Here is a 115,343-nt window from a genome sequence, read left to right as displayed (position 1 = left end):
TCACCCAGAATTTCAATCAGTCTGTTTACGTCATGGATGTCCGGAATATTTTTGATTCTTACCTCCTCATCTGTTAACAGGACAGCGCATAAAATTTGTAAAGCTTCATTTTTAGCCCCTTGTGGAGTGATTTCCCCATGCAGCCTTTTTCCTCCTCTTATCTGAAATGTTCCACTCATTACTTTCTGTTTTTATGGTTGTTGTTATGCCTTCTCTTATTAGTCTGGTCTTTGTTGTTACTCGTGTTGCTGTTGTTTCGTGCGTTATTGTTTCTGCCGTTGTTGCTGTTGTTATTTCGGCTATTGTTGTTGCTGGTGTAGTAGATCTTGCTCTTTTCAAGAGATTCTATTCCGGTAAGGTCCAGCCTGTTTTCAGACAGCTCTTTCAGGTGACGGAAAATCACGTCGTCCGTTACATGTTCCTTATTATAAACATTGTACGACTTCTTCATATTGTTCGCGATCACTTCGATCAGGGCTTCTTTTTCGTCGCCTGGTTCCAGTTCGATAGCTTTATCGATCAGTTGAAGGATACTTTTTCCGTAAAATTTAAAATCACCCTGAAGTTTAGGGTATTCCATTCTTTTAGGCTTTTCTGCCAGCTGTTCTCTGGTAGGGAAAGGATATGGGGAGTCTACGTCAAGATCATATTCTGCTAAAATGAAAAGATGATCCCAAAGTTTATGTTTATAATTTTCTTCGTCACGGAGTTGAGGGTTTCTCTGACCCATAAAATCGATAATGGCCATAGCCATTTCACTCCTTTCCTCTTTGGTAGGGAGCTCTTTGCAGCGTTCAACCAGCTGCTGTATGATTCTGCCATATTCCGGCATATGAAGCTGAGTTCTTTGGGTGTTATATTCCATAATATGCAAATATATGGATTAAAAGAAAAATTGTTTTGAAAATATTAAAAGTTTATGATTTTTTAATGAAAATTTTATGCAGTCTTTTGCAGAGATCTTTCGGTGAAAATGAAAATATTTCACGTTTTATAGAATTTGTTTTAAGAAAATTGTAATTTAGTTAATAGGTTAATAATTAAAATACTAGAATGAAAAAAACACATTTTCTCGTTTCGATGCTGGTTTTAACAATTTTTAATGCTTGCCAGAACAATGATGAAAACGACAATGACAACCCTAGAAAATCAGAGTCTCATACGAAGACCGTAAACGTTACTACGCATGACGGCCGTCCCTTCAGTACCGGAAGCGGATCTGTAGCCGGAAAATTTGTATCCGGTCCCGGAGGTGGAGTGCTGATGCAGGGCTTTTACTGGGATGTTCCCGAAGGTGGTACCTGGTGGAATGTCGTAAAAGACAAGCTGACGGCCTGGTCAGATTCAGGAATTGGAGCAGTATGGCTTCCTCCCGCATCAAAAGCTCAGAATGGCGCCTATTCAATGGGATATGATCCTACCGATTATTATGATTTCGGGAATTTCAATCAGAATGGAAGCACAGAAACACGGTTTGGATCCCGGACAGAGCTGGAAGCTCTAATTACAAAAGCTCATGCCGAAAATATGCAGGTTTATGCAGATATTGTCATCAATCACAACAGTGGTGGGCAGTCTCAGGCGAATCCTTTCACCGGAACCAATACATGGACTGATTTTTCAGCAATCGCTTCAGGGAAATTTCCGAGAAGTTATAATGACTTTTACAAAAATTCTTACGGAAATAATGATGAAGGAGCATTCGGAGGTTTTCCGGACCTTTGTCATGCGAATCCCTACGTGCAGGACTGGCTTTGGGGAAGAGATGATTCTGTGGGAAAATACTATAAAAATGTCATGAAATTTGACGGTTGGAGATTTGATTACGTGAAAGGTTTCGGACCTTGGGTAGTCAATTCCTGGAATAGCAATGTAGGCGGGTTTTCTGTGGGAGAATTGTGGGATTCCAATGTGAATACCCTGGAATGGTGGGCCAATAATGCCAACAGTTCCGTTTTCGATTTTGCAGCTTACTATAAAATGGATGAAGCTTTTGACAACGGAAATTTAAATGTCCTGAATGATGACATGATGTGGAAAAGAAATCCTTACAAAGCCGTGACTTTCGTAGCCAACCATGATACCGATATCATTAAAAATAAAATGCCGGCCTATGCCTACATTCTTACTCATGAAGGGTATCCTACCATTTTTTACCGCGATTATGAAGAATGGCTGAACAAAGAAAGACTGAACAACCTGATCTGGATCCACAACAACAAAGCCACCGGAACCACGTCAATCCTCTACACGGATAATGACGAATACATCGCAAGACGTAACGGTTACAACGGAAACCCCGGACTTGTAGTCTATATCAATAATTCGACAAGCTGGCAGGAAAGATGGGTAGAAACCAACTGGAGCAGTCAGCAAATGAAAGACTTCACAGGTCATTCAAGCTGGTATCCAACGACGCAGGGCGACAAGTGGGTGAAAATCCAGTGTCCACCGAACAGTTATTCAATATGGTCACTAAACCAATAAAATTTTGACGATGTAAACAAAAAGCAAGGGTAATTTATCCTTGCTTTTTTATCTATGATGGAAATATTCAATAGGAACGGGCTTTAGCCCGTTTGTCGTTTTAAGAAAAATCAATTGGCTTTAGCCAAAATCATAATACAATCTATCCGCAATCATCTGTGAAAATCCGTGAAATCCGTGGTTAAAGTTAAAAACCTCAAACCTCAATAAACTTCTTCTTTTGCTCCCGATCAGGTAGAAAACACTTCTGATTCGCGAGCTTCATCCTGTTCCTCGAAACAAGATCATACACCTGATCACTTAAAAACGCAGGGAGGAGTTTTCCAACAGCCGACAGCTTATAAACCCCACCCAAAACATTCGCGATCTGTAACACCGCGCGTGATTTCGTATAGTAATACTGTCCGGGTTTCCAGAGATACAGCGTGTTGAATACTTTTGATTCCAGGCCTCTTTCAGTCAGAAATTTCTGCCCGAAATCAGACTGTAGGGATGCAAACATAAACCGGTCATGCTTGTCCCGTTCGAGAACCCATTGTACCCAAAAATTACAGACGCCACATTCGCCGTCAAAAAAAACAATATGTTGACCTTCCCAGTTCTCCTGCATAATGTTGATATTTAGAATGCCATTTTTATTTCGGTATCTTCTTTTACTTTTTTGAAATATTTCACAAGTTCTTTACGCTGTTCAGGGGTCAGTTTAGCATCCTGATGTCCTACATAGTAAGATTCCAGTGGCATTTCCTCTTTCCCTACCATCTCTATACATTCTTCCAGCTTATGAGCCTGTTGTTTGGGTTCATACACTGCAAAGGTAGAGAAATTAAGATGCTTTCTGCCTTCATTTATATGATTTTTAACGAACCATGAGGCCGGTGAAATACTTGCATACCACGGATATTGGGTTTCGTTGGAATGGCAGTCGTAACAGGACGTACTGATGATCTTTGCAATAGGTTCGGGCGTATTTTTAATCTTCAGGAAATCCATTCCCGGAGTAGGCGGTGGATTGGTTTTATCAATGGGGAAAAACTGAATGATGATAAATGCCACGAGAAGGATAACCACTATTTTTTTCATATCAAATTCTTGTTTATATTATAAAAATAATGAAATTTTAGCTAAGATTCCATCTTTATATTCTTCTATCCGATGAGTTTTGCAGTTTCTATAAACAATGCGGTATTGCGATAACTTACGAATAATAGTAATTAATGTACATATCATAATTAGTTAAATCCCAGGTTCCTTCTAACATTTTTATAAGGGCATTTATTATTTTGTTGAGATCTTCTGTGGGAAAAGGTTTGTTGTAGAACATCTTAAAATCTCCATCTTTAGTAGGAATAGATTGCAGCTCTTCCATTGTAATGTAGCTTCCCCTATTTTGAATACTATTTTTTACATTATGAAGAATTTGAATCATGGTCTGTTCTTCCGAAGCGTCTGCTATATAGGAATCCCAAAGGAAAGCAAACCAACCTCCCATCTCACCATTGATTACCATCCTATGATATTCCTGAAGCTGTTCTTTCTTTGTAAAGATATAGTCAGCTTTTTTTAATTCTTCATTAATATAATGGAATGCCAGCTGCATAAATGTATCAGATGTTAAGAATCCTTTATCCTTATAATCCATGTTTTCTGTTGCCATAATGTAGTTGTTGAAATCAATTAATGGGATCAATTGGTGCGTGATCATTGAGCAGCTATTACATTCTCAAATTCTTCTGAAAAATTCACTGTTTTGTACAGTTTTAGATCATATATTTCTACTTTCGAAAATGTTTAACGATCAAATTTAGTGATTGTTAATGATAATAGATATGCACTGGGATGAGTTTTATTTGAATCATTCTAAATAGGGCTGTTTGGTCTTGCTTTTTATACAGATGTTCTTGAATTTTGATTAACTTAATTGCATTATTATGTCTTTTGTTATCATGTGGTCAGAGAATTTGTAAAATTGAATTTGTTATAGTTTTTAACTATTGATTAAATTAAAATTAATAGATTGTATTTATAAAGTAAGCTTTGTAGATTTGTCAGGTCTTTAAGAATAAACTGTATTAATCAACATAAAAAATATTAAACGACAATGGAAAATGATTTAAATGACATCAGTAAATGCCCGTTTCACAACGGAACAATGAAAAAAGAAGCCGTAGCCGGTGGAGGAACCAAAAATCTTGACTGGTGGCCCGAACAGCTGAGAGTAGATATTCTGCGCCAGCACTCATCACTTTCAGATCCTATGGACAAAGACTTTGATTATGCTGAGGCATTTAAAAGCCTTGATCTTGAAGCCGTAAAAAGAGATCTTCATGCTTTAATGACAGATTCTCAGGACTGGTGGCCTGCCGATTTTGGACATTATGGTCCTCTGTTTATCCGTATGGCCTGGCACAGTGCCGGAACTTATCGTGTAGGAGATGGTAGAGGAGGAGCTGGTGCGGGACAGCAGCGTTTTGCCCCTTTGAACAGCTGGCCGGATAATGTAAGTTTAGACAAAGCCAGAAGACTATTATGGCCTATTAAACAAAAATATGGAAAGAAAATTTCATGGGCAGACCTTTTGATCCTTACCGGAAATATCGCTCTTGAATCAATGGGCTTTAAAACATTCGGTTTTGCAGGTGGACGTGAAGATGTTTGGGAACCGGATATGGATATTTACTGGGGTTCAGAGAAAACCTGGCTGGGTGGTGATTTACGTTATGCACACGGATCAGAAGGAGTCGCTGAGCAACATGGCGTGCTTCCTACCGATGATGATGCGGACGGAGATATTCACTCCAGAAACCTTGAAAAACCGCTTGCTGCCGTACAGATGGGACTTATTTATGTAAATCCTGAAGGACCGGACGGAAATCCGGATCCAATCGCAGCAGCTAAAGATATCAGAGATACTTTCGGACGTATGGCGATGAATGATGAAGAAACGGTGGCCTTGATTGCTGGTGGACATACATTCGGAAAAACACATGGTGCCGGGCCTGCGGATAATGTAGGAAAAGAACCGGAAGCTGCAGGAATTGAACTTCAGGGACTGGGATGGAGTAGTAATTATAAGTCAGGAAAAGGAACAGATGCTATTTCCAGTGGTCTGGAAGTAACCTGGACTGAAACCCCAACCGAGTGGAGCAATTATTTCTTTAAAAACTTATTTGAGAACGAGTGGGAACTTACAAAAAGCCCTGCCGGAGCTCATCAATGGGTTGCTAAAAATGGTGCAGAGATTATTCCTGACGCATTTGACCCCAATAAAAAACACAGACCTACCATGCTTACCACGGATCTCTCGCTAAGACTGGATCCTGAGTATGAAAAAATATCAAGACATTTCTACGAAAACCCGGATGCATTTGCCGATGCTTTCTCAAGAGCCTGGTTTAAACTTACCCACAGAGATATGGGCCCTAAAGCAAGATATTTAGGTCCGGACGTTCCACAGGAAGAACTGATCTGGCAGGATCCTATTCCTGAAGTGAATCATGAACTGGTAAATGATGCGGATATTGATGCACTAAAGAATAAAATACTAAATTCAGGACTGACTGTTTCTGAATTGGTATCCACAGCTTGGGCTTCTGCCTCTACATTCAGGGGAAGTGACAAACGTGGGGGTGCCAATGGGGCAAGAATAAGACTGGCTCCGCAAAAAGACTGGGCGGTCAACAATCCGTCTCAGCTTCAAAAAGTATTGAATGAATTAGAAGGAATTCAGAAAGAATTTAATGATTCTCAAGGTGGAGGAAAGAAAATTTCAATCGCCGATATAATTGTTTTGGGAGGAACTGCAGCCGTGGAAAAAGCAGCGAAAGATGCCGGACATGATATTAAAGTAGTTTTCACTCCGGGAAGAATGGACGCTTCACAGGAACAGACCGATGTAGAATCTATGAATTATATGGAACCGGCAGCTGATGGATTCCGTAATTACCAGAAGAGAAAATTCAGCGTGGCTACAGAATCTCTGTTGATTGATAAGGCACAGCTTTTAACCCTTACGTCTCCGGAACTTACTGTACTGATCGGTGGGATGCGTGCTTTAGATGCAAATTTTGACGGATCCAAAAATGGGGTATTCACCAGCCGTCCCGGGTTGCTTACCAATGATTTCTTTGTGAATCTTCTGGATATGGGTACGCAATGGAAATCAATTTCGGATGATAATGAATTGTACATGGGAACTGATCGCTCAACAGGACAACCGAAATGGACGGCTACCCGTGCAGATCTTGTTTTCGGTTCCAATTCTGAATTGAGAGCGATTGCAGAAGTGTACGGAAGCAGCGATGCCAAGGAAAAATTTGTAAAAGATTTTGCAGGTGCGTGGACTAAAATAATGAACTTAGACCGGTTTGATCTGAAGTAAAAAAATTAAGACATAATCAACATAGCAGTTCCCCCGGCCAGAATGGCCGGGGGAACTGTATTTTAGGTTGAGTTGTGTAATTGATTGTCTGTAAGTTTGTTGAGGTCTTTATTTCCATGTTTTCAGAATATAACATTTTGATTTTTTTTGAAACCTATTCCCAAATGATGGAGCTCGGAACCATTGATTAAATCTGGAGCCTGATAATGAATTTTTATACATGAAAATGCGATGCGTTTTTTGTAATAATTTGATTATCAATATTTTTTATTTTTTTGATTTTTTGTTAAAGAAAAATGTGAGGATGTACATAGAAATCAGATTATTTCGGCTTTATTTTTGAAATAAACATTGTAATTTTAATACACAATCTATAAATATGTTAATTAAGAAATATTTATTGTTGGATATTTTTACTGTATAACTAAGGATAATGTTGAAAAAATGAATGGATGAAAAATAAAATTATTAAAGTTTTAATAGCTTTGGTCTTTTCTGTGATTATTGTTTCGTGTGGCTCATCTGAAAAAGAGGAAGCTAACACTTATTTTCATAATATTAATGAAGAGGTTTCTAAATTGGTTAACCAGCCGGAAAAAATTAAAGCCCTGCAAACCAAAGAACAAAAAAAATATGAAAGTACAGGTGATCGTAAATATCAGATTAGCAGCCGATACATTGAGTTGTTTTTCAATTATGATAATGCTGAAACTAAGAATGATGAAAATGCCATCAAGCAGATTCCTGTTGTATATGAGCTACTGATTTTAAACAATAATGAATATGACTATATCACGATTGCATGTGATTTTAACCTGGCTCATCAGTTTGAGCACCAATCTCCTAAGCTTGCTATGCAATTCCTTAATGATGCCATTAAAATTGATGAAAAATCGGGTAAAAAATATTACCTACCTCATTTGTATCATTTGAAAGGGCGTTTTTTGTTTAATAGTAAAAATTATTCTCAGGCTCTGATTTACTTCAAAAAATCTCTTCTAAGCCTTGACAAAATAAGACACAATTTGATTTTTATTTCCTCTATGCATAATAATTTTGCATTGACTTATGAAAAAATGGGAAATATTGATCTTGCTATACAAGAAGCTAAAGAAGCTGTAAGAATTTTAGAAACCGAAAGAAATCTGAAACCTGAGGAAACTGCTTTTTTAGTAAGTGTAAAAGGAAATATGGGATTCTATTATTACAAGAAAAAAGATTTTTACGAAGCAGAAAAACTTCTTCTTCAGGAATTTGAATTTTATAAAAAAGATAAGAAAAGTAATCATCAATCTATTACTAATCTTACAGAATTGTTTGATCTGTACAATGAAACTGATCAGAATAATAAAATGAAGGAAATTGCAGATTACAGTGAATCTATTGAGTCTGAAACGGCGAGTATATCGGATAAAATTCTGATTAATGAAATGATTCAGTCTTATTATTTAAAGATGAATGACACAGAAATGGTAAAAACTTTATGCCGGAAATTAATTACGTTGCATAATAAGCATGAAGAAGAATCTAATAAGAAGCTTACCTATATTTCTGATGTGCTTAACAACTTTACGATCAAAAGTATCAACCAAAAACACCAATACACAATAGAAACACAAAAATTTAAAAATAAACTGATGCTTACAGCGATATGTCTTGTGTTTATTATTTTTGGAGTTACCATATATATTATCCGAAATATTAATAAAAGAGAAAAGGAGCTTGCATCGAAAGAGAAAATTATTCTGATGAAAAACAAAACGATTCTTGAACAGGATCTTAAACGTCAGGAAGAAAAGATTACCAACCTGCATCTGAATCTCAATCTGAAAATAGAAACTGAAAAAACGTTCCTTGAGAATATAAAAAAGATGAAAAAGTTAAAGAATGTTGATGCTGAACAGGTAATCACCGATCTTTTCCTTAAAATTAATAATCTGATCCAGATTGATAAAAAAAACCATGATCTCATCAATGAAAGTTCTCTTGAAAATAAACAGTTTATTCAGAATCTTTCCGAAAGATTTCCTTCATTGACGAATAACGAACTGAAATTCTGTGTGTATTATAAACTGGATTTCTCGTCTAAAGAAATTTCACTACTCGAAAATATTACCGAAGGAAGCGCAAGGGTTTATAAAACTAAAATAAAAACTAAAATGAATATTGGGAAAGAATCCATATTAAATACCTACTTAAAAAGTATATAAATTGTTTGTTTTGAGCGTATATAGAATGCTTTAGGGATGAAAAATAAAATTATTAAAGTTTTAATTGTTTTGGCGTTTTCCATGATTATGGTTTCATGTGGCTCATCTCAAAAAGATGAAGCCAATATTTATTTTGGCAATCTTAATACGTTAATTAGCAAAATTGGTAGCCAACCAGAGAAAATTAAAGCCTTGCAAGCCAGAGAACAGAAAAAGTATGAAAGTACTGGAGATCGTAAATATCAGATTAGCAGCAAATATATTGAATTCCTTTACATTACTAATGATTCCAGGCTCAAGAAAGATGAAAATATTGTAAATGATATTCCCGTAATGTATGAACTGCTGATGTTAAACAACAACGAGTATGATTATATTACGATTGTTTGTGATTTTAGTCTGGCTCATAAGTTTGAACACCAATCTCCTAAGCTTGCTATGCAATTTCTTGATGATGCGATTAAGCTTGAAGAGTCTGGTGAAAAATATTTTCTGCCTCATTTGTATCATGTTAAAGGGAGGTTTTTGTTTAATGATAAAAATTACACCCAAGCTCTGATTTACTTCAATAAATCTCTAAAAAGTTTTAGTAAATCCAGGGATAACCTAATTTATATTGCTTCTATGCACAATAATTTTGCATTGACTTATGAAAAAATGGGACGTATTGATCTGGCTATACAAGAAGCTAAAGAAGCTGTGAGAATTTTAGAAAGTGAAAATAATCTGAACCCGGATGAATTAGCATTTTTAATAAGTGTAAAAGGAAATATGGGATTCTATTATTACAAGAAAAAAAACTTTTCCGAAGCAGAAAAACTTCTTCTTCAGGAATTTGAGTTTCACAGAAAAGGTAATCAAAGCAACCATGCATCTATAGTCAATCTTATAAAATTATCTGACCTATATAATGAAACCAATCAGAATGATAAAATGAAGGAGATTGTAGATTACGGTAAATCTATTGAGTCTGAAACGGCGAATATATCGGATAAAATTTTAATTAATGAAATGATTCAGTCTTATTATTTAAAGATGAATGACACAGAAATGGTAAAAACTTTATGCAGAAAATTAATTACGTTGCATAATAAGCATGAAGAAGAATCTAATAAGAAACTTACCTATATTTCAGATGTCCTTAACAACTTTATGATCAAGAGTATCAATCAAAAACATCAATACACGATAGAAGCACAAAAATTTAAAAATACACTGATGCTTACGGGGATATGTATTGTTTTTATTATTTTCGGCGTTACCATATACATTATCCGAAATATCAGTAAAAAAGAAAAAGAGCTTGCATCGAAAGAGAAAATTATTCTGATGAAGAACAAAAAGATTCTTGAACAGGATCTTAAACGTCAGGAGGAAAAGATTACCAACCTGCACCTGAATCTCAATCTGAAAATAGAAACTGAAAAAACGTTCCTGGAGAATATAAAAAAGATGAAAAAGTTAAAGAATGTTGATGCTGAACAGGTAATCACCGATCTTTTTCTTAAAATTAATAATCTGATTCAGATTGATAAAAAAAACCATGATTTGATCAATGAAAGTTCTCTTGAAAATAAACAGTTTATTCAGAAGCTTTCCGAAAGGTTTCCTTCATTGACGAATAACGAACTGAAATTCTGTGTGTATTACAAATTAGACTTTTCTTCTAAAGAAATTTCATTACTTGAAAATATTACCGAAGGAAGCGCAAGGGTTTATAAAACTAAAATAAAAACTAAAATGAATATCGGGAAAGAATCCATATTAAATACCTACTTAAAAAGTATATAAATTGTTTTGTTTTGAGCGTAGTTCGGATACTTCTGCGATTTTTTTTACTTTTTGAACGTTTTATTGTGTGTTTTAATCTTTTTTTTAAATATCATTATTTTGACTTTAATGAACTGATATTCATTTTTTTGCATTAAAATAGTTAACAATTTTTTAATATATTATTTAATTGTAGTTAACAAAAAGTAACGCGTAAAATAGTTGATTTTAAAATGATGTCATCTATTTTTGTTTCATCATTCAATGCGGTCTCAAAAATAAAAAGAGGATAGTGATGAAGAATTATACGACGGAGAATTAAAAAAAATAGCAAAACTTATCGGTTTCTTAAAAGCTGAAAGATTTGTACTAAACTTTTATTTAATGCTTTTAGTATTATTTATTTATCTGGCACTGAATGGTATTAAAAACGCAATAGAATTTTTTATGAAAGGTTGGGAAGCTTAAAAAAATTCTGGAGAGTTAAAAAACGTGATTGATGAGAAAAAAAAGAAATAACCGCTTGATTAAAAGCGGTTATTTTGTTGTTTAATGGTTTGGGATGGGTATGATGCTGCCCTAATAATTTAATGAAAGACCAACACCAAAGCCCATATCACTGTCATAGTGAGTACGGAAATCAATGTTTTTATTGATCACATAGCGCAGCTCCGCCATATATTCCATATCGGTATTCACCATAAATCCTCCCCTTATTCTTTTGGAAATGGGAATGTCCTTACGCATTAACTGCAGGCGGACAATTCCATCGTGATACACCTCGGCCTGGAAAGTCACAAGCATAGGTAAGGTATACATAAAACCTAAGCTAACCGCTTTTCGGAAGTCTTTCTCATTGGTCTGTCCAAATAAATTGGTTTCACGGGGATCTATTCCCATTTTACGGTACCGCCAGTCGAAGCCAATAAAAGGCATGAACCACTGCATTTTTCCGATATATCTTCCTAAATGGGTTTCCATTTCGTAACCATGCATATTGTTGTACCCTAAACGCCATTCTGCTCCTAAAGACCATCTTGAGTTTTGTAACATCACCTGACCATCATTTCCGTTAGTCGCGAAATCATTCTGGGCCATAAAGTGAGGCATATTGCTTTCCATCTGCAAAGCTTTGTATGCTTTTTCTTTATCGGGAAGTCCGGGATTTTTATAATCACCAACCGCAAATACCCTGTTCATACCGGCCATCATATGGTAGAGGATGTGACAGTGGAAAAACCAGTCGCCTTCTTCATTGGCTAGAAACTCAATAGTGTCTGTTTCCATTGGCATTACATCCAGTACATTTTTGAGTGGTGATCTTTCGCCCTTACCATTAATGACCCTGAAATCGAAACCATGCAAATGCATCGGGTGTCTCATCATAGAGTTATTATGGATGGTGATCCTTAATATTTCCCCTTTCTTTACCGGGATTTTGTCAGTTTCAGTAAGTACTTTGTTGTCCATGCTCCAGACGTAACGGTTCATATTTCCTGTCAGAGTAAATTTCAGTTCTCTCACCGGAGCATCTTTAGGAAGCGTTGTGTTGTGAGGAGATTTAAGCATGGCATAGTTCAGGGTAACAATGTCTCCCAGCGCGTTAGCATTGTAACGGTTGGCATCGTTATCCATATTCATATCCATACCCGTACTCATGTTATGCTTGCTGTGATCTTCTTTTTCTTTTTTCTTTTCCTTTTTCTTTGGATTAGCCTCACCTGTAATTTCAGGATACATCACCACATTCATGTCCATTTGATTCAGGCTCATCTTCATTCCCATATCATTCAGATCACCATTCATTTTCATCATGTCATTCATCATTTTCATGCCTTCGAAATATTTCAGACGCGGAAGAGGTGAAATGAGCTGTTTGATGCCGTTACCCACATAATAACTGGCAGATTGGGTTCTGTCCTCTGTGGTAGCCAGAAACTCGTAAGCGCGGCCGTCTTCCGGAATAGTGACCACGACATCATAAGTTTCTGAAACGGAAATAATCAATCGGTCTACTTCTACAGGTTCTACGTCGTTCCCATCATTGGCTACCACTGTTATTTTACCGCCTGCATACCGAAGCCAGAAGTAAGATGAAGCACCTCCGTTTGAAATTCGTAGCCTGACTTTATCCCCTGCTTTAAGTGGTTTTCCGTCAATACTTTTCAGATCTGTAGCATTACTTCCGTTGATTAATATTTTATCATAATACACGTCACTTACGTCCATTGCTGTCATTCGCTTCCATTCATTCGCTATCTTGGTTTTGAAATATCCTTCTCTGATAGCTTCTGCATAAGACTGCGTTGCATTTTTCTTAATTCCTGCCCAGTCGTTGGCATTATGCAGCATTCTGTTGATGTTATCAGGATTAAGATTGGTCCATTCGCTTAAGATAATGGGAACGGTTGGCAGATCATCAATACCTTTTCGGAAGGTTTTGTCGTCGTTACGTTTCTTCATGACAAAGTTCCCGTACATCCCGATCTGTTCCTGAAGTCCGGAATGGGAGTGGTACCAGTGGGTTCCATGTTGAATGATGGGAAAACGATAAGTATAGGTTGCGCCCGGCTTTATCGGTTCCTGAGTTAAGAAAGGAACACCATCTTCTTTATTGGGTAAAAATACGCCATGCCAGTGCAATGATGTGCTTTCCTTTAGCTGGTTGTGGACTACAATTTCGGCAGTATCACCCTCGGTGAAAGTAAGCGTGGGCATAGGAATCTGTCCGTTCACTGCAATCGCTCTTTTTTCTTTACCGGCGTAGGTGACAACAGTGTCCTTTACATAGAGCTCGTACCGGACCAGCTTTTGTGCAAAAACTATTTCCGAACAGAGCAGTATAAACATCACTGTCAGTAATTTTATCGGGATATTATTGGGTATATTCATTTTTATATTTCTTGTTAAATGAAACTTATTCCTGCGTTTCTAACCATTGGGTTAAAAGTTTTATCTGTGCATCATTCAGTTTTGCATTGTGGTGCATGAGCGTGTAGGAAGACATAGGCATTTTTTTAGTTTCAATCTGTTTTTTTATTGAGGTTATTAATCTTTTTTGTTTCCGCTGAGAATAAGAATCCCATTCACTAAAGTTGAGGTCTTCCTGTGCATCTTTAATGTGCTTTTCCACTAACAAACTTCTGGTCGGCTGGATATAATCATACCATTCATAATTGGTATTATTGCTGTGACAATCGTAGCAGGATGCCCGTATGATCGTCTTCATTTCAGCAGGCATATCAGCATAAGTCTGCATAAAATCGGTTGTAGCAGGCTGCCCCTTATCTACATTTGGGGCAGGCTGATAAAGCTGTGCAGCAAGAAAGACGAGAAGCAGAACAGCTCCTGTAATTTTCAGTGCTTTTTTCATCTTAATATTCCTTTTTTACGGAACCACAAGTCAACATTTTGCTGCCGTAATAAGGATTTTTAATCGATTTTGATTCACTGATCCAGACAGCACCTTTTCCGTCATTAAACATTGGGCAGTAATCACGGTAAAGTTTTTGAGTTGTCCCGAACAACGCAATAAGATCAGCCATATCCTGGCTTAGTGGGGCCATGTGCTCTCTCTGGTGATCAATTTTTCCAACGTTGTCGCCAATGTGTTCTGCATTTTCTTTGGCATCATCTGCGATATCCATATATTCCTTGTGTTTATTGGCAGGAATAGATTTCATATCTGTATTTTTTATGGTAGCCAATAACTTTTTCCCGGCACTGGCAGCAGCTTTATCGTTATCTGTTGTAAGTGCATTTTTCAGCTCAAGATAATCCTTGATGATCGGAGAGATGGAAAAACTTTTTATCTCTTCTTTCACCGGAGTTTTTGTCTCTTTTTCATTGATAGGTTCCGCAGGTAAGTTAGCAGAGGATTGCTCTGATGGCTGTGGCGCCTGTGTTTCTGAAGCAGCAGCAGTATGTTCAGTATGCTGATCTGTATTTTTATTGGAAGCTTCTTTACATGAAAATAAGGTAAGTCCTGTTAGTGCTATTATAGTAAATGATGAAAATATATTTTTCATTGTGTGAATATTTATAGTTGTTAAAGTTTTGAATGTCATGACGGTATGTCATGAGTTTTTAATTTATTTGTTGTCAATGGTTTCTACCGTACTCCCGCAGGTGATCATTTTTGAACCGAAAAACGGATTCTTGATCTCGTTTTCCAGACTTAGCCAATTGGCTCCTTTTCCATTATTGAACATCGGGCAGTGCTGATAATAGATAGGAGTATTGTATGGAGATACTTTAGCCAGATCATAGATGTTTTTAGACAGTAGGGCAAATGTTTCTCTCTGCTTGGAAATGTCTTTGGCTGAGGCTATTTTTTCAGTGTTAGCCGTCAGATCCTTCATTACTTTCATCCAAACCATATGTTCTTCAGTAGAAAGTTTCGTCATTTCAATAGCTTTGATTACGGTTAGTAACTTCGTGGCTGTTGCAGATGCAGCTCCTGCGTCTGTTTTCACTAAAGCATTTTTTATAGCAAAATAGGTATCGAAAACAGGCTTCAATTGAGAGGTATTCTGATTCTGAACTGGAGGTGTTTCTGCCTGAACCATTTTACTGTGATCATGACCGTTGTGGTCGGTGGCCATATTCATTCCCGCATCTTTGTTTTTAGCTACCGGTTTCAATTCTCTGGTATAATGACAACATTCCGGCAATGCGGTGTAAATGTCATCAGGAGCCAGGAATTTTTCACTGTCGAAGCCTGCCAGTGCAATTCGTTTTAAGATCTCGTCCTGGTTGGTCATTTGCGAGTCATAAGTTAAGGTAGCCATTTGGGTATCTTTATTCCAGCTTACTGCAGCTGTTTTCTTAAGGTTACCGGATTTTTCTATCATACCTTTACAGATATCACAGCTTCCATAAATCTTTATGGTTTCTGTCTTTGTATTTTTAAATTGGGCATTCATTGTCCATGTGATCAACACAGTAAATGCAACCAATATTTTTGATATTAATTTCATTGGATGAATTGTTTTTAAAAGCAAAAGAACGGTACGGTCTGTTGCTTTGTTTATAAACTGAAAATGTTGAAAACTAAGTGCGTTTTAGAAAAAAAAACGCATAGTTTAGGCTGTAATGATTTGAAATTAGCCTATTTTAGGAATTAGCCATATGGACAGAAACCCCTTCGAAATTGCGGTTTCGTACGGTGAAAAAGAGATGAAATTAAAGTTTTTTAGTTTTAAAAAATTAAAATCATACTTGTTGAATAGCGTAGGATTGAGATTTGAAACGGGACATTTACATAAAGGACTGTTACATTTCCCATTACATGTTTTTGAACCACAAAACTCACAATGATGTTTCTTACCCGCTTTTACGGTTTTGGTTTCACAGCTGGAGGATTTCGCAGGAGAAAACTTTAGATCACAGGCATAAGTCTGTTTGGGCATTAATAAAAATCCCAGCAGAATAAAAATGAATATATACCTGTGTTGAAACATTTCAATGCAAAAATAACAATTTATTTTCGTTCAATAAGAAATATATACACTTTTAGTATGTTTTTTAATGTAAATGAAAAATAATCGGTGATGAATTGCTTTTGTACTATTGGGACTTATTAGACTCTGCCGTATGTACTTCGTAAGAATGACGGCTTTAATTAGAGAAATGTCAGAAAAGAATAAATAAAAAAAGCAATCGACTGTATATCAGAAGATTGCTTTACTAAGTAGACCCACAGGGATTCGAACCCCAACTGATGGTACCAAAAACCAGAGTGCTACCGTTACACCATGGGTCTGCTTTATTTTGGTGGCGCGAAATTATAAAAAATATTTGATTGAAAAAAATATTTTTTGACGGATTAACAACTGAAAACACTGTGTCTGTCTGTAATTGTATGATTTTTAATAAAATAGACAGATGAATAATTTTGTTTTGTAAACAATTTATAGAGACCAATTTTCAACGGCTAAATAATAAAATCTTATCTTTGCAAAAAATTGGGCTCCAAAAGTTGGAGATACCCATTAATAATTTCATTTATTAAACATTTTTATGTCAAATATTGTCGCAATCGTTGGGCGTCCCAACGTAGGAAAATCCACACTTTTTAACCGTTTACTAGAAAGAAGAGAAGCCATCGTAGATTCTACGGCTGGTGTTACCAGAGACCGTCATTACGGGAAATCTGACTGGAACGGAGTAGATTTTACAGTTATAGATACAGGCGGATATGATGTAGGAACGGATGATATTTTTGAAGAAGAGATCCGTAAACAGGTTCAGCTGGCAATAGATGAGGCTACGTCTATCATTTTTATGATGAATGTAGAAGAAGGCCTTACTGATACCGATTACGAAATTTACGAACTTCTGAGAAGAGCCAATAAACCCGTTTATATCGTTATCAATAAAGTAGATTCTGCCAAAGAGGAAATAAACGCTACTGAATTCTATCAGTTAGGAATTGAGAAATATTACACTTTGTCTTCAGCTACAGGTTCTGGAACAGGAGAAGTCTTGGATGATATCGTTAAAGATTTCCCTACAACAGATTATAAAGATCCTTTCGAGGGCTTGCCGAAAATTACGATCGCAGGTCGTCCCAATGTTGGTAAATCCACTTTAACGAATGCTTTGCTTGATGTAGAAAGAAATATCGTAACTGATGTTGCAGGTACTACAAGAGACAGTATTCAGACGCTTTATAATAAATTCGGACACGAATTTGTTTTAGTTGATACTGCCGGAATGAGAAGGAAATCTAAAGTAAATGAGGATTTGGAATTTTATTCGGTAATGAGATCTATTCGTTCTATTGAATTTTCAGATGTTGTGATCATTATGGTGGATGCAACGCTTGGCTGGGAGTCTCAGGATATGAATATTTTCGGTTTGGCACAAAAGAACAGAAAAGGAATTGTGATCGTTGTGAATAAGTGGGATCTTATTGAAGATAAGAAAACCAATACCGTTAGGGATTTTGAAAATTCAATTAAAGAGAAGATCGGTCAGTTCAGTGATATTCCAATTCTTTTTGTTTCAGCATTAACGAAGCAGAGAATCTTGAAAGCCGTGGAAATGGCAATGGTTGTATACGAAGACCGTAAGAAAAAGATCAAAACTTCAAAATTAAACGAAGTGATGCTTCCTATTTTTGAGCAGACTCCGCCACCGGCTAACAAAGGAAAGTATATTAAAATTAAATATTGTGTACAGCTTCCAACGCCGTCACCACAGTTTGTATTTTTCTGCAACCTTCCGCAGTATGTAAAAGAACCTTACAAAAGATTTACTGAAAACCAACTGAGAAAGCAATTCGGGTTTACCGGAGTTCCTATTGAAGTGTATTTCAGACAGAAATAAGATAATTTGCAGATAAGTTAATTTGATGATGTGCTAATGTCAATTAAGATATGGAAAAGAAGAATGAAATTTTAGATTTGACTATCAGGTTTTCATTGGACATCATTAAATATACTGAATTACTTGAGAGCAGTAGGAAATTTGTCATTGCCAACCAGCTCATGAAATCAGGAACATCAATTGGGGCTAATGTTTTTGAAGCGCAAAGTTCTGAAAGCAGAGCAGACTTTATTCATAAGCTGAAAATCGCAGATAAAGAAGCGAAAGAAACAGAGTATTGGTTATTGCTTTGTGAAAACTCTGAAAATTATCACTTTGACCCGGCTTTAAAAATACAGTTATTGAGTATTCAGAAATTATTATCTAAAATAATCTCAACTGCCCAAAAACAGTAATCGATTCAATAATTATCAAATCAACATATTACCAAATCATCACATCATTACATTATCAAATTGACTATGGTAACAGAACTTTCAAAACAGTTTTCTTTAATAAACTCCTGGATCAATGAGCTTAGGAATGTAGACATCCAGCATGACAGAATGAGATTCCGTAGAAATATGGAACGTATAGGGGAAATTGCAGCATTTGAGATCAGTAAAGGATTAGAATACAAAGAAGTAGAGATTCAAACTCCATTGGACAAGATCAAAGTTCAGGAAATAGCTGTTCAGCCCGTGATTACCACTATTTTGAGAGCAGGAGTTCCTTTGTTTGAGGGGATTTTGAGCTACCTGGACAGAGCAGACTGCGGTTTCGTTGCAGCCTACAGAAAGCACGATGCCAACGATTATTTCTCCATCAAACAGGATTATCTTACTTGTCCCAACATTGAAGGAAGACCATTAATTGTAGCTGATCCCATGTTAGCAACAGGAGCTTCATTAATTGAAGCCATCAAAGATCTTTTGACAAACGGTACACCAACCCAGCTGCATATTGTAGCCGCAATTGCTTCAAGACAGGGAGTTGAAACTATTGAAAAAGCTTATCCTGATGCTAAAATTTGGGTAGGAACCATCGATGAAGGATTGACTTCAAAAGGATATATCACACCAGGACTTGGTGATGCCGGAGATTTAAGCTACGGTGAAAAACTACAACGATAAATTTTAAGAGAGATTCCAGAAATCTTTCATCAGATCAGATAATAAATTAGGCCGTACTTTTTCCATAGGATGCTTTGTATCCGGGAGTATGGCCAATTTTGCATTCGGAATACTTCGGTAAGCACGGATACTTTCCTCAATACTCACCATATTATCCTTATCTCCGGTCATAATCTGTACAGGAATATTGATAGCCCACAGACTGCTTTCATTCAGAGGTGGATTTTTACCAAGTGAAACCATCATCTGAGCAATGGCCGGCAGTAGCTGTTTCCATTTTGCACCATGCTGATTCTCCAGCTGTTCGGCATATTTCGGAACTTTTAAAAGAATAGCTTCCGGATCAAGCATTTTACTTTCCTTTAAAGCCTGCTCCTCAGTCCAGTTGAATTTTGTACCCAAAGTCATGATCGAATTAATTCTTTCAGGATATTTGAGAGAACAGTTGAGTGCAGCATAACCTCCCATACTGTGTCCGAAAATACAAACGTCTTCTAAGTTTTCTTTTACCAAATAATCCCTTATCTCCTCAGTATATTTTTCAATGCTAATACCGTTTTCAGATAACTCAGTACTTCCGTGTCCTGAAAATAAAAGCGTATGGATATTGAAATGCTTTGACAGCTCCTTTTCATAAGGTTTAAAAATATCAGAGTGTCCCAGTGCGCCGTGCAGTAAAAGCAGATTTTTCATAATCAAAAGTTTACCGGAAAATTAGGAAAAAGAATTGAGTTTTGGGCTATGGGAAGGAGGGTTTGAGAGTCACAGCGTCCTTGAGTGGGAGTGTCATAGACTTTTAGAGTTGCTGGTTGATAGTTGCTAGTTATTGGCTGCCAGTTGCTGGTGCAAACCCCGGAACTCTCAAACTCTCCGACACTAATACTCTCAAACACTTTTACGCATCAACTGCCATCACCAAAACACTTACTCGGTTGTCCCCTGAATTCAAAATCTCCCAGGCAATGGATGAAACTGTATTTCCGGTAGTGAAAACATCGTCAATTAAAAGAATATGCTTTCCGGAAATTGATTTTGAACGAGAAAAGGGATTCTTTGTTTCCAGGCGGTGTTTTTTGTCTTTCAAGGCCTGTGCTTTGGAATAATGATTTCTTTGAATGAGTTCATGATCGAATGGGATGCTATGAAATTTCGACAAAGTTTCTGTGAACAGATGAAGTTGATTATAACCTCTTTCCTTTAATTTTTTAGGATGAAGCGGAACCGAAAGCAGCAGATCCGGTTTTTCTTCTTTGAAATCCAAACGCTCTGTAGTCCATTCGGCAAGAGTTTTCCCTGCGTTTTCTCTGCTTTTATATTTCAGTTCGTGGATGATTTTTTGACTCAGGCCATCTTGTTCAAATTTCATCAGCGCATATGTATTTTCGACAGGAAACAGGAGTCTGCATTTTTCTTTGATGATGGTATCGCCGAAATAATCATAGTGTGTAAAATGAATCTGTTCAAAACATAAACTACAGACTAAAAGCTTCGCGTCTATGATCCGGCCGCAGTGAATACAGCGGTTTGGGAAAAATAAATCTAATATCATTGGTGTTTTTTTTAAATGAGAAGTTAGATGTTAGAGATTAGAAGTTAGAAGGGGGAATTTGTAATTGTGTGACTACAATTCAAAATTCAAAATTTATAACTCATAACTCATAATTCATCACTCATCAATTGTTTTCTGATTTTCTCAATTGCATTTTTCATACTAAGGTTAAAATGTTCCTTTTCCAGTCGGACTGGCGGGGCCTGTCGTACTTCACAATCCGGAATGCTGCAGGATTCGCAGGTGACGCCTACATTGACCGTTTTTAACGTCGGGGATTTTACAAAACCAATTTTTTTAATGGTCTGGGAATTCAGTAAAATACCAAGACAGTAGCTTCTGTTGCTGCCGTCTGAAAACGGGTTTTTCTGTGAAGTTGAAATCACCAGATAGCTTACGCCCTGATCCTTGTAGTGAGAGATTTGCGCATCAGTGAGGGTTTCGTTCTCCTTTAAATGATGTAAATTTTTTACAGCAATCCATCGTCGGCAGTAATGTTCATTCATAGCGTTCGCGTGCGGCGCCTGCTGATGATTCAGATGAAGTTCCTTTAAAATCTGGATCTTATCCGAATTTTTTTTCTTGACCAGACACAGATAGAATAAATCTTTGATGCCCAATTCTGATGAAAGCAAATTGGTCAGTCGGTAATAAAATGTTTCAGGAGAATCTGTAAAACTTTCAATCAGGGCCTCAAAACTTTTCGGTTCCCACGTATTTTGGAGTAAAAATTCTGAAGTTTTTTCAAGTGTTTTTTCCTTTGAAATTAATAAAGCTCCGGCAAAGTAAGAAGCGTAAAAATTATTCAGAATTTCTTCAAAACTTCCAAAGTCCAGCCATGAATACGTATTGGGGCGAGTTTTTAGTTCCAACACATTGAATCCAATTTCTTTAGCTAAAATAAATGTTCGCTGATCTTTTTTAAGTTTTCTGTTCAAAAGCAGCAATTTCTGTTCAGGAATGAAAAGAGAACGCAGATTATCCAAAGTTCCGAACTGCTCAAAGTCCTCAGACCGTATGCTGTAATGAAACTTTTCAGTGAGAATAGTCTCCAAAACAGAAGCTCTTAAATCTTTGCTGATATCCAATCCGTTTTCTCTGATAAATTCCACTGTTTTATCTTCAATTTCAGGAAAATGATTGTCATAAAGCTCCTGGAAAGACCTGAGTACGGCGAAATAAAAACGTTCCTTTCCTAAATTATAATTCTGAGATATTTCGATCAACGCATTGATAAAAGCAGTTACTTTTTTGGGAGCATCACTGATGATACTGATCAGATTATTTTTGCTGATTCCAAAAAGATCTAACGGGACTTCTTTGAAAAAATCCGATTGCAGAATTTCATTGAATGGGGCTAGACTTTTATCCAGTTTGGTGGAAACCAGTTCATCAAAAGTGCAACTCAGAGATTCCGAAAGCTGGATAATTTTATCATGCTTTGGATACTTTTTTCCGTTTTCAATTTCATTAAGATAAGATTTAGACAAACCAGTCTTTACCGCAAGATCTTGCAGAGACCAGTTTTTCTTTTGTCTAAGCTGTTTAAGCTTTAGTCCGAAAACTGTTTTGATAAAATCGCTTTCTGAATTCATAGTCAAATATAAATAATTGGATGCGATTATCCGCATAATAAATTTTAAAAATAATTAGCGAACGTTCGCTGGTTGTGAAAATTTTTATTTATGTTTGTAACATCAAATCACAAAATCAATAGGTTATGGAAACCAAGACACAATTAAAAATAAAAGCTCAGACGCAGTTTGAAGAGGTTTTTACTCCGCAATTGACCGATTTTCTGGTGGCACTTCATCAGAATTTTAATCAGAAAAGGTTGAAGCTTTTAGAAGAAAGAAAAAATATACAACAGCTTTTTGATTTGGGAAATCTTCCGGGATTTTTGCCGGAAACTGAAGAAGTGAGAAACGGTGACTGGACCTGCGCGTCACTTCCCGATGATCTGTTGGATAGGAGGGTGGAAATCACAGGCCCCGTAGACCGGAAAATGATTATCAATGCGCTTAATTCCGGTGCATCCACTTTTATGGCTGATTTTGAAGACAGCAGCTCGCCAACCTGGGAAAACTGTATTCGAGGCCAGATTAATTTAAAGGATGCCATAAGACGAAATATAGATTTCACCGCTGAAAATGGAAAATCTTACCAGCTCGATGAACAAACTGCCACCCTGCAGGTCCGCCCAAGAGGATTGCATCTTCCGGAAAAACATATAGAGATGAATGGTGAAGAAGCATCCGGCTCGTTAACAGATTTTGGAATTTACTTTTTTAATAATGCAGAGCAACTCATAGAAAATGGAAGTGGACCCTACTTTTACCTTCCGAAATTAGAACATTACAAAGAAGCCCGCTGGTGGAATGAGGTTTTTGTTTTTGCTCAAAATTACCTTGGAATTCCTACAGGAACTATCAAAGCAACTGTTTTGATTGAAACGATTACGGCCTCTTTTCAGATCGATGAAATTTTATTTGAATTAAAAGAACACAGTGCAGGCCTGAACTGCGGAAGATGGGATTATATTTTCTCATTCATCAAAAAATTCAGAAACCTTCCTGAATTTATGGTTCCGGACAGAGATCAGGTGACGATGGCTTCTCCTTTTATGAGCGCCTATTCAAAAAGAGTAATTGAAATTTGCCACAAAAGAAACGTTCATGCCATCGGTGGAATGGCTGCACAAATTCCTGTAAAAAATGATGATGAAGCCAATTCCGCTGCTTTTGAAAAAGTAAGAAAAGACAAAGAGCGTGAAGTGAAAAATGGTCACGACGGAACCTGGGTGGCACATCCTGCATTAGTATCGATCGCAAAAGAAATTTTTGATCAGCATATGCCCGCGAAAAACCAGATTGATAAAAAATTTGAATACCATATCACAGAAGCAGATTTGCTGGAAGTTCCACAGGGTGAGATCACAGAAAAAGGGGTAAGAAAAAATATCAACGTAGGTATTTTATATCTGGAAAGCTGGCTGATGGGAGTGGGCGCAGCAGCCATTTACAATTTGATGGAAGATGCCGCCACTGCAGAAATCTCAAGAACACAGCTCTGGCAGTGGCTTAAAAATGATACTAAGCTGGATAATGGTCTTATCCTGACCAGAGAAATGATTCTTCAATGGGAGGCTGAAGAAATAGAATACATTGAAAAATATGTAGGCGAAGAACGTTTTAAAAACGGAAAATTCAATTTAGCGAAAGAACTTTTCAATGAGCTGGTATTCTCGGAAAAATTCGAAGAATTCCTGACCTTGAAAGCGTACCCGTTTATTGGGTAAGAGAGTTTGAGAGTGGGAGAGTTTTTGGATGCGGGATTCGAACCGGCAACTATGAATCAACAACTCTAAAACTCTCAGACACTCAAACTCTCAAACCCTATCTCCTCAATACAAAACAATAAATCCAAAATATTATGAAAACAAGACAAGAACAGATCCATGCTATAGAACAGGATTGGCTGAACAATCCGCGCTGGACCGGAGTGAAAAGAACGTATACTGCTGAGGAAGTATTAAAACTTCGTGGCACGTACACAATTGATTATACCATTGCAACCGAAATGTCCAAAAAATTCTGGGACAAACTGAATAACCAGGATTATGTAGCCGGACTTGGTGCGCTTACAGGAAACCAGGCGGTTCAGGAAGTTGATGCAGGGCTGGAAGCTATTTATCTTTCAGGCTGGCAGGTGGCTGCAGATGCCAATCTTTCAGGGGAAATGTATCCCGATCAGTCATTGTATCCGGCGAATTCAGTGCCTTCTGTGGTGAAAAAGATCAATAATGCTTTATTAAGAGCAGACCAGATCCAGTCGGTAAGTGGAAACGGAGATAAAGAATATTTAGTTCCGATTATTGCCGATGCGGAGGCCGGATTCGGAGGCAACCTGAATGCTTTTGAACTGATGAAACAGATGATTGAGGCGGGAGCAGCAGGCGTTCATTTTGAAGACCAGCTTTCTTCTGCGAAAAAATGCGGGCACTTGGGTGGAAAAGTATTGGTTCCTACTCAGGAAGCTATTAATAAACTGGTTGCGGCGCGTCTGGCTTCAGATGTATTGGGTGTTCCAAGTATTATTATTGCGAGAACGGATGCTGATGCGGCAGATCTTCTGACTTCTGATATTGATGAAAGAGACAAGAGATTTGTGACCGGAGAAAGAACTTCCGAAGGTTTTTATGTAGTTAATAATGGAGTAGAGCAGGGAATAGACCGCGGACTTTCATATGCGCCTTATGCAGACCTCATCTGGATGGAGACCTCTAATCCCGATCTGGAGCAGGCGAGAAAATTTGCAGAAGGAATTCATGCTCAGTTTCCGGGGAAAATGTTGGCTTACAACTGTTCGCCATCGTTCAACTGGGCGGCGAGATTAAGTGTGGAAGAAATGGCTAATTTCCGTGAAGAGCTTGCAAAAATGGGCTATAAATTCCAGTTTATCACGCTGGCAGGTTTCCACGCACTGAATACTGCGATGTTTGAACTTGCTTTAGCTTATAAAGAAAGAGGAATGGCAGGATATTCCGAACTTCAGGAACGTGAGTTTGCACTTCAGCAAAAAGGTTTCAGAGCTGTAAAACATCAGTCATTTGTAGGGACGGGATATTTTGACGAGGTTCAGAATGTAGTGACTAACGGTTCTTCCGCAACAGTAGCGATGAAAGATTCCACGGAAACAGCACAGTTTCACTAATTATTTTACATTGATTTTTATATATACAAACCTTCTCAGTATTGAGGAGGTTTTTTTTGGTGCAAAAGAAATTAATAAATGGATGAAATTGTGAAATAAATGGGGGAATATAAAACAACACATTTTAGTTGTATAGATTCTTGATAGATATTTTTTTACAATACGTCTTATTTGTGTTGATTTTTTACATGTTTTATAATTGTGTTGTCTCATTTTTCTGTTAATAAAACATTATCTATTGAGAAAAATTGTGTTAATATAAGGCTTGTTGTTTATTGGTAATCAGATTGTTAAAAATATTCGTTGTTAACTGCTCCTAAAACTGCTTTATTTTTTTCATCATTTATACTAGTTTTGAACAGAGCGAAACACGAATGAATTTTAAGATACTATTCTGTTCCTGGAAAAAAGATCTCATAATAATTCGATGAAAAAAAAATAAATTTAAAAATAACAAATTCCGATCTTATTGGTTGGCTATAGAAAAAATTGGCGTCCCACCAATGCCCAGAATTTTAGATCATCACAAAGTAATGTAAACAGTATGGAGTATCTTGAACATAAAAGTAAAGATGAAAAAATGGATTTTCCACTGTATAAGGTTGACTATTAAAATATCAAAAAGATGATCATTGCAATAGGGAAAAAGTAGATTCTAAAAACACAAATGATGATGATGAAGTATGCGCCGCTGGGCAGGCCTGCTTCATCTTTTTTATGGAGTGATTTCTAAAAAAACACTGAAAATTTAACTGCTTTTTAAGTCAGTTATCAATGTAATCGGAGTCAAAAGTTCATATATTTGATCATTCATGAAGCCGAAACATAAATGGATTTAATTTATCAAAAACAAATTCAGGTAACTGAAGAACACATAGACCAGAATAACCACGTTAATAATGTGCAGTATGTACATTGGGTTGAGGAAATAGCAGCTGAGCATTGGGATTCTTTAAAGTATAAGACAGAGTTTGCTGAATTCGCTTGGATACTTGTTGATCATCATATTCAGTACAAAAAACAGGTGTATCTTGGGGATGTAATTACGATTAAAACTTACCCTAAAGCTCCTGAAGGCATAAAGCAGCCCAGAAAAGTTGAGTTTTACTGTAATGATAAACTTGTCGTAGATTCAAGGACTCTATGGGTTTTGGTTGATTTAAAAACGCAAAAGGTAAAGAGGTTGGAAAGTGACTGGATGGATGATCTTACAGAACCGGATTTATAGCTCTGAATTTAATTTTATAATAAAAACACTTTATATTCAGGTGTTTTTACAATAGATAATGTTGTTATGTAAACAAAGGAAGTTGTAGAGTTTAAATAAAATGTTAGTTAAATACCTGTGACTTAATATAGTCTACATCCACATTCTTAATATAATTAACCAGATTGGTATACTGTGGATGGGTATTGAATACCCAAAACTACAACAGGTACGGATATGTGATGAATAATCCGCTGATGTACATTGACCCGAGTGGAGAGGTTGCATGGGTAGTTGTAGGAGCTGTCGTAGGAGCTGTGGCAGGGGCTTACTTCACGGGAGTAAAAGCTAACGGTTCATGGAATCCAGCCAAATGGAACTGGGGAGCAACCTGGGGCAAAATTGCCATGGGAGGAGCAATAGGAGCTTTCACTGGCGCTGTTGGAGCTGCAGTAGGAGTTTCTGCTGCCGCCTATGCTGCAACGTCATGGGGGATATCTGGCGGTCTGTTAGGAGGTGCTATATCAGGCGCTACTGGAGGAGCTGTATCGGGTGCTCTCAGTGGATTTGCAACCTCGGTGATGTTTGGCGAAAATGTAATAGAAGGAACCTTGGTGGGTGGTTTGTCCGGAGCTGCTATAGGAGGCGTTGCTGGAGGATTAATTGGAGCTGGAAGCCAGATTGCAAAGAATATACAGGCTGCTAAAACAGGAGCTTCGCAAGGAACGATTTTGAAAGGAGCACCGATAGCACAAGGAAGAAGTGCTTGGACTTTAAATAATACACCGAAAACAACTACAGTAGGGATAACAGCTCCAAAAACTAATACTTTAATAGTTGGAGATATTAATGGAGGATATGCTGATGAAATTGTTGGCTATCAGATTATTGACGAGCAGGCTACATCTATACCTATATATAAGGAAACTCCTAAATTTAGCAATCAGGGTGAATTTTCGAAGACAACTGAAATGGTCAAAGTACGTCACCATACATCATTGACTGCACTTAAATCAATTAAAAGCAGTGGTTTAATAAACGCTTCTAGAGGAAAACCATACGGAGTAGATGTAGAAGTTTCTCCTTTTGCAAAGGCCACTAAGGTTGACTTAGGACAATATGGTAGCGGTTCATATATTGAATTTTCTGTTCCAAAAATTCAAGTTGGCCCCCCAGCTTCTCCTGGCATTGGAGGAACAGGAAATGCGGGACGTATTGTAACGGGTGGAGCACCATTAAAAATATCAGATTCTGCACCAAAATTTGTACGATGGAATTGGCTAGGTTTTTAAATTTTTATTATGAAAAAAATTCAAATAAATTATTCACAATTGATGTTCTTGTATGCTTATCTCCGATTAATCAATCTTTCTCTCGACAGGAATAAGTGGACTACATGGGATGAGTTACAAGACTATTTTAAAAATATCATAGTACCTTCCAAAGTAACTCAATACCTTATTAATAGCTTTCATTTACCTAAAACAGATTTTGAAAATTTCAATTTTATTCCTGAAGAAAAGTCATTACTTAATAAATTGAGGCCTATCGTATTTAAAACATTTCCTCTAAAACAGGATGAAATATTATATTGCTGCAAGCTCTTATTTGAATTTGACCAAGCACTTCATTCAGATCTCAAAAAATATCATGTGGGAATTGAAAAAATAAGAGTTGATATTGCAAAATATAATATGAATATTTTGGGGAAGATGATCTTATGGAAAGATTTAGATAGACTTATGAAGATTGAACATTTTTGGCAAAGTGAAAAAAATGATATTTCTAAATTAGAAGAGTTTGTACCTAATGATTTTTGGAATAAATGAAAAAAATAAAAAATCTAGAAAAAATAACAAGTATTTACAGAGATTGGAAACCTTCAGATATAGCATTCATAAAGTCTCTTGAATGGTCAACTCAAAATTTAGTAATTAATTTTTACTGCCAATTAAGGGAGAATGTAAACGGATGGCCAGATGTTTCAGGGGATTTTTTTGAGGTATCAATACTATTCAAAACTGTATCAAGTTTGAATATTAAATTTAGTGGAATGGGGTTGCACCAAATTTCAGGCTTTGATATTTTAGATCTTTCAGCTAATGGTCTGGAGAATATAAATTTTCAGATTGAAGATTATGAGGATGATAGTATCAATTTTTTTTGTAAAGAAATTGAAATAAATAATGTATCTGCTTCAAAAAAAAAATAGACATTTTTTGAGTTATTTCTAAAACAAAGTACTACAATAAGCTGTAGGATCAATTTTGCCAAAAACAGCACCAGTAACTATTGGGAATTTTGATCTCGGCGCTGGTGAGTTTGTAGGCGCTGGGTTTGCCATTGAACAGAGTATCTAGTATCAATATAAACTCAGATTACTATTCTTGTTCTGATAAATCTTCTATAATTATAGAAGATTTATCACCTGCACAAATAGAGGGGGTTACATATAAAGTAGCTATTGCGGAAGACTCGATGACCTTCTATTGTAAAAGTATCATCTTGAAAGATTAGTAGGGGTAAGTTTACAAAAAGTGAAAAAATAGGCAATTATAACAATTAAGTGGCAACTCAAACAATCAGACTAAGTTTTAAGATGAACATTTGAAACATTAAAATATGCTAGTAATGCATTTTAAAAAATACATTAAACTTTATTATTTAAAGTAATTAACACCATCTGATATTATGAAAAACACATCTTTAAAGATAATTTTAGTTCTATTCTTATTTTCATTGACAGTCTGTTGCTCAAAGGAAAAAGATCAAGATAAACCTAAGGGTATCTCAATAGAAAAATATAAAAAAGAGATTCTGATGAATGGCAATATTGATGCCTACAAACAATTAACTCTATATTATCTTAACTCACCATTTCATAATGAAACTTTGCCCTACTCAATTTTAATGGCAGATAAATATAATAACGGAGATGCTTGTCATGAGATCTTTGTACAAATAATTGGACTGAAACAGGCTCCAGGGACTCAACATTATGATCTATCAATTTTTAATAAGTTGAATAAGGGCGAAAAGGAATATGTCTTATTTTATTTGAAAAAAGGAGCTAAACTCAAAGATATAGGATGTATAGTAGCTCTTAGAGAACTTGGTATTTCTGACAATGATTAATACATTCAGAACGAACATCTTTATTCTATTTACAAACAAAAACCGTTGCTAAAAAGCAACGAATTTAAAGGGAAGATTTGGCGACTTTTTTGATAACTATGGATTCACTGTACAGCCGCTGCTCACAATTTGTTTTTCCAGACCGAATAGACCACTTATAATTATGTTTTGTCATATCTTTGCACTATGATACGTATTACAAAAATTTTCACATTCGAGACGGCCCATGTGCTGTACAACTACGATGGGAAATGTAAAAATATGCACGGACACTCCTATAAACTGTTTGTAACGGTGAAAGGAAAAGTGATTAATGATTTGGAGAATTCCAAAAATGGAATGGTAGTGGATTTTGGGGATATTAAAAGTATCGTAAAATCTGAAATCGTGGATCTTTGGGACCATGCAGTTCTTGTGAATGCATTGTCGCCCCATAAAGAACTGGGCGAGGATCTTGAAAATAAAGGACATAAAGTGATCTACTGCAGCTTTCAGCCTACCTGTGAGAACATGCTGTACGCTATTGCTGCAAAAATAAAATCAAAACTTCCGGCTGAGGTTTCTCTGGCCTACCTTAAACTTCACGAAACGGAAAACTCTTATGGAGAATGGTTCGCAGAAGATAATAAGTAACAGTAATTTATCCATAAAAATTCAGACCGGTGTTAAAAACGATCATTAATTTAGAACCTGGAAAAAAAGTATATTTTGCTTCAGATCAACATTTTGGAGCTCCTACACCTAAGGAGAGCAAAGTGCGTGAAGAGAAATTTATACGCTGGATGGACGAGATCAAAGAAGATGCTCAGGTCTTGTTTTTAATGGGTGATCTTTTTGACTTCTGGCATGAATGGAAACATGTGATCCCAAAAGGATATGTACGTGTTCTCGGAAAAATAGCCGAACTGAAAGACAGAGGAATACATATTTATTTCTTTGTGGGAAACCATGACCTGTGGATGAAAGACTATCTGGAAGAAGAGATCGGATGTACTGTTTTTTACCAGAAGCAGTATTTTGAGATGGGCGGAAAGCAGTTTCTGCTGGCTCATGGAGATGGTCTCGGTCCTGGTGATAAAGGCTACAAAAGAATGAAAAAACTGTTTACGAATCCTGTAGCGCAGTGGTTTTTCAAATGGCTGCATCCGGATATTGCCATGAAGGTGGCTTTGTATCTTTCGCAGAAAAACAAAATGATTTCCGGAGAAGAGGATAAGGCGTTTTTAGGAGAAGATAAAGAATTCCTGATCATCTATTCAAAAGAAAAACTGAAGAGCCAGAAGATCGATTACTTTATCTATGGACACCGTCACCTTCCGATGGTGCTGGACCTTGAGCAGAAAGCAAAATACATCAATCTGGGCGACTGGATTTCTTATTTTACGTACGGTGTGTTTGAAAGTGATTTTGAACTGAAAACCTATAAAGACGGCACAAAAAAAAATTACCCCTGAGAGAGGTAATTTTCGAATGAACCGAAGCTCACTCTTGTTTTTAATCCATATTCCGAGTAAGTACTTGCAAGAAGTTTACCAAAGTGTAATGCTTCCATTAAAAAAATATTAAAAAAATAGAGCTCATTATGTAATTCATTCATTATGAATTGATAATGGGTTTAAAAACAGTCTTAGAAAATTGGAAAATATATTCAGCATACAGACAGAGCAGGATTTCCTGAAAGCCTCGTTGGCCGCTTTTCGTTATCAGTACGAAAATGTTGAGATATATAGAAAGTTCGTGGATTATCTGAAAATAAACCCGGACGAAATCAACAGTCTGGAGAAGATTCCTTTTCTGCCGATAGAGATGTTCAAAAACCACCAGATTCTGGACAAGAATAAGTCAACAGACCTGTTTTTTCAGAGTTCAGGAACCACACAGATGAATCTTTCGAAACATTTTATAGCAGCTCCTGATCTTTATGAAGAAAGCATCTATAAAAGTTTTGAACAGTTTATAGGAAAGCCGGAAGATTTTATTTTTCTGGGCCTGCTTCCGAGCTATCTGGAAAAACAGAATTCTTCGCTGATTTATATGGTAGACTATCTGATGAAGAAGTCTGCAAAACCTGAAAACGGCTATTTTTTGTATAATCATTCTGAACTGTTTGAACTTCTAAACCGTTTGAAAGATAAAAAAGTCATTCTTTTCGGGGTGTCTTTTGCTCTTTTAGATTTCCTGGATTCTGTGGAGTCTCTTGGTTTTTCAATTGAAGAATCTAAGAACCTGACTGTTATTGAAACCGGAGGAATGAAAGGCAGAAAAGAAGAAATGACAAAAGATGAGCTTCTGAAAATTCTGCAGAATGGTTTTAAAACAGACAGAATCTACTCAGAATATTCCATGACGGAACTGCTTTCGCAAGCCTATTCATTGGGAAATAACGAATATAAGTGTCCCAATTGGATGAAAATACTGGTTCGTAATGCAGAAGATCCATTCTCTTATGAACAGGAAGGCAGAACGGGGGCGGTCAATATTATAGATCTGGCTAATATCCATTCGTGCTGCTTTATTGCAACGCAGGATCTAGGGAAAACGCTGCCGGGAGATACATTTCAGGTCCTGGGAAGAATAGACCATTCAGATATTCGGGGATGCAGTTTATTGGTTTCTTAATCATCAAATAAAAACTTCTTATCATGAATCTCATAAAAAATGGATGTATATTTTTACTGCTGATCGGATTATCCGGCTTAGTGTCTGCTCAAAAGAAAGCAGAAAAGGATATCTGGTCCGGAACTTATATGGTCAATGAGAAGAATAATGATGGAGGTTTAACAACGACTGATACGCTGGTGATTGCCAGAATTCAGGATGCTGATGTTAAGGAAGTTGCAGATAAAGAAAAATCCGATCTGGTTCGCTGGTCTATGACCTCAAAAAGAGATGGCGGCAAAGACAAAATCACGGTTAAACGGTTTTTATTTGACCTGGCTAATGACGAGGATGCTTATAAAGAGTTTGGCTTGACAGATATGCATAAAGAAGGAAAAATCAATTGTATTGATGGGGGACATTTTTTTATCTGCCAGACACCGCCAGATACCACCGTTGCATTCGGAAAAGAGGAAACTTATTTTACCAAAACAGGTTTTTTTGGAATATGGCTGCATTATGGCGTCGTTGAACTGCAAAAAAAATAATACATCGTGCTGAAAATAGAAGAATTGGTTCATGCCTATATCCATTCCCACTGCGATTTCGAAAAAGAAATTGTACTGACGAATTATTTCCAGGCAGACTGGGAAGCGGATATGCTGTTCATAGATGCGGATGGTTTCAGTCATGAAATAGAGATCAAGCTTTCTAAAAGTGACTTTAAAAACGATTTCAAAAAATCATACCTCAATAAAGAAACAGGAGAGAAGTTTCTGAAACACGATAAGATTTCCTGTGGCGATTATATCTGCAATGCTTTCAGTTTCCTGCTCCCGATGGGCATGATAGAGCATAGTATGATCCCCGAACACTGTGGCATTATCGAATTCTACCATAACGTTGATACCTGGGAAACGGAATTCTACCTGATACGAAGCCCGAAAAGAGTACACGAAGATCCTTACTGGAAACTGAATGATAAAGATCTTTTTATCCGGAAAATGGCCCTGAACTTACTGCAGCGTAAAATGGAGATTAAAGGAAAACAGGAAGAACTTATTTTTAAATATCCTTTTGAGATTAAGAAGGTGAAGTAGATTTCAGACATCAGACTGTTTTTAATAAGTCAATGGTGAATTTTGCTTCGCAAGTGAATAGTGAATTTTAGTTTCGGGTTTCGTGGTTCGAACTAGCAACTGACAACCAGCAACCAACAACGCTCCATTCATACACTCTCAAATCCTCAAACGCTCCAACCCTCAAACTCGTACCCACAAAAAAAATAGGCCGCCAAAAAATTGACAGCCCATGTTTTTTTATAACGATTGGTATTAATTAATCAGCAACCACTTCCGTTGAATCTCTCTGAAGTAAGAACTTGTAGATCAATCCTCCTACAATTCCTCCCGCAATAGGAGCAACCCAGAACAGCCAAAGCTGTGACATCGCAAGCCCACCGGTGAATACCGCCTGTGAAAGCGATCTTGCCGGGTTTACCGAAGTATTGGTAATCGGGATAGAGATAAGGTGAATCAGCGTTAAAGCAAGACCTATAGCGATACCTGCGAACTTTCCGTTAGCCCATTTGTCTGTAGCTCCCATGATTACAATCAGGAAGAAGGCTGTCAGTAAAAATTCTGCAAGGAATGCGGCTCCCATACTGAAAGCTTTTCCGTTGTAGACAGCTTCGCCGTAAAAATTGGTGGCAAAAGCTCCTGGTTTAGAAAAATCTACAGCTCCGGAACCGTTAAGGATAACGTAAAGACAACCTGCAGCTACCAATGCTCCAAGACACTGCGCTACCACATAAGGGATAAGATCTTTGGCAGAAAATCTGCCTCCTGCTAAAAGTCCGAAAGATACTGCCGGATTGAAATGTCCGCCAGAAATATGCCCGACAGCATACGCCATCGTAAGAACGGTAAGACCAAACGCTAAAGCTACGCCCAGCAGGCCAATTCCGATATCGGGAACTCCGGCAGCAAAAACTGCACTTCCGCAGCCACCGAAAACAAGCCAAAATGTGCCGAAAAATTCAGCAAAAAGTTTTTTTATCATGTTGTTTATTATTTAAATGTATCTCAAATGTAAAATTTAAATTTTAAAATAAAAAGTTAAAGTGGAAAAATATTTTAACTTTTTTTAACTGAAAATTCAAGATTTAATAATTTGGTTTAATGTTTGTTGGGAATTTTTTCGGGATGGCATAATGTAGGGGTTGAATGATATGGCATAAATGTTTATCTTTCGTTTAGTAATTTAAAAGCATGGTTAATGAGAAAGTATTTTTGTGTGGCTTTTTTGCCTTTTATGTATAGCTTTTATTATTCGCAGGGAACAAAAAAAGCAGCTCCCTGTTATGATCTTTCAACCGTACTGAAAGTGGAACCAACGGCACTGTACAAGTCGCATCTGGATGCTTCAAAAAGTTTCGGGGTAAAACTGCTGACAGATTCCAAAACGGTACAGAAGTACATTAACAGCGGGAAATTTCATAAAATAAAAAAAAGCGGAAAAGGCTACCGCGTTCAAAAGCTTGATTACAGCCGTGCTTATATGGTTTCCAAAGCCAAAGCCACGCTCGAAAAGATGGCTTCCAGATTCAGCAAAGAAACCAAAGGACATACTTTCACGGTTTCGTCTATTACCAGAACGCTTGAAGACCAGTGCAGACTGAGACGGGTGAATTCCAACGCTTCAATGGGAATCAGCTCCCACAACTACGGAAACTCTTTTGATATTTCTTACATACGGTTCAATGATGTACTGAAATACAATCCGAAAATGGAAGCAGCCCTGGAGAAAGTTTTGAAGTATTATGTAGCGGCCGGTAGAATTTATTACATTAAAGAGAGACAACAGAGCTGTTATCATATTACCGTCAGAAATTATTGATTTTCTTTTATTGGACTCCTGTAGGCTTTATTTTTTTTGTAATATCTGAATATTCAACGAACAGTTTTCATAACGGTGTTGCCGGATCTTTTATAGCTGTATCGGCTTGTGTGTACAGTATCCCGAATCATATATCACAAACTGCATGATGTTGTTTTGTGAATTTTTAGCGCTTAAAATTAAATTTATTTTATGAATAATAAATTTATGATACGATTATTTGTGCAGGAGGTTTAGTTTATATAATTTTATGCGACTAAATAAACCATGAACTTATGAACGAGAACGATTACAAACTGGCGATGGCCGAATGGGACAGGCACCGGTCCGATTATTTTCTGATTACCCAACTGATCCAAACCAATTACGTTTTTGACCTGTCTAAAGAGCAGCTCGATAAAATCAGAGAAAAAAATAAATACGTAGATGCATGCGCACAAGTAGGTGTATTTAATGGCGAAATGGTCCTGATCTTCGTTCCTCTGGATGAAAAAGGATACATCGACAGAAGCGTTGTGGAATACCAGTACACAACTCTTAAACCGCTTAAAGGTGACCTGAGATTGCAGGAAACCAAAGAATTTACAGTGGTGAAAAACGCTATTCTTTCCAGTGACCTTGCCAAAGTAGATGACAATACCAATACATTTTTTCCGGTATCAGACCAGCCAATCCTTGACCAGGATGTAGCCGTGCAGGCCATTGAACGTTGGAGAGATGAAGGTATGGAATGGTTCTTCCGTGAGTGTACGGAATTTGGAGGCCAAAGAATCTTCAAAAGATTTTATATCCCTATGGACGACCTGTTCCACCCGGAGCCGGAAGTGGCGGGTGTTACTTGCTCATTTGGACTTAGACATAATGATATCTACCAGAGAATGCTGGTAACACTGATCTTTATTTCTTTCCACGAGAAAATGCTACAGGGAAGCAGCTCAAAAGTTGTTTCAAATACTTATGATTGGGCGAAACCATGTCCGCCTGTTTGCCGTATTCCTGAACTTGGATCTTAAATACGTAGTATAGATAGGAATGACAGATTTTTTTAAAGCAATTCTATTCCTAAACTATGGTCTGCTTCTGTCCATCATACTTTTGGGAGCAGCAAAATACCGTATACTGAATACTAAAGAGAAGCAATATTTTCACTGTATTGCTTTTCTTTTTTTTATTGAATTGCTGAACCTCGTTTTGCCTTATGTGTTTAATCTTAACGATACCTCGTTTTTGTATCCTCTGTACATAGCCGGAGAGTTTTTCCTGGTGACAGCCTTGTTTATCAGAAAACTGGATCTACCAAAATATTTCCTCGGCATTACAGCACTGCTGGCCACAGGATTTATGGTGTCGAAATATATATTCAATTATCCTTTCAACAGTGATATTGTCAAGGTGATTTCCAATATTATGATCATCTGCCTTTCCGGATTTGCTCTGATCCGTGAGATCAAAGATGCGTCTACACAGAACCGTTTTCTTCTCGTAGATGCGTGTATTTTTTTCTACTATTCCGTTTCGGTCTTTATTTTTATTATTCAGCACCAGCTCGCGAATCTGTCAGAAAATGATTATTATATTATTCTGAGTGTGAATAATATTTTGTCAAGCATTTTATATTGTTCATTTTTATATACCTTCATCAAATTAAAGAAGTAACCTTAAATATTAGCCTGCTGATCCTTATAATTGTTACCATAACAGTTATCGTATCTTTTATTCTCATAGCGTACCGTTCTTTTATCAGCCGGATCATTAAAGAAAAAAATGTTCAGCATGAAGCTGAAGTTCTTCACCAGAAAAAACTTGTTCTGGAAAACATCAAAGCACAGGAAGAAGAGAGAAAAAGAATAGCCGTCATGATTCATGATGATATCGGAAACCGTCTTAATATCCTTTCCCTGTGGATGAATAACCTGGATACCAAAGGCGATGAGGTGATCAAGAAAAATATTTACAACCAGATGTCATCCCTCATTGATGCAGCGCGCAGTATTTCCCATTCATTATATCCTGTCAATCTTGAATCGGTGGGGTTTGTTCTGTATGTGGAAGAACTGATTGCCAATCTTTCGCACAAGATCAATATCTCTATGCAGGTAATGCCCGGATATGAGAAAAAAGATATCTTTGTGGAAGTACAGCTGTACAGGATTATCCAGGAATTTACCACCAATGTAATCAAACATTCCACAGCGACGGATCTCTGGATTTATATCAAAGATTATCCCCAAAACATGGCGGTAATCATTTCAGACAACGGACAGGGATTTGATTATGATCTCGTGAAAAAAGGAATGGGAATCAAAAACATTGAATCCAGGATAAAATCTATGAATGCCGTCCATAAATGGAAAAGTACTTTAAATAAAGGCAGCCGTTTAATCATTATAATTCCAAAAAACAATGAACTCCCAAATCAAAATAGCCTTAATTGATGACGAACAGCTGATCCTGGAAGGGGTGAAAATGCTGCTCTCGAATGAAAAGAATATTTCCGTCTGCCTTACGTCAAACAATGGCCCTGACTTCATTGAGAAACTGGGAAGCCTTTCCGAAGACGATTTTCCGCATATCGCATTGGTAGACGTACAAATGCAGCCTATGAACGGCTTTGAGCTGGTAGAAGTTCTTAAAGAAAAATATCCAGAGCTCAGAATTATTATCCTTTCTTCCCACTACAAAACCTCTATTCTTGGGTATATGGTTAAGTTGGGCGTTTCAGCTTTTCTTCCTAAAAACTCAGACAGAAAAACATTTATCGATGCCATTACGATGGTGTATAAAAACGGGGTTTTCTTTACGGCCGAAGATCATCAGATGCTGTTTACATACATGAACAGCTCTGCCAAGAAGAAATCGCTTTTTGAAATGGAAGACGAATTATCCGAACGGGAAAAAGATGTGGTTAAACTGATTTGTCAGGAATACACCAATAACGAGATCGGGGAGAAACTTTTCATCAGCCCGCGGACCGTGGAAAGTCACCGCCAGCGGATCCTGGAAAAGATTGGAGCCAAGAACACCGTAGGGATTGTCATCTACGCCGTTGTGAACAATATATATTCTCTAGATAAAATGTGATTCCGTAGAAATACGGAATTTTTTATTTGGTATTTTTCACGCTAGTATTGCTTTTCCTTCTTCCGTTAATTTGAAAAATAAGTTTTTACGGAATTCAGAGCAGAATCAGATCATGAAGATGTCCGGGAAAACTTTTAACAAGTAAAGCAAAACACAGCGATGGAAAAAGATACAATATTAGCTGTCGGAATTTTTTTTGACGGAACAGGAAACAACGGAATCAACACGGAAGCCATCATAGTACCTTCAGCCAATAATGAAAGTTATAAAGAGGCACCCACCAATGTTTATAAATTATTCAACTTATTCAACGGAAGCCATAAAATATATGTCGAAGGAATAGGAACAATTACAGGAGGTGAAGACAGTAACTTCGCCATGGCCACATGCGCCAATCCACCGGATGCACAGGGTTATTCTTCCGATGACAAACTGCAGAAAGCAGATGCTTTTGTACAGAATCTGGTGATTGATAAAAATATAGACTACCAGTTTTATGTCTATGGATTCAGCAGAGGAAGCATGCTGGCAAGAGAATTCTGCAACCAGCTTGTCGCGAAATATCCCTCAGTAAATGTCACCATAAAATTTCTGGGCGTTTTTGATACGGTTGAATCAAAACCTTTCAACACCTACGATATGGGCTTGCCACAGGAAGTGGAAAATGCCCTCCATATTTGCGCGATCAATGAATGCAGATTCTTTTTCCCGCTTACCGGATTTTTTGAGAATTCTAAAACTATGCAGGATACCAAAACTGAAACAGCCGGTTCTGTCTGGAAAGAAGTTTTTGTTCCGGGGGCCCATGCTGATGTAGGAGGAGGCTACTTGCCGGCAGCACATTCTGTATATATTTCTACGGATTTCATTAATGTGAATGATCTCAAGGACTATGTTTCAGACGTAAGAAACGCAAAAACCGATGCCGAAGGAAATAAAATCTGGGATGCATTGCTTTCAGGTTTTCAAATTGAGAAAGGAGTGGTCCTTTCGCAGGCTTATATTTCAAGAGAGCTTGTGCTGAACACGCTTCCGTTTGTATATGGACGCATCATGCTGGAGGAAACCAATAGTGCCGTGTCCGGAATATTTAATACGGATCTTAGTCAATCAGGTCTTGAAATAACAGATGATACCTTCCTTTCGGATTTTTATAAAGCCCTTTCAGCCTATGTTGAAAGCTTCACACCGGATCTGAAACCGAAGTATGATTATTCAGTTTTGGCAGCCTATACTCATATTTCAGCGAATTACGGGACGTACAGAGATCCGTCCGACAATAAAACCGTGGAGGAAATTGAAGCAGAGCTCATCAATAACGGTTTGAATGTACCGAGCAGTACATCCGTAGACCGTGGAATCCATACCAGACTTCTTACCGAGCTGCATCTTCCCGAAGACAGTTTTGTAGCAGATTTCCTGTATGGAACCAATGTTCCCAATAATGATATCTGGAGCCGTACGATCGAAATGAGATCCGTAACGGCAGATCAGAATTAGATAAATACGTTAGTACTTTTCAGTTTTAAATTTAGGTTACGAAGGGATGTCTGGCAGGACATCCCTTTTATGGTTCCAAATAACGGCGCTCCGGGGCAGTCTGTTTTTATTTCTGGGCTATTCATTTCTTTTTCCGTACTTTTGCACCCGAAAATTCATTATTCATCACTAATTTTTATTTTACACAATGCTTTCGGTTCAAGGTTTAGGATTACATCATTCAGGAAACTATCTGTTTCAAAATACAAATTTCACCATTAAAAAGGATGATAAAGTAGGTCTCGTAGGAAAAAATGGAGCAGGGAAATCCACTTTGTTGAAAATGCTTTCCGGGGAAATTAATTTCTATGAAGGAAATGTAGTCCGTGAAGGAGGTGCTACCATCGGTTTTCTGAAGCAGGATCTGGATTTCGTGAAAGGAAGAACGGTCTGGGCAGAAACCATGCAGGCTTTTGAGCAGATCAATGCGTGGAAAAACGAACTGGAAGATGTGAATCATCAAATGGCTGTGAGAACAGACTACGAAAGTGATGCCTATACAGATCTGATCAATAAAATGACAGAACTGAACGACCTTTTGATGAACCATGACGCTTACAATCTTGAAGGCGATATGGAGAAAGTATTGTTCGGTTTAGGTTTTAAAGCTGATGATTTCCAAAAAATCACCGATGAATTTTCAGGAGGCTGGAGAATGAGAATTGAACTGGCAAAACTGCTTCTTCAGAAAAATGACATCATGCTTCTCGATGAGCCTACCAACCACCTGGATATGGAATCCATTATCTGGCTGGAAAACTTCCTGAAAGACTATCCCGGTGCCATTGTTCTGGTAAGTCACGACAAGCAGTTTATGACGGCTGTTTGTAACAGGACTTTTGACATTAACAATAAAAAAGTTGACGATTACAAAGCCAACTATTCCAAATATCTCGTCATGCGTGAAGAGCGCCGTGAGAAACTGATCGGTGCGAAAAAGAACCAGGATGCAGAGATCAAGCAGATGGAGGACAACATCAATAAGTTCCGTGCCAGTGCTACCAAAGCATCTTTCGCACAGTCATTGATCAAAAAACTGGACAAAATCGAGCGTATTGAAGTGGATAATGAAGACGTTTCAAAATTCAACATCCGTTTCGTACAGTCTATGGTTCCCGGAAAAGTTATTTTTGAAGCGGAAAATCTAGGAAAAGCCTACGGAAAAAAACAAATCTTCGATAAAGTAGACTTTATTGTTCAGAGAGGAGACAGAATTGCTCTGTTAGGACAGAACGGACAGGGTAAAACCACTTTAGCGAAAATCCTTGCCGGAGATATTAAAGATCATACAGGAACCTGGAATTTAGGGCACAACGTAAACATAGGATACTTCGCCCAAAATCAGGAAGAAGTACTGACACCCAATAAAACCGTTTTAGAAGAAGCTGAAGATGCAGCAACCGAGGAAACAAGACCAAGAGTAAGAGACTTATTAGGATCTTTCCTTTTCCAGGGTGAAGCTGTTTCCAAAAAGACAAAAGTACTTTCCGGAGGAGAAAGAAACCGTCTGGCACTTTGTAAACTGTTGCTTCGTCCATTCAACACACTGATCATGGATGAGCCTACCAATCACCTTGACATTCAGTCTAAGGAAATTATCAAACTGGCTCTACAGAATTTTGAAGGAACATTGATCGTGATTTCTCACGACAGAGAATTCCTGGACGGACTTTGTGATAAAATCTACGAATTCCGTGACGGAAGAATGAAGGAATTCCTTGGAAGCGTTGGAGAATATCTTGAATACAGACAAAAAGAAACCCTGAGAGAAATCTCCGCGGAAAAAGCAAAACTTCACAGCGAAGACAAAATTGAGCCAAAACCGGCTCCAAAAGAAGTGAAAGTTGAAGAAAAATCATCAACTTTCGTAAGCAAGGAGCAGAAAAATATTCAGAATAAATTAAAGAAAGTAGAAGAAAGAATTTCCGAGCTTGAAGTGGAAATTGAAAAATATGAAGCTTCATTCACCAAAGAAAATCCTTCTGAAGAAACTTTGGAAAAATACAATAAAACGAAGGAAGAACTGGAAGTTGCGCTTCAGGAATGGGAGCATTTGGGTTCTCAGTTGAGCTAGGAGTTTTTGGAGTTGGAGGGTTTGAGAGTTGGAGGGTTTTAGGGTCGAGAGTATATGAGTATAGAGATTTTGGTTGCTGGTTGACAGTTGCTGGTTCGAATACGAAACCCATATCCCGAAACTAAAATTCACCATTCACTTGCGAAGCAAATTTGACCATTGACTTATAGAATAGTCTGAAATCTGAAGTCTGAAGTCTGGCATCTTGACTCTTGATTCTCTCCCTGTAACAAACTATCACATTCACCGACATATCGAATAGTTTTTACACAGTGTTTAATAAAACTTAAATTATTTTCATACTTTTGAAGCATGATTTTTAAGGAAAGCAGAAATCTGAAGAATTTTATTTCCAAACTTTTGTTTGGGATCTACTTCATTGCGCTGTTTTCCCAAAGTTTTCACCATCACGATGCTGTCGATTATTTTAAAAGTTTCCACTTTAAAAAGACAGAAAATACAATTGCTAAATCTTCAGCTAAAGAAAAGCCGGGCGACTGTCTGGCGTGTCATTTCTTAGCGACAGGTAATACATTAGTTCCGGACGAGTACAGTTTTACATTCGATCATTTTTCGCATGAAGTAAAACAGGTTATTGCCGTTCAGGAAAAAATATGGTCTCAGACCAAATTTACTTTTCAACTTCGGGGGCCTCCCGCAGTTTCATAAATCATAGATTTTTATGGGCTTTAATTCATTTTAAAGTTCAGTACTTTGGGTTTAAAGCTAATGGCTGATAGATGAGAATTTCGGGATACGGGATTCATGTTTTTCGGGATACGGGTTTTGAGTTCGGTATTTAAGACTGGAGATGGAAGAGGGAAGACAGAAATCTCTGCAGGTCTTAAGTGGGAATATCATTTCTTGTAAACTGATTCAGGATTATCGAGTTAGAGGGTTTAAGAGTATATGAGTGTAGAGTTGAGTTGTTGATTCAAATGTTACCAAAACTTTATTACGGCAAAAGTCTCACGTCTGAAATCTCACGTCTGAAATCTAAAATCTCATCACTTACCATATCAGTCATTCCTACATTTTACATTGTACTTTTTACAATTAAATATAAACCCCTTTAATAAATTTTTTACGAAAAAATGTACCTGAAACGGTACACAATCAATCTATAGACAATGAAATTGATATATAGTCTGATGTTGGTCTTTTGCGGACTGGCATTGATAAGTGCACAAAAAACGTACTCGGTGGAAGGAACCGTTCAGGATTTTCACGATAAAACCATGCTGGAAAATGCGGTGGTGAACATCGGCGGATTCACTGCGAAAACAGACACTAAGGGTAAGTTTACGTTTAACAAAATTCCTGCGGGAAAATATATACTCATTGCCAAACACCCTGATTGTAATGATTATACTGAAAATATAGCAGTTACTCAGGATGTACACTTGGTAATTACCCTGGAGCACCATAGCCAGGATATTGAAACGGTGACCATTCATGGAAGCCATAAATCCAACGGTTCTTTAGTGATTAGAACCCTTGATAAATCTGAAATCGAGAGAAATTCTACAGATAATCTCGGGAATTTGTTATCAAAAATTTCAGGAGTAACCACTTTAAAGACCGGAAATAATATTTCAAAACCGGTTATTCACGGGTTATACGGAAGCAGAATTGCTATTTTCAATAATGGAGTGAAGCTTGCGGAACAGGAATGGGGTGTAGAACACGCTCCCAATGTTGATATTAACAACTTTCAACATATCGACGTGATAAAAGGAGCTTCCGCATTGAAATACGGAAGTGATGCCATAGGCGGAGTCGTGGTGTTGGAACCTGAAGTTTTTCCTAAAAAAGATACGATAAAAGGTTCGGTGGGACTTACCGGAATTTCCAATGGGAGAGGACTTGGATTGGATGTCGATGTAGCGAAGGTTTGGAAAAACGGATGGGCTGTAAAAACCCGAGGAAGCATCAAGAAATTAGGAGATCAGAGCGCTCCGGATTATAACCTGAAGAATACGGGAATGGATTTCTCTTCTTTTAATTTTACGGTTCAGAATAATACCTACGAAAGAGGAATTTCATTTGATTATTATCTGACGAATCAGAATATTGGAATTTTGAGGGATTCACACGTTTCCAGTTCAGGAGACTATGACAGAGCGATGACGGCAAACCCTCCGGTTTATTCAGGAAAATTCAGCTATGATATTGATAATCCGAGACAGGTAATTGAGCATCATATCGCTAAGGTTTCAGCGTTTAAAAGATTCGCCAATATCGGTAAACTTTCCGCGACGTACAGTTATCAGTACAACCACAGACAGGAATATGACATCAGAAGAGGGGATTTGAAAGATACGCCTTCTTTAGATCTGGAACTGATGACGCATCAGTTTAACCTTAATGATTTACTGGAGAGGGAAAAATGGTCACTGGAAACAGGAATTGACGGAAGCTTTCAAAATAATTATTCAGATCCTGCGACAAAAGCAAGACGTTTGATCCCTAATTATGATAAATATGCTGCAGGGGTTTATTCTGTTTTTAAATACAAAATCTCTCATGAATTTAATTTTGAAGCAGGAGCAAGATATGATTTCACCCGTTATGATGTGACGAAATGGTATGATCAGGCGGACTGGGATAAATTATACGCGAACACTTTTCCACAATTCTATGTGAAGAAAGACAAGAACAGGATTTTGACTCGTCCTCAGCTTAATTATAATAATGTTTCTTTCAATGCAGGTTTAGAGTATCGTCCGAATTCCAACTTTGATTTGAAATTTAATTATGCAAAAGTGGGCAGATCTCCGAACGTGGCAGAATTGTTTTCAGACGGACTACACCATTCAGCAGGGGTGATTGAGACCGGAAATATGGGATTGAAAAATGAAGAGGGCCATCAGTTTAATTTAACGGTGGATTCAAAATTCAATGTTTTAAAAGGACTGAATGTTTCCGTAAACCCATACTTTTTCATGACTAAAAACTTTATCAACCAGGTTCCTGTTGGAATTAAAGGGACTATCAGAGGAGTTTTTCCTGAATGGGAATACCAGCAGATTGATGCCAAAATGTATGGAGTAGATCTGGATATCAGCTGGAAACTTACAGATGACCTTACCTATGTAGGAAAAGGAAGTTATGTACACGGGCAGAATGATACCGATAATGAACCTTTAATCCTGATGATGCCACCGAATTTTTCCAATGCATTACAGTTTAAAAAAGAAAAATGGAACAACTTCTATTTTACGGTAGAAAACCAAACGTTTTTAAAACAAACCAGATTCCCGATCCGAAATGTTGACCTTGAAGTGTATGTGGATGGAGAATTGGTGGATAAAACCATCGATTTGAGTACGCCTCCAAACAGCTATTCACTCTGGAATATCCAGACGGGAATCAATATCAGCAAAAACCTTTCTGCTGGGCTTATCGTGAATAATCTTTTCAACACTTCGTACAGAGATTATCTGAACCGCTTGAGGTTCTTCGCGGATGAGGCAGGAAGAAACTTTATTTTAAACTTTAGATACAAATTCTAAGGATTCAGAAAAAATATTACATTAAAATTTTACAAACTTAAAATTCTAACAATGAACACACTATTCAATACTAAAAATATCATCAGATTATTAGCCGTTTTATTAATTACATTTACTGTTATTTCTTGCCAGAGAGACGGTTCTGTAGCAGAGGATGACCTTCCTCAGGAAGAACTTACCAATATCATTTTATTGGTGAAAGAAGATAGTCCGGGATCTACGGCTATCGAATATAATTACAGCATCGGAGCCGGAGGAATTCCTACGATTCCATTGAAAGACGGAAAGTCTTATACAGTGGAAGCAAAATTCAGAAACGGGAACGAGGATGCTACACAGGAAATTATTGATGCTAAAGATGAGCACTTCCTTATTTTCGATTTTCCAAAATCAAATATCACAGTGAGCAGATTGGATGGAGGTGATCTGAGAAAAGATGGAAAAAGAGTCGGATTAAAAACAAAATGGGATGTAACCCAGGCTGTTGGAGGAACTGCTCCATTCCTGAAACTTACTCTGATTCATGAACCACAAAGTGTAAATGATGCCAAAGCCGGAACTGCCTGGGGAAGCGTAGTGGGAGGAGAAACAGATGCGGAAGCTACTTATAACCTAAGTAATTAGAATACTTCACATAAACAAAAAACCACTGATATGTTCAGTGGTTTTTTATTTATAGACATTTGACGACTAAGAATTGATTAGAAGTAGGTTATTCTCATAAAATTTTCATATTTTTGCAACCTAAAATTTTAATCAATAATGAAGGTTACCGCACAAAACCATGATGACGTAAGTGCATTACTTACAGTGACATTGGAAAAATCTGACTACAAAGAAAAAGTAGAAAAGCAGTTGATTAATTATGCTAAAAATGCGCAAGTTCCTGGTTTCAGAAAAGGGAAAGTGCCTTTGAGTATGGTTAAAAAACAATATGAAGCAGGTATTGCATTCGAAGAAATCAACAAACAGGTTTCTGACGCATTGAACAACTACGTTAACGAAAACAAGTTAAGATTAGTTGGACAGCCTGTTCCTCAGCCAGTAAACCAATTGGACTACAACGCTGAACAAATTGAAGTTGGTTTCGAGGTAGGATATGAGCCTGAATTCACTATAGATTTAGCTAAATATGAAGCTCCTCATTATAAAGTAGAGGCTTCTGACAAGGAAATCACGAAGAGCATTGAGAACATGCAGAGACGTTTTGCGGAGCAGGTTCCTCAGGATAAAATCGGTAAAGATTCTTATATCGCTTTAGAGATTTCTCAGGTTGTAGAAGAAGATGCTGAAGGAGAGCACCACCACCCAAAGAATGCTACCATTACAGCTGAAAACAAAGAAGCTTTCAAATTGGTAAAAGCTTTGAAAATGGACGGTTCTGTAAAAGTATCTAAGGAAACTCTTGCATCTGACGAAGAATTAGCTAAAGAATTAGGATTCACTAAAGAAGAAGTTGAGCACTTACACCATGCTGAAGTAGAAGTTAAAGTAAAAGATTTCTATGCATTGAACTTGGCTGAACTGAACCAGGATCTATTCGACAAAGTATACGGAGAAGGAACAATTACATCTGAAGAAGAGCTTAAAGACAAAGTAAAATCTGAATTGGATGAGTACTTCCAGCAAAATGCTGACGTTCACTACGTGAATAAAGTATTGGAGCAGGTTACTGAAAAAGAAGAAGTGAAACTTCCTGAAAATTTCTTAGTAAAATGGTTAATATTCTCTAACCAGAATATCCAGTCTGAAGAGCAGGCTAAAGAAATCCTTGAAGCAGAAAAAAGCCAGTTAAGATACCAGATCATTGAAGGTAAATTAATGACGGATAACGAGATCAAATTAGACTATGCTGATGTATTGGCACAGGCTGAGCAGTTGGTGAAAAACCAATTGGCGATCTACGGAATTCACCACTTAGGTGACGAAGAAATCCAGAAATACGCTGTTGAGATGTTGAAAGACCAGGAGCAGGTAAGACAAATTTCTTCTGAAGTAGCTATGGCTAAACTAAAAGATGTAATCCTTGAAAAAGGAGGAAAAAAAGAAACTAAAATCTCTCACGACGAGTTTTTAGAAGAACTTAAGAAATAATTTATTTCGATATAAATATTTGAAAACCTCTGGGAAACCGGAGGTTTTTTTATGTCTGGTTTACAAGAGTTTTTATTTATTTAATCTGGATGCAGGATTAGAGTTTTTTGTTTTAATGAGGCTAAGAAAGTTGGAAGCTATCCGGATCTGAGGGGTTCTGTTAACCATGTCAAGGTTCAAAACCGTGACATGGCTACTCAAAGGCACAAAAGGAAATTCCACCTTTCAGTAAAATCCCAATTTTCGCCGCCCTGTGATTCTCTTTTCACAGGCCTGTTTTCTTAAAAAACCTTAAAGTATTCTTACAGGTATTATAATGTATCGGGGATAAGTATTCTTTGGCTTATTTGTTGTGGGCATTATTCATATATTTACATTTTAAAACTTATTATAGATATGAAAAAGATCATCATTCCGTTTTTCTGTGCCGTATTGTTTTCAGTTCCGGCAGCAGCTCAGCAGACCAGCGCAGCTCCCGCAAAGACGGAAGTCGTGAAATCTAAACTGACACCCAAAGAAATTGTTGACAATTATTTCAAAGCTTTAGGGGGTAAGGCAAAATTAGAAGCTGTAAAATCTACAGTAATTGATAACAGCCTTAGCGTTCAGGGGATGGATATCACCATGAGCACTACAAAAATGGGTAATAAATTCAAGTCCGTACAAACTGCAATGGGACAGACCATAAGTCAGGTTTTTGACGGTGAAAAAGGATATATAGACAGAGCAGGGCAAAAAACAGATTTCCCGGCTGAGAATATTGCTGAACTGAAAAAAGGAACAACAGTTGAGGCTTTAGGCTTTAATGCTGCTAACTTTCAGACCGCTACAGTAGAAAAACTGGACACTAAAGATTATAATGTATTATCTTCAGATAAAGGAAAATTTTACTTTGACGCGGCTACAGGACTTTTATATAAATCTACGGTAGGACAAGGAAATGTTATCGTAAAAAATTACACTACAGTAGAAGGATTGAAGTTCCCTTCTGAAGTAGATATTGATGGAAATGGCCAGAAAGTGACTATTAAAACGACAAAAGTTGTTTTAAATGCTCCTGTTTCTGATGCAGATTTTAAATAAAAAGAACCATTTTATACAATAAAAGCCGGATAATTTCCGGCTTTTTTTGCTGTCTGAATAATTTTAACTCAATTTTAACTATAATGTGAATTTTAACATTTCTTTACGTGGTGAATAAATGATACTTTTAATACGAAAATAAATTCAAATTATATGAAGAAAGTTTTATCATCATTTGCGGTCATCTTTCTGATGTCTTCAAATGTTTTCGGACAGAATATCCCTGTGGATTCTTCCGTGAGAATCGGTACCCTTTCCAATGGAATGAAGTACTACATCAAAAAAAACACATTACCTGAAAAGAAAGTAGATTTCCGTCTGGCGATCAATGCCGGATCTATTCTTGAGGATGAAAACCAGAGAGGTTTGGCTCACTTTATGGAGCACATGAACTTCAACGGAACCAAGAATTTCCCGGACAACAAACTTGTCGATTTTCTACAGTCTATCGGGGTGAAATTCGGGCAGCACCTGAATGCTTACACAAGCTTTGACGAAACCGTTTACATGCTTCCCGTTCCATTGGATAAACCCGGAAACCTGGATGCAGGACTGAAAGTAATGGAAGACTGGGCTTTTAACGCAACACTTTCTGATGCTCAAATCAACAAAGAAAGAGGCGTTGTTCTGGAAGAGCTGAGATTGGGTCTGGGTGCAGATAAAAGAATGGCTGATAAATACCTTCCTAAATTATTATACAAATCGCAATACGCAGACAGACTTCCAATCGGTAAAAAAGACGTGTTGGAAAACTTCAAGCCGGATGTGATCAGAAAATTCCACCAGGACTGGTACAGACCGGATCTGATGGCGATTGTAGTGGTAGGAGATATCAACGTAGACGAAGTTGAAAAGAAAATCAAAGACAATTTCAGCAAATATAAAAATCCATCCAAGCCAAGAGAAAGAAAAGTATTTGATCTGCCTAACCATAAAGAAACATTAGTAGCAATAGAAACGGACCCGGATGCTACCAATTCTATGGTTCAGTTCATTATGAAAGATGCTGATGCTTACAAACCGGATGTAACGGTTGAGCAATACAACCAGACTATTATCGAAGGTCTTTCTACAACGATGCTGAACAACAGGCTGAAAGAACTGATCAATTCAAATAACCCACCTTTTACATTCGGATCTGTATATCATGGAGGAACTTATGCAAGAAGCAAAGAGGCTTTCCAGGGGTTTGCCATGGTAAAAGAAGGAAATCAGCTGAACGCTTTGAAAGTTCTTTTGGAAGAAGTGGAAAGAGCAAAGAGATTCGGATTTACACAAACTGAACTTGACAGAGCAAAGGCGCAGATGCTGTCTAACCTTGAAAGATCTTACAACAACCGTGACAAAACGGAAAGCGATATGCTGGTAGACGAATATGTAAGAAACTTCCTGGAGCAGGAACCCATGCCGGGAATTGCCTGGGAATATGATGATACGAAAGCTTTTCTTCCTAAAGTTACTTTGGCGCAAACCAATGACGTAATCAAGAAAATGGTGAAAGATGACAGCAGAGTCATCGTGATCACCGGACCAAAAAAGGATAACGTTACAATGCCTACAGAAGCAATGGTTCTCAATACCTTTGAATCTGTAAAAATGGCGGATCTTAAGCCTTACGAAGAAAAAGCGGCGATTAAAAACCTGATAAAGCCTTTCAAATCTGAAGGGAAAATTGCTAAAACGGAAACCGATGCAAAATTAGGAACAACCACCTGGACATTGAGCAACGGAGCTAAAGTGACTTTCAAAAAGACAGATTTCAAAGATGACGAAATTGTATTTTCAGCAAGAAGCTTAGGAGGAAACTCTCTGATCTCCGATGCTGATTTTATCAAAACTCAGTTCGCTTTCGGAGCATTATCCGAAGCAGGAGTGGGCGGATTGTCAAAAGCGGATCTTACCAATTATCTTGCAGGTAAGCAGGTGAGTGTAAACCCAATGATAGGACCTTACTTTGAAGGAATTTCAGGAAGAACTTCCCAGAAAGATTTGGGAACCGCCATGGAGCTTACGTATGCTTATTTTACGGGATTAAATTACAATCCTGCAGCATTCAATGCTTACAAAGAAAAGCAGTCTGCTATGCTGGATAACCTTCTGTCTAATCCTCAGGCTTATTTCTCTAATGAGCATGCGAAATTCATGAACCAGAAGAACCCGAGATTCATCGGATTATTCCCAATGGAAAAAGATTGGGCCAATACAGATTATAAAAAAGCCTACGATATCTATAAAGAGAAATTTGCCAATGCCGGAAACTTCCAGTTCTATTTCGTAGGAAATATAGACGAGGCTACGTTCAAAGAGCAGGTGCTTCAGTATATCGGAAGCCTTCCGACAGCCGGTAAAACAGCAACGTTCAAAGATACAGGGTACAGACAGCTAACCGGAGATTATTCAAAAGTATACAAAAAAGGAAAAGATCCTAAGAGTATGGTAACGATCTCTTACAGCGGAGAAACACCTTATAACGAGAAAGAAGCGCTGGCTCTTGCAGCACTGGGAGAAGTAGCAACCATCAAAGTGATTGAAAAACTGAGAGAAGATGAAAGCGGAATCTACGGCGGCGGAGCGAGAGGAAGTATGAATAGAATCCCTTACAGTGCCTACAATTTCAGCATCAGTTTCCCTTGCGGACCTGAAAATGCGGATAAATTGACGAAAAGCGCCATTACCGAACTTCAGAAACTAATCGACAAAGGTCCGGAACAGAAAGACCTTGACAAGTACAAAGAAGGGGAATACAACGACAATAAAACAGAACTTAAGGATAATATGTTCTGGCTGAGTTCTCTTGCTAAAAACCAGTTGGATGGCAGCGATAAATACGACATCCTGAACTATCAGGAAAAAGTAAAAGCGCTTACCGTAAAAGATCTTCAGGATGTTGCCAAGAAATACCTTGCCAAAGGAAAAATCACAGCAACGTTGATGCCGGAAGACGGTTGGGAAAATACTAAAAAGGCTGATGCCAAACCTGCAGTAGTAGGTGCGTCAGTCACTAAATAATATTTTTCAGAATAATTGATAAAAGAAAAAACCGCAGATCAGTCTGCGGTTTTTTTTATTGGTTTAAGAGCCATAGGCTTTTTTCCATTCATCGGCAGCTTCACTAAGAACACCGTAAAACGCTTCACCGTATTTTCTGGTGAGAGGCGTTTTCAGGAATTTATAGATAGGAACCTGCAGTTCTTTTCCTAAAGCGCATGCATCGCTGCATACACTCCATTCGTGGTAGTTCAGGGCTGTGAACGTAGAATATTCTGTAACACGGATCGGGTAGAGGTGGCACGAGATCGGTTTTTGCCAGTCTACAGCACCATCTTCATACGCTTTTTCAATACCACACTTTGTAATTCCTTTTTCGTCAAAAGTTACATAAGCACATTCGCGGTCTTCTACCATGGGGGTCACGTACATTCCATCTTCCGGATCTGTAGTCCATGTTCCCTGCTCTTCAAGGGCTTTGATGCCTTCCTGGGTGAGATAAGGCTTTATTTTATCAAGAATACTGTCTAAAATCTCAAGTTCATCCTTATCTAAGGGAGCGCCTACATCTCCTTCCACACAGCATGCACCTTTACATTTCGTAAGGTTGCAAACAAATTCTTCGGAAAATATATCCTCTGAAATCAATTTATCGTCTATCTGAATCATAATCTTTAAAATAAATCAAAATACGTACCTGCTTTAAAAGCAATCAAACTTATAATGATAAGCCATAAGCCTACCTCCTGCATCCAGTATTTAGGCAAGAATCTCATCATCCTGCTCAGGATAATGCTCGACGGAAATGCCAGAAGCAGTAAATACTCATAGTTTTTATTCATATACAGAATAATCGTCACCAGCTGAGCCAGTGAGAAAACAAGCAGAAACGTATACTTATATCTGCTTATCGGGCTTTTTTTGTTATAGTTGGTGAAGTGGTCGTATACCGCATAAATCAGCATCAGTAAAATAGGAATCAGGGGAAAGAGATCCGTATAATCCGTCATAGGTTTCATTTTTCCAAACGGGAAATAATCTATATTCCATGAGGTAAAACTGAAAAAAAACATGATGGAGAAATAACTGAATGCAATTAATATGGTTCCTAAGAGAAATCTGAAGAGATTTAAGCTTATTTTTTGAGAAGTAGCAATCACGTGAACAATCACGAAAAGGGCCATGGGCCAGGTGGTGGGAAGGAAAATAAAATTCAAAGCAACGATGGCTCCTACCAGGACATACGACTTCTTTCTGATGTCTTCATCCGCACTCGTCAGGAGCAGAAGCAGAAAAGAATTGGTAAGCAAAGAAACCGCAATTCCAATGTCCAGATTTCCAGGATAAAGTCCGAAAATAAAAAATGTATACAGGAATAACGGCAGATGCGTCTGATAATTAAGCGCAATGCTGTGAAAACAAAAATATCCCAAAGCAATTCCCAGGAAAGTTACCCCGGCAATAACGGCTTCATATGTGTTGAAATTCAGTATGTTAAATATTATAACTACTAATAGAAGAAAACCAATATAAACAGGAATTGAAAAAATATTGCTTTCTTTTGAAAGTAATTTAAACATTTTTTATAAATTTGTACAAAGTTAATTTAAAAAAGGAAAATAATGACGTCTTTCTGGTTATTCTTAAGTAAAGTTTTCAAATGGGCCTTCGGTTTTTTTGATGCATTTGGAAATGTTCTAAACTGGATTTTATTTATCGTTTGCTGCGTACTGTTTACTTACTGGTGCTATGTATTGGTAGTAACTCTAGGTGGTGATAAAGATAAAGACTATTATTCTCCGACTGAGGGTAAGAACCCTTACTACGATCCAAAGATCTATAAAAAAGAAGGTTAATTAATTGGTTATATAGTAAAAAACCGATCGGACTTAGGTCTGATCGGTTTTTTTATTAACAGTTAAAATTTAATTCTTTCTAGTCGTGGATGGGAAGTACCAGTACCGGAACGGGTGAATCTTTTGTAAGCCCTTTCGTTAAGCTTCCTACAAAAACATCATAAATTCCACTTCTTCCGTGGGATCCCATGACGATATAATCTGCATTTTTAGCCTTGGCATAGTCCAGAATGGTGTCCTTGGCGATGCCCTGTTTTAAAAGGTGCTCGCAGTCTATATCCTGTGCTATAATGCGCTGCTCAATCTTATTCAGCTGTACCAGCTCTTCTCTGATCTCGTTGGCTTCTACCTCAGGAAAATATTGATATCCCATATCACCGATAGCAAAACCAATATCCGATGGCGCTACGTGAATCAGAAAGATTCTGCCGTTTAACTGTTTTGCAAATTTTACGGCTCCGTCTACAAGCTGTTCTGTTTTGTCCCCAAAATCTACGGGTAGTACAATATTTATCATGACCTCTAATTTTGTTATTCTAAAGGTAAGAAAAAAATGCCAAAATTTTATGTTAAATACTTATAATATTCGGATATCAAGAATTTTCTCATCTTTCAGATAAGCTTCCATGACGTCGTTTTCATTTACTTTTCCTACTCCTTTTGGTGTTCCTGTAAAAATAAGGTCACCCACTCTCAAGGTAAAATACTGGGAAGCAAAAGCAATGATGTCATCAATACTGAAGATCATATCTTTTGTATTACCATCCTGAACTTTTTCTTTGTTTTGCAGAAGTGAAAACTGAAGTCCTTCCAGATCATAGCTCTCTTTGTTGAAAAAGTTTCCTACTACTGCAGAACCGTCAAAACCTTTGGCAAGCTCCCACGGAAGGCCTTTCGATTTAAGTTCGCTCTGAAGATCTCTTGCCGTAAAATCTATTCCTAAGCTGATTTCATCATAATGTTTGTGGGCCACTTCTTTTTGAATGTATTTCCCACCTTTTGAAATCTTTACAACCACTTCCAGCTCATAATGTACATCATCTGAAAATTCAGGAATGTAAAAATCGTTTCCTTTTAAAACCGCTGTGTCTGGTTTCATGAAAATAACCGGTTGTTCAGGAATTTCGTTTCCTAATTCTTTCGCATGTTCGCTGTAGTTTCTTCCAATACAAATGATTTTCATAACTCTTAATTATTGATGTTTTATGTGTAAAGATGAAGTAATCTCTAATTATTTTAAATCTTAAATACTATTGATGCGTAAACTCATTCCCACAATAGTAACATACAAACTTCTGACTGGACAAAATGGAGATTCCAAAGAAGCTCGTCGCCCTGTCGTCTCTGTAAATGTGATTAGAACCGCATTTCGGGCATACAAAATCAAATGCCGGATCCTTGATGGTATGTTCTACCTCCAATGAATAGGCTTCATTGTCATTATAATCCTGAAGAATCTGTTTCGCTTTTTCCAGATCATCTTCAAACACCTGAAGCTGAATACCGCCCACAGCCTGTGAAAGCAGCCAGTCAGACTGGATGAGCTGTTCGTTGGCAATGAAACCGTTCACTCCGTTTTCGGCAAGGATCTGTTTGTCCCTGTTGGCTTCAAGGGCGGTTTCGTAAAATTTAAAACGGACCAGATCTGACATGTATTAAAATTTGCTTGATAGTTGAATTTTGGTGAAGACTTTCTTCGTGTACAACGGGAAATCCGCATTCTGAAGCCATCCGTAATAGCCTAAATCCTTCTGGAATACAGCTTTTACCACCTGACCTTTATATTTTCCAAAATTGAAAACAGCTTCCGTTTTATCATTATACCCGATGAATCCGGCAAGGTCAGCATTTTTATTATGGAACGTAAATTCACTTAAAGGAGCAATCTCATTCGGGATATCGTCATATTTTCCCACCTGTGCGTCCAGGACTTCGAAAGTAGCCATCACATCAGCCTCGGCAGAGTGGGCGTTTTCCAGAACCTTTCCACAGTAGAACTGATAGGCAGCTCCCAGGTTTCTTGGTTCTTTTTTGTGGAAAATAGTCTGTGCATCCACCAGTCTGAATTTACTCAAGTCAAAATCAATTTCAACTCTCAGAAGCTCTTCAGCCAGAAGCGGAACATCGAAACGGTTGGAATTAAATCCTCCCAAATCACTTCCTGCAAGCATTTCCATCACCTTTGGAGCAATATCTCTGAACGTTGGAGCATCCTTTACATCTTCATCATAAATTCCGTGTATTAAGCTGGATTCGTTGGGAATAGGCATTTCCGGGTTTACACGCCAGGTTTTGCTTTCTCTGGATGCATCCGGGTTTACTTTTAAAATGCAGATTTCTACGATTTTGTCTTTTCCGATATTCGTTCCTGTAGTTTCAAGGTCAAAAATACAAAGGGGTTTATGGAGTTTTAAATTCATTTCTTTAATTTGAAAATGGGTTAAAATAATGTGCTGATTTGATGATATGTTAATTCGATGATTAAAGTCTGACATCTGATGTCTGATATCTGACGTCTAACATCTATCCCAACTGTCTTTGAAAAACCAGCGATACTAATATATAATAAATAACAAGCATTGGAATCCCTACGATCTGAAATATAATCAGAATAGCAATTCCGCCACCTAATAAAATAACTTTCGGGTAATTGTCCTGCAGCTTTTTCGATTTGAATTTCATCGCCATCATCTTGATCGGGCTGATCAGAAGCCATGACGTGATAACCGTTAATAATACCAGAAACAATGCATTATCAAATAAGAATCCAAAAGTTCCGGTTTCTTTGAAAGCATAATACAGTCCAAACAGCAATACCGTGTTGGTAGGCGTATTCAGCCCTTTAAAATAATAACGCTGCTCCTCATCAAGATTAAAAATAGCCAATCTCAGACATGAGAAAATAGTCACGAGAAGACCAACATAACTGATGTCAAAAGGAAGATGTAGTCCTAAAATTTCATTTCCGAACGGTTCCAGAGCTTTATACATCGTAAGACCGGGAATCAATCCGAAACTCACCATATCCGCCAGAGAATCCAGCTGAAGTCCCAGATTGGAGTTCGATTTTACAGCGCGGGCCACAAACCCGTCAAAGAAATCAAAAATGGAAGAAAGAATGATACAGATGGCCGTTGTCTGGTAATCGCCCAGAATAAGATGTATTGCCCCTATACAGCCCGCAAATAAATTGGCAAGGGTCAATAAATTGGCAAGATTATTTTTTATGAAATTCATGTCACAAAAATACAGTTTTTCCAAACTTTATACCGAAATATTAGGAAGGAAAAAATACATTAATCGGTTTTTGATGTAAATTTGCCGAATGAAATTTTTTAAAGAATTTAGAAAACAGGAAGTTCTGGCACTTTTGTACCGGATTTTCTTAGCATACGTTTTTTATCAGATTGCCCGGCTTTTGTTTTGGTATTTCAATAAAGAACTCATCAAAGTGGACTCTGTTTCAGATTATTTCAACCTTGCGTTTCATGGGACCGCATTTGATACCACGGCGATCTTGTATGTGAATGCTTTGTTTATTCTGTTGAGCCTTGTTCCTATTGTTATCAATACCAGGAAAGGTTATCAGACTGTTTTGTTCTGGCTGTATTTTATCACCAACGGCATTGCTTATGCGATGAATTTCGGAGATTTTATCTACTACAAGTTTTCACAGGCAAGACTGACATCTACCGCTATGGAAGTAGCAAAACACGAATCCAATGTCTTCAAAGTATTCACAGTTTCTGTAGGGCAGCATCCATTTGTTCTGATATGGTTTGTCGTGTTAATGGCACTTTGGGTCTTCCTTTACAAAAAGGTAAAAGTGACGGAGCAGAAACCTTTAAAGCTTATTCCGTACTTTATCTGGTCGGTACTCGTTCTTTGTGGGACCGCTGTTTTGGTGGTGGGAGGAATCCGTGGTGATTTCAAACACAGTACAAGGCCCATCAATTTGGTGGATGCCAACCGTTTTGTAGTCAATCCACTTCAGGGAAATATCGTATTGAACAGTACATTTTCATTTTTTAGAACATTAGGAACCAATAATTTTAAAGAAGTTCATTTTGTAGACGAAAAGTTTATCACAGACAATGTTCAGCCTTACAAAATATACGATAGAAAAGTAGAGAACCGTCCCAATATTGTCATTTTTATTGTTGAATCTTTTGGTAGAGAATACTCAGGAGCTTTTAATAAAGATAAAAACATCAACGGTTACGTTTCCTATACGCCTTTTATAGATAGTCTCGCAGGGCAGAGTTTAATTTTTCCCAATACTTTTGCAAATGGACGACAGTCTATCCATGGGATGAGCAGTGTATTGGCGGGAATTCCAAGTCTTACAGATGCTTTTACAAGTTCACCGTATTCCAACCAGAAAATCCAGTCTATTGTTTCAGTTTGTAATGATCTGGGCTATGATACCTCTTTCTACCACGGAGCTCCGAACGGATCGATGGGCTTCCTCGGATTTGGAAATATCTTAGGATTTAAACATTATTTCGGGAAGAATGAATACAATCATGATGAAGATTTCGACGGAATGTGGGCTATTTGGGATGAACCGTTTCTGCAGTATTTTGCAAAGAATGTAGGGAAAAAACAACCTTTTATGACGACGGTATTTACAGCTTCGTCTCACCATCCGTTTAAAATCCCTGAGAAATACAAAGGAAAATTTAAAAAAGGAACGATAGAAATGCATGAGCCAATCCAGTACACGGATTACTCTATTAAAAAATATTTTGAAACCGCGAAAAAAGAACCTTGGTTCAATAATACCATTTTCGTGTTCACAGGAGATCATACCAACCAGATCGCTTACGGCGAATATGAAAAAGCTATGAACCGTTTTGCCGTTCCGCTGATCTTCTATTCTCCCAATCCGGAATACAATCTGAAAGGCGTGAATCCTGAAACTGCTCAGCAAATCGATATTTATCCTACACTGGCAGATCTTATCGGGTACAACAAACAGATCAGAAGCTGGGGAAGAAGTCTCGTGAGCGATAAAAAATACCCTTCTATCGTGGTGAATTCTGACGGAAGTTCAGAACAGTTCATCATCGGAAATCATATGTACCGGTTCGATGGAAAGCAGATCACAGGGATATACGATAAAAATGATCTCGGCTTTGAAAAGAACCTGATGGGCCAGTTGAAAACCCCGGAAACAGAAAAAGAAATGCAGACGGCGAAAGCCTGGTTCCAGGATTATATGGACAGGGTGATCAACAGGAAACTTAAATAAGTTTGAGAGTCGGAGGGTTTGAGAGTCGGAGCGTTTTAGGGTTGTAGAGTTTTTGTTGCTGATTGCTGGTTCGAATCCTGTACCCCACATTCCGGAACTTTGGCCTATCATATGCTTTGTATAATAAAAGTTTTTGTCTGTTTAAAATTTAATTTATACTTTTAGCAATAGATACATAACAAAAAACGTATATCGGAATTAAAACTATAAGAAATATGAAAAAATTATTATTAACATTCGTACTCTCTCTGTTTGGCGTATTATCGTTTGCACAGATTGAAGGGAAATGGAAGACTATAGATGATGAAACGAAGCAGGCTAAATCTGTGGTAGAAATCTTTAAAAAGTCAGACGGAAAGTATTACGGAAAAGTTTCCCAGTTGCTTATAAAGCCGGCAGATCCAAATTGCACGGGATGTAAAGACGACAGAAAAGGAAAACCAATCTTAGGCATGGAAATCATCAGAGGTCTTAAAAAAGATGGAGATGAATTTACAGGAGGAACTATTACAGATCCTAAATCAGGTAAAACATATAAGTGTACCATTACAAAAAGTGGTGACAAACTTAATGTAAGAGGATATATGGGGGTTTCTGTATTCGGAAGAACTCAGACCTGGGATAAAGTAAACTAATCAGGTTTAAATAAAATGATAAGACGGCATTTCAGCAATGAGATGCCGTTTTTTATTTTTTTTGAAAAAAAGATGTAACGAAAATAAAAACTTCCCACTCATAAAACATGAGCACAGAACTGGAAAAAACTTTTGTCGATTTTTTTAAGCCCAATCAGAGGCTTATCCACAAAATATGCAGGATATATACTGATAACGCTGAAGACCATGAAGATCTCTTTCAGGAAATTACAGTCCAGCTTTGGAGATCTTTTCCGGGATTTAAAGGAGAAGCCAAGTTCTCGACCTGGATGTATAAAGTCGCCCTGAATACGGCAATGACTCTTTTCCGGAAGCCTCAGAAAAAACAAATTCAGCATGCTGATATCGATGTGTCCACTTTAAAAATGGAATATGAAGCATACGAAGATGATGAGCACAAACTGAAAAGAATGTATAAAGCCATTCATGAACTGTCTGATGTAGAAAAGGCTTTGATCATGATGTATCTCGAAGATAAGCCTTACAGAGAAATTGGAGAGATCCTGGGAATAACGGAAGGGAATGCAAGAGTGAAAATGAACAGGGCAAAGAATAATTTAAAAACCAAAATAAACACAAAATAATATGGAAGATTTGGAACTTTTGAAAAAAGACTGGAATAAAGAAGAAGTGGAATTTAAAGACTATTCGGAAAACGAAATTTATTCCATGATCAGGCAGAAATCTATTTCTGTGGCGAAAACTTTATTCGTGGTTGGTTTGATAGAAATTATACTTTGGTCGGTGTACGGCTATATCAATGGTGCGTTTCCTTATTGGAGAATGATCTTGTTCTCCGGATTTGTCATTCTTATTGTGTTGTTGTTCCGCAGATTGAAAACCGGACAGGATTCTTTATCATTAATGAAAAACATTCTGAACCTGAGAAAGCTGATCTTCGGCTACGCAGGAATTTCCTTTTTTCTGGTTATTCTGGATAATCTGATTCATTTTGCTCTCTATACAAAAGAAGTGATGGCAGGTTCAAAAGACGGTTTTAATAGCGTTCATGATACTACAACCCATACCAATCCCGAAACGATGGTACCCGGAATGGGAAATTATGTACTATTTACATTCTGTCTGCTCCTCGGATTGTATATTTTGTATGTAACTTATAAAAGAACTTACGGTAAAATTCTGTCCGATCTCAGAAAAAACTACAGAGAACTGAGCCAGGCGGAAGAAAAAGCTTTTTAATTCAATAGATATTAAGGCTTCTCATTCAATGAGATGCCTTTTTTGTTATGTTAGTAATAAAAAAACACTATTTTTGTAGTCTAAATTTTTCAAATAAATATGGCAGAATATACTTTTCGTGAGGTAATTGCACAAGCAATGAGCGAGGAAATGCGTAAAGACGAATCCATCTTTTTAATGGGGGAGGAAGTTGCAGAATACAATGGTGCGTATAAAGCTTCAAAAGGAATGTTGGATGAATTTGGTCCTAAAAGAGTAATCGATACACCCATTGCTGAGCTTGGTTTTACTGGGATTGCTGTAGGTGCTGCGATGAATGGTAACAGACCAATTGTAGAGTATATGACGTTCAATTTCTCTTTGGTAGGTATTGATCAGATTATTAATAATGCGGCTAAGATCCGTCAGATGAGCGGTGGCCAGTGGAACTGTCCTATCGTTTTCAGAGGGCCTACTGCTTCGGCAGGACAATTGGGAGCTACACACTCTCAGGCTTTTGAAAACTGGTTTGCCAACGTTCCAGGATTGAAAGTAGTGGTTCCTTCAAACCCTTACGATGCGAAAGGGTTATTGAAAACAGCTATTCAGGATAATGACCCGGTGATCTTCATGGAATCTGAGCAGATGTATGGTGATAAAATGGAAATTCCTGAAGAAGAATATTACCTGCCGATAGGTAAAGCAGATATCAAAAGAGAAGGTACAGACGTTACTTTGGTTTCTTTCGGTAAAATCATGAAGCTGGCTATCCAGGCTGCTGAAGATATGGCTAAAGAAGGAATCTCTGTAGAAGTGATCGACCTTAGAACAGTTCGTCCTCTGGATTTTGATACCGTTTTAGCTTCCGTTAAGAAAACAAACAGATTGGTGATCCTTGAAGAAGCATGGCCATTTGGTTCAGTATCTTCAGAAATTACTTATATGGTACAGCAGAAAGCATTTGATTACTTGGATGCACCTATCAAGAGAATTACTACTCCTGATGCACCTGCGCCTTATTCAGCTGCATTATTTGCAGACTGGTTCCCTAAGCTTGAAAAAGTGAAAGAGGAAATCAAAAAAGCGATGTACGTAAAATAACTATTATAGAAAAAAACTTCCGAAAGGAAGTTTTTTCATTTATTCTATTCATGAAGAATAGTTCTTGGCCTCATAAAATTAGTATAAATTTGCGCGTTTAAAATAAATAAGCTGACATGGCAGACGTTACAGAAGATGGTTATCATTTTGACATAAAAAAACTTTCCTTTATGGGAGTTTTAGTCTCTCTCGGAATTGTTTTCGGAGATATCGGGACATCACCGCTTTACGTAATGAAAGCGATTGTGAATGCAAGAGATGGCGGTAGTAATATGCCTTTCAACGAATACATAGAAGGAGCTCTTTCCTGTATTATCTGGACCCTTACTCTTCAGACTACGATAAAATACGTAATCATTGCTCTAAGAGCAGACAACAAAGGAGAAGGAGGTATTTTGGCTTTATTCTCATTGGTTAAAAACCTTAAAAAAGGATGGCTGTATCTTATTGCTATCGTAGGGGCCGCAGCACTGGTTGCAGATGGAGTCATCACGCCCTCGCTTACAGTAATGTCAGCTATTGAAGGTCTTGAAATATATAATCCTCATACACCTGTTGTTCCTATTACAATCGGAATTCTGATTGTAATATTTGTGGTGCAGCAGTTTGGAACCAGCTTTATCGGGAAGTTTTTTGGTCCTGTCATGGTAGTTTGGTTCCTGGTTTTAGGTGGTCTGGGAGTAATGCATTTAAGCGAAAACTTCGAAATTCTGAGATCTTTCAATCCTTATTATGCGTACAAGCTTATTGTGAATTCTCCAAGTGCCATTGTTATTCTTGGTGCTGTTTTCCTTTGTACAACAGGAGCTGAGGCTCTTTATTCAGATTTAGGTCACTGCGGTGCCAAAAATATCAGAGTAAGCTGGGGATTTGTTAAAGTGATGCTTATCTTAAACTATCTTGGACAGGGAGCGTGGCTTTTAACCAATCATGCTAAACCAGGATTTTCTGTGGTGAACCCATTCTTTGGAATCATGGAAGAATGGATGATTGTACCGGGTGTAATTATGGCGACTGCAGCAGCTATTATTGCAAGCCAGGCCTTAATTACAGGTTCTTTTACCATCTTTTCTGAAGCGATGTCACTTAACTTATGGCCTAATCAGAAAATTGATTACCCTTCCGGAGTTAAAGGACAAATGTATATTCCGAGAATCAATTGGGGACTTTTGATCTTATGTATTATTGTCGTACTTCATTTCAGAGAATCTGGGAAAATGGAAGCCGCCTATGGATTGTCCATTACAGTAACGATGCTGATGACAACGATCCTGCTGGTTTTCTGGCTATTAAAACACAGAGTAAGCAAAGTACTAATCTTATTTTTCGCTTTAGTTTATATGGCGATTGAACTAGGATTTTTCAGTGCCAATATAATCAAATTCATGGAAGGTGGATGGATTACTGTAGTTTTAGCAGGTTCTATTGGTATCTCTATGTATGCATGGTACAACGGACGACTGATAAAAACAACATTTATACAGTTTGTAAAAATAGAGAAATACGTATCTATTATAAAAGATATGAAGTTGGATGAAAGCATTCCAAAATATGCAACCAACCTTGCCTACCTGAGCAGAGCCAAAAGAAATGATGAGGTAGAATCTAAAATCATCTATTCCATCATCAAAAAACAGCCGAAAAGAGCAGATCATTATTTTATATTAAGTATTGTCAATCAGGAAGATCCATATACGTTTAAATATACCGTAGACGAAATTCTTCCGGGAACTGTATACAAAGTCAATTTCCTTTTAGGATTTAAAGTAGACAGAAGAATTAATGACTATTTTAATATGGTATTGAAAGATCTTATGGCCGATGGAACCATTCCTTCAAGAAGCAGCCATCCGTCTCTGAGGGCCCATAATATCCCGCCGGATCTGAAATATGTGATTATAGATAATACGTATATTAACGATATACTTTTAACGGTTAAACAGAAGATTGTACTCAATATCTACAACTTTGTGAAGTACATCGGAAGCGATGATTTCAAGGCCTGGGGAGTATCCTCACACAACGTGGAAGTGGAGTCTGCGCCTATCACAGAACTTACGATTTATGACAACAAGATTGAGCAGTCTGGCTTCATCCGTCACAACTCTTAAAAGTTCGGGCAGCAAACCATGAGGTCTATTTAAATAAAAATCAATAAATTTGTAGATAATTTTTTTGATGGATACAATACAAAAAGAAAAAAATATTGCCTTGATCAAGGATGTTTTAAGAAATTACCTGCTAGAAAAGGGTTTCAGAAACACACCTGAACGATATACGATATTAGAAGAGATTTATAATATGGATCATCACTTCAATGTGGATGATCTGTATCTCCTTATGATGCAGAAGAAATATCATGTTTCAAAAGCTACTATTTACAACACTATTGAAATTTTCCTTGATGCGGGATTGATCCGTAAGCATCAGTTTGGAGAAAAAACATTGACCTCTTCATCTTATGAGAAGTCTTATTTTGACAAGCAGCATGACCATTTGGTGATCTACAAAAAAGGCTCTGATAAAGAAATTGAAGAAATCATCGAATTCTGCGATCCGAGAATCCAGGGAATAAAAGAAGCAATTGAAGAAGCATTTGGCGTAAATATTGATTCGCATTCGCTGTATTTCTATGGTACTAAGAATGATTAATCAATGAGAATAATCCTTTTTCTGTTAATTTTTATTTCTGCGTTCAGTTCCGCACAGGACAATAAAACGACGCAGGTGGATCCTTATGTTCAAAATAAAGGGAAAGCTTCTCCGGTAGTACGCCCTGAAGATAAGGTGAAAATCATCCACTCCGATGAATTTAATAAAGACACCAAGTACGAAGGAAACCAATATTTGGTAGGTCATGTTCAGATAGAGCATCAGGGATCTATTCTTTTTGCAGATGAGGTTATTCTTTATAACGATCAGAGTATTGTAAAAGCCATTGGTAATGCTAAGTTACAGAATGCAGACGGTTCCGTAATTACGGCCCATGAAATGGAATACAACGGAGCTACCCAGAAAGGGGTCGCCAGAAAAGATGTTGTTCTTACCGATCCTAAACAGACGATTAAAACAGATATCCTTTATTACGACAAACTTGCCAATCAAGCTTATTTCAATACAGGAGGGACAATCAGTGACGCACAAAATGTGATGTACACGAAATCAGCAACCTATTTCCTCGATACCAAAATGATCGATTTTGTTGGGAATGTAAAAATAGACAGTCCTGATTATATCATTGAAGGTCCCAATATCAAACAGAACCAGAATACAAAAGTAGCTGAGTTCTTTGGGCCGACTACGATCACCAACCGCGCGAATCCTAAAAACAGAATCTACACCGAAAGAGGAACCTATAGAATGGAGACTAAGGAAGCTTTCCTTAACAAAAACTCCAAGATCTTTTATAACGACAAGATCCTGACTGGTGATGATATGTATTTTAACAATATCACAGGTTTCGGGAAAGCAACCGGAAATGTTACGCTGGATGATCCCAAAGAAAGAAGATACATCAAAGGAGGATATGGAGAAGTTTTCCAAAAAAAAGATTCAGCCATGATGACCAAAAGTCCTTATGCTGTTAAGATCATGGAAAAAGATTCTATTTATTTTGCAGCTGAAAAAATTCTTTCTTACCAACGACCGGATTCAGCGGATATTACCATTAAGAAAAGCTTTTTAAGAGCCTACAAAAAAGGACGTATCTACAAATCCAATGCGCAGGGAAGAGCAGATTCCATCGCTTTCAATGAAACAGACGGGATCATGCATATGTACACCAATCCAATTCTCTGGAGCGGTGAAAAGCAGGTAACCGGAGACAAAGTAGAAGCCTATTTCAATACAAAAACTGAAAATATAGATTCACTGAAAGTAATCGGAAATGCCTTTGCCATCAGTAAAGTGGATTCATTGAACCTTAAAGATGAATTCAATCAGGTGAAAGGAAAATTCATGACCGTTTATTATCAGAATAACGAGATCAAAGAAGCGAGGGTAGTTGGGAATGCCCAATCTATCGCTTATGTAGACGATGTGGATCAGGAAACCAAACAGCCGCAAAGAATAGGAATTACCCTTTCTACCTGCGGGATTATCGGAGCTTTATTTGAAGAAACCGGACTGCAGATTATATCGTGTAGCATAGGAGCCAATTCTGATACCTATCCCATGAGTATGATAGAACCGGACAAAAGAAAGTTCTCCGACTTCAACTGGAATACCAAAGACCGGATCAGAAAATGGCAGGACATCCTGGTAGACAGTCCCAATTATGAGGAAATTAAATATACTTCTGATAATGAGCTGTTTAATAAAGCTCAGGAGGCTGTAGATAAAGAGAGAGCCAAAGAAGAAGCCAAAAAGCCAAAACGCGTACGTAAATAAGAAACTATTTCAACGAAAAACAATAAATCACCATTTTTGAATAAAAAATGGTGATTATTTTTTACGCAAAAAGTGGAATTATTTTCAAAATCTAGTAAAACTATAGACTTTTATTCCAAAAGTAAGCATAGAGACCACTGTCGAAATTCCCTTTAAAATCTAGGTTTTTAATCATTGTTTGTATTATTAACATTAATTTTTTACTAAGGTTGTTCTTTGAATACTAATATTTTATAAATTTAATACACCTAGAATGATAAAAAAATTTAAAAATGAAAATCAACTATTTCCTCTTGGTCCCTATGCTTTGCTTTATAGGGATTAACGCACAGGTTGGGATTGCAAAAGCACCCGGTTTTCAACCTGACGAAAGAACACTTCTGCATGTAAAACAAGACAACAATGCAGCGCGGATGCCCAGGTCCAACACAGCAGCAGTTCTGCCAACCTCTGCTATCGGTACCACAGGAAACGGTACCCAAAGTTCCATTATCTTCAACAGAGAAACCGGAAGTATTGTACAAAATGATGGTACAACCTGGAAAATTTCAGATCCCATTGTGACGACCTTGAAGAACAACAAAATGGCACGTTTTATAAGAAGTGCTGCCATCACTGCAGATTGCGGAACCTGCGGATTGGGATGCGGAGGCGTCAACCGGCTTTGTCCACAGGCCGGAGGAGCAGTGGATGTTCCTTTTACAAGTGTGAGCCCAAGTTATAATGATATTACAGCAGATGTCTCGCTTGCCGCTGCTACCAGTAACGTCATTAATATCAAAACAAAAGGATTGTATAAAATCTCCTTTAAAAGTGGTGCCATTGATGTGAAGACACCTGCTCTCTGCGTAGGGGTAACCATTAATCTATACTCAAAGGTTGATCTGGAAACAAGTACAGCGGCCGCTCCCGCTACCTGGAGGCCTATTACAAACAATTCGACAAGCTCTACAAGCGGTGCACTGTCTTTAGGAAGTTTATCACCCGGATCTATTGATGTAGGACAGTCATTGGTTCTTACGTATATAGGAAGTTTTGAAGCTGGGGATAATTTACGTCTCAGGTTTTATGGTAACCAGAACATTGGAACAGGTGTTTGTACTGGTATTATTGGAGGGAATGTATTGTCTTTTTCAATGAATACCACAGGTAATGCAGTGTCAGAAATTATTGTCGAAAAAATAAATATGCAATAAGATGAAAAAGATCCTATTAATTGTAGTGCTTTTATTTCAATATAGCATAAACGCACAGGTAGTGATTGGCGACAATATAGTCAGCAATCAGAATATAGTAAAAGTAAAGGATGGAACAAAAGGAGTCATACTTCCATATTCCACGACCTATACTGCTTTTCCCAAATATGACGCTGCATCATCAGATCTCTTTAGCGATTATCCCAATCTTGTAGGTGGTCTTATCTACAATAAAGCTGATGACCAATATTACAAGTATGACGGTTTTGCCTGGAATCCTGCAAGACAAATACAGGGAATTTTTCAGCCTAAAGGTTCAAGATTGGGTATTTCTTCAGGAATTACCATTCCATGTTTAGCTTTCGGTCTTGGAATATGTCTTTCTCTGGGGGCTCCGGTTTATCTTGCCCCGGACAATAAAAGCCAGGTGCTTGTAGATAATCTGCTTCTGAAAAATGCAAGCTCAGTGACGGTGAAACAAAACGGAATGTACGATATAGCCGCAGCTCTTGGTTTCACAGGAGGCAGTGTGGGTGCTCAATTGGGAGTTACCGAATTTAAATTGACACTACAGGTAAAATATACGCCGGCTTCAGACTGGGAAACCATCGTTACCAAAACAAACTACTCTCTGGTATTTATCATCGATACCCAGGGAAGTAAAACATCCAGTTTTGCACAGACCGTATCCTTACCTGCCGGTGCTGAACTGAGAGTTGTTCCTACCATAACAACTGTTGGAGGTTCAGGAGGATCTCTATCTGCTTACGGGACGGACAGCAATTCTATAAACTCATATATCGGAGCACGTTTAATTAAAGCATACTAACCATGAAAAAATATATATTCTGCCTGTTCATGTTTTCATTAACGATGTACAGCGCACAGGTCAATTTCACCAATATACCCAATCCTGATTCCAATGCGAATGGTAATGATCAGGTGATGATGTATATCACGAATACAAGTGAAACGACAGGGGTCAAAGGTTTTGGATTACCGGCTGTCGAAACCCCTACAGATCTGCCTAACACAGGTATAAACGCACCTGCAACGAGAATAGAAGCTTTGCGTGGAATGCTTCTGTTTGTAAAAAGTACAGGCGAGGTCATGGTATTTGACGGGCTCGTTTGGAGTAAAGCTTTTGAAATAGAATCTGATAATGTTTCCAGATTTGCAATAAATCCAGTCAATACCAGTTCAGGTTCCGTGATGCTTCCCATCAGTTCTTTGATTGATAAACCTAATTTTTTAGCAGATCCGTTAAAACTTAAAACCAATACGGCCACAACAGGCGCAGATCTGAACAGGCTTTATATACGCCAGAGCGGATTGTACAGAGTGAATGTAAACCTGAATTTTACAGGAGCAGCAGGCGCATTCAGCAGCAGATTAGGAGCAAGTTTATATGTCAACGATGCCAAGAGATTTCAGCTTTTGGAAAACACAGTGAATTTCGATGGGACAATTCGGAAAATCAGCTTAGATTTCTCAGTGTACATCGTTCAGGGGCAGTACATCACTCTGGAAGCGATTTCTGAACTTGGAGGTACAACCGCCTATAACGTCATTAACAACAGTTTTGTTACGGTGGAAAAAGTACTTTAAATCAACCTTCTACTTTTTATTATTTATATTGAATTGCCCTTGAGATCATCAGGGGTGATTTTTTTTATTCCCTGCAGATAATTTCTACATGTGCCGAATCTTTTTTAGCTTTGCTGAAAATTTCGCGACAATGGAGATGCACAAGGACTTTTTTATATATCAGGCACAGACTACAAAATTTGCAGCAGGTTTTGAAGTTGAAAAAGCAGAAGGAAGCTATATCTACGGAACAGATGGAAAAAGATATCTGGACTTTGTAGCCGGCGTTTCTGCGAATACTTTGGGACACTCACATCCTAAAGTAGTGCAAGCTATCAAAGAACAGGCAGACAAATATCTGCACGTCATGGTGTACGGAGAATATGCACAGGAAAAACCGATCGCATTGTGTAAACTCTTGGCAGAATCTACGCCCGATCCTTTGGAAATCACTTATCTGGTGAATAGTGGAGCAGAAGCTATTGACGGAAGTCTGAAACTGGCCAAACGGTATACAGGAAGAGAAGAAATCGTTTCCTTTAAAAACTCATACCACGGAAATACACACGGAGCTTTGAGTGTATCAGGAAATGAAACCCATAAAAGAGAATTCCGCCCATTATTGCCAATGGTCAGCTTTATTGAATTCAATAATGAAAATGACCTTGATCAGATTACAGAGAAAACAGCGTGTGTGATTCTGGAAACCATTCAGGGAGCAGCGGGATTTTTAGTTCCGGAAGGAGATTATCTGATGAAGCTTAAAAAAAGATGTGAAGAAGTAGGTGCCCTTCTTATCCTTGATGAAATTCAACCCGGATTCGGTAGAACCGGAAAATTATTCTCTTTCGAGCATTTCGGAATTGTTCCGGATATTCTCGTTATGGGAAAAGGAATGGGAGGCGGAGTGCCAGTGGGTGCTTTTATGAGTTCGAAAGAAATTATGGAAACCCTGTCACATTCGCCTAAATTAGGACATATTACAACGTTTGGAGGAAACCCATTGATTGCAGCAGCCAGCCATGCTACTTTGAAAGAAGTTCTGGAAAGCGGACTGATGGAAGTAACGACTGAAAAAGAAAAATTGTTCAGAGAACTTCTGGTCCATCCAAAGATTAAAAATATTAATGGAATGGGGCTGATGCTGGCCGTTAATCTGGGAACCCCTGAATACACCCTTGCCGTTGCTAAAAAATGCATGGAAAAGGGTCTTATTGTCTTCTGGCAGCTCTATAGAAATGAGTATATGAGAATCTCTCCGCCACTTACGATTTCATCAGACGAAATCAGACAGGGATGCCAGATCATTCTGGATGTTCTGAACGAAGAATAAATGATACAGTCTCTCCACACCGGAGAGATTTTTTTATGCATCACATGGCATTTTTTATGCTGAAAATCATATTCAATAGCGTTTTAAAACCAGTGATAAATATCATGAAGATTCTTTAAAAAAGTAATTGCTTTTTTGTGTAATAAAAAAATTAATTTATATATTGCGGGACGATAAAAACAAAGATTATATGGCGAAACATAAAGTCCATTACGAATTTCCAATGCATTGTTTATCAGAGATTTTATACGAATATCTGGCAACAGCGGAGGGGTTATCTGAATGGTTTGCGGATGAGGTTACAGAGAAAGGCGATGATTTCTTTTTTAGCTGGGGCGGAGGACCTGCCGAAAAGGCCACTTTGATTAGATATAAGCCGGAAGGTTTCGTACGTTTCAGATGGGAAGAAGATGAGGGGACTAAAAATTTCTTTGAAATGACTATCACAATAGACGATATTACAGAAGATCTGGCTCTGAATATTACAGATTTCTGCGAAGAAGGTTCTGAAGAAGAGAATGCATTGTACTGGGAAAACCTGATAGAAAACCTTAGAATAAAATTAGGTGCGGCATAAGCCGGGCGCTATTAAATGGTAAAACTGATGAACGATTTATCGTTCATTATTTTTTTATAAATAAATCACATCAAAAATTGGAAAATCAATATTTTACATCAGACGGATTAAATGTAAAGAATAGAGCGTTCCTTTTGGGCGACGCAGTGAAGGTTTCTTTCTTCGTAAGAAACGGAGGACTGATCATGGATGAAGAGTGCTATTTCTTCCTGATGGCTTCCATGAGAAAGATGAGAATGAACATTCCGCTTACCTATACGCTGGAGTTTTTTCAGACCCTTTTTCATAAAGATGTTATCGCTGGTAAAGGAATTAAAAACGGAATTATCAATTTTCAGGTTTTCAGGAATAATGATGCTGTAACGGTTTCAAAATCTTCAGTGTCCTATTTTTATGAAGTGACGGAATCGGATGATGTCCTTGCCGTTCATCAGAGGCCTCTGGAAATGGACCTTACCAAGGAAATCAATGTCAACAATAATTTATTAAGCAACATCAGGGTTCACTCCCCGGAAAATATTTACGGAGGCATTTATGCAGAGGAAAATGATCTGGACGATGTGATTCTGCTTAATCCCAATAAAAGAATTGCACGTACCACTTCAGGAAATCTCTTGTTTCTGGAAGGCAATGTGATCAAAGTTCCAAAGCAGTCTGAAGGTGCATACATTTCTCCCCTGATGGAAAATTTCGTCACTTTCCTGCATAAAAATAACCTTGCGGATATTCAGGAACATGAAATTATTGCTTTTGAATCACAAAAAGCCGAAGAGATTTTAATGATCTCCGACGAGAAAGGCATATTTTCTGTAGGTAAAATAAGAAATAAAATGTTTGAAAGCTCCCGTTTTATAGAAATGGTGGAAAGCTGGAAAAATAGTTTTCAATAAATTGACAAACCCGGTAAACAACAAAGTACCCAAGTCCTTTACCGGGTTTTATTCTGAATAGATCAGAAATTGTTTCTTTATTTAGTATTCACGGATGATATCTGTGAATTTTTGTGCGATTTCTTTCTGTCCCTTTTCACTGGTGACATACTCTCTTTCTTTGGTATTATTCATAAAGCCAAGCTCTACCAGAACCGCAGGTGCTTTCGTCTCTCTCAGCATGTGGAGATTGCGTTCCTCGATTTTAGCAACATCAAATTTCTTTGAAATTTTTTCAGCAAGTTTTTTTGAATTTTCTGTATTCTGAATATATACCTCAGTTCCCTGTTTTGGAGTTTCCTTTTCAGGGTTGCTGTTCATATGAAGAGAAATAACGATCTCCGGATTCAGCTTATTGATCATGGCTGTTCTTTCCTGAAGAGTAGGGTAAGTATCAGAATCTCTGGTGAGAATAACTTCATACTTATCCTGATTTTCATTGAACTTTTTTATCTCTTTTGCGATATTTATGGTAATTTCTTTTTCAGAAACGTTCCCATAAACAGATCCTGTATCATTTCCGCCATGTCCGGCATCGATAACGATGTATTTTTTGTTAATTGGGGTAAATGATAGAAATGAAGCAGAAAAGGCTGATAAAGCAAGTAGTTTAAATCCTCTCATGGTAGTGATTTTTGGTTGTTCAAATAACGTGAATTCTTTCTTTAAAATTGGTTAACATAATCTTAAAGTTTGTTAATGTTTTCACATCTATCAAAAACACATTCAGTTAGTTAAGTGAAATATCTTCAGGAGAGTTAGCCCAAAGCAGATATTCCCCGCCCAGATTCTGCATAATAGATTTCCAAAGCGTTTGGTCATTGGGAAGGGTATAGTCCAGATTGTAGACATCCACCACCGTCCAAAGCTTTCTCTGAACTTCCTCGTCAAGCTGTCCGGCAGCCCATCCTGAATAGCCGGAAAAGATTTTCACATCATTAATGCTTAATTCCTTATTAAGAACTGCACTGATGATGCTTTCAATATCTTCCGTGATATAGAAATCCTTGCTGATCTCAGAATAGATTTCGGTTACCTTCTTTTCTTTAACGATAAAAAAGACTTTATCATTCTCTACAGGCCCGCCGTCATAGACCTCTATTTTGAAGTCAAAAAAGTTTTTGAACTTACTACTCATCTGGCTGTTTTTTTTGTTTAATATCAACCCAAATGCGCCGCTTTCGTTATGCTCAACGATCAGCACCACGGATCTCGAAAAAATATCTCCGGAAATGTCAGGGGTGGAAATTAATATTTTACCTTTGTATGAGTAATTCATACTCAAATTTAATAAAAAATATTTATGGAAAACCTGCACGACAAAAGAAAAGTGTATGAGAAATCCCAACTTATTGAAAGTGAGATAAAACAAAATCCCATTGAACAGTTTAGAGACTGGTTTTTGGACGCCAGTAACAATCCGACAGTCTCTGAAGCCAATGCCATGGCGGTTTCTACTTTAGAAGAAGACGGATGTCCAAGGACGAGAATGGTGCTGCTTAAGGAATATACTTACGAAGGCTTTATTTTCTATACCAACTACGACAGCAAAAAGGGAAAAGCAATAGAAAACAACCACAAAGCGTGTCTTCATTTCTTCTGGCCCAATCTGGAAAGACAGATCATTATCAAAGCTGATCTTGAAAAAATTGCTGAAAACCTCAGTGACGGATATTTCCATTCAAGACCGAAAGGGAGCCAGCTGGGAGCTGCTGTGTCTCCGCAAAGCCATGTAATTCCAAATAAAGAATACCTGGAAGAAAAATTAAAAGAACTCGAAAAACAATACGAAAACAGCGAAGTACCAAGACCAGTCAACTGGGGCGGATATATCGCAAAACCTTACGAAATAGAATTCTGGCAGGGAAGACCCAACCGTCTCCACGACAGGATTATTTATCAGTTAAAGGACCTGGATTGGAAGATTTCACGACTGGCGCCATAGGAATTAGAAGCTAGAGATTAGAAGTTAGAAGGTGGATGTCGGAAAATAGAAATTTTGTGGTCTTTTCTATCATCTATTGGGTCTAATTCGCTATGTCTAAAAAGGTATCATTTAAAATTCAATAGGAGTGGGCTTTAGCCCGCTCTTTTTTATATGGGGCTTTTCAATGTAAAGAAATGTTGAATATAGTTTCTATTTGTAAAAGAGAGATATCATTAATATTCAATAGGAGCGGGCTTTAGCCCGCTTTCAATTTATATACATTTCAGCGGCTTTAGCCAAAACCTAAAATGATAACAAAACATAAAGAATTGGTCAATAATTTCTGCCACTAATGGATGACACTATTTCTGGGTGGCTGAGATCCTCGAAGCCACCTATGCCCACAAAAAAAAGCCGCTTCCTAAGAAACGGCCCTTGAATTTTTTTAATCTGAATGATTATTTTTTCTTAGCACCAGAAACTGCATTAGATAAATCAGCTCCTGCTTTGAATTTAGCAACTTTTTTAGCAGCAATTTTGATCGGTTTTTTAGTTGCAGGGTTGATACCTTGTCTAGCAGCTCTCTCAGCTACTGAGAAAGTACCGAAACCTACTAAAGAAACTTTTCCGTCTTTTTTCTTTAGAGTAGTAGTTACATTACCAATGAATGATTCTAAAGCAGCTTTAGCTGCAACTTTAGTGATTCCTGCATCTTTTGCGATTGCGTCGATTAATTCAGACTTGTTCATAATTTTTAATATTAAAGTTAGTTCGTAATTATAGCAAATATAATACTATTTTCTAATTGTGCAATTATTTTATTAAAAGTTATAAAAAAATTTTGCTTTTCGGTGAAAACAGTTAAAATATGATAATTTGACTTTTCACGTAAAATCTACGTTACGGCTCACTAAAATCATGCCAAATGCTTATGAGTATTGACTTTAGCAAAAAATTAATATTATTTCCTTCATTTATTAAATCCTGAATTTCGTGTAAACTATTAATATTTTTAATGATATGTTTGCATAATTTATAATTAAAGACTTGAAAACTTGTGTAATATAAAATTAAATAGCTGGGTTTGTGGGTGTTTTAAATTGATTTCAAAAGGCGGATTTATTAATTTTTATTAATAAATTTGCAATATGTTAATAGAAGTTTTCAAGTCTAAGATCCATAGGGTAAGGGTTACGGCCTCAGACCTTAATTATATTGGGAGTATAACGATCGACGAAGATCTTATAGAAGCTGCCGGTCTGGTAGTGGGAGAAAGGGTCTATATCGTCAATGTGAACAATGGAGAGCGTTTTGATACCTACGTTATCAAAGGGAAAAGAAAATCCGGAGAAGTATGCCTGAACGGGCCTGCCGCAAGAAAAGTACAACGTGATGATATCATTATTATCATTGCGTACGCGCAGATGACACCCGAAGAAGCTAAAGTCTTCCAGCCGAAGATTGTTTTCCCGGATGAAAAAACAAATCTCCTAACCTGATCCATGGATAAAAAATCAAAGAATCCTTTAAAATCAATACTAACAATAGTAATATCGCTTGCTTTTGCAGGCTTTTTTTTATGGCTTGCCTTAAAAGGTCTTGATTTTAAAGTGATTAAAGCATCTTTGGCGAAAGCCAACTATCTCTGGGTACTCTTTGCGTCTGTATTTGGTATTCTGGCTTACTGGTTCAGAGCCGTTCGCTGGAACCTGATGCTGGAACCCATGGGACACAGGATTTCAAATTCAAACTCACTGTGGTCTATATCTTTCGGGTATCTGATGAATCTTACCATCCCAAGAAGTGGTGAGCTGGCGAGAGCTACCGCTTTATATGGTGTGGAAAAAGTACCGGTTGATAAGTCTTTTGGAACCATCATTCTGGAAAGAGTGGTAGACCTTATATGTATGGTAGGTTTCTTGGGATTAACAGTAATATTCAAGTTTAATGCAATTATCTCATTCTATGAATTTGTTACTGAACAAAAGGAGGAGAAAGATAAATTTGACCCTAACTATATTGAAAGATTATTGATGAAAATAGGGATTAATGATTTTGATTCATTTTATAATTACTTAAAGATTTCAATAGGATTACTAATAATACTAGGATTACTAGTTTTTTATAAATATAAAAAAGAAAAGGTAATCAATTTTGGGAAAGGAATTCTTGAGGGCTTGACTTCTATATTTAAGCTGAAAGAAAAAGGGAAATTCATCCTGTATACATTAGGAATCTGGATTTCTTACTACTTTGCAGCGTACTTAGTATGCTTTGCACTTCCTGAAACTTCCAATTTTACTATTGCAGATGGCTTCTTTATTATTGTGGTCGGCACCTTGGGAATGATTATTCCTGCCAGTGGTGGGATCGGAGCTTTTAATCTGGCGATGAAGTTCGGTTTTATGGCTCTTTTTATTTCAATGGGTAAAAGTGCGGAATTAGGGGGCGAAATGGGACTGACCTATTCGTTTATTTCACTTCCGCTGCAAATCACCATTATGCTGGTCATGGGGCTGATCTCTATTCCGATGCTGGCTAAAGCAAGGGAAAAAGCAGTTTCCGATCAGGAATTTAAAAATTAATTGTAGAAATTTTTTAATCTATAGAAGTCCGGTTTTTTTAGCCGGGCTTTTTTAATGTTGATTTTACGACCACCAACAACCTTATACGTTTCCAAAACCTATAAGGTCTATTTTTCCGCATATCAAATCAAAATACATAGCCGATTTGTTGAAGTTAACATCTTATGTTAAAACCCTATTAAAATTAAACATTTATCCTGGTGATCGCATGCCATTTATTTTTTTATCAATAAATTTGGTCAATTCACAAATCAAATTTATCTTAAACAAAAAATAATTAATAATCTAAAACACTATGGCAATTAATTTACAGAAAGGACAAAAGATCGATATAGGGCTTACAAAAATGACGATAGGACTGGGCTGGGACCCGAATGAAGGGACAGGTCTCGACTTCGATCTGGATGCTTCTGCCATCATGATTGACTCCGACAGAAAATTAATCAATGAGGAATGTTTTGTTTTTTATAATAACCTTCAGTCTCCCGATGGTGCACTGACTCACACAGGAGATGATCCAAGCGGTAAAAACAGTGATGGGGACGATGATGAGGCGATTATTGTAGATCTTGAAAAAGTAGATCCGAAAGCGGAAGAAATACTTTTTGTGGTTACCATTGAAGATTTTGAAAGAAGGAAACAGAACTTCGGGCAGGTGAGAAATTCGTACATCAGAATTGTGGATAACAGCACCAACCAGGAGATCGCAAAATATGAACTGGATGAGGATTTCTCCATCGAAACCGGTGTAGAATTCGGAAGACTGTACAAAAGAAACGGAAGCTGGAAATTTGAAGCCTCAGGAATAGGCTACAGAGCCGACCTTGCTTTCTTCCTTGAGAAATACTACAAAGGACAGATCATTAAATAATTATATTTTCAAATACACAAAACGATAACTATGGCAATTAATTTACAGAAAGGTCAAACGATTGATTTAAGAAAAAATGACCGTGGAGAAAGTGTTTACGATCTTTCAAAAGTAACGATCGGTTTAGGATGGGATGTAAGAAAGCAGGGCGGTTTCTTTGGGAAACTGTTCAGTAAAGAAGCGGAATATGATCTTGATGCCGTTGCATTTCTTTTAGACGGAAACGGTAAAGTAGCCAATCTTGGAAAAACAGTACAGACGAATGACGGAAGACAGATCGCGCTCTATCAGGGTGATGTGGTTTTCTTTAATTCCATGCAGCATCCAAGCGGAAATATATGGCTGACCGGAGACAACAGAACCGGTGCCGGAGATGGTGATGATGAGCAGATCATCGTTAAACTTGACCAGCTGGATGAAAGCTATCAGAAAATATTATTCCTGGTGACCATTTACCAGGGAAAACAAAATAACCAGCATTTCGGAATGATCGAGAATGCCTTTATCAGAGCCGTAGATGCGAAAGGTAAAGAGATTACAAAATACAGTCTTTCCGGTGATTCCAGTATGAATGGCAAATGTGCAATGGTTTTTGCTGAAGCTTACCGTCACAATGGAGACTGGAAGTTCCGTGCTATCGGAGAACCTCACCAGACGGATAACTTTATTGAAATCCTGAAGCAATACGCGTACAGCAATTAAACCTGAATATTTATCAAACTCAAAAGCCGGCTGGGAAGTTTTCAACTTCCGCTGCCGGCTTCAGAATTAATACCATACCATGAGCAGGAGATTATTAGCATACTTTTTACTGGATACTTCAGGTTCTATGAACGGAGAGCCCATCCAGGCACTCAATAACGGATTTAACGGGCTGATAAGCATGCTCCGTGCAGATCCGCAGGCGATGGACAGTCTCCATCTGAGTGTGATTACTTTCGACCGGGAGGTTAAAAATATCATTCCATTAACAGATTTGGCCAGTTTTTACCCTATGGAAATCACCTGTCCCGACAGTGGACCCACCCATACCGGTGCAGCATTGGAAATGGTTTCAGAGTTGGTGAAAAAAGAACTGATCAGAGGTTCTTCGGATGAAAAAGAAGATTGGAGACCGTTACTTTTTATATTTACCGACGGAAAACCATCCGATATCCAGAAATACAGACAGATGATCCCTGTGATCAGAGATCTTGAATTTGGAGCTATCGTAGGCTGTGCTGCAGGTCCAAAAGCAGATGAACAGTTCCTGAAGGAGCTTACAGATCACGTGGTAAAACTGGATACCACCGATGCGATCACGCTTTCCTCATTTTTCAAATGGGTAAGTTCATCCATCACAATGGGAGGGAAATCGCAGGGAACGGGAGAAAGTACACCGTTGCCGCCGCCGCCATCTGAGCTTAATATTATTATCTAAATCACTTGTCTTACTATACATCATGAGAAGACTTCCCATTTATTTTTTAGTCGATGTCTCCGAATCTATGGTTGGAGAACCTATTGAGCAGGTACAGGAAGGTATTGCCAATATCATCAGAGATTTAAAGAAAGATCCGTATTCACTGGAAACGGTCTATATTTCCATTATAGGTTTCGCGGGAGAGGCTGAGGTCATTACACCGCTTCAGGATATTATAAGTTTTTATCCGCCGAAGATCCCGATTGGAAGTGGTACATCGCTGTCTCAGGGGCTTATTAAAGTGATGGACTGCATAGACCGGGATATTGTTAAAACAACTTACGATAGAAAAGGCGACTGGAAACCTATTGTTTTTCTTTTTACAGACGGCGTTCCTACCGACGATGCCACAAAAGCGATTGAAAGATGGAACAATAAATACCACGGGAAGTCCAATACGATCGCAGTGTCGATAGGAGAAAATACCAATTATAAACTGCTTGGGACATTGTCTGATAACGTTTTGCTGTTTAATAATTCTGATGAAAATTCCTATAAAGAGTTTTTCAAATGGGTGACAGATTCCATTAAAACAACCAGCCAGAGCGTTACCGAAGCCAATAAAGAAGGCATTAACCTTTCCAAGATCGATTCTATTATTCTCGAAAAAGTAGATCCTGAACTGGAGCAGAAATTTCCGGACAATAATTTTGTTGTTTTAAACGGGAAATGCTCAGAAACGGAGAAACTGTATTTAATGAAGTTTAAAAAGACATTCGCCGAATCAAGTATACCGGGAATGTCTACCAGATATTACAGACTGGATGGAGCTTATAAAATTGACGAAAAATCCTATTACAGGCTTTCCTCTTCCCAGAAAAATAATCTAAAAATCTCGATTGAAGAACTTCAGGGAGGTACATCGTGTCCTCACTGTGCCAATCCCATCGCATTGGCCACTTGCTCGTGTGGCGGAATTCACTGTCTGAAAGGAGAAGGGTACAACAAATGCCCATGGTGCGGAACTTCGGATTATTACGGATTTTCCAGCGAAGGATTTGATATTAACCGAACTTTGGGATAACGAAAGGATCCTATTGCCGAGACCCCACACAAAACCATGGAAAAAGCTCTTATTTACAGGGAAAAAGAAGAATTTAAAGAAGTTCATCTGGTGCTTAAAAATGCCAGTTCAAAGCAATTCTATGAATACTGTTTTGAGCTGGATGACTTTCCGAATATAAAGATTAAAAATATCGCTCATCTTCAGGAGACAGGACTTACCTTCGAAAACAACACAATATCCGGAATTCCGTATGTAAACAGTGTCCATGATCTGGATATTGAATTCTATCACATCCATGATGAAAACAGTACGGAGATCAAAAAAGTGCATCTGTTCATCAATGCTGACCCGAAAGACCTTTGGAAGAATATTCCATCCGACACCAATGATGTCTATCATAAACCTGATGAAATAGCTTACCTGGGGAAATTTCTGGATAAAAAAATCACCGTTGTTTCTAAAAGAGGACGTTCCCATGCTCATGAAGGAAAATTCAGAGATGATGATTTTGCCGTAAACGAACTTCCCGGAGGCTGGAATATTGTTTCCGTGGCAGATGGTGCCGGTTCTGCTGTTATGGCCAGAGAAGGTTCAAGACTGGCGGCAGTTTCAGTGAATAGTTTTTTCGATTCAGATGAAATTTTAAACAGAATCGAACAAAATATTGAAATCATTTACAATAGTTCTGATTCATCAAAAGAAACACGGGCCGAAGCTGGAGAAAACGTTTTAAAGCTTCTGTATAAAGGCATTCTTCATGTTTATGATGTTTTGGATCAAACGGCAACAGAGCATTCATTCTCGATAAAAGATTTCCACACGACACTGATTTTTGCCCTGACAAAAAAGTTTGACTTTGGTTATGTCATCCTCACTTTTGGTGTGGGAGACTGCCCGATCAACCTGATCAGTCCGGATTTTTCTGAAGTAAAGCTTCTGAACAAGATGGATGTTGGAGAATTTGGTGGCGGAACCCGTTTTATCACCATGAATGAGATCTTCAGCGATGATCCGGCATCAAGATTTGGAATCACCTGCGTAAATGATTTTTCCTATCTCGTACTGATGACGGATGGTATTTACGATCCTAAATTCATAACCGAAAACAAACTTGAAGATATCGACAGTTGGAAAGTATTCTTTAATGATCTGGCCGGAAACAATGATGACCGGACGAAAGTAGATTTTATTAACGATAACGACATTGACCAACAGCTTCTTACCTGGACCGATTTCTGGAGCCGCGGAAATCATGATGACAGAACCCTCGCCATAATCTATTAAACATGAAAAAAACCGTTACAGTTGCTTCTATTCTGGATAACTCAAAATCCTATGAATATGTAGATGAAAGCCCCATCAGAGGCGGAGTGAAAGATGTCTATTTTTCGCCGGAAAGGGAATATGTGGTAGCATTTTACCGGACTCCTCTGGATGCCGGACAGAAAGAGCGTATCATGAGGATTGTTTCCACTTATCTCGGAAATATACAGAACGGAAATTCATCTGATTATTTTCTGAATGAAATTTTCAGATGGCCGTATGATATCGTAGAAAAAAATAAACTGACGGGAATTGTGGTTCCCGTTTACCATAAAAAATTCTTCTTTGCGAAAGGGTATATCGGATCAGATAATATTCAGGGTCAGGATAAAGTCGGGAAATGGTTCACGGCTCCAATGTTCAGGAATCAACAGTATCCGCTGAGACTTGATCATTCGGAACTTGGGGATTGGCTGAGCTATTTTCAGATCACCATCAATATCAGCCGGGGTGTGAAAAAGCTTCACCAAATGGGATTGGCGCATTCCGATCTTTCCTACAACAATATTCTGATAGATCCTGTTACGAAATCTGCCTGTATCATTGATATAGACGGATTGGTTGTTCCCAAGCTTTTCCCGCCGGAAGTTATCGGGACGGCGGACTTTATTGCTCCCGAGGTTTTAAAGACCAAACACCTGAGTATGCAGGATCCGGGACGGCATCTGCCCAACCAGAAAACGGATCTTCATGCTTTGGCAGTGCTGATTTATATGTACCTGTTCAGAAGACATCCTTTGAGAGGTGGAAAAATATGGGATCTGGATTCCGAGAAGGATGAAGTGATTTCTATGGGTGAAAAAGCTTTATTCATAGAACATTTCAGGGACCCATCCAACCAGGTGAAAGCGGATCATCTCAGAAAATGGGATGCATTCTGGGGCGATCCTCAGAAAATTCCTTTTACGGCTGCGGGTCCTTATCTTTCCGAATTGTTTAGAAAAGCATTTATAGACGGGCTTCACGACCCGATTCGGCGTCCCACCGCCAATGAATGGGAAACCGCATTGTTAAAGACGGCCGATTTGATTCAGCCCTGTCACAATCCGGAATGTACCGAGAAATGGTATGTTTTCGACAACAGCAGCAACCCGAAATGTCCTTTCTGCGGAACAGCACACCGGGGAACGCTTCCTGTGCTTGATCTGTACTTTAAATTTGATGATGAGGTCTGGAAACCTGAAAACCACCGACTGATGGTTTATAACAACCAGTATTTATTCAAATGGCATGTGTCAAGAAAGGTCATCAGAAATGAAAATCTTACGATGCAGGATAAAATGCCTGTCGGATATTTTACTTTTCATGAAGGAAGATGGGTACTGGTGAATCAAAGTCTGAGTTCGATGAAAGATGTGACGGAACAAAAAGAGATTCCACCCGGATCTATGGTGGAACTGACGGATGGTAAGAAAATACTTCTGTCTGCTGAAGAAGGCGGAAGACTGATTTTTGTTACTTTGGCAAATCAATCGTAATTTATGGCTTATATTCTTTTTTTACCACAGATTGCACAGATTTTCACAGATGTTTGCGCATATTATCCAGTATAAAAATCTTTAATTTTTGAGAACTTATGTGTACTTCTTATCCACCAAGTATTTACCTTAAAAATCACTTAAGTGTTTAAAATCTTTTGTGACTTTTGTGGTTGAAAAAATTAGGTGAATACGGTCTTCAGAAACCTCTTTAAAACTCCATAAAAAAAGAATGTTCATCCTCATCCACAGTCTTAAACCCCAGACTTGTATATAAATGCTGAGCCTTATTGGTTTTTAGGACGCTTAAGGCTACTGTCTTCCCCTCTTCGGAAGCTTCCTTCAGAATATCTGTTAAAATCGTTTTTCCAAGTCCTTTACCCTGTTGATTGGGGTCTATCTGCAGTTGCAGCACTTCTGTTTTATCATCAGCTTTGTTGATCTTCAGTAATCCGGCTGGTTCATTGTTTAGAAGAATGATATGAGCCTTGTCAAACTGATATTGGATTCTCTGAAGCGTTGTTTCCTTGTCCGTAGGAAGGTTAGAATCTGTGTAATGCGGATTCATGGTTTTTATTCTTAGATCAAGAAGGTAATCGATATCGTTTTCTGAGGCTTTTCTGTAGGTGATCGTCGTGTTCATAGGTTGTTGATGAGATCTGATTTTTGAGCCGGATCGTTGTTATCCGCCAAGAATTAATAGGAATCTAAGATAACGATTCTTGGATTTTTTTCTGCATCAATTCTCAGTTTCATTTCAATGGACTGTTTAAAAAAAGCATAGGCATAGTAGATGGTCTGTGCATAAGGACCCTTTTCATCAGAGGAACAGTCTTTTATAAAATCACATTCACTTTCAATTTCTTTGAACATGATCAGATTGTTCTGATGGTCTGCCGTTATACTCCGGATGATGTCCTCTTCACTTTTTGTAAAGTCATATTCATAACCGTCCATTTTTCTATCCAGGATCATTTTCATCAGCAGGATCATATAATCATTGAATTTTAAAAAATCTGTTGAATCTATATTAACGCCGCCGTCACTATGCTTTAATCCATAATTCTCCAGTTCGTAGATAGGGAAATAATGCGTGTAGTTCCCATATTGGAACATATAGCTGGTGCAAACCGTTGAGGTAGGAAGCTCATACAACAGGCTAAGTCCATAATGGTCATACAATTCCTCTAATTTTTTTTCTCTTGTGGCATAATCGCTCCCTGTAGAGTCTGAATACGCATCGTCGCTTAGAAAAAGATTAATCTCAAACAGTTCATCGGGCGTTATGGTATTGATGTCACTTCTGACCTTTTCCAGTACTTTTTCAAACGTGACATCATACGTACCTATTTCTTTTTTTCTGCTTTCCAGAAAGGTTTTAAATGTTCTGGTGTGGAATCTTTTGTGCTGCAGATCCTCATAGAGACGGACAGATGCCTTCTCCTTATCAAACATATAAATTTCAGTATTTCTTCCCACGTAATTGTATGATCAGCTATTTCAAACCTATTTTCAGACCCATTTCCTTTTTCATATACAGTAGAACTTCTGCATTTCCTCTGGCATCGTCTACAGGATGATGCGTGTGTTCTGTTTTACGGAGATGTTTCCATTGGGCAAAAGTGTCTTTTTCCAGCCCGCAATACAGGTCAGACAGCCTTCTTGATGAATAGCCGAAAGGATTTTTCCCGGTAAAATGATGAAAATACCAGCAGATAAACATCCAGTCGAAACAGTTATTGTCACTGATGAAAATAGGTCTTCCTTTGGAGTTTTTCTCAATCCATTCTTCAAATTCCAGCATGACTTCTTTGGGATCATCAAACTGCATCGTTTCTTCCCTGCTGAAGCCAGAAACAGCCAAAGCATCCGGATTGAATTTTTCCGAAATAGGTTTCAGTTTTCCGTAGAACGTAGTATCCAGTTCTTCATTCACAAGGACCGCTCCAAAACAGATCATTGAGAAATCTCCCGGAATCGGGCCATCCGATTCAATATCGACCATGATATAGCTCATCACTTTTATTTAATGAAACGAATATATTGAAAATTACCTCACGAATCTGAAGATTTAAACGAGTTCAAAAAAATCTCTTCTTCCGATTTTTACCTTTGTCTCTGGGAGTAATTCAATTTCTTCATCCGGATCTGTTATTTTGAGATGATTAATCTGAATGCCTCCACTTTGAATCATCCTTCGCACCGCTGATTTGCTGAGGTCACTTTTTAACTGACTGCAGAGTTCCACCAGTGTGATCAGGTTTTCTTTATGATGAAGTGAATCCAAAGAGATGGGTTCATAGATTTTCTCTTCGGAGTTTTTGCTCTGAAACTGAATGCTGAAAAATTCTTCTGCAAGCTCTGCTGCAGCATGATCATGGTATTGGGTGATGATATTCTTAGCGATCAGCTTCTTAATGTTCATTGGGTTTTCGCCGTTTTGTAATTTTAATTGTAAATCAGTCTTCTTCTCAGCAGAAAAATCTGAAGCAAGTTCAATAAATTCATCAATAAGCCTGTCCGGGATCGACATGGTTTTTCCAAACATATCATTAGGTTTATCCGTCAGTCCTATAATATTGTTCAGCGATTTGCTCATTTTTTCTTTACCGTCAAGACCTTTGAGCAGAGGCATACACATCACTACTTGTGCCGACATCTGATGGACTTCCTGAAGCTGCCTTCCCATCGTACAGTTGAAAAGCTGATCTGTTCCGCCCATCTCGATATCGCATTCAATCTGTACAGAATCGAAACCCTGAAGAATAGGGTAAACAAGTTCATGCATCGCAATCGGTGTATTTTCTGTAAACCTTTTATTGAAATCATTCCTGTGCATCAGTTGGGCTACGGTTACCTTTGACATCAGCTGAATGACCTCTGAGAAATTCAAGGCATCCAGCCAGTCGGAATTAAAGACAATTTTGGTTTTTTCCACATTAATAATCTTCGAGAGCTGATTGATATACGTCTGGGCATTATGATTAACATCTTCAACGCTTAACGGTTTTCTCGCCTTGTTTTTTCCTGTCGGATCACCAATTCTGGCCGTAAAACTTCCAACTACGATCACGATCTGATGTCCCAGTTCCTGAAACTGTTTCAGTTTTTTAAGCACCACCGCATGACCCAGATGTAGATCCGGAGCCGTAGGATCAAATCCCAGTTTGATTATTAACTTTCTGTTTTCCTGTTCAGCCTGTTTAAGTTTTTGTTCCAGACCGTTTTCCGGCAGGATGATGGCTGCATTTTCTTGTAATGTGTTGATCATAATAATTGAGTTTTTAAAACAAAAAAGCCCGGACAATGCTGTCCGGGCTCTATATATAAATTAGATTATTTCTTATTAAATCACAGATATAGAAAGTCTTCCCGAACGGTTCGCCGGGGAGTAATACTCACTGAAAAAAGGAAGACGCAATATGCTGTTTAAATGTTTCATTGATAATGTAAATATAAAAGCTTTTTGATGATAATCCAATATCTAAACCATTAAGACCTGCTGTAAAGTTCCATATCAGTTAGGATTTATAAAAAAACTTACTGTTCTTAACAGTTTATCGGTCCTAATGGTTTAAAATAAAGGTTTCAAAACAATTTTACTTACCGCTCTTGAAGCTAATTCCATGCCATAAATCCCTCATAAGCAAAATAAAGAATCGTTATAAATAATGTGTATTTAATGATTTTCTTGCTCAGTTTATAAGTCCTGAATAATAGAGGTCTGACGGTCTGTTTTGCTGCTGACTTTTCCATTTTTATTAATTTTAAAGGTTAAAAACCGGCTGTGAATAGGTATTTCTGATCTGTTCTTTCCAAATATCCACTTCCCCGGGAGATGCTTTATCCGCTTTATCAAAAAAGAAGTGTTGGATGATTTCAAAACCGCTGTACAGGAAAATTCCGTTGTCGGAAGTAAGGGTAAGTGCTTTGTCCATGCCCATCCGTTCATATTCCTCGTGAGATTTTCCGTGGGTATTGATAATGACTGCTTTTTTTCCTTTTAACAGCCCCTTCTGTACGCCCTGATCATATCGGTAGGCGAAACCATAACTGAAAACTCTGTCAATATACCCTTTGATGATGGCAGGCATTCCGGTCCACCAGATGGGGTAAATAAAAGTAATCTGTTCTGCCCAGGAAATATAATCCTGTTCTGTTTTTATGTCGTCTGCAATTTTCCCGGCAAACTGTCCCTGCATATCTTCCAGTGAGAAAACCGGATTAAATCCTATTTTGTTCAGATCTCTTATCTGTATATCGTGATGGTCTTTTTCCAGGCTTTCGATAACGGTTTGAAGTAAACGGTTGTTCAGGCTGTTTTCATTGGGATGTGCGTAAATGATTAAATGTCTCATCGTTTTTATTGTTTAAATTAATGAGACAAATGTAACGCAGCAGGAACTGCAAAAATTGTAAGAAAACGAAACGGAATCAATCTGATCCGGTGCGGCAGATATCCTTTTGAAACTTTATGTATTTAGAAGGAGAAATATTAATGAAATGTTTGAAATCATGGATGAGCTGGCTCTGATCATAATAACCACATTGGTCAATAACAGTGAACCATTCGATCTTGTTGCCACTTTCCTGTTCTTTTTCAATGAGGGTAATTGCTTTGAGAAAACGGCTGTATCGGGCGAGTTCTTTGGAAGAATACCCAAACTGTTCTTTCTGCTTCAGCTGGATATTTCTTTCGCTTTGGCGGGTCTGTTCAGCAATGGTTTTGACAGGGTTCAGGCTGATGTTTTCAAAATTGCTCAGCAGGCGGCTTGTTTCATCCTGATCCTGAAGATAAGGACGGCAGAATTCAAGAATATGAACGGTTTTTTCCTGTGGAGAGGTGAAGTCAGAGATCTGATGCCAGAGTTCCGTGAAACAATTGTCCTGCAAAAGTTCATCGGGATGAGTGCCCTGAGTGGAAATCATCGCTTTTCCGAAGAAGCGGTAAAAAGAATCGTCTTTAAAATTAGCCACCAGAATAGAACTCCCCGCGGGAAGTGTATAATCAAAGGCTTGCCGTACGGGTCCCAGCACAACACATTTGTCCACTTCAGCGATGGTGTTTTCCTGAGTGGTCATAAAAACATTCTCCCCGAAACAGAACAGCATAATCGTTTGATAGGAGGGAAGCAGGGTTTTCGTAACAGAATCGGAAGAGCTGTTTTCAGCAAAATAAAAATGCGTAAATACACTTTCAAATTCCTGAGGAACTGATATTTTGAGCTGATGATATTCCGGGTGTAATTCCTGCATGGAAAAGATTTTTTAATAAGTCAATGGTGAATTTTGCTTCGCAAGTGAATGGTGAATTTTAGTTTCGGGATGCGGGTTTCGTGGTTCAAACCAGGAACTACCTGTTACATCCACATACTTTCAACCCCAAATTCCCTACCTCCAAAACTCATAACTCATAATTTATAACTCATAACTCTAATTTAACTCTTTCTCCATTTTATAGTTGGTAAGATCAATCCCTTTTACATTGACGGTTTGTTCTTTGATGACTTTAAAACCCATTTTTTCAAAGAAAGGTCTGGCTGTTTTACTGACATCAGCAGCCAATGTTTTTTCTTTCCGTAAGGAGGCTTCCTGTTCGATAAAGGTATACATTTTCCGGGCAATTCCCTGGTTTTGAAAATCCTTATGAACGAAAAGAAGATCAATATAATTTCCCTGATCGAGGGTGCAAAACCCTGCCATTTGACCATTTATTTTAGCTACGATAACCAATTGGCTATCTATTACCCTGAGCCATCTTTCTTCATTTTCCGCTCCGGATTTCCATGCATTGATCTGATCGCTGCTGTAATCGTTTTGGCAGACCGTCGTAATGGTATCTGTAAAAAGGGTGCGCATTTCTGTCAGGTCGCTGGAGTTGCCTTTTCTGATGATCATGGGTTAGCTGATATATTTTAGTTCGTAAAGTTTCTGTTGATCTTCCGTAAGTAATGGATAAAAAAGATTCATCTGAATCAATGCATAATGCTTTACTGCCTCTTCTTTGTTGAGTTTAAAAGAAAGGCTGTTGTGGATGAGCCAGTTGTCTGCAATAATGAAAATCTGTGTGGTGAGACTTCCCAGGATAAAATCCGGAATATCGTTTCTGAAAATATGGTCTTTCTGAAAACCTTTGAAAATTTCCCTGAATTCATCTTTTCTGGTGATGTTAATAGATTCATACTGTGATTCTATGACCGGAATTTTTTTAAGAATATCAAAGAAATTCATGAAGATGAAGCGGAAAGAATAGAAAACCTCATAGGTTGAAAAAGTAAAGTGATACAGATCTTCCAGTGTTTTGCTTTCTATTTTCCGGAGATCATTCATTAAAACATCCATTTTAAGGATCAGTTCAGAAAAAAGGATCTTGATAATATCTTCCGAATGTTTAAAATGATAATGCAGATTCCCCGCACTGATGTTCAGGCCGGCTGCAATGTGCCTTGTCGTGATATTGTTGTAGCCGTTTTCATTGAATAACTCCAATGCTTTTGATAATATTTTATCCTTGGTTTTCATGATCCAAATATAAGAGACTTTAAATCATATTTCAAAATTAGAACATTTGTTCTAGATTTTATATCTTTGCCCTATAAAATCTACCGGGATGGAAGGGAAAGAAAAATTCAATTACGAAACTGCCGAAAACAGAGACTCCAAAAAAGGAAAAGAGGTACAGGAAACGCTGGTGAAAATCCTGCAGATCATCATTGGATTCATCATGGCCATATTTCATATGTGATGAAAAATAAAATTTCATACTGGTTTTTGCTGGGGCTTGCCATCTGGCTATTGATTATTTTTCTGAGAAAGAAAGGAATTATTATTCCGGTAATCAGCAATCATCTGACTGATTGTATCACAGTTCCCATGTACGCTTATCTCATAGAATATCTGATGAATAACATTCTGGGTTATCACTGGAAACCCGATTTTAAATTTATTCTGTCTTCAACATTATATCTTTCAATTTTGTTTGAAGTAATTTGTCCTTTGTTTTCGGAAAAATTTACAGGAGATATTTTTGATGTTCTGGCCTATATGGCAGGAGGAATTGTATATTATTTTTTCAGGAACAGATTATTGAGTTTTTTCAAGGGTGATAGAATTTAAAATATTCCTAAAGGTAAGATATTCAATGATCAGCCTTTCCTTTTCGAAATAATATTTCAAAGTATAAATTACGTCTCCGGAGCGAAATTCTATGGTATCCGGTTCTGCGCTATATTCGAAAGGAATATTACGGGTATTACAATGAAATAAAAGCATATTGTATCCGAAATCTATAGAAGTAATTTCATGGGTAGGAATTCCGGCTATTTTTCTTTGTTCCGGAGATTGTATGATGAATGCGTCTTCCAGATTTGTAGATAAAGAAACTGTTTTAAAATCAACAGCTTTCCATTTTCCAAATAGTTTTTTTCGTTGCTTTTCCGTTTCTTCAGCTTTTGATGCTGCTTTTTTCATATCATTCAGCTGGAAATCACTTCGAAGAAATCTTCCATAATAATCTTTTCCTTCTACAATAATCTTATTGGAATCTAAAACCTTTATTTGAAATAAGGCATTGTCCCGGTCATAAATTTCCAATCCTTTTATCTGAAGATTCTTATTGAGCAGATATTTTTTACCCCAATAGGTTGTACGTGCCGCCTTACCGTCCTCAAAATGCATAAATTCCCGCCAATGATCGTTGTCTTTGGTGACCAATGAATCTGATAGCCACTCACCGTTGAAAAAATCAGGTTTGTAGTCTTTATAGCAGGAGACCAGCAGAAATCCTGTACAAATCAGGAAACTGCCGGTCAATATTTTTTGTAGCAGCATGGTTAAAATGTATCTGCTTCTAAATTATAAAATAAAGTTTAATTTCCTCCGCCTGCCCGCTTGGATTCTTCAAATTTTACTTCTTTCGTAGCTCCTTTTACATTATTGTTCCCGAATTTATACGTTACGGAAAGATAGAGGTTTCGGGTAATGCCTTTATTATAATATTCTACGTCATAATTCGGATAATATTCTATTCCCTTATTTCGGTTGGTATTCAGAATATCATTCACATACAGGTTGATCAGGAGCTTTTTCTCCATCAGGTTCAGTTTCATTCCGGTATAAACGGAGGTATTGGCAAAATAATAGGTATTTCCGTCTCTGTTCGGGAGATTGCTCCAAAGTCCCAGCATTAAAGTAAAGGTCTTGCTTTTATTCAGGAAGAAATTGTTGTCAACATTGAAATTGGCGCTGTATCCCTTTGGTGCAGCTATTGCCGTTGGATCGTAAGATTTTGTTTTGGAATAAAAAGCATTTACAAAAACATTGGATTCCAGCCATTTCAGTTTGTTGTAGTTATAGCTGATGTTGATCCCGGTCTGATCTTCATTAAAGAAATTTTTCACAATACTGTATTTCGATTTTCCTTCCACTACCTGAATTCTGTCCCAGTCATCTTTTGTTTTGTTGTAATATAAAGTGACATTGAAATTATTATTTAAAACATATCCGAACTCCATATTATCCGAGAACGACGGCAGCAGATAAGGATTTCCCGTACTGTATTCAAATTCCGAAACATAGAATTTAAAAGGATTCAGATTTCCAAAATACGGTCTTGAAATTCTTCTTGAATAATTCAGGGAAAACGCGTGATTTTCGTTCGGTTTATAACTGATGTAGGCAGTAGGGAATAGTTTTCCGTATTTGATTTTCGCGGAAGAATCATCATTCATGGAAATTCCTTCCAGGGTTGTATATTCGTAACGAAGCCCTGCTTTGGCGTCCCACTTGTCATTGATCTTAAAATTAGCAGATGCATAGGCTGCGTAGTTCTGTTCGTTGTAAAAGAAAGTATTTGTTCTTTTTGTATTAAGAATATACTGGTCATTCTCAATATTGAAGAAATTAAATTCAGAATCATTTTTGATCTTCGTATACTTAAGTCCTGCTTCTGTTTTAATCTTACCGAAATTCTTCTCAAGATCTGCCTGACCGGAATAAATTCTGTACTCACTCACCGGATTCGCAAAAGTAGAAACGATGTCCGAAGTAATGGTATTGTAAAAATTTCTCGCATTGGAATTATTGAGCATCATATTCGCTGTTAAACTCAGCTTGCTTCCCGAAGAATCAATTTTCACATCATAAAACGCACTCGCATTATGAATATTTCTGCGGTTTCTGTTATTGAAATTTGACGCGACATCCAGATAGCCTTCCTTGTCAAAGATACTGGCTTTGCTTTCACCCCTTTCGATCGGGTTACTGAACGAATAGTTGTAATTGAATCCTACCAGATTTTTATCATTGATTTTATATTCACCCTTTAAGCCACCTCCTTTATAGCGGTAATTGTTTGTATTGATACTGTTTGTTTTCCAGTAATTGTTGTCCGTAGTTCCGGTAAGATAGTTATAAGAACGGTTTTCCCAATAATTGTCACCGATAGATAAATTGCTCGTAATAGAAAGTTTTTCTCCCTGGTAATTAAAAGTAGCACCACTTCTGGTCGATGTTGTGGGTCTTCCCCAATAAGAACTGCCGGAAGTCTGAATAGAGCCGTTCCAGCCCAGACTCGAATTTTTCTTAAGGACAATATTGATCAATCCACTTTTTCCCTCCGCTTCATATTTGGCTGGCGGTGTGGTGATCACTTCGATCTTTAAAATATCGTCTGAACGGATGGTTTTCAAATAATTGATAAGTTCCTGACCATTCAGATTTAAAAGTCTGTCGTTGATCATCACAGCGACATTGCTTTTTCCGGCGATACTGATCGCATCATCCGTGGCACGAACCATTGGCGTTTTTGCAAGTGCTTCCACAGCATCAATTCCCTGTGAGGCTACAGAATTTTCTACATTGAAGACCAATCGGTCCACCTTTCTTTCAAATAATTTTTTTCTGGCAGTAAGAGTAACGCCTTCCAGTTTTTGTTCTACCGGAGCTTCTTTCAGTTGAATGTCTTTTTTCGAATTTCCTTTTACAGTAATATTCTCACTGTTGGTTTTTATCCCGTCTTTAATGATTTCAAGAATATAGTTTCCGTCTTCTTTTAAGGGAATTTTAAACATCCCGTTCTCGTCTGTGATCGCAGAAAATTTGGTGTCCGCTTTTGTAAGGAGGATTTCAGTTTCCGTGGCTGGTTTGTTTTGCAGGTCGGTAACTTTTCCCTCTATGCTTTGCGCGAAAAAGTATGTTGATGAGACAAGGCTTAATAGAAGGAAAATCTTTCGGTTCATGGTTTGCTTTTCATATATAACAGCCCATCAACCGGTGGCATTACATCACAGCTGCATCTTTACTGATCTTCAGAAAATATATTCATACAAGAAATGACAGGGAAAAATATGTAAACGAAGGAGAACCAGCCGTCTAATGATCAAGTTTAATGATAGATCCTTTATAATATTTCGTCAGATCATAAAGTTCTCCGAAATAATGCTGCAGTACAAGATCATTATTTTGACCGGAGCCTTTTGCATGGAATTGCTCTTCTGCAAGGGCATACAAAGCCGGATGTTCCGTTTTTAAGTAATGGGAAAGTACCGCACAGCTTCCTTTTTCTTTAAGCGCAATGTCTGTAAAAAATAAACCATAAATCAGAAACTGATTGAAATTTTGAGAATTCACCCTGAAATCAAGCTTCTGTTTGGAATATTTCTCGTAATCGGAAAGGATTTCCTGGAAAGAATGTACATTTTCTTCTTTCGGGATTTCGTAGAAAAGATCGAGACCATGGATGAACAGCTGGGTTTTAGCTTCTTCTCTATCTGTTGGGTAAGCATTACTGAACCACGTGAAAATACTTGAAAGCTCTTCTTTGGAAAGCTCTTCCACAGAATCTTTGACTTTATTTTTGATAATTTCTAGGCTTACTTTGGCATCAGCCTGAAGAAAACTAAGGACCTTTTCTTCCTCACGGCAGAGTTTATTGTACAAATTGATTTTAGCAATATTCGGATTCGTTTTGATGAAATAAAGTTCTTCTGCCATTGCTTGATACCACATGATCTTTTCCAAAATGGTACCTAAAGATACGAAATATGTAGCGATTAAAATCAAAAATATTATGCAGCGAATGACGAATCATTTTTTGATGGTTTCATGAAGCGCAATCCGGTTTCCTTCAGAATCTTCAAATTCTGAGACTGCAAATCCATACTTTTCATTGATTTTTCTAGGATAGAGTATTTTCCCTCCATTCTGAAGCACCTTAGCTAAAGATTGATCCATATTTTCTGTTTTAAAATAGATAATAATTCCATCTTTTGTTGGTTGGTAAACATCGCCTTTCGCTAGAGCACCAGTGATACCGCTGCTTTTTTCTTCAAAGGGAAATAAAGACATTTCATAACCGTCAATATCTTCTTTTTCAAAACTGAAATTAAAAACATTTGTATAAAACTGCTCAGCACGTTTCATATCAGTGACAGGAATTTCGAAATAGACAACGGGATTAGAAGGAGTCATATTTTTTTCTTTTGGAGTACAGGATAATAGGAGTAAAAGGATAATAGTACCATATAGAAATCGTACAAACGGAACTTTTTTATTCTTAATCATTTTTTTCATTAACATTCATACAATGTAGAGGCATAAAATATTCAACAGGAATGGGCTTTAGCCCTTTCCGCATATTTTGAAAGGGTACATAAAATTATGTAGATATTTTTAAACTGGAAAGAAAATATTGATACTAAAACATGATAATATTCAATAGGGATGGGCTTTAGCCCATTCAACAAAAAAATCAATACCATTTGGCTTTAGCCAAAACCTAAATACCCTCTCAATTCGAAGCGATGTATGAAAAGATAAAAAATAGATAGACTTATCTATTTTTTATCTACCTTTGTAAAAATTTTCGGGATGAAAAAAGAAAAAGTACAGGAAAGAATCATCAGGGTGGCTTCGGATCTGTTTTACAGACAGGGCTTCAATTCAACGGGAATCAACCAGATCATTGCTGAGGCAGACATTGCGATCGGTTCACTGTACAATCATTTCTCATCCAAAAATGATCTTCTCCAGGCTTATCTTATCAAACAGGAAGTAGAATGGTTTAAAGGTTTTGAAGAACATTCTTCCAAAATTTCTGCTCCGGAAGAAAAAATACTTTCCCTGATAGATTACCGTAAAAAATTACAAAAATCATCAAAATTTGCAGGCTGTCATTTCATTAAAATCGTAGCCGAAGTAGGAGACAGCAGTCCTTCCGTTTCCGATTTTGCCAGACAGCACAAGGAAAAACAGAAAGAAATGATCCGAACAATGGTCAATGAATATGCCAAAAATAAAAAGGATATCGATACAGATATATTCACAGAACAAATTTTTCTTTTGATAGAAGGTGCTGTGGTCACTTCTACGATCAATAAGAATACAGATTCTTTTGATCAGATCCAAAAAATGATTAAGGCACAGTTGTCTTAATTTTTTTTTCAATTAAAAATAGATATATCTATCTAAAAATGAATGCTAAATATTTGAAATTGGTCGTGATATTATCCGGTCAACTGTTGACGATTATGGATATCTTCATCATCAATGTATCCATTCCGTCTATACAGCGTGACCTTCATGCTTCCAACGGAGAAATGCAGCTGATGATTGCTTCTTACCTTATTGGCTTTGCTTCATTCCTGATCACAGGCGGAAGGTTGGGTGATCTGTATGGGAGAAAAAAGACCTTCATGATCGGGTTGGTATTTTTTATGCTGAGCTCGGTGGCGTGTGGAATTTCGGTGGGACCGGAAATTCTCGTGATTTCCCGTTTTATTCAGGGAATCAGTGCTGCGATGATGTCTCCGCAGGTACTGTCGATGATACAGGTTCTGTTTACAACCCATGAAGAAAGAACAAAAGCGATGGGTTGGTATGGAATTACCATTGGAGCGGGAACCATTTCAGGTCAGTTTCTGGGCGGTTATTTTTCGTCAGTAACATGGATGGAAGAATCGTGGCGGCTGATCTTTCTGATCAATATTCCGGTATGTCTGCTGGCTCTGCTTTTCAGCAAAAGAATATTAAACGAATCTAAAATCTCAGTGGAAAAAAAGACTTTTGATTTCTTTGGAGTAGCCATATTGGTTTCCGGGCTCTTCTGTTTTACGTATGCACTTACCCTATCCGAGCATCAGGGAATTCAGGTCAAAAGCATAGTATTAGCTATGATTTCAATATTTATTTTAATCTATTTTGTCAAAAACCAAAAGATGAGGTTAATGCATGGGAAATCTTATCTGATGGATTTTACTTTATTCAGTTATAAAAATTTCAATCTTGGAATAATCGCCGTTTCTTTTTTCTTCATTATGCTCGATTCTTATTTTTATATTCTTTCCCTTTTTTTCCAGGATGGGCTGCAGATTGGATCAATGGCTGCTGGAGAAATCATTGTTTTTCAGGGCCTCGGTTTTATTCTGGCTTCTGTGTTTTCCACGAGATTTATTTTAAGATACGGTAAAAAGTTTTTAATAACTGGATTGGTTTTGATTATGACGGTTCTGATCCTGCAGATCATTTTAATTGATCAGGAAACACCATTTTTTGTCTTCTTTTTTTTGCTTTTTTTCCACGGAATCGGTGTGGGCTCCATTATCCCTTCACTGGCGAATATTGCTCTGTCCGGACTGCCATCAACATTGGCGGGAAATGCTTCAGGAGTCTACAATACCTTTGTGCAGGCAGCTGCCATTGTTGGAATTATTGTGGTGGGAAGTATTTTCTATTATTTTCTCGGAACAAAACCTACATCACAAAACTATCACCAGGCTTTTTCGGTTGCTTTGGCTGTGAATATTATATGTCTAATCATTGTTCTGTTTTCGGTTGGAAAAGTTCCGGAGCACATACTTCCTACAACAAAACGAAAAAATTCTAAGTTTTAAATTAATGTCCTTAAGTAACTTCCATCCTCCCTCTTCCAGCTTCCCTCTCCATACTATTTCAAATGCTTTTCTATGACCGTTTCCAGCGTTTCCTGCCCGCCCAGTTCTTTTGAAACGATTTTTCCGTTTCGATCTATTACGATGAACAACGGATATCCTCCGGCATTGAGCTTTTTAGTGAATTCTTTTGTGGTGTCAAAATAGCTTTGCCAGGTGACCTTATTTTCTTTGAATATTGTATTGGCCAGATCCATTCTCTGCTGGGTTTTATCGTCTGCTACACTGATGAAATTAACGCCTTTGTCCTTATATTTTTCATACAGTTTAACAAGCTTCGGAAGCTCTTGAATACACGGTTTGCAGCTGGTAGACCAATAGTCGATCAGGGTGAGTTTATAATCTGAGAAAGTTGCTTTCGTAATTTTACTCTCAGGACTGAAATCGATATCAGGGAAATTTCCTCCTACATCGGTTGAATTTTCAAGGATTAATATCTTTTCAAAATCCTTAAAACAAGACGAAGCTTTTATCTTTTTTGAAAATAACGGAAGGTCTGCCAGGTAATTTTTATGAAAACCATACTTTGAAAAAGCATCTATAATTTCCCAAAATGCAGGATACGATTCCGGATTTTTTTTGATGTATGCCTTCAACAGTTTTTCTTTATTCTCAAGGTCTGCAGGATTATTTTGTTCAAAAGGTTTGAGTTTTTCGTCTGCCTGTTGAAGATATTCCTTAAGTTTCTTATAATCGTTATTGATAACCGCATCCGGAGGTAAAATCAGAGCTAAATTTTTGTCAGCCACCTGAATGTTTAAATTTCCTTTTTCAATGAAGAACATATTAGACTGCCGGAATCCTTTCTTATCTTCTTTTTGCCCCATCATGATCATCGGCATCGGGCAGGGAACGGTTCCACCGATGGTATTATCCTGAGGCTGGATTTTAATGAGTGCTCCCTTTGAATTTCCAATAGATTTAACGTTTTTATTATCCGCATTTAAGTTCAGACTGTACACTGAAATAATGTTTCTTGAAGTAGGCGGAGGTACCAACAGCAGAGAATCTTTTTCAAATGAAGGTGCTGTCAATTCAATAGTAAATTGCTGCTGTGAAAATGCTGAACTGCTTAGTAAAAATAACAAAATCTGTGAAATTCTTTTCATATCAAGGGATTGAATCATAAAGATATTACTTCATTATCCGATGTACAAATTTATTTGCTCTGTCAGGTCAGTGCGTGTATTTAAAGCTTGTGACTGAGATCAATAAAAAATATTAATTGGTTAAAATACGATCTATTTTGGTGATCAGAAAGTTCTCAGGCGAAAGGAAGAGATAAGAAATTTCATAATAAACATAGCCATACATAAACACAAAATGAATTTTAAACTCATAAGATGCAAGGTTCAGAATTTCAACAAAGTAATTGATGTAATTCATATCTTCTTTACCCATGTCATGATTATGAGCAATAAGACCATTAACGGCTGTTTTCGTTTCAGAGATGATTCTTGACCTGTTATCTATGTAAAAATCAATAAATTCTCCCAGACGCTGTTCAAAATCAATACGTTTGACATATTCGTTAGTGAAATCGTTCTCAAATCCGAAAACAGGACTTCGATTGGTCCCGGATAAGCCACTGTATAAGACATTATCAAGGCTTTCCCAGTTTTCTGTATTTTGTCTGAATTCAAAAGATCTCCCTTTAGGTGTTGTAATTTTCATTCGGTGGATTATTTTTTAACGGACTGCAATGCAATCTTTGCCATGTTTCTGGTGATCTCTGTCGGCGAATGGCAGTCACAGTTGCTCAATCCTATAACGTAAATATCTTCACCGGGAATATAGACGCCCATACTTTTAAATCCGAAAATACTTCCGCCATGCTCCCTGTCCGGGCTTCCGTTGATATCTTTCAGGTGCCATCCGTAGCCGTAAGTGAATTCTTCTCCGCTGTTCAGTTTGTATTTCTGGAATGCTTTTTTAGTTTCTGCCGGATTGAGAAGGATATTTTGGTTCAAAGCCTTCTGCCATTTCAGCAGATCATCTACCGTAGACATCAAAGAGCCGGATGAAAAAGGAACACTGAAGTTGATTACTGTTTTATTGACAAATCCATGTTCTTTCTGATGATATCCGTATGCTCTTTTTGGAATAACATGACGGTCTGTGGCATAGTAAGAATGCGTCATACCTGCTTTTTCAAAGATATTTTTTTTGATGAAATCTTCATACGTCTGTCCCGAAACCATTTCTATGATATATCCTAAAACCACATATCCCGAATTATTGTACTCAAATTTTTCTCCCGAGGCAAAATCTACAGGTTCGTTTTTGAAAAAATCAACCATCATTTCAGGCTTCATTTCTTTCTGGGCGATGGTGGATATTGTTTTCATCTTCGTAAAATCCTTAATTCCTGAAGTATGGGTCAGCAGATGATGGATGGTTATTTTATCCCCTGAAGGATAATCTTTGATGTATTTTGAAATCAGGTCGTTGACGTTCAGTTTTCCCTGCTGCTCAAGCATAAGAACCGCCACCGATGTAAACTGCTTAGTCATAGAACCGATCTGGAAAACGTTATCAGGAGTCATAGTCACATTCAGCTCCAGATTGGCTTTTCCAAAAGCTTTGCGGTAAATGGTTTTTCCTTTATGAGCAATCATAAATGCTCCTCCGGGCCCATTAGGATCATTGAATTCTGTGGTAATTAAACTGTCTATTTTCTTTTCCTGGAATTGTGCATCAATGGTACTGCAGAACAACAACAGAAACATTGAAAAAAGTTTTAGAGTAATCATGATTATTATTTTGTTATGCAAAGATATAAATAATTATCATTACTATGTTATGCTTTATAGTGATTCATTAAAAATAACTTTAAATCTGACTTTTAATCGATTAAAGGGAGTGGAGGAAGGAAGAAGGAGGGTGATAGTTACTCTTTGTCGTGTACTCTCTTGGGGATTACAATTTAATGAAGTAATTTGAAGGGCAGCAAGCTTTCTCTTTATCTTCCGTTTTTTATGACTTATTTTGTTCGGGTTGTTTTTAAGGTAAGTCCGGTTGAAATGATGGTCAGATCATAGGTTCCGTCGCTTTTTTTGGAAAATATGTAACCGTCTTCAGAATCCGGAGCATCGAAGAAAGAAGTTTGGGATTCCGGATAAATTTTTGTTTTTTCGCCGCTTTTATCAGTAATAGAGAGGAAATGGTTTTCTAAAGTGACCGTAAACGTCTGAGATGGGTCGAGATCCAATGCAAATTGTCCCGTATACTGTTTTAAAACATCATCAGAAACGGTAATGGCTTTTTTGTTGATTTCTTTGGGAACCGAGTAGGACTTGCCTTCCAAAAGACTAATGATATCATCTGTTACCTTCTGAAATGGCATATCGCTGAAATTAGCGGTGAAAATAAAAGTTACATTGGATCTTAAGTTCTGATAATAATAAGCTCTGTAACCGGGTCTTCCGCCAGCCTGAATGAGAAGACTGTCTTTAAACATTTTCAAAGCCTGATCCTTCTTCATATGTTCCCCCGAAAGAAGTTTTTTACTGAAAGCGTATAGATCGGCAGTTGTAGAATAATAATTACCCGTTTCAAACCTGTTGATACTGGTCTGGGAAATGGGAACTGTTTTACCTTCTTCGTTATAAAACCCGTAAGCGAAATTGGGTACCGAACGGGCTGAGTTAAATTCTCCTGTATTTTTGAGTTGGTATTTTTTTATAAGCTCGTTGTCAATAAAGTGTTGATATCCTTTTTCAGAGGATTTATCAATGATATAATGAAGAATGAAATAGCCCACATTGGAATAAAGAGTATTTGTTCCGGGCTCAAATTGTAATTTTTCTGATTTGGCCAGTTCAATGGTCTTTTCCAGGCTTACGTTTTCATATTTTTCATAATCCTTAATTTCTCTGGGAAGTCCGGACTGATGATACAGTAGATTTTCCACCGAAATTTTACTACCGTCAGGAAAATCAGGAATAAATTGATTGAGATGGTCTGATAATTTAATTTTCCCCTGCTCTGCAAGCTTCAGAATTCCATATTTTATAAAAACCTTAGAGACTGATGCAATAATAAACGTGCTTTTTTTGCTGACACTTAAACCGTCGGCTTTTCCCGGCATAGTATAGCTTTGATCCAAAAGGATTTTTCCATTTTGAGATACCAGCACATTCCCATTAAATTTCCTGAGAGCGGTTAATGCTGTAAAATATTCGTCCAGTTCCTTCGCGTATTTTCCGGTACTTTTCTGAGCAGAAATAGTCACTGAAAAAATAAAGAGTATGATAAAGACTATATGTTTCATAGGTTTACAATTTGGCAGAAATAATAGAATTCCTTAATGAGTTCGATTCTTTGCCAAAAAGTTACATTTCAATGATTTGAGTAGAAAATCACGCTCTTTATCTCTGATTCTGTTTCACCGCCTTAATCAGTTTTTCATTGCGTCGGTCTGCCCTTGCATTGTTTAATGATAAAGCGGCCCAGATAGCTGCAGGAAGCCAGCCAATCAAAGTGATCTGTAAAATAAGACAGACGATTCCGGTGAGAATTTTTCCACGGATCATAAAGGATAGAAAGGGAAGTAAAATCGCTAGTAACATGAGGTATAGTTTTAGATGATGTTTTAATTTTTATGACTTTTCAGATTTTTATTCTTTAGCTACGGTTTCTTCGTAGTTGTTGGGTTCATTTTCTAACGGAACCGGGAAAAAAATATTTCCTTTTTTCGTATAGACTTTCGCCCGATAAGGATATTTTTCAATACTGTGTTCGATGGCTTCAAACAGATCCGTTTGGGTAAACCATACCGTTCCACATTCACCACAACCCCAGAATGGTTTTTCGTCTTCTACATAAGAAATCAGACCATAGCATGAACTGACCGGACATCTCAAATGATCTTCATCCGTAGTTTTCTGTGGAAGAGACTGACCCATCGTTTGTGGATTCAGAGAGAAGCCGCTGTAGCAGGAAGGACATTCCAGCATGATAAACCGCATTCCCTTTTTCTGTGAATCCAGAATGAAAGAAGTCTGCTCTCCGGATGCCATAAATGTTCCTTTACAATGATCACACGTAATATTCATAATAGTTTCCGTTATTTTTCTGCTGAGATCAACAACATCATTGGACGGCGCAATTCATCCTTCATATCAGAAAATTCTTTCAGCATTTCTTCGCTGGGTTCCGGCTCAATCAGTTCATTAATTTTGAAACCCTGTTTCAGCAAAGTATTCAGGTAGGAAGTGAGTGTTCTATGGTATTTTATTACATTTTCTCCTAAAAATGTGGTGTCTCTTTTTCCTTCTATGAAGTAACGGTCAACCGGCCAGTGTAGTTTTTCATTATTTTCACCATAGATCCAATCCTGTTTTCCCTGTGCTGTAAAAACGGGATGTTCCACAGAAAATACGAAATGTCCGCCGGGTTTCAGCCACTGATAAATATGATGAATAAGCCTGTCAAATGATTCTACATAGTGAAAGGTCAGTGAGCTCAATACGATGTCAAACTCTTCTGAAGGATACTCCAGGTCTTCAAGAGCCTTTCTTACGTATTCAATACCATCAAGATTGTTGATTTCTTTCGCTTTTTCAAGCATTTTTTCTGAGAGATCTACCCCAATCACAGATTTTGCTCCCATTTCAATAGCATAGCGACAATGCCAGCCGAAGCCACAGCCAAGATCAAGAACGTCTTTTCCTGTAAAATCCGGAAGCATTTTTTTCAGTGCAGGCCATTCTCCGGCACCTTCCAGCCCTTTTTGGGAGCGGAGCATTTTTTCGTACTGTTCAAAAAAAGATGAATGGTCGTATTTATTTTCTTTCATAGGATAGATATAGGACATGTTAAAAACGGCTTAGAAATGTTTGAATATCGCAACGGCGGCCGTTCCCAAAGTTTTTTTATAAAACTAAATTAATGAAAATTATATAAGGTGAACTTGAAGATGAAAAAAAAATTTCAGGCGTTCCATTTCAAGAATACAATGAATTGAAAATAAGTCACCAGAATGAATACAGCCAGATAAAAAAGTATCATAAAAGCGATGAGGTTAATAGATGAGGCTCCAAAAGTTATTTTAGTATGAATGCATGATATCAGTATCAAAATATTCGTACCCACATATCCGATACCGAACATAGCGATATATCCCCATGGATCACCTAACTGGATATTCATTCCCCGCCCCATATTCAAAAAGGGGATGATTCCGGCAGTGAGTACTCCAAACAGAATCGGATAAAGTAAAAAAGAGGCAATCTGTAATGTTTTTTGATTTTTAATCACTGATGCAAAGGGAAGTTGTATAAATTCCAATAATTTTTTCGACGTCTTACTTTTTTTTCCTTTCAGCAGGAGCCAGCACCGCTCAATTTCCAGGATTAAAAACAGCTGGAGTAGCATTACTGATAAATAGATTACTATTTTGATTAAATGGATATTCATGTTTTTTTACAGCTTAATTAATAATCAGAAGGTTGGGATTATCTCTTTCATCTGTAAAGTTTTTACTTCTGTTGTCTCGTCAATGCCCACCATGTAAGAACAGCTCCTATAATTCCTAAAAAGGTCAGGAGAAATACAGCCAGGCTTGTTACGAGATCATAAAATAATGACCCCCGAAAATAAAACAGATCGGTAGATAAAAACAGTTTACTTTTTTCAGGTTGATCCGGATTGGAGAGAATTAGATAATCCCTTTTCTGTATTTTTTCTGAAACCGATTTTGAAAATTCATCTACCAGCTCCCGGCTCTTTTTTCTGTTCCAAAACGGATAATATTTGTATAAAGCTTCAGGCTCCAAGTTTTTATACGTTGCTCCGTTAAACTGATATTCGTAATCAATATTGACGTAAGAATTTCCTTTCCTCCTATATCCGTTGTCCCAGGAAGTCAATGGCTGTATCTTTTGGGCATTCACCGGTTTCCAATCCTGATGAGACCATTTGAATTCCTGAATTTTCAGAAACGGAGAAAGCGATAACAGGGTAATTAAAACGAGATAGATCAGGCCGGTTGTTACCAGAAGATTCCTGGCTGTTGTTTTTAAATCAGTTCTGAAATTCCGGAGACTCTTAAAATTGGTAGCAATGACCAGAAGTACTGCGTATAAAAAATATCTGACAGGATTTTCTATAAAGACAAGAACCACTAATCCAGCTACAACCACGACTGATCCTAGAACCGTAAAAAAGATATCCGATATTTTTTTGAATTTTCCAGCCATAGAAAGTAAAGCTTGCGCGTGAAAAAATTATACTTTGTACCGTTTGAACTGCTGATCAAACATATTGGTTTTAAAATTATTTTGTAAATACCGGTCTGCGAGCTCCCAAATCTGATCGGTGAAATCTTCGTCCTGTCGTATAATACCGCTCCCTTCATCTTCTGCAATTTCGCCCTGAGAATAAATATATTTCCTTTCCAGAACTTTGTCTTTGTACTTCTCAAAATAATAGGTGTCCGAAATATCGGAAATCATAAATTGAATGATTTCTCCATCAAAATCTGAAATGTCATAAATCTGTCCCAATCCGGTGATGATGAGTGTTCCGGTTTCTGTCTGTACCATATCAACCGTATTTTCATCCCGGAAATTATCTGTTGCTTCTTCAAAGTTTACCTCTTTTAAATAAGCAATTTCGGAATCAAAAAGGGTTTTCATTATTTGCTCATCAGCCTTGCTGTTGATTAAGATCCCTGTACAATTAAATCCCATCTTATTATGTTTTTGGTTTGTATATTTTGTTCTCTTTTCCGATGAGTACAGCAAAACCATTTTCGAGAGCAATGTCTACAATTTCGTTTTCCATTCCTTTGATGTCATCGTAATCAATATCTATGATGAAAAAGTCGGCAAATTCTTCAAAGATTAGATAATTTCCCCAAACCATTGTGTTCGGCAGTTCGGGAAATCTGGATTTGATGAGAGGAATGATTTCCTTTAATTCAGGGGTTGTTTCAGTTTTAGGTTCAGCCAGTTTTTTACTTAATCCGATCCACGTTTTGGTGTCAGATGCAGTAAGTATTTTCATATCAGCAATAACGATGGAAAATTTCATGTAAATGGAGCTTAATCTGAAAATTAGTAAAAAATATCAAACAGAAAAATAATATAGGCTAAAGTTTTGAAAAAGGATGAATTAACGTTTTATTTTTACAGTTTAATACCTCCTTATTTTCACACTGGAAGCACTTTTAACTTTCACTTTGTTTCCGGTCTTTTTTAATAATCCGGTTTGTGGATCGCGCTTGAATACAACAATGTTTCCACTAACTGCATTGGCTACAATGACAAATTTGCCCGTTTCATCAATGTCAAATACTCTGCAGTGTTTTCCTATCGTTGACTGATAGCCTACGTTCTTTAAAGTTCCGTCTTCAAGAATTGAGAAAATAGCAATATTATTTTCAAAACCGCGGTTAGCAGCATACAAAAACTTTCCGTCCGGTGAAATGTGGATGTCTGAACTTTCAAAATCTTCTTTATACTGATCCGTATGGGTATTGACTCTCTGAATGCTGGTCAGAACGGTATTTTCATATCGATAAGCATTAACGGTTCCGGATAATTCTTCAATACAGTAGGCAAATTTTCCATTAGGATGAAACGTAAAATGTCGTGGACCGCTTCCTAAAGTCGATTGGATGTATGGCTGTTTCGCCGTTTGTGCAGGCTCCTTTTGATCACTGTCAAACGTATAAGACCTGATTTTATCCGCTCCCAGATCGGTTAAGAATAATTGATCAAAGTCCGGAGAGAAAACAGCGGCATGAACGTGTGATCTATCCTGTCTGCCTTCATTGATACTTCCTTCTGCAAACTGAAAATTCTGTACAGCAGGCTGAATGGTTCCATCTTCAGAGACAGGGTAGACAGAAGCGCTGCCTTCTGTATAATTGGCATTCACCAGCCATTTTCCATTCCGGTGCGCACTGACATAAACCGGGTTTTCACCGCCACTTTTCTGACTGTTTATAAAGGTAAGCGTCTCATCTTTGGGATTGAATTTAAAACTGCTGACGCTTCCTGCATTGGGCGTTTTACTTTCGGTGCAGGCAAAAACATATCGGCCATCCGCAGATAGGGTCAGAAATGAAGGGTTTAAAATTCCTTTCAGAGAAGTTACTTTGGATAATTTCCCTTTGATGGTATCCAGTTTATACACGTAAATGCCTTCGGTGGTTTTATCACGGTTAAATGAGCCGATAAAGACGTACGTATTTTGCGAATAGAGATGGATGGACGCTACAATGATGGTGAGTAAGCTTAGTATTTTTTTCAATTTTTAAAGAAGTTTTGCAGGTTGTATCTTATTAAATTAATGAAGATGAGTATGTTGCTTATTCAATTGTATGAATCAGACGCGTCATATGCTTGGATATTTCCGGTTTAAGGTGACCGAATTTCATTTTCTTAAAATTGGGCCAGCCAGGATTCATTTGAATGGTTGATTGGTCTGCACCGATCGTCATTGAAGCAACAGTTTTGCTATTGTTTGTAAAGTCTATCTGAAACTCCGGCTCGTAGGTTGTTTCTGCCCAGTCAAATGAGACAGGGTTGTTAATGATCTTTAAAAATTCTTCTGTCTGCTTCTTTGTGAATGTTTTCTTTAAGCCTAATGGTAATTTACGGATAGTCAGTTCATCAAAGGCAGCCATAGGATACAAGCTGTCGGTTTTCTTTTGGTCATCCTGCAGATCGGCGAGCAGCTCTTTAGTATTGTTCACATAAAACTCTCTAGCCGTTTGGCCGCCTTCTGCATCGGGACCAACATTTAATGTATCAGAAAATAAAGTATCTGTGAGTTGCTTTTCAGAGTATTTGTCCCAGTACTTGATGTAGTGATGTTCAAAGTCATTTTTGTCCGCAGATGAATGGCAGGAGAGCATTAAACCTATCAAAACGGATAGGGCTACAGGTTTTATTTTTATCATTTACTTATTGTCATTTTTCCAATTCTGGATTCTGATTGTTCGCTTCAAATCCGTCGCGTATAGCCGCTTCCAGTATATCAATGTTGATATCCTTCAGCTTTTTGAACTTAATACAATAGCCGGTGACACTCGCTTTGCCTATTTTATCTCCATACGTTTCAGATAAATAAGCCTTATCCTTTATGCTTAGAATGTAGACGGAGATTCCGGCGGTGTTGGCACTGATGCCAATCTGATAAAACTCTCTGGTTTTTCCACCAACATATTCCATGGTTTGAAATCCATAGCCGATATTGGGATTGGAAACTGTTTTATTGTCGTCGTTTTTGCCGTCCAGAAACCATAATCTACATCCGAGCGAGAGTTCCTGAATCATTCGATGCAGCTCCTGCATGTCACTACGTTTGGATTCAGGCTGGCTGTTGATATATTCTTTGATTTGTTCCTGTATGTTCATGAATTTATACTGTTTATTGACCGTTGAAACTTACTGATTGTAAAAAAATATTATTGATAAAAGATCTGAAAAGCTCAATGTAGAGTTTGTTCTGCACTTTGCGAACTTATGCTTATAAATTTTTTCTTTAATTTTTGAATCTAACAATTATTCTTGTCCTTTGACCTTCATTAACTCCAAAAATGAAACTGTAGATGTGTGTGGAATCATTGTCCCATCTAACAATTTTTTGCCACCAATAATCAATTTTTTCATTTGTTTCTTCGCCTTGTCGAGATAAATTTTTAGATATAAATTCTTTATTAAAATTATATAGATTGTCAATGAAAGGAACTTTCTTTTTGTCCTGATTCCAGCTATACTCAATTAAACGGACTATGCTGTCATTTTTTGTGAAAAAATAAGAAATCTGCGTGTTTAGATTTGCGGTATCTCTTCGGAAAATTATAGGTTGTGCAAATTCATATTTTTCTATATCAGGGAAATAGTTTTTTGATAAACCAATATTAAATGGTTTTGTATGTTCAATCCCATTATTTTTCTTTTCAACTTTCCGAATATCTGAGAATTTTATTTGTTTAAATTCAATTGCTGTATTTTGAATTTTTACATTCTCAATATTATTTTTAGGCTTGCAATCTAATATTGAGAGTAAAACAAAAAGATGAATAAATATTTTCATAAGCAATTGTTTGCTAAAATAGGGGTATTGAATTGTTTTTTCATAAACGTTTTTATCTTCTTCTGCTTAAAATAACAGCCCTTGCTATTCTAGGCCGGTTATACCGCTGAAGAAAAATAGGGTAGATGTTAAGAAGAATGTTCAGTGCCAGCAACCATAAAGATCGGAGAATACCAAACTTGTAGGCTACAAAAACTGTAAATCCCAGAACGATCAGCATAATCATCAGATGACCCAGTTCATCCTGTTTTGTACGGTAATACAGATTCGTTAAAGCTTCCGTATTTTTTTCTACCGGTTTGCTTTTTTTGTTCAGTTTTTCCCATCCTATTTTCACTAATAATTTCCGGTATATATTAATGCCCAGAGATTCATATATTTTCCCTTTCTTTTCCCACGATTTTTCACTGAAATAAGAAGAGTTCAACGGGCTTTTCAAGGTTTCGGTAAAGGTAAGTACGCAGGCCATCAGCAAGAAATTCAAAGCGAATGCGAAAGAAAAACCATCCATCTTGATGTAATGGGTCAGCGCATAAAGCAACCCAATGGTAACGATGACAATACAGGCCAGAATAAAGATTTTTTTCATGGAGTTTTTAGTTTGGATTCTATAATATCACCAATAGTCCGGGTTTCCCATTCTGTCGGTACAAAGCATCATAAAAGCTGATTCCAAATTTAATAGAAAACCGCCAATAATCTCTCGTAATAAGACATGTTTTTGTAATTTTTTTTACTTGGTATCAAAGACACAAACTGTATAGCAATCTGGCTCTTATAACGCGGATAAAATAAAAAAGAACAGCCATTGACTGTTCTTTCTATTTTTAATCAATGCAATAATCATTGATGATTATCCGAATGCTCTCTTCAATAAACTTTCCACCTTCGGTTCACTTCCTCTGAAGCTTTTATACAGTTCCATCGGATCTTTGGTTCCGCCTGAAGAAAGAAGAACTTTATATTTTGCAGCCGTTTCAGGATTGAAAATTCCGGTTTCTTTAAAATACTGGAAGGCATCTGCATCCAGAACTTCCGCCCATTTATAAGAATAATATCCCGCAGAATATCCTCCCTGGAAAATATGGGAAAAGCTTGGACTCATCGCCGTTTCAGGATTGATCGGGTAAAGAGTGGTCGCTTTTGTATATTTATCTTCAAAGGCTTTCACGCTTTCACCTTTTAACTCTTCAACTTTCGTATGGTAGTTCATATCCAGAAGCCCGAAACCAAGCTGTCTCATGGTCTGGTAACCTTCCATAAAGCTTTTAGACTGCTCAATTTTTTCAATCTTTTCATCCGGAAGTACTTCACCGGTTTTATAATGTTTCGCGAATGTTTTTAAGAACTCTGGCTCGTAGCAGAAATTTTCCAGAAACTGAGATGGAAGTTCTACAAAATCCCACTTCACAGAAGTTCCGGAAAGGCTTGGATATTGAGTCTCAGCCAGCATTCCGTGAAGCGCATGTCCGAATTCGTGGAACAGAGTAGTCACTTCCTGGAAGGTAAGTAAGCTCGGAGTATCTTTCGTTGGCTTGCTGAAATTGCAGACAATAGAGATATGCGGACGTGAATTTTCACCGTCTTTTTTATACTGATTTTTATAACTGGTCATCCATGCACCTGCTCTTTTGCCTTTTCTAGGGAAATAATCTACATACAGTAAAGCTTTGAAATGTTCTTCAGCTGATTCTTTTCCTGATTCAAAAACTTCATACACCTTCACATCCTCATGGTATTTCGGAATGTCATTTCTTTCCTCAAAACGAAGTCCGAAAAGTTTTCCAGCCAATCCGAAAACAGCATCCTGTACCTGATCAAGCGGGAAATAAGGCTTCAGTTCCTCATCATTAAAGTCATATTTCTGCTTACGGAGTTTTTCAGCATAGAAAGCATGGTCGTAGCCTTGTAATTCTTCAATTCCGTCAGCTTTGGCCAAAGATCTTAATTCTTCAATTTCTTTGTCTGCGTAAGGTTTTGCTTTCGTTAAAAGTTCATTTAAAAAGTCAATCACTTTCACCGGAGATTTGGCCATTCTTTCTTCCAGAACATAGTCTGCATAGTTTTGATAGCCTAATAATTCAGCTTTTTGCTGTTTTAATTGCAGAAGCTCCTTAATTAATTCCTGGTTGTCAAATTCTCCACCGTCAAAAGATTTTTTTCCGCTCGCCAAAGCAATTTCCTTTCTCAATTCACGGTTTTCTGCGTACGTCATGAACGGAATATAACTTGGATACTGAAGAGTAACCACCCAGCCCTCAAGCTCTCTTTCCTTAGCGTCTTCAGCATACTGGTCAAGAATAGCTTCCGGGATTCCTGCCAGATCTTCTTTACGGGTGATATGTTTAAAATAAGCATTGGTAGAGGCCAATACATTTTGTCCGAACTGCAGGGATTTTAAAGACAGATCCATATTGATCTTCTGCAGTTTTTCCTTGTCTTCTTCATTCAGCAGGGCGCCACTTCTTACAAAACCTTTATAGGTTTCGTTCAACAGCATTTCCTGTTCTTCATTCAGATTATATTTTTCCTTTTCGTCGTATACTTTTTTGATCTTTTTGAATAAAGCTTCGTTTTGAGAGATCTTCGATGAATGTTCAGTTAATAGAGGAGATACTTCCTGAGCAATTTTTTGAATCTCATCACTGGTTTCCGCAGAATTTAAATTGAAAAAAATACTTGAAGCCACATCCAGCTGATCTCCTGAATAGGCCAGTGCTTCAATCACATTTTCAAAAGTCGGGGCTTCTGAATTACTGACAATAGTATTGATTTCATCCTCAGACTGTTTGATCAGTTCTTTGAAGGCAGGAAGGAAATCTTCGTTTTTAATATCGCTGAAAGGCGCTGCATGATATGGTGTGGTAAATTTCTCTGTTAAAATATTCATTTTTCGATTTTTAGGTAAGTAAATTTAATGATTCATTGGGAATCACACGTGAAAAGCGCAAAAATAATGCCCGGATATCCGGATGTGACAAAAATGCTTTATCTTTAATAATCTTGTCATATGAAAAGAGGCGGCGAGGGTGGAATGACTAATTTTGAAAACAGAAAACCATAAAAGATTGGGTATTGACATTCATATGTCTCTCAAAGTTTTAGGGTTAAAGAATAAAACAAATAACTCAAAATATCAAAACTATGAAAACACTCTTAAAAATTCTTGGCTTCATCATCCTTTTGGCCGTAATCTACGCAATTGTAGCGATACTGGCTTTTGACAAAAAACAGCATTTTGAAAGATCTGTGGTGATCAACGCTCCAAAAGAGAAAGTATGGCAGCACGTAGGCTCATTAAAAGAATACAATGTCTGGGATCCATTTTCAAAAGCAGATAAGGATATCGTCATCACTTACTCCGGAACCGGTGATAAAGTGGGAGATTCCTACCACTGGAAAGGCAATAGTAAAGTAGGAGAGGGCGAACAGTCCGTCACAGAAATTGTACCGAATGATAAATTGGTAACGAAACTTCATTTTATCAAGCCTTTTGAAGGTGATGCGGTTGCCAAATTTATTTTGACCCCGGAAGGAAGCGGAACGAAAGTAACATGGTCCATAGACAATGAACTTAATACGATGATGAAAATCATGAAACCTATGATGGATATGAATATGAAAACCATGTTCGATCAGGGGTTGGGAGACCTTAAAAAGATTTCCGAAAAATAAAAACATAAGCCTTGTAGAAATACAGGGCTTTTTTTATGATGTTTCTCGAATTCAGGGGAATGAGTATTTTAAAAAATTATTATCTTTATGTAAAGATTAGATTTATGGAGAAGATCGTATTTGTGAAAAGTGATATAAGACATTATGTCAAAACAGTTATCTCTGAGAAAATAGAAAAGCTTAAAAATTTTATAGAGTTTACCCTGGAAGCAAGTCGTGATATAAAAAAGACCCCGAAGTATGACAGCATGAGAGAGGAAATGCAGGAGGAAATCTACCAGATGCAGCGGCAGCTCGGAGCTTTGAATGATCTTAAAAGAAATATGTCAAAGGTTCTGAATACACCCACAGAAAAAATACAGCTGGGTTCTCTGGTCATCACCAACAAAGCCCGTTTTTATATTTCGGTTTCATTGGGAGAATTCTTTTTTGAAGGCGACCGGTTTTATGCTATTTCCCCTGAAAGTCCCATGGCTAAAAAAATGATGGGAATGAAATCGGGAGATGCTTTTACGCTGAATAATATTTATCAGGAGATTGTGGAGGTGATTTGATTGGGAGGAGATTCAAGAATCAAGAGCCAAGACGCTAGATGTCAGACATCAGATTTCAGACTGAAGATGTCAATTGTGAATTTTGCTTTGCAAGTGAAGGGTGAATTTAGAGCCAAGAACCAGGAATCAAGATGCTAGATGGCAGACTTCAGACACGAGATTTCAGACTTGAGGTTGAGGACCTTTTGCATTTCTGTATTTTTATAAAGCTATTAAATAGAACAAGAGTTGAGTATTCCAATATCTGAAAAGTTGCAGTACTCAATCTATCACATTCAATAGGAACGGGCTTTAGCCCGTTTAACAGATCATATCCATTCACCCGGCTTTAGCCAAAACCTAGATTCAGGCACAAAATATTTGCTATTTAATGTAAAAAGTTTGGGTTAAGAGCCAAGAATCAAGAGTCCAGATGCTAGATATCAGATTTCAAACTGTGGAGGTCTATGATTCAGGAGTTGTCTGCTTTAAAGGGTGAATGGTGAATTTTAGAATCAAGATGTCAGATATCAAACATGAGACGTTTTTACCGCAAATTTTGTAAACTATATAACCAGCACCAAGCAGCTAGCAACCATCAACAAAACTCATCTACTCAAAAATCCTACAACCCAAAGCAAGCCATGACATTTGAAAAATTAAGAACCAACAAGCTGAATCAGTGGATCATTATTCACCTAAGGTATTTGGTGGGATTTGCATTTTTTCCTTCAGGCCTGACGAAATTATTGGGAAACAGATTTACCGTTCTTTCAATAGATACCCCAATAGGTTATTTCTTTGAAGCCATGTATCAGACAGGATTTTACTGGAATTTTTTAGGACTATCCCAGATTGTGGCCGGCATTTTACTGATGACCCAGCGGTTCGCGCTTTTGGGAGCTCTTCTATTTTTAGCGATATTAACGAACATCTGGATCATTACCATCAGTCTTTCATTTACCGGAACATGGTTGATTACATCTCTCATGATGATTGCGGTCACCGTTTTGCTGATCTGGGATCATCATAAACTGATGCCTGTTCTTGTCTATAATCAGTCCCTGACCATGAAATCCTATCCCGATCCGGGACGTATCTGGATCAATGCTGGCATGATGTACACTATCTGTCTTCTTGGTTTATCATGGCCGGGACCTGTAAAGGAAGGCCTGGAACGTTGGATATGGAGAGGATTGACTGTTGTTATGATGCTTACCTTCTTATTAACTCAGTATAAAGCATATAAAAGCCGCCGGTTATTGGTGAAAAATCAAAGTTAAATCAATGTAATACTGTAATGCATTCAATTTCATATTGTAAATTTGCAGCATGAATAATGCAGAAATTTTAAAAGAAATCATAGAACAGAGAAGAAGCATCTTTCCAAAAGATTATACTGAGACCGAAATCGCTCAGGAAGTCATAGATGAAATCTTACACTCAGCGACATTAGCCCCGAATCACAAGCGTACAAAACCTTGGCGTTTTAAGATCTTCAGAGGGGAAGAAAAAGCAAAACTGGCTTTAGAAATGCAGTCTATTTACAAGGCTACCCAATCCGAACAGACCTTTTTAGAGAAGAAATATCAGGATATCGGTTTTAAGATCAATAAAGCGGATGCTGTGATTTCCATTGTGGTTAATTTCAGTGGTATGGTTCCGGAATGGGAAGAGATCGCTGCCGTTTCTATGGCGGTACAGAATATGTACCTTACCTGTACAGCTCATCAAGTAGGTTGCTACTGGAGTTCTCCTGCCATTGTCAACCATCTTAAGGAATCTTTGACCATCGAAGAAAACCAGAAATGTCTGGGGCTTTTCTATATGGGAAATAGTAATTAGTTTAACGAGCTCTTTAAACATTTTTAAATCCTGACATTTCACTTATTTCCGAAATGCCAGGATTTAATTTATTTCTTTTTAACCAGTTGATACGTCGGGCGTATCGGATTGGTTGTATCAAAAATGATATCGTAAGTTCCGGCTTCCACGTTGATATTTCTGCCATATTGAGTGAGCTGGTTATTGTCATTAATACCGAGATCCAGGGTCCATTCGTTATTTCCTCTGAATTTGATCTGGCCGGATTGCAACGGAATATTTCTGGCTTCTAAAATATCCTTATTCTTTTCATTCGGAACAAGTTTGATATCAGGACCGTTCCAACCGTTTGCAGTAGCACTTCCGGTAATACCCCAAAGAAAATTATCGTCATTTTTTTTCGCTTCTTTTACAATTTTATCCTTCATAACAATGTTTAAAACTGTGTTTTTACCATTAGTGTCGGGCTTGAATTCAAAATAGATTCGCTCTCCAATTTGATTGTTGATATAAAATTTGGTGCTGCTTTCTGTAAAAAGTATACCTTCTCCTTCATTGGTTTCTTTAAAGTTCAGCTTATTATCATTAGCTAAAATATAGAAAGTGGAGTTTTTTGATTGGTATAAACCTGTCAGGTCTTTTTCATATTTTGCTCCAATGTTGACTTTTTTCGGAAGGTCATACGTCTCGCCGGCAAGAATAGCGATGATTTTGTCGGCGATTTCAAAAACACTGTTATCCCTTGCATTACTCAAAACAATAATAGAAATATCTTCATCAGGAATTGTCAGGAATCGGCTTATAAAGCCAGGTCCGCCTCCATCATGACCAATGGTTGTTTTTCCTTTTATGATCTGCCGGTGCCAGCCATAACCGAAATCGTAAGTTTTGAAAGGAGTCTGTGCTTTTTTCAAAGTCTCCTTTTTAAGAATTTTATAAGCTTTGATACCCTGGTCGAATTTGTATAAATCTTCAACGGTAGAATACATGGCGCCTGCCGCATGAGGGTGGTCATAATCATAAACCACAGCTTCACGGTAGTTGTGGGGAGACAAATATTCGTAGCCGGTTGTCTTGTTTTTATCTTTTAAATCTTTAAACCCAAACCCTGTATTTTTCATTCCCAACGGATCCAGAATATAATGTTGAATCGCTTTCGGATATGGCATCCCGCTTACCTTTGTAATAATGTATCCTAAAATATAATAATTGGAATTGCTGTAGCCCCAGCCTTTTCCCGGAGAAAAAACAAAAGGCTGCTGGGAAATAGATTTCATAAAAACCGCTTCATTCTTGGTGCTCTCGGGGCCGGTGTCATTAGGAATTCCCGAAGTATGGGTAATTAAATTCTCTATGGTAATGCTGTCTCCTTTAGGAAAATCGGGATAATATTTAGAGAGTTTATCATTCAGGGATAATTTTCCTTCTTCGTTTAGCAGGAGAACTGTTGTAGCCGTAAATGTTTTTGTGGTGGAATAGATCCGGTATATGCTTTGGTTAGTGTTTTTTTCTTTGGTTTGAAAATCCTGAATTCCAAAGCTTTTTTCGAAAATTATTTTTCCTTTGTCTGCAACCAGAATACTTCCGTTAAAACGGTCTATATGAGTATAGGCATGAACTAAGGTATTGATTTTTTCTTCTCGAGTCTGACCTTGAATTTTTACAGCAGATAAAATAATAAGGATGAAAAATAAGTGCTTAAACATTTCGTAATTTTGTTGTTCAAATATCCTGTTTTTTCCGGTAATTTTCCGGGATTAAATAAAAATATTAGGTTAAATATCAGAGAAAGTAATTTATTATATGGAGGATTAGTTTTTTTTATTATCTTTGCACTC

At 37.5% G+C, this 115,343-nt stretch carries 118 protein-coding genes and 1 tRNA gene (1 of these 119 only partly in view); 64 read left to right on the top strand and 55 right to left on the bottom strand.

The window, feature by feature from the left end; genetic code table 11:
- A protein-coding gene (gene murA / locus BM143_RS06550; protein ID WP_090023750.1) for a UDP-N-acetylglucosamine 1-carboxyvinyltransferase crosses the window boundary here: on the bottom strand, positions 1–179 show its start. The gene continues 1,129 nt to the left of window position 1, outside the view; 179 of the gene's 1,308 nt are visible here — the first part of the coding sequence; it begins with the start codon at positions 177–179; its stop codon lies beyond the left edge, outside the window.
- Positions 179–865: a DUF4290 domain-containing protein gene (locus BM143_RS06545; protein ID WP_047450333.1), complete on the bottom strand. Its 687-nt coding sequence runs from the start codon at positions 863–865 to the stop codon at positions 179–181. The genes murA and BM143_RS06545 overlap by 1 nt, the downstream gene beginning before the upstream one ends.
- A 188-nt stretch (positions 866–1,053) precedes the next feature.
- Between BM143_RS06545 and BM143_RS06540 the strand changes: the two genes are divergently transcribed.
- Positions 1,054–2,487, top strand: coding sequence for an alpha-amylase (locus BM143_RS06540; RefSeq protein ID WP_090023749.1), 1,434 nt, complete (start codon positions 1,054–1,056; stop codon positions 2,485–2,487).
- A gap of 196 nt (positions 2,488–2,683) precedes the next feature.
- Here BM143_RS06540 and BM143_RS06535 read toward each other — a convergent pair whose 3' ends face one another.
- From BM143_RS06535 to BM143_RS06525, 3 genes are all read right to left on the bottom strand, one after another.
- The gene (locus BM143_RS06535) at positions 2,684–3,097 is read right to left on the bottom strand and encodes a thiol-disulfide oxidoreductase DCC family protein (RefSeq protein WP_090023748.1); all 414 of its coding nucleotides are present in this window, start codon (positions 3,095–3,097) and stop codon (positions 2,684–2,686) included.
- 11 nt (positions 3,098–3,108) lie between these two features.
- Complete coding sequence (locus tag BM143_RS06530; protein WP_090023747.1) at positions 3,109–3,570, bottom strand: heme-binding domain-containing protein; 462 nt, start codon at positions 3,568–3,570, stop codon at positions 3,109–3,111.
- 115 nt (positions 3,571–3,685) lie between these two features.
- Positions 3,686–4,144, bottom strand: a complete 459-nt coding sequence (locus BM143_RS06525; protein ID WP_139222003.1) for a hypothetical protein — start codon at positions 4,142–4,144, stop codon at positions 3,686–3,688.
- A 444-nt stretch (positions 4,145–4,588) separates the two neighbouring features.
- On the opposite strand from BM143_RS06525, the gene katG reads away from it, so the two are divergent.
- From katG to BM143_RS06510, 3 genes are all read left to right on the top strand, one after another.
- A complete protein-coding gene (gene katG / locus BM143_RS06520) occupies positions 4,589–6,868 on the top strand; it encodes a catalase/peroxidase HPI (RefSeq protein ID WP_090023745.1) in 2,280 nt (759 codons plus the stop codon).
- 452 nt (positions 6,869–7,320) lie between these two features.
- Positions 7,321–9,078, top strand: a complete 1,758-nt coding sequence (locus BM143_RS06515; protein WP_090023744.1) for a tetratricopeptide repeat protein — start codon at positions 7,321–7,323, stop codon at positions 9,076–9,078.
- Positions 9,079–9,114: 36 nt separating this feature from the next.
- Positions 9,115–10,869, top strand: coding sequence for a tetratricopeptide repeat protein (locus tag BM143_RS06510; RefSeq protein WP_090023743.1), 1,755 nt, complete (start codon positions 9,115–9,117; stop codon positions 10,867–10,869).
- Between the two features lie 558 nt (positions 10,870–11,427).
- On the opposite strand, the gene BM143_RS06505 is transcribed toward BM143_RS06510, so the two are convergent.
- The 5 genes from BM143_RS06505 to BM143_RS06480 all read right to left on the bottom strand — a co-directional run bounded on the left by BM143_RS06505 (position 11,428) and on the right by BM143_RS06480 (position 16,612).
- The gene (locus tag BM143_RS06505; protein WP_090023742.1) at positions 11,428–13,740 is read right to left on the bottom strand and encodes a multicopper oxidase domain-containing protein; all 2,313 of its coding nucleotides are present in this window, start codon (positions 13,738–13,740) and stop codon (positions 11,428–11,430) included.
- Positions 13,741–13,765: 25 nt separating this feature from the next.
- Positions 13,766–14,221 (bottom strand): heme-binding domain-containing protein, encoded by a 456-nt coding sequence (locus BM143_RS06500; RefSeq protein WP_090023741.1) that lies wholly within the window; start codon positions 14,219–14,221, stop codon positions 13,766–13,768.
- A 1-nt stretch (position 14,222) separates the two neighbouring features.
- Positions 14,223–14,876: a DUF3347 domain-containing protein gene (locus tag BM143_RS06495; protein ID WP_090023740.1), complete on the bottom strand. Its 654-nt coding sequence runs from the start codon at positions 14,874–14,876 to the stop codon at positions 14,223–14,225.
- A 63-nt stretch (positions 14,877–14,939) separates the two neighbouring features.
- Positions 14,940–15,827 carry a DUF3347 domain-containing protein gene (locus tag BM143_RS06490; RefSeq protein WP_090023739.1) on the bottom strand — a complete coding sequence of 296 codons (888 nt, stop codon included), beginning with the start codon at positions 15,825–15,827 and terminating at the stop codon, positions 14,940–14,942.
- Positions 15,828–16,541: 714 nt separating this feature from the next.
- A tRNA-Gln gene (locus tag BM143_RS06480) sits at positions 16,542–16,612 on the bottom strand.
- A 257-nt stretch (positions 16,613–16,869) separates the two neighbouring features.
- Between BM143_RS06480 and der the strand changes: the two genes are divergently transcribed.
- The 3 genes from der (at position 16,870) to upp (ending at position 19,292) form a co-directional block, all read left to right on the top strand.
- Positions 16,870–18,180, top strand: a complete 1,311-nt coding sequence (gene der / locus BM143_RS06475) for a ribosome biogenesis GTPase Der (RefSeq protein ID WP_090023737.1) — start codon at positions 16,870–16,872, stop codon at positions 18,178–18,180.
- A gap of 50 nt (positions 18,181–18,230) precedes the next feature.
- Complete coding sequence (locus BM143_RS06470; RefSeq protein WP_090023736.1) at positions 18,231–18,575, top strand: four helix bundle protein; 345 nt, start codon at positions 18,231–18,233, stop codon at positions 18,573–18,575.
- A 66-nt stretch (positions 18,576–18,641) separates the two neighbouring features.
- Positions 18,642–19,292 carry a uracil phosphoribosyltransferase gene (gene upp, locus BM143_RS06465; protein ID WP_090023735.1) on the top strand — a complete coding sequence of 217 codons (651 nt, stop codon included), beginning with the start codon at positions 18,642–18,644 and terminating at the stop codon, positions 19,290–19,292.
- 3 nt (positions 19,293–19,295) lie between these two features.
- Here upp and BM143_RS06460 read toward each other — a convergent pair whose 3' ends face one another.
- The 3 genes from BM143_RS06460 to BM143_RS06450 form a co-directional block, all read right to left on the bottom strand.
- The gene (locus tag BM143_RS06460; protein ID WP_090023734.1) at positions 19,296–19,985 is read right to left on the bottom strand and encodes an alpha/beta fold hydrolase; all 690 of its coding nucleotides are present in this window, start codon (positions 19,983–19,985) and stop codon (positions 19,296–19,298) included.
- Positions 19,986–20,187: 202 nt separating this feature from the next.
- Entirely contained in the window at positions 20,188–20,841 is a 654-nt protein-coding gene (locus BM143_RS06455; protein WP_090023733.1) for a ComF family protein, read from the bottom strand.
- 107 nt (positions 20,842–20,948) lie between these two features.
- Entirely contained in the window at positions 20,949–22,436 is a 1,488-nt protein-coding gene (locus BM143_RS06450) for a helix-turn-helix domain-containing protein (RefSeq protein ID WP_090023732.1), read from the bottom strand.
- Positions 22,437–22,561: 125 nt separating this feature from the next.
- Here BM143_RS06450 and aceB point away from each other — a divergent pair, with 125 nt between their 5' ends.
- The 12 genes from aceB to BM143_RS06390 all read left to right on the top strand — a co-directional run bounded on the left by aceB (position 22,562) and on the right by BM143_RS06390 (position 33,594).
- On the top strand, positions 22,562–24,139 hold the full coding sequence (gene aceB, locus BM143_RS06445; RefSeq protein WP_090023731.1) for a malate synthase A: 1,578 nt from the start codon (positions 22,562–22,564) through the stop codon (positions 24,137–24,139).
- Positions 24,140–24,273: 134 nt separating this feature from the next.
- Positions 24,274–25,554, top strand: coding sequence for an isocitrate lyase (gene aceA, locus BM143_RS06440; protein WP_090023730.1), 1,281 nt, complete (start codon positions 24,274–24,276; stop codon positions 25,552–25,554).
- Positions 25,555–26,383: 829 nt separating this feature from the next.
- Positions 26,384–26,782, top strand: a complete 399-nt coding sequence (locus tag BM143_RS06435) for an acyl-CoA thioesterase (RefSeq protein WP_090023729.1) — start codon at positions 26,384–26,386, stop codon at positions 26,780–26,782.
- A gap of 164 nt (positions 26,783–26,946) precedes the next feature.
- Complete coding sequence (locus tag BM143_RS06430) at positions 26,947–28,053, top strand: RHS repeat-associated core domain-containing protein (protein WP_139222002.1); 1,107 nt, start codon at positions 26,947–26,949, stop codon at positions 28,051–28,053.
- A gap of 9 nt (positions 28,054–28,062) precedes the next feature.
- Positions 28,063–28,590, top strand: a complete 528-nt coding sequence (locus BM143_RS06425; protein WP_090023727.1) for a hypothetical protein — start codon at positions 28,063–28,065, stop codon at positions 28,588–28,590.
- Positions 28,587–28,973, top strand: coding sequence for a hypothetical protein (locus BM143_RS06420; protein WP_090023726.1), 387 nt, complete (start codon positions 28,587–28,589; stop codon positions 28,971–28,973). Before BM143_RS06425 ends, BM143_RS06420 begins: the two co-directional genes overlap by 4 nt.
- A 479-nt stretch (positions 28,974–29,452) precedes the next feature.
- On the top strand, positions 29,453–29,896 hold the full coding sequence (locus BM143_RS06415; protein WP_090023725.1) for a hypothetical protein: 444 nt from the start codon (positions 29,453–29,455) through the stop codon (positions 29,894–29,896).
- 186 nt (positions 29,897–30,082) lie between these two features.
- Positions 30,083–30,529 (top strand): 6-carboxytetrahydropterin synthase QueD, encoded by a 447-nt coding sequence (gene queD / locus BM143_RS06410; RefSeq protein ID WP_034731429.1) that lies wholly within the window; start codon positions 30,083–30,085, stop codon positions 30,527–30,529.
- A gap of 29 nt (positions 30,530–30,558) precedes the next feature.
- Positions 30,559–31,350 (top strand): UDP-2,3-diacylglucosamine diphosphatase, encoded by a 792-nt coding sequence (locus tag BM143_RS06405; protein ID WP_081874011.1) that lies wholly within the window; start codon positions 30,559–30,561, stop codon positions 31,348–31,350.
- Between the two features lie 181 nt (positions 31,351–31,531).
- Positions 31,532–32,515 carry a LuxE/PaaK family acyltransferase gene (locus BM143_RS06400; protein WP_090023724.1) on the top strand — a complete coding sequence of 328 codons (984 nt, stop codon included), beginning with the start codon at positions 31,532–31,534 and terminating at the stop codon, positions 32,513–32,515.
- Between the two features lie 23 nt (positions 32,516–32,538).
- Positions 32,539–33,042: a phosphate ABC transporter permease gene (locus BM143_RS06395; protein WP_228430700.1), complete on the top strand. Its 504-nt coding sequence runs from the start codon at positions 32,539–32,541 to the stop codon at positions 33,040–33,042.
- A 6-nt stretch (positions 33,043–33,048) separates the two neighbouring features.
- Positions 33,049–33,594: a hypothetical protein gene (locus BM143_RS06390; RefSeq protein ID WP_090023723.1), complete on the top strand. Its 546-nt coding sequence runs from the start codon at positions 33,049–33,051 to the stop codon at positions 33,592–33,594.
- A gap of 238 nt (positions 33,595–33,832) precedes the next feature.
- On the opposite strand, the gene aqpZ is transcribed toward BM143_RS06390, so the two are convergent.
- Positions 33,833–34,552 carry an aquaporin Z gene (gene aqpZ, locus BM143_RS06385; RefSeq protein WP_034731472.1) on the bottom strand — a complete coding sequence of 240 codons (720 nt, stop codon included), beginning with the start codon at positions 34,550–34,552 and terminating at the stop codon, positions 33,833–33,835.
- Between the two features lie 219 nt (positions 34,553–34,771).
- Between aqpZ and BM143_RS06380 the strand changes: the two genes are divergently transcribed.
- The 13 genes from BM143_RS06380 (at position 34,772) to BM143_RS06320 (ending at position 51,787) form a co-directional block, all read left to right on the top strand.
- The gene (locus BM143_RS06380; protein WP_090023722.1) at positions 34,772–35,392 is read left to right on the top strand and encodes a DUF5715 family protein; all 621 of its coding nucleotides are present in this window, start codon (positions 34,772–34,774) and stop codon (positions 35,390–35,392) included.
- Positions 35,393–35,667: 275 nt separating this feature from the next.
- The gene (locus BM143_RS06375) at positions 35,668–36,405 is read left to right on the top strand and encodes a hypothetical protein (RefSeq protein ID WP_090023721.1); all 738 of its coding nucleotides are present in this window, start codon (positions 35,668–35,670) and stop codon (positions 36,403–36,405) included.
- 19 nt (positions 36,406–36,424) lie between these two features.
- A complete protein-coding gene (locus BM143_RS06370) occupies positions 36,425–37,048 on the top strand; it encodes a hypothetical protein (protein WP_090023720.1) in 624 nt (207 codons plus the stop codon).
- Positions 37,009–37,827 carry a sensor histidine kinase gene (locus tag BM143_RS06365; protein ID WP_228430699.1) on the top strand — a complete coding sequence of 273 codons (819 nt, stop codon included), beginning with the start codon at positions 37,009–37,011 and terminating at the stop codon, positions 37,825–37,827. The genes BM143_RS06370 and BM143_RS06365 overlap by 40 nt, the downstream gene beginning before the upstream one ends.
- Complete coding sequence (locus tag BM143_RS06360) at positions 37,796–38,473, top strand: response regulator transcription factor (RefSeq protein ID WP_034731455.1); 678 nt, start codon at positions 37,796–37,798, stop codon at positions 38,471–38,473. Before BM143_RS06365 ends, BM143_RS06360 begins: the two co-directional genes overlap by 32 nt.
- A 159-nt stretch (positions 38,474–38,632) precedes the next feature.
- Positions 38,633–39,973, top strand: a complete 1,341-nt coding sequence (locus BM143_RS06355) for a T6SS phospholipase effector Tle1-like catalytic domain-containing protein (protein ID WP_090023719.1) — start codon at positions 38,633–38,635, stop codon at positions 39,971–39,973.
- A 187-nt stretch (positions 39,974–40,160) separates the two neighbouring features.
- Complete coding sequence (locus BM143_RS06350; protein ID WP_090023718.1) at positions 40,161–42,086, top strand: ABC-F family ATP-binding cassette domain-containing protein; 1,926 nt, start codon at positions 40,161–40,163, stop codon at positions 42,084–42,086.
- Positions 42,087–42,398: 312 nt separating this feature from the next.
- Positions 42,399–42,755, top strand: coding sequence for a hypothetical protein (locus BM143_RS06345; protein WP_034731487.1), 357 nt, complete (start codon positions 42,399–42,401; stop codon positions 42,753–42,755).
- 461 nt (positions 42,756–43,216) lie between these two features.
- A complete protein-coding gene (locus BM143_RS06340) occupies positions 43,217–45,601 on the top strand; it encodes a TonB-dependent receptor (RefSeq protein WP_090023717.1) in 2,385 nt (794 codons plus the stop codon).
- Between the two features lie 51 nt (positions 45,602–45,652).
- On the top strand, positions 45,653–46,225 hold the full coding sequence (locus BM143_RS06335; protein WP_090023716.1) for a hypothetical protein: 573 nt from the start codon (positions 45,653–45,655) through the stop codon (positions 46,223–46,225).
- A gap of 138 nt (positions 46,226–46,363) precedes the next feature.
- Entirely contained in the window at positions 46,364–47,695 is a 1,332-nt protein-coding gene (locus BM143_RS06330; RefSeq protein WP_090023715.1) for a trigger factor, read from the top strand.
- Positions 47,696–48,091: 396 nt separating this feature from the next.
- Complete coding sequence (locus BM143_RS06325) at positions 48,092–48,778, top strand: hypothetical protein (protein WP_090023714.1); 687 nt, start codon at positions 48,092–48,094, stop codon at positions 48,776–48,778.
- Between the two features lie 153 nt (positions 48,779–48,931).
- Entirely contained in the window at positions 48,932–51,787 is a 2,856-nt protein-coding gene (locus BM143_RS06320) for a M16 family metallopeptidase (protein WP_090023713.1), read from the top strand.
- A 63-nt stretch (positions 51,788–51,850) separates the two neighbouring features.
- Here the strand turns inward: BM143_RS06320 and BM143_RS06315 are convergent, their stop codons facing one another.
- Both BM143_RS06315 and BM143_RS06310 read right to left on the bottom strand, forming a co-directional pair.
- Positions 51,851–52,435, bottom strand: a complete 585-nt coding sequence (locus BM143_RS06315; protein ID WP_090023712.1) for a DUF3109 family protein — start codon at positions 52,433–52,435, stop codon at positions 51,851–51,853.
- Between the two features lie 5 nt (positions 52,436–52,440).
- The gene (locus BM143_RS06310; RefSeq protein WP_090023711.1) at positions 52,441–53,346 is read right to left on the bottom strand and encodes a DUF6427 family protein; all 906 of its coding nucleotides are present in this window, start codon (positions 53,344–53,346) and stop codon (positions 52,441–52,443) included.
- Between the two features lie 42 nt (positions 53,347–53,388).
- On the opposite strand from BM143_RS06310, the gene BM143_RS06305 reads away from it, so the two are divergent.
- Positions 53,389–53,622 carry a DUF6341 family protein gene (locus tag BM143_RS06305; protein WP_034731512.1) on the top strand — a complete coding sequence of 78 codons (234 nt, stop codon included), beginning with the start codon at positions 53,389–53,391 and terminating at the stop codon, positions 53,620–53,622.
- A gap of 79 nt (positions 53,623–53,701) precedes the next feature.
- On the opposite strand, the gene BM143_RS06300 is transcribed toward BM143_RS06305, so the two are convergent.
- The 5 genes from BM143_RS06300 to BM143_RS06280 all read right to left on the bottom strand — a co-directional run bounded on the left by BM143_RS06300 (position 53,702) and on the right by BM143_RS06280 (position 56,859).
- Positions 53,702–54,139 carry a universal stress protein gene (locus BM143_RS06300; RefSeq protein WP_090023710.1) on the bottom strand — a complete coding sequence of 146 codons (438 nt, stop codon included), beginning with the start codon at positions 54,137–54,139 and terminating at the stop codon, positions 53,702–53,704.
- 60 nt (positions 54,140–54,199) lie between these two features.
- Entirely contained in the window at positions 54,200–54,805 is a 606-nt protein-coding gene (locus BM143_RS06295; RefSeq protein ID WP_090023709.1) for a fumarylacetoacetate hydrolase family protein, read from the bottom strand.
- Between the two features lie 67 nt (positions 54,806–54,872).
- A complete protein-coding gene (locus BM143_RS06290) occupies positions 54,873–55,274 on the bottom strand; it encodes a putative signal transducing protein (protein ID WP_034731518.1) in 402 nt (133 codons plus the stop codon).
- Positions 55,275–55,277: 3 nt separating this feature from the next.
- Positions 55,278–56,042, bottom strand: coding sequence for a 3'-5' exonuclease (locus BM143_RS06285; RefSeq protein ID WP_090023708.1), 765 nt, complete (start codon positions 56,040–56,042; stop codon positions 55,278–55,280).
- A 103-nt stretch (positions 56,043–56,145) separates the two neighbouring features.
- A complete protein-coding gene (locus tag BM143_RS06280) occupies positions 56,146–56,859 on the bottom strand; it encodes a CDP-alcohol phosphatidyltransferase family protein (protein ID WP_090023707.1) in 714 nt (237 codons plus the stop codon).
- An 88-nt stretch (positions 56,860–56,947) separates the two neighbouring features.
- Here BM143_RS06280 and BM143_RS06275 point away from each other — a divergent pair, with 88 nt between their 5' ends.
- From BM143_RS06275 to BM143_RS06210, 14 genes are all read left to right on the top strand, one after another.
- Positions 56,948–58,876, top strand: a complete 1,929-nt coding sequence (locus BM143_RS06275) for an LTA synthase family protein (protein WP_090023706.1) — start codon at positions 56,948–56,950, stop codon at positions 58,874–58,876.
- 215 nt (positions 58,877–59,091) lie between these two features.
- Positions 59,092–59,511 carry a DUF2147 domain-containing protein gene (locus BM143_RS06270; RefSeq protein ID WP_034731525.1) on the top strand — a complete coding sequence of 140 codons (420 nt, stop codon included), beginning with the start codon at positions 59,092–59,094 and terminating at the stop codon, positions 59,509–59,511.
- Between the two features lie 107 nt (positions 59,512–59,618).
- A complete protein-coding gene (locus BM143_RS06265) occupies positions 59,619–60,116 on the top strand; it encodes an RNA polymerase sigma factor (RefSeq protein WP_090023705.1) in 498 nt (165 codons plus the stop codon).
- Between the two features lies 1 nt (position 60,117).
- Positions 60,118–60,732 carry a hypothetical protein gene (locus tag BM143_RS06260; RefSeq protein WP_090023704.1) on the top strand — a complete coding sequence of 205 codons (615 nt, stop codon included), beginning with the start codon at positions 60,118–60,120 and terminating at the stop codon, positions 60,730–60,732.
- Between the two features lie 99 nt (positions 60,733–60,831).
- Positions 60,832–61,812 (top strand): pyruvate dehydrogenase complex E1 component subunit beta, encoded by a 981-nt coding sequence (locus BM143_RS06255; RefSeq protein ID WP_034731527.1) that lies wholly within the window; start codon positions 60,832–60,834, stop codon positions 61,810–61,812.
- Between the two features lie 116 nt (positions 61,813–61,928).
- On the top strand, positions 61,929–63,923 hold the full coding sequence (locus BM143_RS06250) for a KUP/HAK/KT family potassium transporter (RefSeq protein ID WP_047450186.1): 1,995 nt from the start codon (positions 61,929–61,931) through the stop codon (positions 63,921–63,923).
- A gap of 67 nt (positions 63,924–63,990) precedes the next feature.
- Complete coding sequence (locus BM143_RS06245; protein ID WP_034731532.1) at positions 63,991–64,464, top strand: Fur family transcriptional regulator; 474 nt, start codon at positions 63,991–63,993, stop codon at positions 64,462–64,464.
- A 3-nt stretch (positions 64,465–64,467) separates the two neighbouring features.
- On the top strand, positions 64,468–66,201 hold the full coding sequence (locus BM143_RS06240; RefSeq protein WP_090023703.1) for an OstA-like protein: 1,734 nt from the start codon (positions 64,468–64,470) through the stop codon (positions 66,199–66,201).
- A 272-nt stretch (positions 66,202–66,473) separates the two neighbouring features.
- Positions 66,474–67,397, top strand: coding sequence for a hypothetical protein (locus BM143_RS06235; protein ID WP_139222001.1), 924 nt, complete (start codon positions 66,474–66,476; stop codon positions 67,395–67,397).
- A gap of 1 nt (position 67,398) precedes the next feature.
- Positions 67,399–68,226: a hypothetical protein gene (locus tag BM143_RS06230; RefSeq protein ID WP_090023701.1), complete on the top strand. Its 828-nt coding sequence runs from the start codon at positions 67,399–67,401 to the stop codon at positions 68,224–68,226.
- A 2-nt stretch (positions 68,227–68,228) separates the two neighbouring features.
- The gene (locus tag BM143_RS06225; protein ID WP_090023700.1) at positions 68,229–69,005 is read left to right on the top strand and encodes a hypothetical protein; all 777 of its coding nucleotides are present in this window, start codon (positions 68,229–68,231) and stop codon (positions 69,003–69,005) included.
- 136 nt (positions 69,006–69,141) lie between these two features.
- On the top strand, positions 69,142–70,317 hold the full coding sequence (locus BM143_RS06220) for an aspartate aminotransferase family protein (protein WP_090023896.1): 1,176 nt from the start codon (positions 69,142–69,144) through the stop codon (positions 70,315–70,317).
- Between the two features lie 190 nt (positions 70,318–70,507).
- Entirely contained in the window at positions 70,508–70,894 is a 387-nt protein-coding gene (locus BM143_RS06215) for an START-like domain-containing protein (protein WP_034731603.1), read from the top strand.
- Between the two features lie 77 nt (positions 70,895–70,971).
- On the top strand, positions 70,972–71,784 hold the full coding sequence (locus tag BM143_RS06210; RefSeq protein WP_090023699.1) for an aminotransferase class IV: 813 nt from the start codon (positions 70,972–70,974) through the stop codon (positions 71,782–71,784).
- Positions 71,785–71,865: 81 nt separating this feature from the next.
- On the opposite strand, the gene BM143_RS06205 is transcribed toward BM143_RS06210, so the two are convergent.
- Both BM143_RS06205 and BM143_RS06200 read right to left on the bottom strand, forming a co-directional pair.
- On the bottom strand, positions 71,866–72,447 hold the full coding sequence (locus tag BM143_RS06205) for an N-acetylmuramoyl-L-alanine amidase family protein (RefSeq protein ID WP_090023698.1): 582 nt from the start codon (positions 72,445–72,447) through the stop codon (positions 71,866–71,868).
- Positions 72,448–72,553: 106 nt separating this feature from the next.
- Positions 72,554–73,102 carry a YqgE/AlgH family protein gene (locus BM143_RS06200; protein ID WP_034731547.1) on the bottom strand — a complete coding sequence of 183 codons (549 nt, stop codon included), beginning with the start codon at positions 73,100–73,102 and terminating at the stop codon, positions 72,554–72,556.
- A 24-nt stretch (positions 73,103–73,126) separates the two neighbouring features.
- On the opposite strand from BM143_RS06200, the gene pdxH reads away from it, so the two are divergent.
- Positions 73,127–73,768 (top strand): pyridoxamine 5'-phosphate oxidase, encoded by a 642-nt coding sequence (pdxH, locus tag BM143_RS06195; RefSeq protein ID WP_090023697.1) that lies wholly within the window; start codon positions 73,127–73,129, stop codon positions 73,766–73,768.
- Positions 73,769–74,208: 440 nt separating this feature from the next.
- Here pdxH and BM143_RS06190 read toward each other — a convergent pair whose 3' ends face one another.
- Positions 74,209–74,499 (bottom strand): HU family DNA-binding protein, encoded by a 291-nt coding sequence (locus tag BM143_RS06190; RefSeq protein ID WP_002976900.1) that lies wholly within the window; start codon positions 74,497–74,499, stop codon positions 74,209–74,211.
- Between the two features lie 399 nt (positions 74,500–74,898).
- Between BM143_RS06190 and panD the strand changes: the two genes are divergently transcribed.
- The 8 genes from panD (at position 74,899) to BM143_RS06150 (ending at position 82,475) form a co-directional block, all read left to right on the top strand.
- Positions 74,899–75,249: an aspartate 1-decarboxylase gene (gene panD, locus BM143_RS06185; RefSeq protein ID WP_034706528.1), complete on the top strand. Its 351-nt coding sequence runs from the start codon at positions 74,899–74,901 to the stop codon at positions 75,247–75,249.
- A gap of 3 nt (positions 75,250–75,252) precedes the next feature.
- Positions 75,253–76,335, top strand: coding sequence for a lysylphosphatidylglycerol synthase transmembrane domain-containing protein (locus tag BM143_RS06180; RefSeq protein ID WP_090023696.1), 1,083 nt, complete (start codon positions 75,253–75,255; stop codon positions 76,333–76,335).
- 295 nt (positions 76,336–76,630) lie between these two features.
- Complete coding sequence (locus tag BM143_RS06175; RefSeq protein ID WP_090023695.1) at positions 76,631–77,206, top strand: TerD family protein; 576 nt, start codon at positions 76,631–76,633, stop codon at positions 77,204–77,206.
- Between the two features lie 30 nt (positions 77,207–77,236).
- The gene (locus tag BM143_RS06170) at positions 77,237–77,908 is read left to right on the top strand and encodes a TerD family protein (RefSeq protein WP_034731555.1); all 672 of its coding nucleotides are present in this window, start codon (positions 77,237–77,239) and stop codon (positions 77,906–77,908) included.
- Positions 77,909–77,987: 79 nt separating this feature from the next.
- Positions 77,988–78,626 carry a vWA domain-containing protein gene (locus BM143_RS06165; protein WP_034731558.1) on the top strand — a complete coding sequence of 213 codons (639 nt, stop codon included), beginning with the start codon at positions 77,988–77,990 and terminating at the stop codon, positions 78,624–78,626.
- Positions 78,627–78,648: 22 nt separating this feature from the next.
- On the top strand, positions 78,649–79,692 hold the full coding sequence (locus BM143_RS06160) for a TerY-C metal binding domain-containing protein (protein WP_090023694.1): 1,044 nt from the start codon (positions 78,649–78,651) through the stop codon (positions 79,690–79,692).
- A 36-nt stretch (positions 79,693–79,728) separates the two neighbouring features.
- Positions 79,729–80,958: a PP2C family serine/threonine-protein phosphatase gene (locus BM143_RS06155; protein ID WP_090023693.1), complete on the top strand. Its 1,230-nt coding sequence runs from the start codon at positions 79,729–79,731 to the stop codon at positions 80,956–80,958.
- A 2-nt stretch (positions 80,959–80,960) separates the two neighbouring features.
- On the top strand, positions 80,961–82,475 hold the full coding sequence (locus BM143_RS06150) for a helix-hairpin-helix domain-containing protein (RefSeq protein ID WP_090023692.1): 1,515 nt from the start codon (positions 80,961–80,963) through the stop codon (positions 82,473–82,475).
- Between the two features lie 211 nt (positions 82,476–82,686).
- On the opposite strand, the gene BM143_RS06145 is transcribed toward BM143_RS06150, so the two are convergent.
- The 9 genes from BM143_RS06145 to BM143_RS06110 form a co-directional block, all read right to left on the bottom strand.
- Positions 82,687–83,118 (bottom strand): GNAT family N-acetyltransferase, encoded by a 432-nt coding sequence (locus BM143_RS06145; protein ID WP_090023691.1) that lies wholly within the window; start codon positions 83,116–83,118, stop codon positions 82,687–82,689.
- Between the two features lie 53 nt (positions 83,119–83,171).
- Entirely contained in the window at positions 83,172–83,930 is a 759-nt protein-coding gene (locus BM143_RS06140; protein ID WP_139222000.1) for a hypothetical protein, read from the bottom strand.
- 40 nt (positions 83,931–83,970) lie between these two features.
- The gene (locus BM143_RS06135; protein ID WP_090023689.1) at positions 83,971–84,492 is read right to left on the bottom strand and encodes a 3'-5' exonuclease; all 522 of its coding nucleotides are present in this window, start codon (positions 84,490–84,492) and stop codon (positions 83,971–83,973) included.
- 54 nt (positions 84,493–84,546) lie between these two features.
- Positions 84,547–85,746, bottom strand: coding sequence for a tyrosine--tRNA ligase (gene tyrS, locus BM143_RS06130; protein ID WP_090023688.1), 1,200 nt, complete (start codon positions 85,744–85,746; stop codon positions 84,547–84,549).
- 347 nt (positions 85,747–86,093) lie between these two features.
- Entirely contained in the window at positions 86,094–86,231 is a 138-nt protein-coding gene (locus BM143_RS23920) for a hypothetical protein (protein ID WP_167375245.1), read from the bottom strand.
- Between the two features lie 11 nt (positions 86,232–86,242).
- The gene (locus tag BM143_RS06125) at positions 86,243–86,833 is read right to left on the bottom strand and encodes an NAD(P)H-dependent oxidoreductase (RefSeq protein ID WP_090023687.1); all 591 of its coding nucleotides are present in this window, start codon (positions 86,831–86,833) and stop codon (positions 86,243–86,245) included.
- 76 nt (positions 86,834–86,909) lie between these two features.
- Positions 86,910–87,731 (bottom strand): helix-turn-helix domain-containing protein, encoded by an 822-nt coding sequence (locus BM143_RS06120; protein WP_090023686.1) that lies wholly within the window; start codon positions 87,729–87,731, stop codon positions 86,910–86,912.
- A gap of 177 nt (positions 87,732–87,908) precedes the next feature.
- A complete protein-coding gene (locus BM143_RS06115; RefSeq protein ID WP_090023685.1) occupies positions 87,909–88,373 on the bottom strand; it encodes a GNAT family N-acetyltransferase in 465 nt (154 codons plus the stop codon).
- Positions 88,374–88,376: 3 nt separating this feature from the next.
- A complete protein-coding gene (locus BM143_RS06110; protein ID WP_090023684.1) occupies positions 88,377–88,997 on the bottom strand; it encodes a TetR/AcrR family transcriptional regulator in 621 nt (206 codons plus the stop codon).
- A gap of 88 nt (positions 88,998–89,085) precedes the next feature.
- Here BM143_RS06110 and BM143_RS24235 point away from each other — a divergent pair, with 88 nt between their 5' ends.
- Together BM143_RS24235 and BM143_RS06105 are read left to right on the top strand one after the other, a co-directional pair.
- On the top strand, positions 89,086–89,220 hold the full coding sequence (locus BM143_RS24235) for a hypothetical protein (protein ID WP_262484247.1): 135 nt from the start codon (positions 89,086–89,088) through the stop codon (positions 89,218–89,220).
- Positions 89,220–89,591: a hypothetical protein gene (locus tag BM143_RS06105; RefSeq protein ID WP_090023683.1), complete on the top strand. Its 372-nt coding sequence runs from the start codon at positions 89,220–89,222 to the stop codon at positions 89,589–89,591. Before BM143_RS24235 ends, BM143_RS06105 begins: the two co-directional genes overlap by 1 nt.
- On the opposite strand, the gene BM143_RS06100 is transcribed toward BM143_RS06105, so the two are convergent.
- From BM143_RS06100 to BM143_RS06085, 4 genes are all read right to left on the bottom strand, one after another.
- Positions 89,559–90,305, bottom strand: a complete 747-nt coding sequence (locus BM143_RS06100) for a hypothetical protein (RefSeq protein WP_090023682.1) — start codon at positions 90,303–90,305, stop codon at positions 89,559–89,561. The genes BM143_RS06105 and BM143_RS06100 overlap by 33 nt on opposite strands.
- 38 nt (positions 90,306–90,343) lie before the next feature.
- Positions 90,344–92,713, bottom strand: a complete 2,370-nt coding sequence (locus BM143_RS06095) for an outer membrane beta-barrel family protein (RefSeq protein WP_090023681.1) — start codon at positions 92,711–92,713, stop codon at positions 90,344–90,346.
- A 133-nt stretch (positions 92,714–92,846) separates the two neighbouring features.
- Positions 92,847–93,467, bottom strand: a complete 621-nt coding sequence (locus tag BM143_RS06090) for a hypothetical protein (RefSeq protein ID WP_090023895.1) — start codon at positions 93,465–93,467, stop codon at positions 92,847–92,849.
- A 93-nt stretch (positions 93,468–93,560) separates the two neighbouring features.
- Positions 93,561–94,037: a VOC family protein gene (locus tag BM143_RS06085; RefSeq protein WP_228430697.1), complete on the bottom strand. Its 477-nt coding sequence runs from the start codon at positions 94,035–94,037 to the stop codon at positions 93,561–93,563.
- Positions 94,038–94,343: 306 nt separating this feature from the next.
- On the opposite strand from BM143_RS06085, the gene BM143_RS06080 reads away from it, so the two are divergent.
- Both BM143_RS06080 and BM143_RS06075 read left to right on the top strand, forming a co-directional pair.
- Positions 94,344–94,907, top strand: a complete 564-nt coding sequence (locus BM143_RS06080; protein ID WP_090023679.1) for a TetR/AcrR family transcriptional regulator — start codon at positions 94,344–94,346, stop codon at positions 94,905–94,907.
- Positions 94,908–94,945: 38 nt separating this feature from the next.
- A complete protein-coding gene (locus BM143_RS06075; RefSeq protein ID WP_090023678.1) occupies positions 94,946–96,364 on the top strand; it encodes an MFS transporter in 1,419 nt (472 codons plus the stop codon).
- A 53-nt stretch (positions 96,365–96,417) separates the two neighbouring features.
- Here BM143_RS06075 and BM143_RS06070 read toward each other — a convergent pair whose 3' ends face one another.
- The 17 genes from BM143_RS06070 to BM143_RS05990 form a co-directional block, all read right to left on the bottom strand.
- Entirely contained in the window at positions 96,418–97,530 is a 1,113-nt protein-coding gene (locus BM143_RS06070) for a TlpA family protein disulfide reductase (RefSeq protein WP_167375244.1), read from the bottom strand.
- A 112-nt stretch (positions 97,531–97,642) separates the two neighbouring features.
- Positions 97,643–98,095: a hypothetical protein gene (locus BM143_RS06065; RefSeq protein WP_090023676.1), complete on the bottom strand. Its 453-nt coding sequence runs from the start codon at positions 98,093–98,095 to the stop codon at positions 97,643–97,645.
- 8 nt (positions 98,096–98,103) lie between these two features.
- The gene (locus BM143_RS06060) at positions 98,104–99,174 is read right to left on the bottom strand and encodes a serine hydrolase domain-containing protein (RefSeq protein WP_090023675.1); all 1,071 of its coding nucleotides are present in this window, start codon (positions 99,172–99,174) and stop codon (positions 98,104–98,106) included.
- Between the two features lie 230 nt (positions 99,175–99,404).
- The gene (locus BM143_RS06055; RefSeq protein ID WP_090023674.1) at positions 99,405–100,694 is read right to left on the bottom strand and encodes a serine hydrolase domain-containing protein; all 1,290 of its coding nucleotides are present in this window, start codon (positions 100,692–100,694) and stop codon (positions 99,405–99,407) included.
- Positions 100,695–100,791: 97 nt separating this feature from the next.
- Positions 100,792–100,992: a YqaE/Pmp3 family membrane protein gene (locus tag BM143_RS06050; RefSeq protein WP_047450067.1), complete on the bottom strand. Its 201-nt coding sequence runs from the start codon at positions 100,990–100,992 to the stop codon at positions 100,792–100,794.
- A 48-nt stretch (positions 100,993–101,040) separates the two neighbouring features.
- Positions 101,041–101,478, bottom strand: a complete 438-nt coding sequence (locus tag BM143_RS06045; protein WP_139221999.1) for a hypothetical protein — start codon at positions 101,476–101,478, stop codon at positions 101,041–101,043.
- Between the two features lie 11 nt (positions 101,479–101,489).
- Entirely contained in the window at positions 101,490–102,221 is a 732-nt protein-coding gene (locus BM143_RS06040) for a class I SAM-dependent methyltransferase (protein WP_090023894.1), read from the bottom strand.
- Between the two features lie 134 nt (positions 102,222–102,355).
- Positions 102,356–102,841 carry a hypothetical protein gene (locus BM143_RS06035; RefSeq protein WP_090023672.1) on the bottom strand — a complete coding sequence of 162 codons (486 nt, stop codon included), beginning with the start codon at positions 102,839–102,841 and terminating at the stop codon, positions 102,356–102,358.
- Between the two features lie 62 nt (positions 102,842–102,903).
- Complete coding sequence (locus BM143_RS06030) at positions 102,904–103,623, bottom strand: hypothetical protein (RefSeq protein ID WP_090023671.1); 720 nt, start codon at positions 103,621–103,623, stop codon at positions 102,904–102,906.
- A gap of 27 nt (positions 103,624–103,650) precedes the next feature.
- Entirely contained in the window at positions 103,651–104,115 is a 465-nt protein-coding gene (locus BM143_RS06025; RefSeq protein WP_167375243.1) for a hypothetical protein, read from the bottom strand.
- A 4-nt stretch (positions 104,116–104,119) separates the two neighbouring features.
- A complete protein-coding gene (locus tag BM143_RS06020; RefSeq protein ID WP_090023669.1) occupies positions 104,120–104,458 on the bottom strand; it encodes a hypothetical protein in 339 nt (112 codons plus the stop codon).
- Between the two features lie 102 nt (positions 104,459–104,560).
- A complete protein-coding gene (locus tag BM143_RS06015) occupies positions 104,561–105,682 on the bottom strand; it encodes a lactonase family protein (RefSeq protein WP_090023668.1) in 1,122 nt (373 codons plus the stop codon).
- A gap of 58 nt (positions 105,683–105,740) precedes the next feature.
- Entirely contained in the window at positions 105,741–106,334 is a 594-nt protein-coding gene (locus tag BM143_RS06010; RefSeq protein ID WP_139221998.1) for a hypothetical protein, read from the bottom strand.
- 10 nt (positions 106,335–106,344) lie between these two features.
- Positions 106,345–106,791: a hypothetical protein gene (locus tag BM143_RS06005; RefSeq protein ID WP_090023666.1), complete on the bottom strand. Its 447-nt coding sequence runs from the start codon at positions 106,789–106,791 to the stop codon at positions 106,345–106,347.
- A 127-nt stretch (positions 106,792–106,918) separates the two neighbouring features.
- Complete coding sequence (locus tag BM143_RS06000) at positions 106,919–107,473, bottom strand: hypothetical protein (RefSeq protein WP_090023665.1); 555 nt, start codon at positions 107,471–107,473, stop codon at positions 106,919–106,921.
- 52 nt (positions 107,474–107,525) lie between these two features.
- A complete protein-coding gene (locus BM143_RS05995; protein WP_090023664.1) occupies positions 107,526–108,062 on the bottom strand; it encodes a glycosyl-4,4'-diaponeurosporenoate acyltransferase CrtO family protein in 537 nt (178 codons plus the stop codon).
- A 264-nt stretch (positions 108,063–108,326) separates the two neighbouring features.
- Positions 108,327–110,363 (bottom strand): M3 family metallopeptidase, encoded by a 2,037-nt coding sequence (locus BM143_RS05990; protein ID WP_090023663.1) that lies wholly within the window; start codon positions 110,361–110,363, stop codon positions 108,327–108,329.
- A gap of 254 nt (positions 110,364–110,617) precedes the next feature.
- On the opposite strand from BM143_RS05990, the gene BM143_RS05985 reads away from it, so the two are divergent.
- The 4 genes from BM143_RS05985 (at position 110,618) to BM143_RS05970 (ending at position 113,526) form a co-directional block, all read left to right on the top strand.
- A complete protein-coding gene (locus tag BM143_RS05985) occupies positions 110,618–111,148 on the top strand; it encodes an SRPBCC family protein (RefSeq protein ID WP_090023662.1) in 531 nt (176 codons plus the stop codon).
- A gap of 104 nt (positions 111,149–111,252) precedes the next feature.
- Positions 111,253–111,702 carry a hypothetical protein gene (locus BM143_RS05980; protein WP_090023893.1) on the top strand — a complete coding sequence of 150 codons (450 nt, stop codon included), beginning with the start codon at positions 111,253–111,255 and terminating at the stop codon, positions 111,700–111,702.
- A gap of 623 nt (positions 111,703–112,325) precedes the next feature.
- A complete protein-coding gene (locus BM143_RS05975; protein ID WP_090023661.1) occupies positions 112,326–112,964 on the top strand; it encodes a DoxX family membrane protein in 639 nt (212 codons plus the stop codon).
- Positions 112,965–113,013: 49 nt separating this feature from the next.
- On the top strand, positions 113,014–113,526 hold the full coding sequence (locus BM143_RS05970; protein WP_090023660.1) for a nitroreductase family protein: 513 nt from the start codon (positions 113,014–113,016) through the stop codon (positions 113,524–113,526).
- 68 nt (positions 113,527–113,594) lie between these two features.
- Here the strand turns inward: BM143_RS05970 and BM143_RS05965 are convergent, their stop codons facing one another.
- On the bottom strand, positions 113,595–115,211 hold the full coding sequence (locus BM143_RS05965; RefSeq protein WP_090023659.1) for a serine hydrolase: 1,617 nt from the start codon (positions 115,209–115,211) through the stop codon (positions 113,595–113,597).
- Positions 115,212–115,343: the final 132 nt, after the last annotated feature.

Origin of the sequence: Chryseobacterium oleae (assembly GCF_900115055.1) — a bacterium.
In the GTDB taxonomy this organism is placed as follows: Bacteria; Bacteroidota; Bacteroidia; order Flavobacteriales; family Weeksellaceae; genus Chryseobacterium; species Chryseobacterium oleae.
Note: the sequence above shows the minus strand (reverse complement) of the source record. Positions and strands in the feature narration are given on the sequence as shown.

What these genes read in the sequence shown, in the direction of transcription:
- BM143_RS06415 (WP_090023725.1), top strand. Translation starts at nt 29,453, where the DNA reads ATGAAAAACACATCTTTAAAGATAATTTTAGTTCTATTCTTATTTTCA.
- panD (WP_034706528.1), top strand. Translation starts at nt 74,899, where the DNA reads ATGTTAATAGAAGTTTTCAAGTCTAAGATCCATAGGGTAAGGGTTACG.
- aceB (WP_090023731.1), top strand. Translation starts at nt 22,562, where the DNA reads ATGGAAACCAAGACACAATTAAAAATAAAAGCTCAGACGCAGTTTGAA.
- BM143_RS06320 (WP_090023713.1), top strand. Translation starts at nt 48,932, where the DNA reads ATGAAGAAAGTTTTATCATCATTTGCGGTCATCTTTCTGATGTCTTCA.
- BM143_RS06075 (WP_090023678.1), top strand. Translation starts at nt 94,946, where the DNA reads ATGAATGCTAAATATTTGAAATTGGTCGTGATATTATCCGGTCAACTG.
- BM143_RS06425 (WP_090023727.1), top strand. Translation starts at nt 28,063, where the DNA reads ATGAAAAAAATTCAAATAAATTATTCACAATTGATGTTCTTGTATGCT.
- BM143_RS06135 (WP_090023689.1), bottom strand. Translation starts at nt 84,492, where the DNA reads ATGAGCTATATCATGGTCGATATTGAATCGGATGGCCCGATTCCGGGA.
- BM143_RS06260 (WP_090023704.1), top strand. Translation starts at nt 60,118, where the DNA reads ATGGAAGATTTGGAACTTTTGAAAAAAGACTGGAATAAAGAAGAAGTG.
- BM143_RS06040 (WP_090023894.1), bottom strand. Translation starts at nt 102,221, where the DNA reads ATGAAAGAAAATAAATACGACCATTCATCTTTTTTTGAACAGTACGAA.
- BM143_RS06180 (WP_090023696.1), top strand. Translation starts at nt 75,253, where the DNA reads ATGGATAAAAAATCAAAGAATCCTTTAAAATCAATACTAACAATAGTA.
- BM143_RS06285 (WP_090023708.1), bottom strand. Translation starts at nt 56,042, where the DNA reads ATGAATTTAAAACTCCATAAACCCCTTTGTATTTTTGACCTTGAAACT.
- BM143_RS06455 (WP_090023733.1), bottom strand. Translation starts at nt 20,841, where the DNA reads ATGATATTAGATTTATTTTTCCCAAACCGCTGTATTCACTGCGGCCGG.
- BM143_RS06020 (WP_090023669.1), bottom strand. Translation starts at nt 104,458, where the DNA reads ATGAAATTTTCCATCGTTATTGCTGATATGAAAATACTTACTGCATCT.
- BM143_RS06350 (WP_090023718.1), top strand. Translation starts at nt 40,161, where the DNA reads ATGCTTTCGGTTCAAGGTTTAGGATTACATCATTCAGGAAACTATCTG.
- aceA (WP_090023730.1), top strand. Translation starts at nt 24,274, where the DNA reads ATGAAAACAAGACAAGAACAGATCCATGCTATAGAACAGGATTGGCTG.
- BM143_RS06290 (WP_034731518.1), bottom strand. Translation starts at nt 55,274, where the DNA reads ATGTCAGATCTGGTCCGTTTTAAATTTTACGAAACCGCCCTTGAAGCC.
- BM143_RS06315 (WP_090023712.1), bottom strand. Translation starts at nt 52,435, where the DNA reads ATGATTCAGATAGACGATAAATTGATTTCAGAGGATATATTTTCCGAA.
- BM143_RS06140 (WP_139222000.1), bottom strand. Translation starts at nt 83,930, where the DNA reads ATGTTTGATAAGGAGAAGGCATCTGTCCGTCTCTATGAGGATCTGCAG.
- BM143_RS06000 (WP_090023665.1), bottom strand. Translation starts at nt 107,473, where the DNA reads ATGAAAATATTTATTCATCTTTTTGTTTTACTCTCAATATTAGATTGC.
- BM143_RS06435 (WP_090023729.1), top strand. Translation starts at nt 26,384, where the DNA reads ATGGATTTAATTTATCAAAAACAAATTCAGGTAACTGAAGAACACATA.
- BM143_RS05975 (WP_090023661.1), top strand. Translation starts at nt 112,326, where the DNA reads ATGACATTTGAAAAATTAAGAACCAACAAGCTGAATCAGTGGATCATT.
- BM143_RS06120 (WP_090023686.1), bottom strand. Translation starts at nt 87,731, where the DNA reads ATGCAGGAATTACACCCGGAATATCATCAGCTCAAAATATCAGTTCCT.
- BM143_RS06375 (WP_090023721.1), top strand. Translation starts at nt 35,668, where the DNA reads ATGAACGAGAACGATTACAAACTGGCGATGGCCGAATGGGACAGGCAC.
- BM143_RS06370 (WP_090023720.1), top strand. Translation starts at nt 36,425, where the DNA reads ATGACAGATTTTTTTAAAGCAATTCTATTCCTAAACTATGGTCTGCTT.
- BM143_RS06050 (WP_047450067.1), bottom strand. Translation starts at nt 100,992, where the DNA reads ATGTTACTAGCGATTTTACTTCCCTTTCTATCCTTTATGATCCGTGGA.
- BM143_RS06305 (WP_034731512.1), top strand. Translation starts at nt 53,389, where the DNA reads ATGACGTCTTTCTGGTTATTCTTAAGTAAAGTTTTCAAATGGGCCTTC.
- BM143_RS23920 (WP_167375245.1), bottom strand. Translation starts at nt 86,231, where the DNA reads ATGGAAAAGTCAGCAGCAAAACAGACCGTCAGACCTCTATTATTCAGG.
- BM143_RS06515 (WP_090023744.1), top strand. Translation starts at nt 7,321, where the DNA reads ATGAAAAATAAAATTATTAAAGTTTTAATAGCTTTGGTCTTTTCTGTG.
- BM143_RS06030 (WP_090023671.1), bottom strand. Translation starts at nt 103,623, where the DNA reads ATGGCTGGAAAATTCAAAAAAATATCGGATATCTTTTTTACGGTTCTA.
- BM143_RS06360 (WP_034731455.1), top strand. Translation starts at nt 37,796, where the DNA reads ATGAACTCCCAAATCAAAATAGCCTTAATTGATGACGAACAGCTGATC.
- BM143_RS06470 (WP_090023736.1), top strand. Translation starts at nt 18,231, where the DNA reads ATGGAAAAGAAGAATGAAATTTTAGATTTGACTATCAGGTTTTCATTG.
- BM143_RS06105 (WP_090023683.1), top strand. Translation starts at nt 89,220, where the DNA reads ATGAAAAATAAAATTTCATACTGGTTTTTGCTGGGGCTTGCCATCTGG.
- der (WP_090023737.1), top strand. Translation starts at nt 16,870, where the DNA reads ATGTCAAATATTGTCGCAATCGTTGGGCGTCCCAACGTAGGAAAATCC.
- BM143_RS06395 (WP_228430700.1), top strand. Translation starts at nt 32,539, where the DNA reads ATGAATCTCATAAAAAATGGATGTATATTTTTACTGCTGATCGGATTA.
- BM143_RS06280 (WP_090023707.1), bottom strand. Translation starts at nt 56,859, where the DNA reads ATGAATTTCATAAAAAATAATCTTGCCAATTTATTGACCCTTGCCAAT.
- BM143_RS06090 (WP_090023895.1), bottom strand. Translation starts at nt 93,467, where the DNA reads ATGGCAGAAGAACTTTATTTCATCAAAACGAATCCGAATATTGCTAAA.
- BM143_RS06125 (WP_090023687.1), bottom strand. Translation starts at nt 86,833, where the DNA reads ATGAGACATTTAATCATTTACGCACATCCCAATGAAAACAGCCTGAAC.
- BM143_RS06005 (WP_090023666.1), bottom strand. Translation starts at nt 106,791, where the DNA reads ATGAACATACAGGAACAAATCAAAGAATATATCAACAGCCAGCCTGAA.
- BM143_RS06220 (WP_090023896.1), top strand. Translation starts at nt 69,142, where the DNA reads ATGCACAAGGACTTTTTTATATATCAGGCACAGACTACAAAATTTGCA.
- BM143_RS06525 (WP_139222003.1), bottom strand. Translation starts at nt 4,144, where the DNA reads ATGGCAACAGAAAACATGGATTATAAGGATAAAGGATTCTTAACATCT.
- BM143_RS06270 (WP_034731525.1), top strand. Translation starts at nt 59,092, where the DNA reads ATGAAAAAATTATTATTAACATTCGTACTCTCTCTGTTTGGCGTATTA.
- BM143_RS06200 (WP_034731547.1), bottom strand. Translation starts at nt 73,102, where the DNA reads ATGAATTACTCATACAAAGGTAAAATATTAATTTCCACCCCTGACATT.
- BM143_RS06265 (WP_090023705.1), top strand. Translation starts at nt 59,619, where the DNA reads ATGAGCACAGAACTGGAAAAAACTTTTGTCGATTTTTTTAAGCCCAAT.
- BM143_RS06110 (WP_090023684.1), bottom strand. Translation starts at nt 88,997, where the DNA reads ATGAAAACCAAGGATAAAATATTATCAAAAGCATTGGAGTTATTCAAT.
- BM143_RS24235 (WP_262484247.1), top strand. Translation starts at nt 89,086, where the DNA reads ATGGAAGGGAAAGAAAAATTCAATTACGAAACTGCCGAAAACAGAGAC.
- BM143_RS06340 (WP_090023717.1), top strand. Translation starts at nt 43,217, where the DNA reads ATGAAATTGATATATAGTCTGATGTTGGTCTTTTGCGGACTGGCATTG.
- BM143_RS06010 (WP_139221998.1), bottom strand. Translation starts at nt 106,334, where the DNA reads ATGATAAAAATAAAACCTGTAGCCCTATCCGTTTTGATAGGTTTAATG.
- BM143_RS06080 (WP_090023679.1), top strand. Translation starts at nt 94,344, where the DNA reads ATGAAAAAAGAAAAAGTACAGGAAAGAATCATCAGGGTGGCTTCGGAT.
- BM143_RS06540 (WP_090023749.1), top strand. Translation starts at nt 1,054, where the DNA reads ATGAAAAAAACACATTTTCTCGTTTCGATGCTGGTTTTAACAATTTTT.
- BM143_RS06055 (WP_090023674.1), bottom strand. Translation starts at nt 100,694, where the DNA reads ATGAAACATATAGTCTTTATCATACTCTTTATTTTTTCAGTGACTATT.
- pdxH (WP_090023697.1), top strand. Translation starts at nt 73,127, where the DNA reads ATGGAAAACCTGCACGACAAAAGAAAAGTGTATGAGAAATCCCAACTT.
- BM143_RS06115 (WP_090023685.1), bottom strand. Translation starts at nt 88,373, where the DNA reads ATGATCATCAGAAAAGGCAACTCCAGCGACCTGACAGAAATGCGCACC.
- BM143_RS06330 (WP_090023715.1), top strand. Translation starts at nt 46,364, where the DNA reads ATGAAGGTTACCGCACAAAACCATGATGACGTAAGTGCATTACTTACA.
- BM143_RS06025 (WP_167375243.1), bottom strand. Translation starts at nt 104,115, where the DNA reads ATGGGATTTAATTGTACAGGGATCTTAATCAACAGCAAGGCTGATGAG.
- BM143_RS06355 (WP_090023719.1), top strand. Translation starts at nt 38,633, where the DNA reads ATGGAAAAAGATACAATATTAGCTGTCGGAATTTTTTTTGACGGAACA.
- BM143_RS06035 (WP_090023672.1), bottom strand. Translation starts at nt 102,841, where the DNA reads ATGAATATCCATTTAATCAAAATAGTAATCTATTTATCAGTAATGCTA.
- BM143_RS06250 (WP_047450186.1), top strand. Translation starts at nt 61,929, where the DNA reads ATGGCAGACGTTACAGAAGATGGTTATCATTTTGACATAAAAAAACTT.
- BM143_RS06235 (WP_139222001.1), top strand. Translation starts at nt 66,474, where the DNA reads ATGAAAATCAACTATTTCCTCTTGGTCCCTATGCTTTGCTTTATAGGG.
- BM143_RS06310 (WP_090023711.1), bottom strand. Translation starts at nt 53,346, where the DNA reads ATGTTTAAATTACTTTCAAAAGAAAGCAATATTTTTTCAATTCCTGTT.
- BM143_RS06230 (WP_090023701.1), top strand. Translation starts at nt 67,399, where the DNA reads ATGAAAAAGATCCTATTAATTGTAGTGCTTTTATTTCAATATAGCATA.
- BM143_RS06155 (WP_090023693.1), top strand. Translation starts at nt 79,729, where the DNA reads ATGGAAAAAGCTCTTATTTACAGGGAAAAAGAAGAATTTAAAGAAGTT.
- BM143_RS06535 (WP_090023748.1), bottom strand. Translation starts at nt 3,097, where the DNA reads ATGCAGGAGAACTGGGAAGGTCAACATATTGTTTTTTTTGACGGCGAA.
- BM143_RS06225 (WP_090023700.1), top strand. Translation starts at nt 68,229, where the DNA reads ATGAAAAAATATATATTCTGCCTGTTCATGTTTTCATTAACGATGTAC.
- BM143_RS06295 (WP_090023709.1), bottom strand. Translation starts at nt 54,805, where the DNA reads ATGAAAATCATTTGTATTGGAAGAAACTACAGCGAACATGCGAAAGAA.
- BM143_RS06045 (WP_139221999.1), bottom strand. Translation starts at nt 101,478, where the DNA reads ATGAATATTACGTGTGATCATTGTAAAGGAACATTTATGGCATCCGGA.
- BM143_RS06500 (WP_090023741.1), bottom strand. Translation starts at nt 14,221, where the DNA reads ATGAAAAAAGCACTGAAAATTACAGGAGCTGTTCTGCTTCTCGTCTTT.
- BM143_RS06160 (WP_090023694.1), top strand. Translation starts at nt 78,649, where the DNA reads ATGAGAAGACTTCCCATTTATTTTTTAGTCGATGTCTCCGAATCTATG.
- BM143_RS05985 (WP_090023662.1), top strand. Translation starts at nt 110,618, where the DNA reads ATGAAAACACTCTTAAAAATTCTTGGCTTCATCATCCTTTTGGCCGTA.
- BM143_RS06335 (WP_090023716.1), top strand. Translation starts at nt 45,653, where the DNA reads ATGAACACACTATTCAATACTAAAAATATCATCAGATTATTAGCCGTT.
- BM143_RS06060 (WP_090023675.1), bottom strand. Translation starts at nt 99,174, where the DNA reads ATGATTACTCTAAAACTTTTTTCAATGTTTCTGTTGTTGTTCTGCAGT.
- katG (WP_090023745.1), top strand. Translation starts at nt 4,589, where the DNA reads ATGGAAAATGATTTAAATGACATCAGTAAATGCCCGTTTCACAACGGA.
- upp (WP_090023735.1), top strand. Translation starts at nt 18,642, where the DNA reads ATGGTAACAGAACTTTCAAAACAGTTTTCTTTAATAAACTCCTGGATC.
- BM143_RS06175 (WP_090023695.1), top strand. Translation starts at nt 76,631, where the DNA reads ATGGCAATTAATTTACAGAAAGGACAAAAGATCGATATAGGGCTTACA.
- BM143_RS06450 (WP_090023732.1), bottom strand. Translation starts at nt 22,436, where the DNA reads ATGAATTCAGAAAGCGATTTTATCAAAACAGTTTTCGGACTAAAGCTT.
- BM143_RS05970 (WP_090023660.1), top strand. Translation starts at nt 113,014, where the DNA reads ATGAATAATGCAGAAATTTTAAAAGAAATCATAGAACAGAGAAGAAGC.
- BM143_RS05990 (WP_090023663.1), bottom strand. Translation starts at nt 110,363, where the DNA reads ATGAATATTTTAACAGAGAAATTTACCACACCATATCATGCAGCGCCT.
- BM143_RS06545 (WP_047450333.1), bottom strand. Translation starts at nt 865, where the DNA reads ATGGAATATAACACCCAAAGAACTCAGCTTCATATGCCGGAATATGGC.
- BM143_RS06420 (WP_090023726.1), top strand. Translation starts at nt 28,587, where the DNA reads ATGAAAAAAATAAAAAATCTAGAAAAAATAACAAGTATTTACAGAGAT.
- BM143_RS06255 (WP_034731527.1), top strand. Translation starts at nt 60,832, where the DNA reads ATGGCAGAATATACTTTTCGTGAGGTAATTGCACAAGCAATGAGCGAG.
- BM143_RS06240 (WP_090023703.1), top strand. Translation starts at nt 64,468, where the DNA reads ATGAGAATAATCCTTTTTCTGTTAATTTTTATTTCTGCGTTCAGTTCC.
- BM143_RS06190 (WP_002976900.1), bottom strand. Translation starts at nt 74,499, where the DNA reads ATGAACAAGTCTGAATTAATCGACGCAATCGCAAAAGATGCAGGAATC.
- BM143_RS06100 (WP_090023682.1), bottom strand. Translation starts at nt 90,305, where the DNA reads ATGCTGCTACAAAAAATATTGACCGGCAGTTTCCTGATTTGTACAGGA.
- BM143_RS06325 (WP_090023714.1), top strand. Translation starts at nt 48,092, where the DNA reads ATGAAAAAGATCATCATTCCGTTTTTCTGTGCCGTATTGTTTTCAGTT.
- BM143_RS06065 (WP_090023676.1), bottom strand. Translation starts at nt 98,095, where the DNA reads ATGAAAATTACAACACCTAAAGGGAGATCTTTTGAATTCAGACAAAAT.
- BM143_RS06095 (WP_090023681.1), bottom strand. Translation starts at nt 92,713, where the DNA reads ATGAACCGAAAGATTTTCCTTCTATTAAGCCTTGTCTCATCAACATAC.
- BM143_RS05965 (WP_090023659.1), bottom strand. Translation starts at nt 115,211, where the DNA reads ATGTTTAAGCACTTATTTTTCATCCTTATTATTTTATCTGCTGTAAAA.
- BM143_RS06505 (WP_090023742.1), bottom strand. Translation starts at nt 13,740, where the DNA reads ATGAATATACCCAATAATATCCCGATAAAATTACTGACAGTGATGTTT.
- BM143_RS06510 (WP_090023743.1), top strand. Translation starts at nt 9,115, where the DNA reads ATGAAAAATAAAATTATTAAAGTTTTAATTGTTTTGGCGTTTTCCATG.
- BM143_RS06300 (WP_090023710.1), bottom strand. Translation starts at nt 54,139, where the DNA reads ATGATAAATATTGTACTACCCGTAGATTTTGGGGACAAAACAGAACAG.
- BM143_RS06245 (WP_034731532.1), top strand. Translation starts at nt 63,991, where the DNA reads ATGGATACAATACAAAAAGAAAAAAATATTGCCTTGATCAAGGATGTT.
- BM143_RS06380 (WP_090023722.1), top strand. Translation starts at nt 34,772, where the DNA reads ATGAGAAAGTATTTTTGTGTGGCTTTTTTGCCTTTTATGTATAGCTTT.
- BM143_RS06150 (WP_090023692.1), top strand. Translation starts at nt 80,961, where the DNA reads ATGAAAAAAACCGTTACAGTTGCTTCTATTCTGGATAACTCAAAATCC.
- BM143_RS06170 (WP_034731555.1), top strand. Translation starts at nt 77,237, where the DNA reads ATGGCAATTAATTTACAGAAAGGTCAAACGATTGATTTAAGAAAAAAT.
- BM143_RS06275 (WP_090023706.1), top strand. Translation starts at nt 56,948, where the DNA reads ATGAAATTTTTTAAAGAATTTAGAAAACAGGAAGTTCTGGCACTTTTG.
- BM143_RS06460 (WP_090023734.1), bottom strand. Translation starts at nt 19,985, where the DNA reads ATGAAAAATCTGCTTTTACTGCACGGCGCACTGGGACACTCTGATATT.
- BM143_RS06145 (WP_090023691.1), bottom strand. Translation starts at nt 83,118, where the DNA reads ATGAACACGACGATCACCTACAGAAAAGCCTCAGAAAACGATATCGAT.
- BM143_RS06530 (WP_090023747.1), bottom strand. Translation starts at nt 3,570, where the DNA reads ATGAAAAAAATAGTGGTTATCCTTCTCGTGGCATTTATCATCATTCAG.
- BM143_RS05980 (WP_090023893.1), top strand. Translation starts at nt 111,253, where the DNA reads ATGGAGAAGATCGTATTTGTGAAAAGTGATATAAGACATTATGTCAAA.
- BM143_RS06165 (WP_034731558.1), top strand. Translation starts at nt 77,988, where the DNA reads ATGAGCAGGAGATTATTAGCATACTTTTTACTGGATACTTCAGGTTCT.
- BM143_RS06085 (WP_228430697.1), bottom strand. Translation starts at nt 94,037, where the DNA reads ATGATTAAGAATAAAAAAGTTCCGTTTGTACGATTTCTATATGGTACT.
- BM143_RS06205 (WP_090023698.1), bottom strand. Translation starts at nt 72,447, where the DNA reads ATGAGAGGATTTAAACTACTTGCTTTATCAGCCTTTTCTGCTTCATTT.
- BM143_RS06495 (WP_090023740.1), bottom strand. Translation starts at nt 14,876, where the DNA reads ATGAAAAATATATTTTCATCATTTACTATAATAGCACTAACAGGACTT.
- BM143_RS06070 (WP_167375244.1), bottom strand. Translation starts at nt 97,530, where the DNA reads ATGAAAAGAATTTCACAGATTTTGTTATTTTTACTAAGCAGTTCAGCA.
- queD (WP_034731429.1), top strand. Translation starts at nt 30,083, where the DNA reads ATGATACGTATTACAAAAATTTTCACATTCGAGACGGCCCATGTGCTG.
- BM143_RS06345 (WP_034731487.1), top strand. Translation starts at nt 42,399, where the DNA reads ATGATTTTTAAGGAAAGCAGAAATCTGAAGAATTTTATTTCCAAACTT.
- BM143_RS06215 (WP_034731603.1), top strand. Translation starts at nt 70,508, where the DNA reads ATGGCGAAACATAAAGTCCATTACGAATTTCCAATGCATTGTTTATCA.
- BM143_RS05995 (WP_090023664.1), bottom strand. Translation starts at nt 108,062, where the DNA reads ATGAAAAAAATCTTTATTCTGGCCTGTATTGTCATCGTTACCATTGGG.
- BM143_RS06490 (WP_090023739.1), bottom strand. Translation starts at nt 15,827, where the DNA reads ATGAAATTAATATCAAAAATATTGGTTGCATTTACTGTGTTGATCACA.
- tyrS (WP_090023688.1), bottom strand. Translation starts at nt 85,746, where the DNA reads ATGATCAACACATTACAAGAAAATGCAGCCATCATCCTGCCGGAAAAC.